Raw genomic sequence first — 114,176 nt, forward strand, 5'->3', positions numbered from 1 at the left:
TTTGCACCGCCGTTCTCACTACCGGCAAAGTCCGGCGCAAGGAATTGGCGAGCCTTGTTACGGGAACGCAGACGGTTGAAACGTCCTAAGCTGCCGGTTCAGTCCCGGTTGACGCTGGAAAGATCGGGAATCGCGCCCCAATCCTCGCGCAGGATTTCCCTCATCCGCGCGATGCGCTGCTTGCCGAAACGACGCCCGATATGTCCTTCCAATTCCCTGAGGATAGCCTGCGCGTCATCGCGCAGCGTCTCCGATTCAGGACTGAAGGCAACAATCTGCGCACGCCGATCCATTGGATCGGGCTTCAACACGATCAGCCCCCGCTCCTCCATCTCGACCAGGGTCTTGCTCATCGCCTGACGCGAGATCCCGAGATTGCGCGCCAATTGCGAGGCGCGCCTGACGCCCAACATGATGTTGACGAGAACAAGCGATTGTCCACGCGAGACGTCCGGCCAGCCATGCGACTTGAGGCCCGACTGCAAGGCTTCGTCGAACCAGTAAAAGGATCGCAGAAGATCCATCATCAGAAAGCCGTCTGCCATATACCCCCTGTGCCGTCGTCAGGCCATCCATCGCAGTTGGTATGGCCCGCCAAAGTCGACACATCAAGAATTTTCGACAACTTAATTGACATTAATCCCGTGCCAATCCACAACCCGGCGCAAAGAAAGCACGGGAGAATGACCTTGAAGCTTGCCCCCCTTGCCCTGTGGCTAACCGCATCCATTTCCGCAGCTGCCGGGGCGACAGATCCCACCGCGCATAGCGCAATCCCCGCGAGTGAGTCGCGCCTCGTTATCCTGGGAACTGGTGGCGGACCGATCCCTCAGGCGGATCGTTCACAGCCGGCCAACCTGCTCATCGTGCGCGGCAAGGCGTACCTCATCGACTGCGGAGACGGTACGTCAAGGCAGATTACGAAGGCGGGGTACCGCGTCAACCAGATCGGGAACATTTTTCTCACCCACCTGCACTTCGACCACACCGGCGGACTATCCGCTTTCATGGGCTTCGACTGGATGGCGAAGCGTACCCAGCCCGTTGCGATCTACGGCCCGCCGGGAAGCGAGAAACTGGTCCAGACGTCGGCGGCCAATCTTGGAGTAGCCGAGGCGATCTTCGCGCCGCAAGTCCCCGACCTGCTTCCGCTCGCCAGCGTCTTCGCCGCCCAGGACTTCGACCTCACCACGCCGCGTGAAATATATCGCGACGAAAACGTGCGTGTCACGGCTGTCGAAAACAGCCATTATTCAACCATGCAATTGCCACCGCGCGAATACGGCCGGGACCGCTCCTACTCCCTGCGCTTCGATACACCTGACCGATCGATCGTCTTCACTGGCGACACCGGTCCAAGTGCTGCTGTCGAGGCGCTGGCGCGGGATGCTGACATACTGGTAAGCGAAGCTATCGATCTGGACGCGGTAACGGCCAGTATCCGGCGCCGCGGTGCGAAGGACGGCAATGATCTGGAACCGCTCATCGATCATATGCGACACGAACACCTGACCCCCGAGGAAGTCGGAAAGCTCGCTACCAGGGCAAGCGTGAAGATGGTGGTACTGACGCATCTTGCTGGTGCTGCGGGCCCCGATACGTCCAGCTTCGCTGTTGGCGTAAGGCGTGAATATTCAGGTCCGGTTGTCGTCGCCCAGGACCTTGATGCGTTCTGATAAAGGAAACTAAATTGACTGTTTTTGTCATTTAAGTTGACATTATGTTCGGACTCCACGAATGTCGCTGCAAACAACGACAATGGAGAGAATGATGACGAATCGGCTCGCCGCCCTTGCGCAGGGAGGCGCATCGGTGGCTGCAATCGCCTGGACCGGCATCCTGGCAGCCCCAGTTCCCGCAATCGCTCAATCGGAACCGGCGAATGCATCGAGCGAAAAACCGGCAGAGACCGATTCAGGCGCGCCGGGCGAGATCGTCGTGACGGCCCAGCGTCGCTCCGAAAGCCTCCAGGACGTGCCCATTTCCATTGCTGTCGTCGGCGGTGAGACCCTGAGCAATCGTAGCGTTGGCAATTTCGAACAACTCGCCCCGCTTGTACCCAACCTGACCGTCGCCAAGTCCCCAGCGGCAAACGTCATCGTCCTGCGCGGCATTGGGTCCAGCCCCGGGAGTCCTTCGCTCGATCAGTCGGTCGTCATGTTCATCGACGGGGTCTATGCCGGCAATGCCCGCCAGTTCGCCGCGCCATTCCTCGACATCGAACGCATGGAGATCCTGCGTGGGCCACAGGGCGCACTTGTCGGTCGCAATACCAGCGCCGGTGCGATCAACATCATTTCGCGCAAGCCCGGCGCCTATTTTGGCGGCTATCTGAATGCCACCTACGACTTCAAGCTTGACGGCCCTACAATAGAAGGTGGCATGGATGTGCCTGTCGCCAACGGCTTCGCGATCCGTGCCGTCGGCCGTTACTCAGACGTCGAAGGCTATATCCACAACACCCAGACCGACCGCGATGAGCCAACCCGTCGTGATATCGTCGGACGCATTACCGGAGTTCTGGACAACGGCGGCCCGGTCACGCTCACCGCGAAGTTCGAGCATGCGGAAGTCCGCCAACACGGGACACCGCTTCAGGCTATCGCTCCGGATAAAGGCGAATACTTCGATTACGCCAAGGATACCGTTCTTACGAGCGGCCCGGAATTCGACAATATCAGGTCGGATAATGCCGTTCTGCAGGCCGGGATTGACCTTGGAGGGCCGCAACTGGTGTGGATCAGCGCCTATTCGGGTTTCAAGCAGCAGCAACGTATCGACGGCGATTTCTACTTCCGCAATCTCGCCACGGCAGACTTCGATCAGAAGTTCGACCAGCTCTCACAGGAACTGCGTCTCGTCTCTCCGGGAGGGCAGACCCTCGATTACGTCTTCGGCCTGTACTATTCCAAGGCCAAGCTCGTCGAAGAACGCACTACCGGCGTGCTGTTTGCACCAGCTGCCAGTACCTACCGCATCTTCCGGCAGGATAGCTCTGCATTCTCAGCCTATGCCGCGCTCACCTATCATCTTAGCGATGCACTGCGCCTCAACGGCAGCCTGCGCTATACCGACGAGAGCAAGGACGCAAATTTCGCGCTCTACGCCGGCCCCAATGCAGCCACCCAGCGCACCGGCACCCTGCGCTCCCAATTCGACGGCTCCCTGAGCAAGGGGACGCTCGATCCCGCCGCATCCGTCCAGTTCGATCTGTCGTCCAACGCGATGCTCTACGCAAGTTTCGGCAAGGGTTCGAAAAGTGGCGGCTTCCAGGGGGCCATTTCCAATGCCACCGAAGATACATTCGCCTTTCGCCCGGAGCGCAGCACATCGTTCGAAGGCGGCATCAAGCTGACCTTGCCGGGTCTTGGCTACTTCAACCTGTCGGCCTTTCACACGGTCTACAAGGACCTTCAGGTTTCGACGGCCCTTCCCTCACCTGATGGAACGAGCGCGCCATTCTTTACCGGTAACGCTCCAAAGGCGCGTACTGCCGGAGCGGAGGCCGAATTCTTCCTCCAACCGGCAAACTTCCTGGAACTGCAGGGAAGCCTGGCGTGGCTGCCGACGGCCAAGTACGTCAAGTTCACCAGCGGCCCATGCTTCATCGGCCGCGCAGCGGACGGCTCCGCCATCGGGTCATGCGATCTGAGCGGATCGCGGCTCGGTTTCGCACCGCGCTATTCCGGCTCTCTCACGGCCACGGTAAAACAGCCGCTTTCCAACGCACTCGAAGTGCGGGCAAGCCTCTCGCCGACGTTCCAGGGGCGTTCGTTCCGTGATTTCGCGAACGACCCGGTGACTGCGCAGGATGCCTTCGTAAAGCTCGACGCGCGCTTCTCGCTCGCGCGCAGCGACGGAAAATGGGAACTCGCGCTCATCGGCAAGAACATCACAGACAAGCGCACGATCTCATTCGGAAGTTCGGGGGGCCTTGCCAATACCTTCCTCTCACCGACAGCCCGCATCGGCGTGATCGATCCGCCCCGCACGATCGCCGTCCAAGCCAAGGTAAAGTTCTGAGCATGAACACGATGACAAGAATCGACGCTCCCTCCCTCGCCGACCGTCGGATTCCCACGGGCAACGACTTCCTCACTGCAGAACAGGTCGCGCAGATCACCCCGGACGAACTGATCCGGCGTACGAGCGCCCTGCAACCGCTCATTGCCGAGCATGCCGCAGAGGCGGAGCGGCTGCGCCGCCCCGTCGACGCCGTCTGGCAGGCCCTGCGCGACAGCGGGTACTTCTACATGTTCGTGCCGCGAGTTCATGGCGGACTTGAATTCGATCCGGACACCTTCATCAGCGCCACGCTGCCGATCGCCGAAGCTGATCCGTCCACCGGCTGGGTCGCCAGTTTCTGTGCAGAGCACAACTGGCTGATTGCGCAAATGCCGGAGAAGGCACAAGCGGAAGTCTGGAACGGCAACAAGTATGCCATCGCGCCCAGCGTCGCCTCTCCTCCCGGACAGGCCCGCATCGTCGATGGAGGTTTCACGATCAGCGGCCACTGGAAATGGGGCACAGGCATCATGCATGCCGACTGGGCGATGCTCAACGCGCTCGTGCCGACGCAAGCCGGCCCGCCAGCCATGCACATGTTCCTCATCCCGGCCTCGGAAGTGACCGTGCTCGACACCTGGCACATGGAAGGCATGGCGGCGACGGGAAGCAATGACCTCGTGCTCGAAGATGCCTTCGTTCCGGCCCATCGCTGCTTCGAGGTCGGACCGGTCCGCTCCGGTCGTGGCCATGCCGGCAGGATCTACGACAACCCGCTCTACAAGGCGCCGATGTTGCCCCAGCTCTGCGTGGCTGCTGCCATTCCCGCAATCGGAGCAGCCCGGGCGGCCGTGCGCCTGTGTAACGAGCGGCTAAGGAAGCATGTGAAGATGGGCACGGAGACGACAAGTGTCGAAAAGCCGGCCGCGCAAATGCGTCTCGCCCGTGCCGACATCCTGGTCGACTCCGCAGAGCTGATGCTCCGCACGGCCTCACGCCGGTCGCTCGAGATCGGCGTGCTGGACGAGCCCGAACAGATCACCGAGCGGATCCGTCTGCGCGCGCAGATCGCCTACGCGGTTTCCCAATGCGTCGATGCCGTGCGCACGACGTGCGAGGCGGTAGGCTCCAGCGTGCATGCGCTGTCGAATCCCATGCAGCGCCTGCTGCGCGACATCCAGGTCATGCAAAGCCATATCGTCTACGATCTGGACGTAGCGACCGAACTGCACGGCCGGACTCTCGTCGGACTGCCGCCGAACTCTGTCCTGCTCTGAGCGGAAGATGAAAGCCCTCCTGTCCCGTCAGCCCGGTGGCCCGGAAGCGCTGGAGCTGTGCGATTGTCCGGCTCCACAGCCCGGGCGGGGCGAAGTGCTCTTGCGAACACAGGCCTGTGGGATCAATTTTCCTGACGCGCTCATTGTCGGGGACAAATATCAGGTCCGACCCCCACGCCCTTTCGCACCCGGGAGCGAAATCACCGGAATCGTGGCTGCTGTCGGGGAAGGCGTTGAAGGTTGGCAGGTCGGCGATGTAGCAATTGCCCTGCCCGGTCATGGCGGCCTTGCTGAAGAGGTTGCGGTCTCCGCCGCCCAGTGTTTCGTGGTGCCGAAGGAGGCCGATCCGGTCGAAGGAGCAGCCTTGCTGGTGACATTCGGCACGGCTCTCTATGCCCTGCGGGAACGCGGTGCCTTGTGCGAGAATGAAACCTTGCTGGTCCTCGGTGCGGCCGGAGGCGTGGGACTTGCAGCAATTGGCATCGGCAAGCTGATGGGCGCCCGCGTTGTCGCCAGCGTGTCTGGCGATGACAAGGCCGAAATCGCCCGAGCTGCCGGTGCCGATGCCATTGTGATCCACAGTGATGACATCAGCGGCAAGGAAGAAACCGCACACTTTACCAGATTGCTCAAGGATGCCGTCGGGCCCGAAGGCGCACAGGTCGTCCTGGACCCTGTCGGCGGTTCCTATTGCGAGCCGGCTCTTCGCACGATGGGCTGGCTCGGGCGATACCTCGTCCTGGGCTTCGCAGCGAGCATCCCGGCACCGCCTCTCAATCTCGTCCTCCTCAAGTCATGCGACATACGCGGGGTCTTTTGCGGTGCCTTTGCCGAACGCGAGCCGGAGAAATACCGCAAAATCGCGATGCAGGTCATCGAATGGTGGCAGGCAGGACATATCCGCCCGCGTATTGACCGGACCTACCCTCTGGAACGCGGCGGCGAAGCCTTGAGGCGCCTTGCCAACCGAGAGGCCATGGGCAAAGTCGTCGTCACCATGGCCTGACCCACTGCAATCTGCCGGGCGCTACTGGCAAGTCGATCAGACCGGTAGATCTTCCCGGCAATCTTTGCGTATGGTCAAGGACCCGGCCGCGACACGATGCTGAAGTCCGCTTGACCATGGAGATCCTTTCCGCCTGGCTTGCCTTCGCGATCTGCGTGCTGCTCATCGGCATGGCAGGCCCTGCATTGACACGCAGCGGCGGCGACATTGCAGCGCGCACGGGCATGTCCGCATCCTGGGTCGGACTGATCATGCTGGCGGCGGCCACATCGCTTCCCGAACTGTTCACGGGGATCAGCGCCGTGACGATCGCCGATGCACCCAACATTGCCATGGGCGATGCTCTGGGCAGCTGCATCTTCAATCTCGTCATGCTGGTCCTGCTGGACGCCTTGTGCCGGGACGAGCCGTTCTGGCGGCGCAGCGATCAGGGACACATCCTTTCCGCCGGCTTCGGCGTGGTACTGATCAGTTTCGTCGGGGCGCTGATGCTGACGAGCCGCAATGGTCTCGATTTCCGGATCGGCCATGTCAGCGTCTATTCGCCGCTCCTGATCATGCTTTATTTCATCGCGATGCGTGCTGCCTTTTTCTACGAACGCAGGCCGGAACGTCCGGCGCAGCCTTTGGGCCCGACACCCGGCGACAGGACCTTGAAGCGCGCGGTCGTGAACTATCTTGTCGCCGCCGGCGTAGTCGGTGCAGCCGGAGCCTGGCTTCCGTTCGTCGGCCAGGAAGTGGCTGCCGTGATGGGCTGGCGGGCGAGCTTCGTGGGCACGCTGTTCATCGCGGCGGCGACCTCGATACCGGAACTGATCGTTACCGTAAGCGCACTGCGGATGGGATCGGCCGACATGGCAATCGGCAACCTCCTTGGCAGCAACCTGTTCATCATCCTCGTCATTGCGCTTGACGACATCGTCTATACCGACGGCTCATTCTACGCGCAGGTTTCGCCCGCGCACGCCGTCACCGCCTTTGCGGCAGCGATGATGTCGGGGCTCTGCATCATCGGACTGCTCTATCGCCCCGGGAACCGGTTCTTCGGCCTGTTCGGCTGGATCAGCCTGTCCCTTCTCGCGATCTACCTGCTCAGTTCCTACGCCATCTACCTGCACGGGCACTGAGCCCCGGGCCGTCAACTGGTCAGGACCCGGCCGAACCGCAGCTTTGCGATCACCAGCGCTCCGGCAAGAAGCAGCGCGGTTATCCCCACCGCCTGCATGCCAAGGGGATGAAGCACCGAGAACCCGAGGAGCGAAGCCACGGTGGGCGACAGGAAGACTGCCGAGAAGATCCCGACCACCAGCCCCAGGATGATCGCCAGTGGAAGGTTGTGGGCGACCTTGCCACCCGGCGCCAGCGAGCGGAACGAGCGATTGGCGAGTACGAGCGCGAGAACCGCAACGATGAGCCCTGCAAAGCTCGTGGTTCGCACCGAATCCGCCGGGATGCCCCCCTGATTGGCCCAGGCGGACAGCAACAGCAGCGCAACGAGCGCGAGGGCGCCCTGCAGAAGCGACCAGCCCAGCAGACTCCTTGAAATCAACGGGCTCTCCGGCGACCGGGGCGGCCGACGCATGACGTCGGGTTCCTCGGGCTCGGCTTCGAAGGCCAGCGAACAGACGGGATCGATGACCATTTCGAGCAGGGCTATGTGCACCGGCCCCAGGATCAGGGGCCAGCCTGCGAGCAGGGGGAAGATGGCAAGGCCACCGATGGGGATATGGACCGCGAAAATGAAGCCAGCGGCCTTGCGCAAGTTGTCGTAGATGCGCCTCCCCAGCCGAACCGCAGTGACGATCGAACCGAAATCGTCATCGAGCAGGACGACCGACGAAGCCTCCCGCGCGACATCCGTACCCCGCTGCCCCATGGCGATGCCGATATGCGCGGCCTTGAGCGAAGGTGCATCGTTCACGCCGTCCCCGGTCATGGCGACCACTTCGCCCCCGGCCTTGAGCGCCCGCACGATCCGCAATTTCTGATCGGGCATCACCCGCGCGAAGACGGCAACGCGCCCCACGCGGCGGGCCAGTTCCTCGTCGTCCAGACGCGCAATCTCTTCACCGCTCAGAACCTCGCCTTCGACGATGCCGGCCTGCCGGGCGATGGCGCGCGCAGTCGCGGGATAATCGCCGGTAATCATCACCACCCGGATGCCGCCCTCCTGCAACTGGGCGACTGCCGGAGGAACCGATGCGCGGATCGGGTCGGCAAGACCGACGAGCCCGCGAAAGGCGAATGCGAACCCGCTCTGGTGCTCCGGCAGACGCTCACCCTGCCAACGGGCCTCGGCAACGCCCAGGACCCTCAGCCCCTCAGACGCCATCTGCGCGACTTCGGTCTCCAGGGCGGCGCGGACATCGTCTGTCATGCCGCATAACCGTGCGATGGCTTCGGGCGCGCCCTTTGCAGCGACGAGCCCATCTCTCGATTTTCCGTCGGTCCAGACGTTCGACATGGCCAGAAGCTGCGGAGAGAGCGGATATTGCCGATGCAGGTGCCAGCCGTTCTGCTTGCGCAGCTTGAGGTCCCGCTCGGGGAAGTCGCGGTCGAGCGCATGAAACGCCTGTTCCATCGGATCGAACGGCTCTTCCAGGCACGCGGAGATCCCAAGGGCGGCCAGTTCGGCGAAAGCGGCGCCGAGCGTATCGTCATCGCCATCGAGACGCTGCACCGAACCGTCGGGCAGTCTCAACTCTGCAATCGCCATTCGGTTCTGCGTAAGTGTTCCCGTCTTGTCGGTGCACAGGACCGTAGCGGCACCCAGCGTCTCGATCGCACTGCCCCGACGTGCCAGCACGCGGCTTTGTGCCATACGGAATGCGCCCATCGTCATGAACAGGGTGAGGACGACCGGAAGCTCCTCCGGCAGGAGCGACATGGCGATCGCAATGCCCGACAGGAAAGCTTCCAGCCAGCTTCCCCGCAGCAGGCCGTAGAGCAGGACGGCAAGAACGCTCACGCCAAGGCCGAGCACCGCCAACCAGCGCACCAGCCGCTTCGTCTGCCGGGTGAGATGAGGGACTTCGGTTTCCAGCGAGACAAGCGACTGACCGATCCGTCCGATTTCGCTGTGCAATCCTGTCGCAGCCACTTCGATCGTCCCGGACCCGCGAACAGCAAGCGTGCCCGCGTAGAGGTAAGGAAGATCCTCGCCTCCCGGACGGGGTGGCTGCGAAGCCGGCTCCCCCTCGAGAGCCGACTTGGCGACCGGTACAGATTCGCCGGTCAGCAAAGCCTCGTCAACTTGCAGTCCGGAGCCTTCGATCACCCAGCCGTCGGCTGCCACCCGGTCCCCTTCCCCGACGACCATCAGGTCACCGCGCACCACCTCGCGCGAGGGTATCCGCTGCCGGTGGCCATCGCGAATGACCAGTGCCTGCGGCATGCTGAGGTCCCGCAGGGAATCGATCGCCTTTTCCGTTCGGGCTTCCTGGACGATCGCAATGACGACGGTGAGCCCGGCGAAGGCGAGCAGGATCAGCGCCTCGTGCAGATCACCCAGCAACAGGTAGATCCCACCAGCCGCAAGCAGCAGCAGCAGCATCGGCTCACGCAGCACGTCGCGCACAATGCGCAGAGGAGAGCGGGTGCGACCACCCGGCAAGGCATTGGGTCCCTCTTCGCGAAGGCGCGCGGCAGCTTCCTCACGGGACAGCCCCCTGTGCATCGAACCTGAAGCCTGACCGTCCATAGTCTCCTTCCGGAACGTCGATCGTCCGCAACCCAATGTACCGGTTTCAACGGGAAATGTGACCCGCAGTGTCATGCCAGACAGTACAGGCAGGCCCCTTGATCGAGATCATCGAACGAATTCCCATCCGCCGGGAAACCGCGAGCAAGGCAATGCGCGTTCTGCTCCTGGCTCATCCTTTGCAGGCATCCCCTCCAGAGGTCGGATCGCCGGTGCGGCCGTCGCGCTTGTAGAGATCGGGATAGAAGCGCAGTTGGCCATCCGCACCGGTGCCTGCCGTGAAGTAAGCGATGTAGACCGGCAGCCCCTTTTCGAGAGGCAGGCGCGTCGTCTCTCGGGTCGCGACAATCGCATCGACCTCCACGCGATCACGCTCGCCGCCGAGCAACCGCGTCGCGAAACCCAGGGCATCGCCAATGCGGATGCAGCCGTGACTGAAGGCGCGCACCTCTTTTGCGAAAAGCTCCTTGCTCGGCGTATCGTGAATATAGACGGTAAAGGGGTTGGGCATATCGAGCTTCATTTGCCCGAGTGCATTGCCGGGCCCCGGCTTCTGGCGGATCTGCCCGCCGCTCCGGACATAACCGAGGCGGGCGGGAAACACGCCGTGCTTCTCGCGAACGATGCTGGCGGGCACCACCCACCAGGGATTGAGAATGACGCCGGTGATCGTTGCGGAGAACACCGGCGTGGGCGTCGAGCGCTTGCCGACGATCACCGGCCATGTGCCCACCCGGCGGCCATGGCGCCACAGCTCGGCTTCGAACGCGGCCGCATTCACGAGGACGTAATCGGAGCCGAGCGACTGGGGCATCCAGCGCCAGCGTTCCATGTTGCGCGCAAGGGTCAGGCGCCGGTCCGGATCGGCTTCGCCCGCATAGGCCAGGCGCAAAGCCGCGTATTGGTCGCTTTGCGGCTGAAGCCCGGAAAAGAAGGAATCCAGCGCATCGAGCGACACCGCGCGGGCCAGCCGTTCGCGCAAGTCGACAGACCTGTCGGTATCGGCAATGTGCCAGCCGGCGCGCTGTGCTGCTCCTGCAGCGCCCAGCAGTTGCATGCGCGCCAGATTGAGGGCCAGAGCCGTTGCGGCCTGCGACACCGCTTCAGCGTCACCACGGGTCTGCGCCTGCCGCAAAGGGCCGGTATCGAGGACCGGCAGCGCATCTACAGGGGCCCGAGCGACCCAGTCCCGGAGCCTCTCCAGCGTAGCCGGTGTCCATTCGACCGGGTCCTGTGCATAGACGATGCTTGGGGTCAAAAAGAATGCCGTGAATACAATCGGTATGGACCGCAGGAGACCGACGATCGCCATGAACGGTTTGAATTTGGCGTCAGGTAACCTTACGTGTTCAATAACGGTATCGAGGATTTCCACATCATGACTCTCAGTCGGCGCCATATCATTGGCGGCGTTCTTGTGGGTACTGCGGGACTGGTCGCACCGCGCGCTTTTGCTGCGGTCCGATCTACAGATGAACCAGACCTGCTGCCACAGGCAAAAGCCGCCCTTGATGCCCATGCATCCCGAATCCGCCACCGCGACGTGGTCGGTCTGGTCGATTTTTCGCAGCCTTCGCGCAACCCGCGCTTCCAGATCGTGGACTTGTCCAACGGTCGGATATTGCAGACGTACTTCGTCGCGCACGGGCGCGGATCGGACCCGGGCAACAGCGGATTCCTCGAACGGTTTTCCAACCGGCCGGGCTCCAATGCCTCCTCTCGCGGCAGCTTCCTGACGGCCTCCACCTATTACGGACAGCACGGACGCTCGGGCCGTCTCGTCGGACTCGATCCGGAGAACAGCAATGCGGCCAGCCGCGCCATCGTGATGCACGGGGCCGACTACGTGAACCCGCATATGGCGCGCCTCAGCGGCAGGATCGGACGGAGCCTCGGATGCTTCTCGGTGCCGGTTCACGACATCAGCGAAGTGCTCGGCTACCTTGGCGCAGGCCGCCTGCTCTTTGCCTGGAAGTAGGCGTCGTATCACCGCTGCATAACCCTTGGCCGATCCTGTCCTTCTCCTTGCCGACTTGACGCCACGCGGCATTGATGGCGGTCAATAAGCGGCACGGACACATGCAGAAGTTGCGCCCGCCGCTCCAGGTCACGATCGCCAGAGCGTTTCGTAAAGCGCGAACTGCGATGCAGGGTGATGAATGAAGCGCTTCTCGTCCTCGATCGCTCCGACCGCCACATCCTCCCGGCTGAGGATCGCGAGCGCGTCATCCAGACCGTCGAAGTAGGATTCGGTGAGGCCGTCCATCGGCGCGAAGGACAACCCGATCCGCCCGGCAAGGTCCGCCGTCGATATCGCATCGACATGGTTCTGGCGGTAGCGCACGCCTTCCACCTTCTCGCCAAGCGCGGCATGGCGGCCGAACCACTGGTCCATGAAGTCCCCGTGGCTCAGTGAGGGAACCCGGCGTAGCGGCATAACAACGAAGACAGGCCCGTCACCGGCCGTGATCGCAATCTCTGTTCCGACGAAAACGGCAGCCGTTTTCCTGTCGATGCGCGTGCCCAGAGCACGCGCCATCGCGGCAATCGCTATCTGCAGCGGTTCTCCTGCTGCCTCATCACCGCCACCACTGGCTTCGAAGACATAGTCGAACGGGGCCGGACTGTCCGCCATCAGCACTTCGTGCGGAAGCGGAGCATAGCCGGCAAGCCTTCGTCCGATGCGCAAGTCTGTCCCGGGCGGCAGATCGGCCAGCAGCGCTGACGCCGCCTGCTCCATCTCGGCCTGCAAGCCCTCTAACCCAGTGCCAGCGGCGCTGAAATAGAGGCCCGCCTTGGCCAGTCCGCGGGTGGAACTCATTCCGCCGCCATGGCCGGAATGGCGCAGGCCGTGTTGGTGGCATCGAGCACCGCGAACATGCGACCGATCCCGATGAACTGGGCCACGTCGAAGCACAGCTCGACGATTTCCTCTTCACTGAAATGCTGGTGCAACCTGATGAAATCGTCATCGCCGACGTCAAAGTGGTTGAAGGCCATCTTCTGCGCAAAAACGATGGCCGCACGCTCCCGCTCCGAAAACAGCGGCGAAGTCTCGGCCTGGGGGAGGGCCGCGATCAATTCCTCGGTCAGGCCTTCGTCGATCGAATCCTGATACCGCGACTGCAGGCAATTGGCGCACTGGTTGATCTGCGCAATCGCGAGACGGACAAGCTCGACCAGCTTGCGGCTGAGCAGCCCCTGCATCTGCAACTGGGCATAGAAAGCACCGAAAGCCTTCACGATATCGGGGCGGTGGGCCACAGCGCGCATGGCTGTTCCATCGCCGACCATCTTCTGCATGTTGGTGGCGATTTCCGCCATTTCCGGTTCCATCTCCGAAAGCTCAAGCAGCCGGATTCTCGACATCTTCATTCTCCCGGTTCGTTGTGTCCTGCAGGCAATGCTGCACGTCTATTCTGCAGTCTCCAGTTCCTCGCAGGACTCACACCTATCGAAAGTCCTAGTACGAACGCGACCAAGCACCATTGCGCCACGGCGTCCGGTTACTTCGGGCGACCGTGTTGATTGGACCAAACGACTGTACGGAAGAGCAGAATTGCATTCTGCACACGGCAGGGCCAGAACCTGCACAAGCAATGCAAGGTCGTCGTGGATGCTCAAAATAAAACGCCTCGCCATCGACACTCACCCGGAGAACACCGCATTCCTGCTTCGTCACGGCAATGGCTACTCGGCGGAGCAGTTCCAGGCCCTGCGCAAGATCCGGATCAGCAGCGAGACTTCGGAGATTCTCGCCACGCTCGCAGTCGTCGATGAAAGCGAATGGATCGCGGCCGGAGAGATCGGCCTGGGAGAACAGGCCTTCCGTAGGCTCGGCCTGCCCGAAGGCGCCGAAGTGGTGATCGAACAGGCCCGCCCGCCGGTCAGCCTCGAATTCGTGCGCCGCAAGATCGATGGAGACACTCTGGAGGACAGCGAGATCGTCGCCATCGTGCGCGACATCGCCGCCCATCGCTATTCACCGATGGAGATCGGCGCCTACCTCGTCGCCTGCGCCGGATTCATGAGCACGCAGGAGACGCTGTCGATCACCCGCGCGATGGCCGACGTCGGCGAGAAGCTCGACTGGAAGTCGCCGCTTGTGGTCGACAAGCATTGCATCGGCGGCATTCCCGGCAATCGCACCTCGATGATCGTCGTCCCGATCGTGGCCGCGCACGGCCTGATCATGCCCAAGACATCTTCGCGCGCGATCACCTCACCCTCGGGCACCGCCGATACGATGGAAGTGCTCGCCAATGTCAATCTGTGCGCCAGGGACATGCAGGCGATAGTGTCGAAGGAACATGCCGTCCTCGCCTGGGGCGGGCAGGTGAACCTTTCTCCTGCCGACGACATCCTGATCTCCGTCGAGCGCCCCCTGCGCATCGATACCTTCGAACAGATGGTCGCCTCGATCCTGTCCAAGAAGCTGGCAGCCGGATCGACCCATCTCGTGCTCGACATACCCGTGGGGCCGACCGCCAAGGTCCGCTCGCAAAGCGAAGCCGTGCGCCTGCGCAAGCTGTTCGAATATGTCGCAGGCAAGCTGGGCATCGAGATCGATGTCGTCATCACCGACGGTTCGCAGCCGATCGGGCGCGGAATCGGCCCGGTGCTGGAAGCGCGCGACGTGATGGCCGTGCTGCGCAACGATTCCGATGCCCCGGAGGACTTGCGCGACCGGGCCCTGCTGCTGGCCGGACACATTCTCGACTTCGACCCCGAGCTCAAGGGCGGGCGCGGATTTGCCCGCGCAATGGAGATGCTGGCTTCAGGCGCGGCGCTCAACGCCATGGAACGGCTGATAGAAGCACAGGGTCGCCAGACCGAGACTTTCAAGCCCGGCGCTCTCACGCATGAAGTGTGCTCGCCGCACGATGGCCGCATCAGCATGATCGACTGCCACATGATTGCCCGTATCGCCCGCCTCGCGGGCGCGCCGATGGACAAGGGCGCAGGGATCGACCTGCTGCACAAGGTCGGCGAACAGGTCCGCAAGGGCGAAGCGCTCTATCGCATCCATGCCCAGTCCCAGACCGGCCTGGGCTTCGCCCGCGATCTCGCCACCGAGGACAGCGGCTACGAGGTCCTGCGATGAATGCCCTTGTCCTGGGCTTTGCGGAATCCCGTTCCAGCGCCGCGGCGCTGGCGGAGCAGTTGGCGGTGCCCTGCGATGAGGTCGATGTGCACCGTTTCCCGGATCGCGAGAGCCTCATACGCGTGCCGCGCAGCGCCGGTACGGTCATTCTCCATCGCTCGCTCGACGATCCCAATGCCAAGCTCATCGAACTGATCCTTGCCGCATCGGCAGCCCGCGACGGCGGCGCCCAGCGCGTGGTGCTCGTCGCGCCCTATCTTGCCTATATGCGCCAGGACATCGCCTTCAAGCCGGGCGAGGCGGTGAGCCAGCGCGTCATCGGGAAGCTTATTGCCGCGCATTTCGACGGCATCGTCACCGTCGACCCGCACCTTCATCGCGTGGCCACCCTTGCTGAAGCCGTACCGGGCATTCCCGCGATTGCCCTGTCGGCCGCTCCGGTTCTGGCCAGCGCGATAGAGACGGAACAAAACCCGGTCATCGTCGGCCCCGACAGCGAATCGCGTCAGTGGATCGAGAGCATCGCCCGGCCGCTCGGCCTCGACATGCTCTTGGGCAGCAAGGAGCGCTTCGGGGATCGCAGGGTCGCACTTTCCATCGCCGGGATCGAAAAGACGAAAGGGCGCACCGCGATACTGGTGGACGACGTCATTTCCAGTGGCGAGACTCTGATTGCCGCCGCCTGCGCGCTGCGTGAAGCCGGTGCAAGGCGCATCGAGGCACTGGCGACGCATTGCCTCGCCAGCGCCGAAGACATTGCTCGCATGAAAGCCAGCGGCATCGCGCGCATCGTCTCCACCGACAGCATTCCCGGCCCGACTTGCGGACCGACGCTGGCTCCGCTCCTTGCCGATGCCCTGAAGTCCAGCGGCCTGCTTCAGACCTGATCGTTATCGCCCGGCGCGTGGTGGCGCTTCTTGCGCTCGCGCGCCTCGTTGTAGCTGTCGAGGACGCGGCGCATGTCGCTGAGCGCCTGCTTGCGCGCCTTTTCGTCACGGATCTTGCCCAGGTGCGCCTTGAGATTCGAGACGAAGTCGGCGTATTCGTTCTGCCAGTCGGTGCCCGCCATCTGCTCCAGATCGAGCCGACCGGTCTGGGTACGCCGCGCTGGTTCGCCTGCACCGAGTTCATAGACCTCACCGATCTGCGGCTCGATCACACGCAGGTTCGGGTCGTCCTTTTCCACGTGAGCCTTCAGCGATGCGATCGCGTCGCTCTCGCCATGGCTCAGGAACAGGGTGCCGGCGATAGGCCGCCGAGCAGCGATCCAGGCGAGCAGTTCGTCGCGGTCGGCATGGGCCGAATAGGAATCGATACGACGGATCTGAGCGCGCACGTTAATGTCCTCGCCCGAAATACGCACCCGTTTCGCTCCTTCCAAGATCACCCGACCAAGCGTGCCCTTGGTCTGGAAGCCAACGAACAGAATCGTCGATTCCCGCCGGTGGAGATTGTGCTTCAGGTGATGGCGGATGCGGCCAGCCTCGCACATGCCCGAGGCGGCCATGATGATCGCCCCCGACAGCGTGTTGATCCGCATCGATTCTTTCACATCCTCAACGTAGTGGATCGAGGGATGATGGAAGATGTCATCGCCGCAGATGTCTTCCAATTCGTCGGCATGGGCGCCGAAAACCTTCGTCGCCCGACTTGCCAGCGGCGAGTCTACGAAGACCGGCACATTGGGGATGCGATTGGCATCGGCAAGCCGCGCAATATCGAGCAGCAGTTCCTGCGTGCGTTCCAGCGCAAAGGTAGGAATCACGAGGTTGCCACCGCGCGCAATGGCGTCCTTGATCTCACGCTCCAGCTGGCTTCGCCGCTGCGCCATGGTCAGCTTCTGGCGCGCGCGGTCGCCATAGGTGGATTCGCAAATGACGTGATCGAACTGCGCCGGCGCTTCGGGATCGGGATGGAACGCCTTGTGCTCAGGGCCGAGGTCTCCCGAACACAGCACGTGCACGCCGCCGGCCATCAGCTCTACCGAAGCCGAACCCAGAATGTGTCCCGCATTCCAGAGCCTGGCCCGGAAACCGGGCACCGGCTCGAACCACTCTTCACGTTCGACCGGCTCCGACATGCGCCAGGCCTTCAACGCATCTTCGGCGGTATAGATCGGCACGAAGCGCTCCTCGCCAGCACGGTCGCGCCTTCGGTTATGCCGCTCCGCTTCGCTTTCCTGGATGCGTCCGGCATCGCCCAGCATGTATTCCAGCAGGTCGGAGGTCGCCTGGGTGCACCAGATCTTCCCCTTCCAGCCCTGCGCGACGAGCTTGGGCAGCAGCCCGCAGTGATCGATATGGGCATGGGTAAGGACCACCCCGTCGATCTTGTCGATGTCGAAATCGAAGGAGCCGTGGTTCAGCGCCTCAAGGCTGCGCGAGCCCTGGAACATACCGCAATCGACCAGCAGGTGCTTGCCGCCAAGCTGGAATTCCATGCACGATCCGGTGACGGTCCCGGCCGCACCGTGGAAACGGAGCGATAGCTGGTCGTTGTCTGCCATGGACTGGCTCTCCTCTCATACGGGCCTCTCGCATGCCTGCCATTTGCAAGCGGCTAGGTAATTGCGCTGGATCATGGATCGCCTGCCCGGTGCCGGACATAGCCTTCAAGGCAGATGACGGAAAGGCTGCGATTTGGCAGCAGTTTGCGTCATCCTGTGCCCAGCCTGTCGCGGCATCGGCCTTCCGGTCCTTCGCCAAGCGGCGCCATGACCAGTCTCGGAGGTGACCTTCGATGGCAATACCGGATCGAACCGAGCGCAGCGAGGGCGTAGTCGTGGCGGTTCGCGGTGCCGTGGTCGATATCCGCTTCGAGCAAGGGGCGCTCCCCGTATCGAGGAAGACGCGATCAGCACGGTCCTGTTCGACGACCTGTCTGGCATAGAAGCGGATACCCGTGTCTCGGGCGCCGGAGGTCTGGCACGGGTGCCGGCGGGGCCTGAACGGCTCGGCAGAATCGTCGACCCGCTGGGTCGCCCGCTCGACAACGGCGACGCCATCGCTCGTGGCGTTGTCAGCGAAATCCCTGCCGTCGATCGTCCAGCTCCCGCCGGCAAGACTGCTTTCGCAACTTGCCGAGGAAGTCGGCGAAATGGCCTCTGGCACGCAGGCGCAGCACTGAAACGGGCCCTCACTGCGGACTCAATCGCGCGCAGATTGCTCTAGATCAATGCATGGCGCAGGCGCATCATCCTATCCAGACCGTACGATTGCCGGGAGTCGCATCATGACGATCCAGAGCAGGATAACGGTAAACGAAGCCGACTTTCTCCAGGCGCTGCGCCATGCGGCGCACGTCCTGCCGAGCCCCGATGCACCGCATTTTGCCGACGCCTTCGAGTGCTTCGCCGATGCGCGGGTCGTGCTGCTGGGAGAAGCGACCCACGGCAGTCACGAATTCTATGCCGCGCGTGCCGCGATCACCAGGCGGCTGATCGAGAAACACGGTTTCAACATCGTGGCCGTCGAAGGCGACTGGCCGGACGTAGCCCGGATCGATGCCTACGCCCGGCACCGCGCCCCTCGCCCGCGCAAGGGAGAGCCCTTCGTTCGCTTCCCTACCTGGATGTGGCGCAACGAGGAAGTGCTGGCTTTTGCCGATTGGCTGCGGAGCCATAACGAATCGCTCCCCGAGGAGGACCGCGCCGGTATCCACGGCCTCGATGTCTATTCGCTGGGCGAGTCGATCCATGCGGTAATTGCCTATCTCGACGCGCACGACACGGCAGCGGCGACCGAGGCGCGCCGCCGATATGCCTGCCTCATGCCCTGGGAGGACGAGCCGCAGCATTATGGCCGCGCGGTGGAGCATGGCACCCTGCGCGGCTGTGAGGATGCCGTGGTGATGCAGCTCGAAGGGCTGCTATCCGAGCGGATGGCCTATATCCGCCAGGACGGCGAAGCGTTCTTCGATGCCGAGCAGAACGCGCGCATCGTGCGCGCCGCAGAGCAATACTATCGCGCCATGTACCGCGGTTCCGCGGCAAGCTGGAACCAACGCGACCGCCACATGTTCGATACGCTCCTCAGGCTGATGGCCCATCGCGAAGATGCGCGTGCCGTCATCTGGGCGCATAACTCGCATGTCGGCAACGCCTCGGCGACGGCCATGGGCTGGCACGGAGAATTCAACATCGGCGAACTGTGCCGGGCCGCCTTCGGCGACGAAGCGGTGCTGATCGGCTTTGGCACCGATCGCGGCACTGTCGCAGCGGCCTCCGACTGGGGCGCTGACATGCGGGTAATGCAGGTTCGTCCGGCCCGCGACGACAGTTGGGAAGCCGCCTTTCGTCGGACCGGGCACGCCCGCAGCTTGACGCAGTGGTGCGGTCACAAGGATCCGCAACTGATCGAGATGCTCTCCCAGACCCTGCTCGAAAGGGCGATCGGGGTGGTCTACCGGCCCGAGACCGAGCGCGCGAGCCACTACTTCGAGTCCGTCCTGGCCGACCAGTTCGATGCCTTCGTCTGGTTCGAACAGACCAGGGCCGTCACGCCATTGGGGCATGAACGCCCGCACGGCGTGCCGGAAACCTGGCCCTTTGGGCTATGACTGCGCCGCTCCCTTCCACCGGGCTCAGGGAAGTGCGGATCGGCCACCATGCGCTGGCCGCGATTCTGGGCGTACCGGCGGAAGCCAGGGGTCTCGTCATCTTCGCCCACGGCAGCGGCAGCGGCCGGCTGAGCCCGCGCAACAACTACGTCGCGGCGCGGCTGCGCGATGACGGTCTGGCAACGCTCCTGCTCGACTTGCTGACACCGGAGGAGGAGCACGATCGCCGTAACGTGTTCGACATTGCCCTGCTGGCCAACCGCCTGCGCCTTGCTGCCGACTGGGCCCGCGATCATCCCGAGACAAGCGACCTGCGGCCCTGCTATTTCGGCGCCAGCACCGGTGCCGGTGCGGCGCTGCGTGCCGCTGCCGAAGATCCGCGTATTGCCGCCATCGTCTCGCGCGGCGGTCGTCCGGACCTTGCCGGAGTGGACGTGCTGCCACTTGTATTGGCCCCCACGCTGCTGGTCGTCGGCGAACTGGACGGCATCGTCATCGATCTCAATGCCGCGGCCTACGATGTCCTGACCTGCGAGAAGGACATGGCGATCGTTCCGGGCGCCGGACATCTGTTCGAGGAACCGGGCACGCTCGATCAGGTCGTCACGCTCGCGAGCCTGTGGTTCCGACACCACTTGGGAGAAGCGCGATGACCGCTCGTTCCGGGTTTGCCGACCGAAAAGATGCCGGAGCAGCGTTGGCGCAGGCCGTCGCAGCGCTCGACCTGAAGGATCCGGTCATCCTCGCCTTGCCGCGTGGCGGCGTTCCGGTGGGCTTCGAAGTGGCGAAGGCGCTTGGCGCACCGCTCGACATCCTGATGGTGCGCAAGATCGGCGCGCCGGGTCACGAGGAATACGGCATTGGAGCCCTTGTCGACGGGGCATCACCGCAAATCGTCATAGACGAGGCCATGGCCGGCATGGTCGGCGCAGACCGCGACTATATCGACATGCAGATCGCCAGACAGCTTGCCGAAATCGAGAGGCGCCGCGCCCTCTATCGCACCGGGCCTCCGATGGCGCTGGCAGGACGCACGGTTGTCCTCGTCGATGACGGGATCGCCACGGGCGGCACGGTCCGCGCCGCGCTCAAGGGCCTCGCCAAAGTCGGCGCCTCGCGGATCATTCTGGCGGTTCCGCTGGCCCCGGCTGACGTCCTCCCCGAATTCCGCGAGCTGTGCGACGAGGTGATCTGCCTGGCCACGCCCTCACCCTTTCATGCCGTCGGCATGCATTATCGCAAGTTCGACCAGACAGAGGACGATGAGGTCATCCACCTGCTGGATGCGGCCAGGGCTTGGAGGGAAACGGACACCCATTTGGAGTAGCTCAGGACGCTTGCCGAGAGACTGGACCCTGCGTTCTACAATTCAAACGGGCTCTCTCATGGGAGCATGAGCGGGCGCAATCGCAATCGGAAGAACAGCACGCTCAATCGGTTCGAGCGGCGACGGGATAGACGATGAAATGGTCATGGACCTGAGGTTGCTCGGGAACGTCCAGGTTGGACTTCAGGCCATCCTGCAAAGCCCCGATAGTCTCGACCGGCATTTCGAGGACATGCTCCGCCGGGTGCTCAAGCACCTCCTGCGCGTAATCACGTCCGGGCTCCACTGTCATTTCAATATGCGCGCCGAGCAACGCGCGTATGCGATGCCTTGCGGCAAATGCGGCAAGCCGATCGATGCTCGCGCGCTCCTCGGCCAAGAAGTTGACCGGAACATAGAGCCTGCCGGGGTATATCGTGTCGCCTGACAGAAGGATCTGCAGCCGGGGATCGTAAACCGCGATCGCTGCCTTCTGGTGGCCCGGCGTAGGGATGATGCTGAGCGCTCGGCCACCGAGATCGAACGTTGCAATCCCATCCGGCCAGTTCGCCACGCCGAAAAATTCGGCGACGTCCGCTGCCTTGAGCCCGACGACAACCGTCTCGGGACGATCCTGGAACGCCCCGTCGCCTGCGACATGGTCGCCATGGCTGTGGCTATGCGCAACGACAAGCGGAATGTCGCTGCGTCGCTTTGCAGCCAACCATGCGGTGACCAAACGGTCGACCACCGGCCTGAGCTGGCCCCCTTGTGCTCCCGTATCGATCAGCAGCGCCTTGTCGCGTCCGAATATCAGGTAGAGGAACGGCGCCTCGAAATTGGTCTTGATCGACTGGCGGATAACGAAGGTATCTTCGTCGAGCGCCTGCACCTGAGCCAAGGGCTCTTGCGGCAAGGCGCCGTCTATCCACCGCTCCTTGAAGAGCCGCGGCGCTGGCGTGCCCGCATGGGCACTGGAGGCCGAACCGGCGACAAGTGCACCGGCCATAGCGAGGCCGAGCGATCGTCTGAAGGCGGCTGAAAGTACCATTGCCTTTTGCCTCTCTCGATAGAATGCGCAATTGGCCCTTCGGGATCGCGGAGGAGATACGATTTCGCCCGACGGATGACCTCAATCCGATCTCAACTGGGTGGGGCGCCGACCTTTCGGAACAGCGCCCCACCCATACCAGATCAATACTTGTACCGAAATTCGATGCCGAAGGTCCGCGGGTTAATGACCGTCTGCTTATAGTAGCGCAGCAGGACGCCATCGTTAAGGCCGACACGCGAGCGGTCATTGGAGACCGAGGCCACAGCATACTTGTCGAAGATGTTGTTCGCGAACAGGCCGATGCTGTACCGGTCGGTCTCGTAGCTCAGAGAGGCGCGGTGCAGCACATAGCTGGGCAGCTTGTCGCCATAGGCACGATCCCAGCCGAGGCGCGTGACGACATTTCCGCGATAGGTCGCCGTCCAGTCGGCCACGAGGTTCCCGTCCATGACCGGCATGGTGTAGGTCGTCCCAAGACTTCCGCTGTGCTTCGCCGAACCGGGAAGGCGATCGCCATCCAGAGCATCCAGCTGGATCGGATTACTCGGATAGGTCCCCGCCGGATCGTTGATGGTAATGATACCCGGCACGTCCTCGGTCAGCTTGGCATCGACGTAGGAAAAGGTTCCCTGGATCGACAGACCGGGAAAAGGAAGAGCCTGGAACGAGGTTTCAAAGCCTTGCGACTTGGCCTTGCCGCCATTCACCGTGATGCCGACAATTCCGTTCAACGTAGCGGAATCGACCTGGATGCCGCTCCACTTGATCTGAAATACGTTGAAATTGAAATTGAACTTGCGGTCGAAAAGCTGCGCGCGAACGCCGATCTCAGCATTCTTGGTCGTGTCCGGGCCGTACTGGATTTCATTGGGCAGTGCACAGACGTTCTGCTGCGTGGGATCCAGCGGCAGGATGCAAGGTGCGACCGTGTTCGGACCGCCGATGCGATAGCCCTTGCTGTAGGTCGCATAGACCATGAGGTCAGGCGTGAAATTGTAGGAGCTGTTGAATTTCCAGACCCAACCACTCTTCTTCGTCTTGCCACCGGCAGGCTCCAGATCATATGGGCTGACCGGGTCTCCCAGCAGAGGGAGCACCGAAAGCCCCTTGATGTTCGACGTATATCCAAAATAGCGCACACCAGCCGTGACCTGCCAGGCAGGTGTCACGCGGAACGTGCCTTCGCCGAAGACCGCCTTCTCGGTCACTTTGGACTTCACGAAGGACGCGTATTCGACTTCGTCAGGATTGGGCTGCGTTCCGAACTCAACCCAGGGATGATTGGGCACATGCTCGATATAGTCGCGCTGGCGCTTCTGCTCGTTGTAAAAGCCTCCAAGGACCCAGCTGAACGGGCCTCCATGGCGCGAAACGAAACGCACTTCCTGATTGAACTGCTTGCGGTGATCGTCGGCCTCATTCCAGCTCGAAAAGGCCGGGAACGTCTCGTAACCGTAATCAAGGTCCAAAAGGAGATCGGTATTGTCCGACTGGGTGCGGTTGCGCACATTGGTGTACGCGGTGGTCGCAACCAGATCGGCGATGTCGGCGAGATTGGCGTTTACCTCCATGCTGCCGAGATGCGCATGGCGGTTCACCGGCTCGATGTAACGACCGGCACTCTCATACTTGCCGGTGCCGAGAACACCGTCGCTGTTGTACTGTCCACCGTCGGTCTTGGTCCGTTGGTACGCATAGGTGAAGTTCACCTTCAGGTCTTCGCTGAACTGGACAAGCAACTGGTTGCGGGTTGTGAAAGTCTTCTCGAAATTGAGATCCCTACGCTTCTTCAGGTTCGCCGCATAGTCCGCGTCGGTCACTCCGTCAGGCCCGCTGGGCTGCGGAAGCGATACGCCCGGTTCCTGGAGCAGAAGAGGATAGTCGATGAAGCCGGGATCGTAGAAATATCCTGTGGCCGAACGGAACGCGACGTGATCCGTGACGATTGGGATATTGATGACACCGTCGACCTGATATCCGAGCTTACCGCTATGCTGCTTGCCGTAGAAACGGCCATGCACTTCGCCTTCGATCGTGTCCGTATTCGGCCGATTGGGGATGTTGCGAATGGCGCCAGCCAGCGTACCAAGGCCATATAGCGTGCCCTGCGGCCCCAGCAGCGTTTCAACGCGCGCAATGTCAAGCAGCTTGAAGTCGTAATAGAGAGGGACCTCACCCAGATACATGCCCAGCGCGTCATCATACGAGGCCCCGGTCGAATCCACATCCGAAGCGTTTAGACCGCGCAGCACGATCGTTCCAGTCGACCCAGGTCCCGTGTCGGAGATGGTCATGCCGGGCGTGAAGTCCGCCAGATCGCGAACGTCGTCGATACGCTTGCGGGAAAGCTGCTCCTCGCCGACGGCACTTATATTGATCGGCACGTCCTGCAGAGAGGTTGCGCGACGCGTGGCCGTTACGACGATATCGCCGCCCGTTTCACCGTCTGCCGCTGCACCTTCCGCAAAGGCCGAAGTGGTGCCGACGCCCATGAGAAAGGTAGCGCCAAGCAATGTAGTGCGAAACAATTTCATAGTCACTCCGACCCCCTTGCCATTGAGCCTCAAGTGACATCCCCTCCGTTGACGCTCTGGCTAGGCCGGCGCCTTTCCGGTCCGATAATGGCCGGTCATACTTGGTATTCGATAACTTCGCCGTACTCGGTGGCGGTCTAATCGCGACGCGGAAAACTTGCGCCGTTGTATTCCTGACAGGCAACCTGTGGATCGATTTGCAGACCAGAATACCCTGCACACACAAGCGTGCGCATTACGACCGACAAATCCCCGGACGGGGAATGACCGAAGGCCAGTCTTCAATCCACGAACCCTCACTTCAAGCCGGCACGACGCCGTCAGGATTGCCCCTTGATATTCGCCGCTTCAATGAACGGCACGGCATACGGTATGGATATTACGCAAGTCGTCAAGCGTAATAATTTTGCAGTTGCTCAGTATGAATCGATTTTGCATTGCACCGCACAATTCGGCGGTTTTACATGCGAGAAACTTTGCAACAAAAGGGTGGACTCCAGCTTCGACTGCAACGCCTGCCAACCAAGCGACGGCATTGCGCGATCCGATTCGCAATTTTGCCATCTGAACTTGTCTACAAGCCGAAACTTGGCGAATGTATACGTCTTTCTTGGATTTTTTCGGCAGGAATCCTCATCGACTTAGCCAGCCGGACTGGAAGTGAAATCGGCCTTCCATTCGAGACCGCGGTCATTTGGTATTACATAAAATTTGTTTGGTAATATTTTTCGATGGACAAGCGCTAGCTTCTCGATGATGCTGCATTGCGAAAGGGGATCGAATCATGGTCATGTCATTCGTCAGATCCAGCAGGATCGCATTGTTGGCCGGAACGCTTCTTGCGGTCTCTTGTTCGCCCGGAGCGGGCACCCCACCGCAAGCCCGCACCGAATTCAATATCGGCTGGTCGATCTACGCCGGGTGGATGCCATGGCCCTATGCGCAGCAGGCCGGCATTGTGAAGAAGTGGGCTGACAAGTACGGCATCAAGATCAACGTCGTACAGGTCAACGACTACGTGGAATCGGTCAATCAATACACGGCCGGCAAGTTCGACGGCGTAACCGTGACCAATATGGATGCCCTCACCATCCCGGCGGCAGGCGGCAAGGACACAAGCGCCATCATCGTCGGCGATTACTCAAACGGCAACGACGGTATTTTGCTCAAGGGGGCGGACCAGCTCAGCGCGATCAAGGGGCGCCAGGTTTATCTCGTGGAGCTTTCGGTTTCACATTACCTTCTTGCGCGTGCGCTCGAAAAAGGCGGCATGAAGCCCACCGACGTCAAGACCGTGAATACCTCAGATGCCGACATTGTCGGCGCTTTCAGCAGCCCCGATGCGACCGCGGCGGTCGCCTGGAACCCCCAGCTCTCCGTCATGAAAGAGCAGCCCGGGGTAAAGGAAGTGTTCAGCTCCGCGCTGATCCCCGGCGAGATCCTGGACCTGCTGGTGGTGGACACCGATACCCTCAAGGCCAATCCAAACCTCGGCAAGGCGCTCACCGGCATCTGGTACGAAACAATGGCCCTGATCAAACGGCAGAATGCCGAGGGCAAGGCGGCTCGCGCTGCTATGGCCAAGCTTGCCGGGACGACCGCGGAAGTCTTCGACGGCCAGCTCGCGACGACTTACCTCTATTCGGACCCGAAGGCGGCCTTGGCAGCAACCTCCTCGCCGGCGCTCGTTCAGACGATGACGCAAGTCCGTAATTTCAGTTTCTCGCATGGCCTGTTCAAAGGGGCGTCGTCGGCCGACGAGATCGGCATGAGCTTCCCGGGCGGCAAGACGCTCGGCGATCCGGGCCGGGTCACGCTGCGCTTCGACGAAAGCTTCATGAAAATGGCGGCGGATGGAAAGCTCTGACCGGACCGTGTTCTTCCCCGATGATGCTGGTGTGACAATATGCGCTGGGTGAATAGAAACGTCCGCCGGAGCGAAGGCATCCTGCTAGGGGCCCTCCCGATCCTGTTCCTGGTTCTGCTCTACATCTTCCTTGCAGCGCAGCGTCACTCGGTCAATCCGATGGACAAGGTCCTGCCCCTGCCCAGCGGCATGGCCCGGGCCCTTTCCACCCTGCTTTTCCAGCCCGACCAGTTGACCGGACAGCTCCTGTTCTGGGCGGATTCCATGGCAAGCCTGCAACGCCTTGGCATCGGCCTTGGCATTGCAACGGTCGTCGCGCTTGTGCTCGGCCTTGTGCTCGGCGTCCTGCCGCCGGTACGCACGACGCTCGGCCCACTCGTGACCGGGATTGCAGTCATCCCGCCGATCGCGCTTCTGCCGATCCTCTTCATTGCCCTGGGCCTGGGAGAGATGGCGAAGATCGCCCTGATCATCATTGGCATCGCGCCGGTCATGGTGCGTGACATCACCGCGCATGTCGCCGCCCTGCCGCGCGAGCAGATCATCAAGGCCCAGACATTGGGCGCAAGCTCGTGGCAGATCATGATCCGCGTAGCCCTGCCGCAGGCCATGCCGCGCCTTCTCCACGCGGTCCGCCTGTCGCTGGGACCGGCCTGGGTTTTCCTGATCTCAGCCGAGGCGATCGCTTCCGATGTCGGCCTTGGCTACCGAATATTCCTCGTTCGCCGCTATCTCTCGATGGACGTCATCATCCCCTACGTGGCCTGGATCGCCTTACTGGCAATCACGATGGACGCAGCGCTCGTCTTTGCGAGCCGGAAACTCTACCCCTGGGCACATGGAGCAAGCCATTGAGCGCGCTTCTCAGTCTCTGCGACATCTGGGTCGAATACGGCGACAAGATCGTCCTGGAGAAAGTGGATCTCCAGATTGAGGCTGGCTCCTTTGTGTCGATCATCGGCCCGTCAGGTGCCGGCAAGAGCAGCCTGCTACGTGTGATCCTAGGTCAGGAAGTGCCGACGCGGGGGACAATCCTGCTTGATGGAACGCCGCTTGCACCCGAATGCGGGCCGGATCGCGGGGTGGTATTCCAGCGCTACTCGGTCTTTCCCCATCTGTCCGCCCTGCAGAATACGGTCTTCGGCATCGAATGCGAGAAGGCGTCCCTGTCGGCCCGGCTGTTCGGCGGTGCGCGGCGCGCAGCCGAAAACGAAGCGACCGAGATGCTGAGTGCTGTCGGCCTCGGCGATGCGATACACCTCTATCCCGCGCAGATGTCGGGCGGCATGCAACAGCGCCTGGCGATCGCCCAAGCGCTGATCAAGCGCCCCCGAATCCTGCTGCTCGATGAACCCTTCGGCGCGCTCGATCCGGGCATACGCGCCGACATGCACGGCCTGATCACCCGGCTTTGGCATGACTATTCGCTGACGATCATCATGGTTACGCACGACATCCGCGAAGCATTCACCCTAGGAACGCGGGTACTCGCACTCGACAAGCGCCGACACGATCCACACGCACCGCACCGCTTCGGCGCGACCGCCGTCTACGATCTGCCGCTGCGCAGGACGCATGAAGAGCCGGAAGAAGACGCTGCGGTCTCGATCGAAGACCCGCTGAGTGCCAAGGAGAGGATTGGACATGGCTAACGAAACATCGAATCTGGCGAGGCTCAGTATGAGCCTTCCCGGCGATCTGTTCAGGCAGCTCGACATGATGGTCGAGGAGCGCGGTCTGCCCTCCCGCTCGCAGCTCATTGCCGAACTCATCCGCCATGCACTTGCCGAGCATGAGGCCTATACCCGCCCGGACGAGATGCTGGCCGGCACCATTACCATCGTCTATCGCGGCGATCGCGGCCGCGTGCGGCACCAGCTTGCCCAGACCCAGGCCGATTACCTCAAGGAAGTCATTTCTTCCCAGCATGTATTCCTGGAGGACGATCAGTCGCTCGAGGTCCTGCTGGTACAGGGACCTGCCTCGCTCTTGAAAGAACTGTGCGACGCGCTGCGCCGGGTGCGCGGAGTGCAGCAACTCCAGCTCGTCACAACGACCGCACTCCTGCCCCCACTCTACGAACAGGAAACGGAAGAAACCGCATGACCGAGACCCTTGCGAATCCTCTCGCCGCCCGCGACCACGCGCGCGGCATGGCGGGCACGGTAGTCGAAGCCATGCCGATGCTGCCCCCCGTCGCCGAAGACCTGCAGGAAGGCGTCTCTGCGCAAGACCTGTTGTGGGAAGAAACGATCGCCGCAGGCGGATACGCCTCACGCCGTCTGACCCGCGGATCGCGTCTCAGGCTGATCGATCTCAAGGGAGACGCCTGCGCTTCGCTGCTGATCTTCAATGCCGAGATGCCCAGTGAGCGTCTTAACGTTGCCGATACCGTGAAAGTGCAGTGGAACGCCTATCTTGGCGAGGGCAAGCTGCTGCTTTCGGACATGGGACGCGTGCTGATGAGCTTCGTTTCCGACGGCGCCGGCACCCACGATGCATTCTGCGGAACCTCCAATGCCGCGACGAACGGCGCCAGATATGGCGACGGCAGCAACAGCGGCCCCTATCCCAATGGCCGCGACCGTTTCCTCCTGGCCGCCGCGAAGCACGGATTGCAGCGACGCGACATCCACCCGTGCATCAATCTGTTCAAGGGCGTCCGGATCGAGACCGACGGCACGATCACACCGCTCATCGGCCCCTTCGAGCCGGGCCGCAGCCTGATCCTGCGCGCCGAGATGGATGTGACCGTCGTGATCGCGAACTGTCCGCATGTGCTCGACCCGCGCGAAGACTGGAGCATCACACCGCTACGCGCGACCGCATGGCGCGGCCCTCTCACACCCGAGAACGACCCCATCCGCATCGCGACGCCCGAAGGTCTACGCGCCTTCGAAAACGTCGAAGACTATTTCCGCCGCTGACAGGAACAGCATCGCATGAGCGTCGATCCCCACCTTTCCGATCTTCCCGGCACCGTCGCGCACGACGTGATCGTACCCGCGCGGGCACCGTGGCTGCACCACATCGCGGCAGGCCAGACTTTGCGCATCGTGGATCTCGAGGGCAACCAGGCGGTAGATTTCCTGCTGTATTCGGCACAGGACGATACCGAGCGCTACAGCGCGCAGGACACTGTCGCAGCGCAGGGCAACCTGTTTCTGCGCGAAGGCACGGTTCTGCGTTCCAATGAAGGGCGCCCGATGATGACCATCACGGGCACTTCTGTCGAATATCACGATACCATCGGCGGCGCATGCTCGTGCGAGTCCAATACCTTGCGCTATGGCCACCACACGAAGGCGGAACATGCCTGCGTCGAAAACTTTCTGGAAGCCAACTTGCGCGAAGGACGTGGCAAGCGCGACATCGTCTCCAACATCAACTTCTTCATGAACGTGCCGGTGGAGGCTGACGGGTCGTTGGGCATAGTCGATGGCATCTCCGCCCCGGGGCTGAGCGTTGACCTGCGTGCCGAGATGGACGTCATCGTCGTCGTTTCCAACTGTCCGCAGATCAACAATCCATGCAACGGCTTCAACCCCACCCCCGTGCGCATGATCGTTGCCAACGCATGAAGTTCGACACCGTCCTGATCGCCAATCGCGGCGCGATCGCCACGCGCATCATCCGCACGCTGCGGCGCATGGGGCTGCGCTCGGTTGCCGTCTATTCGGAAGCTGACGAGGGCTCGCTGCACGTTTCCGAAGCCGACGAGGCCGTATGCATCGGCCCGGCCCGTGCATCGGAAAGTTACCTCGACATCGCCGCCATCCTGAAAGCCGCGCAGGAAACCGGTGTGGGCGCAATTCACCCCGGTTACGGTTTTCTCGCCGAAAACGTCGAGTTCGCCGAAGCCTGCGCTGAAGCAGGGATCGTCTTCATCGGCCCGACCTGCGACAATATTCGCACCTTTGGCCTGAAGCACAGCGCCCGCGCACTGGCTGCCGCACATGACGTACCGCTGGCGCCTGGCACCGACCTGCTGACCGACGAGGAGGAAGCGGCTGCGGCCGCCCGCCAGATCGGCTTCCCGGTAATCCTGAAGGCAACAGCAGGCGGCGGCGGTATCGGCATGCGGGTCTGCGAGAACGAGGCAGCCGTGCGCGACGGCTTCGCCGCAGTGGCCCGCCAGGGACAGAGCAATTTCGGCGACGCCGGGATCTTCCTCGAACGCTACATCCGCCGTGCACGCCATATCGAGGTGCAGATTTTCGGTGACGGCGAGGGACGCATCCGCGCCCTCGGCGAGCGCGACTGCTCGCTCCAGCGACGCAATCAGAAGGTGGTGGAGGAAGCCCCGGCCCCGCTCCTGCCGGCCAAGGTTCGCGCCGAGCTGATCGCCGCAGCAACCCGCTTGGGCGAAGCCGCGAACTATCGCTCTGCCGGTACGGTCGAATTCCTCTATGACGCCGAGCGCGAAGAGTTCTTCTTCCTCGAGATGAACACCCGTCTCCAGGTCGAACACGGCGTAACCGAAGAGGTCATGGGACTGGACCTCGTCGAATGGATGATCCGCGGCGGCGCCGGCGACTTCTCGTTCCTCGATGCCGAGCCACCCCAGCCCAGCGGGCATTCGGTGCAGGTGCGTCTCTATGCCGAAGATCCGGCCCTGGACTATCGCCCCACCTCGGGCACCCTGACCTCGGTCGAATTCCCCGACGATATCCGGGCCGAAACCTGGATCATGGCAGGCTCGACCGTGTCCATCTGGTACGATCCGATGCTGGCCAAGCTGATCGTGCATGCGCCGAGCAGGGCCGAGGCCATCATTGCCATGCAGGATGCGCTCGACAAGTGCCGGGTCGACGGAATCGAGACGAACCTGCGCTGGCTGCGCGACGTGGTTCGCAGCGAGGCTTTCGTCAGCGGCGAAGTTTCGACCCGCGTGCTGGAAGGTATTGCGTTCAATCCGCGCTGCATCCGCGTCGTCAGCGGCGGCACCGCAACAACCGTACAGGACTGGCCCGGCAGGCAAAGGCTCTGGGCCGTCGGCGTTCCGCCATCAGGCCCGATGGACGATCAGTCGTTCCGCCTCGGTAACCGGCTCCTAGGTAATCCCGAGGGGACCGCCGGGCTGGAAATGACAATCACCGGTCCGACCCTGACGTTCAGCGCGCCCGCCCGCATCTGCCTGACCGGCGCCGACTTCGGCGCGACTCTCGACGGCAATCCGGTTCCGCGCGGTCGGGCGATCGAGGTCGAGGCAGGGCAGACACTCGCCACGGGCCGCCTGTCAGGCGGCGGCATGCGCGGATACATCCTCTTTGCCGGCGGGCTCGACATCGCGCCCTATCTCGGCAGCCGGAGCACCTTCGAACTCGGTCAGTTCGGCGGCCACGCCGCGCGCCGGTTGCTGGCGGGCGACACGCTGCATCTGGGCGATGGGACGACAGACACGCCTCTGCCCGAAATTACGCTGCCCGATCTTCCCAAGGAATGGACCGTTCGCGTCCTCTATGGCCCGCATGGCGCCCCCGATTTCTTCACGGACGAAGATATCGAAGAGATCGTCGCGGTTGAGTGGCAGGTCCACTACAACAGCAATCGCACCGGCGTTCGCCTCGTTGGCCCCAAGCCGAAGTGGGCGCGCACGGACGGCGGTGAAGCGGGGCTCCACCCGTCCAACATCCACGACAATCCTTACGCCATCGGCGCAGTCGACTTTACCGGCGACATGCCGATCATCCTGGGACCGGACGGGCCCTCGCTGGGCGGCTTCGTGTGCCCCTTCGTGGTCATCGCAGCCGACCGCTGGAAGATCGGCCAGCTTTCGCCCGGCGACAAGCTGCGCTTCACCCCGATCGCACTTGAAGACGCCATTGCGACCGACAAGGCCCAGCGACGGCTGCTCGCCGAGGGCGTCGCTCATAGCCCGATCAACGCTCGCCCGATCACGGAACTCTCTCCGATCCTTGCCGAAATCGAGGAAAGCGCCGTCCGGCCGCGCACCGTTTATCGCCAGCAAGGCGATCGCAACATCCTTGTCGAATACGGTCCGATCGTGCTCGACATCGAGCTGCGCATCCGCGTTCACGCCCTGATGACCGAGCTGGAACGGCTCGCCCTGCCCGGCATCGTCGACGTAGTCCCGGGCATTCGATCGCTTCAGGTGCACTTCGACGGCGAAGTACTGAACCAAGAAACCGCGCTGGCAGAACTGATCGCGGCGGAAGAGCGGTTGGGCGATCTCGCCGACTTCACCATCCCGTCGCGGATCGTCCACCTGCCGCTGAGCTGGCGCGATCCGGCAACGCTGGAGACAATCCAGAAGTACATGGGTGCCGTACGCGACGACGCGCCGTGGTGCCCGGACAACATCGAGTTCATTCGCCGCATCAACGGCCTGCCCGATGCTGCCGCGGTGGAGAACCTGATCTTCGAGGCGAACTACCTCGTCATGGGTCTGGGCGATGTCTATCTGGGCGCACCAGTGGCGACACCAGTCGATCCGCGACATCGACTGGTCACTACCAAGTATAACCCGGCCCGCACCTGGACGCCGCCGAACGTCGTGGGCATCGGCGGCTCGTACATGTGCATCTACGGGATGGAAGGCCCCGGCGGCTACCAGCTCTTCGGTCGCACCATACAAGTGTGGAACACGCACCGCCAGACCGACGCTTTCATCGAGGGCAAACCCTGGCTGCTGCGCTTTTTCGACCAGATCCGCTTCTATCCGATAAGCGCCGACGAACTGGTGGAATGGCGGCGGGACTTTCCCAGCGGTCGCCGGTCGATCCGGATCGAGGAATCCGAATTCCGCCTGGCCGATTATCGCGCCTTCCTGGCCGAGAATGCGGACGCCATTGCCGAATTCGAGGCACGCCGACAGAGCGCGTTCGACGAAGAGCGGGCCGAATGGCAGCGCAGCGGCGAGTTCGACCGCATCGCCGACACCGCCGAAGCCGAGCCCACACAACCTGCAGCAATCGACCTGCCTGACGGAGCAACGCTGATCGAGGCCCCGTTCGGTGGCAGCGTCTGGAAGCTGCTGGTCAGCGCGGGCGAAGAAGTACAGGCGGGCGATACAATCGCGATCATCGAAGCCATGAAGATGGAGTGTGCAGTGCAAAGTCCCGGTGCCGGAACGATTGCGGCAATTTACGTACAGGAGCGGCAGGCCCTGCAACCCGGCGCACCGATGCTTGCGCTAAAAGAGGGGGCCTGATCGTGCTGGATCGCCTCAGCGCCACCGCAATCGCGTCCGACGTCAACACCGGACGCATCAGCGCCGTCGCAGTGGCGAGGGAAACGCTCGCGCGCCTTGCTGCCTATGATGCAATCCAGCCGCAAGTCTGGATCAGCCGCCTGAGCGAAGATGCGCTCCTTGAAGCAGCACGCGCCATAGATGCCCGGGTGGAAGCCGGGGAAGTGCTGCCGCTGGCCGGCGTCCCCTTCGCAGCGAAGGACAACATCGACGTCGCGGGACTCGAAACGACGGCGGCCTGTCCTGCCTTCGCCTACAGACCCGAGCGGTCCGCTACGGTGATCGAGCGACTTGCCGAAGCCGGTGCGATCTGCATCGGCAAGACGAACCTCGACCAGTTCGCTACGGGCCTCAATGGCACGCGCAGCCCCTATGGCGCCCCGCGCAATGCCTATAACCTGGCTTACGTCAGCGGCGGTTCGAGTTCGGGCTCGTCCGTCGCCGTGGCAGCGGGGCTGGTGCCCTTCGCACTGGGCACCGACACGGCAGGTTCGGGCCGCGTGCCCGCCGCGTTCCAGCATCTGATCGGCTTCAAGCCCAGCAAGGGCCGCTGGAGCAACAAGGGCTTGGTGCCAGCCTGCCGCACGCTCGACTGCATCACCGTCTTCACCGACGACGTGGCCGATGCCCGGCTGGTGGACGGTATCATCGCCGGCTTCGATGCAGCCGATCCCTATTCGAAGTCGTTGGCTAACCGGACGCTGGAACGCAAGACGATCGGCGTGCCTCGCCGAGAGCAACGCGTCTGGTTCGGCGACAGCCAGTCCGAGTACTTATTCGATCACGCGCTCGAGACCCTATCGGGACTGGCCGAGATCGTCGAGATCGACATGACTCCGTTTCAGGAAGCTGCGCAGTTGCTCTACGGCGGTCCCTGGGTGGCTGAACGGACCGCTGCGATCGCCACTATCCTTGCCGATAATCCCCAAGCCATCGATCCGACTGTGCGCGAAGTGGTCGAACCCGGTCTGAACATGTCCGCTGTGGAACTATTCAACGGCATCTACCGCATGGCGGAGTTGAAGCGCCATGCGGACCTGCTTTGGGAAGGCATCGACATGCTGGTCTTCCCGACTGTCGGCACGACCTATCGCGTTTCCGAACTTCTGGCTGCCCCGGTCGCGCTCAACAGCGCTTTGGGTTTCTACACCAATTTCGTGAACCTGCTCGACATGGCGGCCGTCGCCGTTCCGGCCGGTATTCGTGACAATGCAACAGGCTTCGGCGTGACCCTGATCGGCCCTGCCGATACCGACCGCGCCCTGTTGGACGCGGCCGAATCCTATCTCGCGGCGGCCGATCTGCCGCAACGACCACCGCTCGACCTGGAGGGCAAAATGCAGACCGTAAAACTCGCCGTCGTGGGCGCCCACCTCAAGGACATGCCTCTGCACTGGCAGCTCACATCGCGCAATGCCAGTTTCGTCGGCGCCTTCCAGACCGCTCCCTCTTACCGGCTCTACGCCATGGCAGACAGCGTCCCACCCAAGCCCGCGCTGGTGCACAGCACCGATGGCGCAGAGATCGCGGTCGAGGTTTACGAGCTGGACGTGGCAGAATTCGGCGGCTTCGTGGTTGAAGTGCCCGCCCCGCTCGCAATCGGCACGGTGACTCTCTCCGACGGCAGCAGCGTCAAGGGCTTCGTCGCAGAACCTCGCGCGCTTACCGGCGCCGAAGACATCACGGAACTTGGCGGCTGGCGCGCCTTCATCGCAAGGCAGGGCTGATCATGCGCAAGGTTCCGATACTGGCCACACTCCTGGCCACAAGCCTCGGTTCGCTACCGCTTGCCGCGCAGGCGCACGAGGCGGAGGTGATCGAAGTCCCCGGCTTCGCCGACTTCCTGGCAATCGATGGAAAGAGCGTGTGGGCGACCAATGCCGGACGGGTAGAGCGCTGGTCGCGCAAGGGCAAGCTGGCCGAAGTCGCCATGTCCAAACCCTGCGGCGCCATGACGATCATGGTCGGATCGCTTTGGGTTGCAGATTGCGAAGAGAACGCACTTGTCCGGATCGACACACGCGCCGCCAGAAAGATCTCAACGATTTCTACCGGGATCGCCAACCGGGATGGCGAACTCAATGTGGTCGCGGGCGCCGGTTCGATCTGGATCGCCAGCGATAACGAAACGGGCAAGGTTTCGCGCATCGATCCCGCCACCAACACGGTTGTCGCGACGATTCCGGTCGATCCGGGAACCTGGTATCTAGCCTATGGGCATGGATCGGTATGGGCGGTCAGTGCCAAAGGCCAGTCTATCCAGCGCATCGACCCACAAACCAATACGGTGGTGAAGCGCACCGCGCTGGGAAAACAGCCGGGCTTTCTCGCCGCCGGTGCAGGGGCCGTCTGGGTTCAGGAACAGGGCGACGGCACCGTGGCGCGTATCGACCCGATCACGGGTGAAGTGACCGGCCGCGTCAAGGTGGGCGAGGTTCTTAAATGGGGTGATATCGACACGGGCGGCGGCAAGGTGTGGCTGCGCACCACTGAGGACCAGACTTTCGCCGTGATCGATCCGCAATCACTGACGGTAAGTGCGCGGATAGGGAAGGCCGAAGGCAGCGGGGCCTTGCGCTATACCCGCGCGGGCCTCTGGACTTCGGCTCATGACAAGCACACCCTGACCTGGTGGCCGAAGCCGAAAGAGCTGGAAACGCCAGAAAAATGAACGGTCCGCAGCCCAGGAAACCGGGCTGCGGAACGAGGCTTCGTCAGCGGTTGTACGCGAGACGGTCCGACGCCGGAGCCATTGCCGAGCGGGCTTCAATCTGCGAGCGAACATCGGCAATTACCGCAGAACGGCATTCCTGTGCCTTGGCTTCCAAAGCAAGGTGCACACCGGCCAGGCGATCACCGCAAACGGCACGCGCTGCCTGGTCCATACGGATCGCAAGGCGCGCCTGGCCTTCTGAGGTCGCAAGGTCGATGCCCTTGAGGTTCAGAACAGCCTGATCCTTGGCAAAGGGATTTGCGGCGGGGGCGGCATATGCCGAGGTCGCAAAAGCGAAAGTGGCGAGAACCGCCAGGCCAATCTTCATCATCATCTCCTGTACGTAGAACGAGCGCCGCTCTACGGCGACTGCCGCATACATAGGACCAGAAGACGAAACTTTCAATATAGAAGGGAAATTTGTTACTTTATTACTAGAAACCCTTCTGTTTATTACTTCATGCGCACCACCAGGTGATCGAGATTGTTTACATGGCCAAGTAGCCCAATCGGCAGAGTGGCCTGTGAAGGCATGTCGGCGACCGATACCGTAATCGTCCGCGCGTATGGTGCCGACCAATCCCGCAATGTCTCGACCGGCAGGCTCACCCGCCATTGACGTCCGCCCTGGGCGGCGACGGCATGACCGTTGATGCGCACTACCGAACCCGCGTCGCCCCGGCGACCGGTGACGAGCAGGCACGATCCCGCCTCGCAGTCGACAAGCCGCGTCTGGGGTTCAGCCAGGACCGGTGTTGAAATCCCGGCGGCAAGGATGGCGGTCAGGGCCAGTGCGTTACGGATGCGATGTATCGTCATTGTGCAAAGACCTCCTGTTCGTCAGTCGATGGCGATGCCCGCGTCTTCGAAGAAGCGCCGCACGGGTTCGAGAACCTGCGAATGGCGCTTCCAGCGGGCGACAGAACTGGCGTAGAGGGGTTGGCGAACCTGTGCCGCACTTGGGGTCGAGACCGGCGCGCTGTTGGTGTGGAACGACAGGCAGCCTTCGTCCCAATCCAACCCGCAATGGGCCAGGATCCTGCGGGTTTCGCCTTCCTGGCCGGCGATCAGATCTTCGTAGCGCACCTCGAGGAGGCGGTCGGCCAGGACTTTGCGCCACAGGCCCATGAGCCTGTCGAAGCGAACATAGTAGGCGGCGATGTCGAGCAGGTCGTAGCTGTAGTCGTAGTACCGCGAAGTCACCGCGAAGAGATTGCGGAAATTGCTGAGTACCGTGTCCATCGGATGCCGCCGCAGACAGACGATCCTGCTTGCCGGAAGCGCCCGTGCAATGAAACCCAGGTACTGGAAGTTGCCCGGAAACTTGTCGGTGAAGCGAAGGCTGGAATTGCGACGGTGATGACTCGCGCGCTGCAGGAAGTCCCGGCCGATCTCTGCCATGTCCCCGCCAGCCGCAGCCATTATCGTTTCGGGATCGAGGACCGTGGGCGTTTGCGTGCCCGCCGCTTTCTTGACTGCCAGCGGCATTGCCTGCAGTTCGCCGGCGCTTTCGACGTCGGGATGCGACGACAGGATACGGTCCACCAGCGTCGTTCCCGTGCGCGGCATACCGATTACGAAGATGGGAGCGTCTGTCGCTGCCTCCGCCACTGCTTTGGGGAGCGGCCACGCCGCCTCGATCGCATCGAAGGACGCCGCATCCCTTTCGAATGTGTACGGCAAGGTCCGACGGTGTTCTGCGTTGACGGAGCATAGCGTATCGAGCGCCTCGTCCGGCTGTCCGACGTCCTCCAGTTCCTTTGCCAGAGCATAGCCAAGAAGCAGCCTGTCGCGCGGATAGCGGGCGGTACTGCGTATCTCGGCTAGCCGGGCAATGTGATTGCTTTCAGGAGACTGCTTGCGCAGCCCGGCCAGGAGGTGGTGCGCACGCGCATCTTCGGGACACAGGACGATCAGCGCCTCAAGCGCAGCTTCTGCCTCTTGGGTGCGTCCCAGGAAATTGAGCGTCGTCGCTTCGTTGTAGCGATACCCCGTATGCTCCGGATCCAGCCGCACGGCCTCGGAGAAATGGACTAGCGCTGCGGCGTGGTCCCCGAGGCGTGCATAAACGCAGCCCATGGTGTCGCGGCTGAGCGCGTCACCGGGCGGTGACTGCTCCGCGACCCGAAGCATCACCGCCGCATCGCCGTCCTGTCGAACCATCGTGAATAGCTTGGCAAGGTTCGCACAGTACTCGCCTTGCGGATCGAGCGTCACTGCCCGGTCGATATGCCGGATACCCGACCGGATTCGGCCGGTGCTGGATTCCGCGATCCCCAGAAGGAAGTGCCCCTCGGCGTCCTTGGGATTTTCTGCCAGAAGCGTCGTGGCGAAGCGATGGGTTGCGCCCAGATCCCCACGGGACAGCGCGCTTCGCGCTGCTTCGACCCGGGCGGAGCGCATTTCCGTCATGCCGTTGCCCGTGGCTCGTTACGTTCGCCGTCAGCCGGTTCGTCACCGTCGGCAGACACGGCCTGGCGCGACTTGAACTTGCCGATCAGCGGCTGAAACGGAAACAGGGTCTGCTCCCAGATCGACAGGCGCCGGCGATCGTCCTGCCCCACCAGTACGCCCTCACCTTCGCGATAGGTACCGAAGATGCGGTCGAGCAGGATGAGTGAGTTGCCGTAGTTGCAGCGGGTGCTCTCGTAATCGGTCGAGTGATGCAGGCTGTGGTGGCGGATCGTCGTGAAGAAGAAGGAATACCAGATCGGCGGGTCGGCCCGCACGTTGGCATGGGCAAAGACCGAAATGACGCCCATCGTGTTGATGGCCGCAAAAAGTGCGGTCTGGTCGAAGTCAAATAGAGCCAGCACGCTCAGGCTGATCAGGAACAGCTCGATCGGATTACCGACCGCACCCTTCGCCGCATTGAGCTGGGTTATGTGGTGATGCGGCGCATGGGTAAGCCAAAACGGCGTCGAATTGTGCATCAGCCTGTGCATCCAGTACTGGCCGAATTCGAGAACGAAGATCGCGAGGGCAACCTGCGCGAGCCAGGGCATCTGCGCGACCCAGGGGGTGCTGATGCCCAGCGAGGCCTTGGCCGCTATCAGTGGAGCTTCCGCAAGCTTTTCCGATGCCCATGCGATCACCGTCGCGCTCAGCACGGAATAATAGAGGTCGGTCAGGAATTCCTGCTTGTTCATGCGCCAGCCGGCATGGCGTTCATGAACCCATTCCAGTGCCAGCACGGCAACGACGATCAGCGGGGAGGTGACGGCAAGAGTCCAGGAACTCTTCAGGAGGGACGCGGGCCCGAAAGCCCAGAACAACAGAACGACCGCGATCATCGCGGGCGGAATGTGGTTGAAGACCTTATCCTTGAGACTCGCTTGCATGACGCAGCTCCATTCTTGTGTTTCCACACTGCGCTGCATCGCGTCATGAAGGGAGACGCTATTTCACGATGGAAGGCATAGATTTTTGCTATGGCCTGCGCTGAGCACGGATCCTGCGCATGACTTCGTCCCAGAACAGCTGGGTTGCCGTGTCGCGAGCCGGTTCGGTCCGCGCAAGGAGGAATATGTCGTAGCTCGGTTCGAAGTCGGTGTGGAGCATCGGCCACAGCCGCCCCGCCGCCACTTCGCTTTCGGCAGCAAGGACCGGCAGGAAACCGATGCCGATTCCGTGTATGATCAGCCGCCGCACTTCATTGATGTCCTCGGCAAGCCCCCGCACATTGGTGCCGAGCCGATACCGCCGCCGCAAGTGGGTAATCTGCTCGATCTCGTCATCGCCGGTGAGAACGAAACCCTCGTCCTTCAATTCTCCCAGACGAACCACACGGTAGCCGAAATATGGACTATGGCGGGAGCAATAAAGCTGCTGGCGCTCCACGAGCAAGGGCTCGTACATTAGGCTGCCGCGAACGGAACTGTCATAACCGACCCCAATCTCGACCTCGCCCTGCTCCAGTGCATCGAGCACCTGTCGCCAGGGCGAAACGCGGATCTCGATGTGAATGGCGGGATTGCGCCGGTGGAAGCTGGCGATCGCTTCGTCGAATTCCGGCGAGACGAGACCCGATACGATCTGGATGCGAACGATGCCTTCGACGCGCTTTGTCGCCTGGGCAATCTGGTGCGGCACCATGCGCGCCGATTCCAGCATGTCTTCGCACAAGGCCATCATCGCCTTGCCCGCCGCCGTCATTTCGACGCCGGTAGCGGTGCGATTGAGCAGCGTGACGCCGACATGATCCTCAAGCCGTTTGAGCGCCGCACTGATACTGGGCTGTTGCCGGTTGAGCTGCCGCGCCGCCGCGCCAATGCCGCCTGCGCGGACGATATCCACGAAAGTCCGCATCAGGTTCCAGTCGACACGGCTGGCAAACTTCCTGTCGATCAGCGGCGTACGCTCACTCATCCTATAGCCCATTCCTCTTGCGGAGCCTTCAGGATGGCCAAGTCATAGACAAAATCAATGGAAATCATCTGATCTTCGTATCTACCGCTATGGGTGTGGTAGAATAGTCCTGCCGAGATGACAGCATCAGCAGCCCTTCCCGTCGTCGACATCTCCGGGCTGGACAGCGATCGCATCGAGGACCGCATGGCCGTTGCCCACGAACTCGACCGCGCCTGTGCACAAGCCGGATTTCTCTACATCAAGGGCGCACAGTTCGATCCCGATCTGTTCGGCCGCCTCGTTGACCGGGCGAAGACGTACTTCGCGCTCGACCACGAAACCAAGATGGCCAGCTATATCGGTCATTCCGAGAACCACAGCGGGTATGTGCCGGTGGGTGAGGAACAATTCCCCGGCGCCGCCGTCGATCTGAAAGAAGCCTACGATGTCAACTGGGACTATACGCTGACCGAAGACCGGCGCCCCCTGCTGGGACCGAATTGCTGGCCCGATATGCCCGGATTTCGCGAAGATGTGCAAACTTACTATGCACACGTCACCGAGATCGGCCACCGGCTCTTCCGATGCTTTGCCTTGGCCCTCGGCCTAGAGGAAGACCATCTCGACCAACACCTGCGCCATCCTCCCAGTCAACTGCGACTGATCCACTACCCGCTCGACGCCGCGGCTGAAGACCGGCCCGGAATCGGCGCGCACACCGACTACGAATGTTTCACCCTGCTCTTCGCAACCGCACCTGGCCTGCAGATCCTCGACAAGCAGGGTGAATGGATGGATGTCCCGGTGATCGAGAGTGCGATGATCATGAACATTGGCGACATGATGGAGATCCTGTCCAACGGTCGCTACATGGCCACGCGGCACCGCGTGAAGAAGGTCAAGGAGGAGCGCTATTCCTTCCCGCTCTTCCACGCCTGCGACTACGATTACGTTGTCGCGCCGGTCATACGCGGCGAAGCCCCCCGTTACGCACCGATGAAAGGCGGGGAGCATCTCTTCAACCAGACCGCGCAGACCTTCGCGTATCTTAAACGCAGGATTGCCTGCGGAGAACTCGTCCTTGCCAACGCGGTGCCGCCCGATTCCTTCGGCCTGCGCACAGACCGGGCAGGTTCATGAAGCTTGTGGACCTGATGCGGCAATTGCCCGAGACCGGCCTTGATGACCTTCCTTTCCCGCGCAATCTGCTGGGTGCCTTCCGGCGCAAGAGCATAACATTCTGCACGGGCGTCACTGACGAGACCACGCTCGTATACTGGTTCCAGTCGAGGAGCTTCACGATCGACCTGCGACTGCCCGATGGGGATGCAACCGCGATCCCTGCGCGACAGGGCTGGATCGGAGACACGATTTGGGATCGGGACTGCAAGGAGCTCTCATGGGCGATCGCGTACAGCTATCAACCGGGCAACCAATGGCCTGAACCGGCGACATTCCAGTTCATCGGCAACTGCATTCTCGAGTTCGCTCCCTCCGGTGCCTATGTCGAAGACTGGCGTCAGCAATGCTCGTCTGGCCCGATCCTCGGGTTGCGCCTGGTGGCCATCCGGGACAACGAATCCGGTGAGGAGATGACGATGGATGGCGGGCTGATCGTGGCAGGCCGGCACATGGCCTACGCCCAATCGCGACTGCCGCAGGTAGATGCCGTGCTGAAGGCTGCCGCCAGCCTCGATAATGCGCTCGCCGAAGGACTAGCCACCGAACGCGAGATCGAAAGCTATGAAGTCTCGGTAGCCAACGACGGCCACGCCATCACGCACAGCACGCGGACTGATCTCCTCGGAACGGACATCGCTGACGGCGATTTCCAGCTGCAAGACGACGGGACCGTCGTCATGGCGAAACCCGTCGACGGCAGAGCATGCACATTGCATTTCTCGCTCGATCTTTACGTCAGCAATTTTGCTTTCGATCGGCAAACGCCCTGCACGGCACAAGCACGGGAATGGATTGAAGACGAAGAAAGCCATCTCGCTCGCCACGCGGTGGTGGCGCATTGATCTGCCTTTCGCCGCCATTCTTTAGCGCACCGGAATCTAAGGCATAGCCAGCATCTATGCCTTCTATAGCATAATACCGTCTGGCGTGATGAAGGTGCTTTCAGGATGCTGTGCTGACATCAAATCCAACGGGTCGCCGGCATTCGCGTCATCTGACGTGGCTGACAAGGCCGCAGGACACCGGGCGAGCAAGACGAGGGCAGGCGTGTGGACGGAGTTCGCGTAGGCAAAAGGCTGATTGGCACCCAGGCTCCTGTCACTGTGGGATGGGAAAACCTCCCAAAGGTGCGAGGCGGTCCGGTCAAACGGTTCATATTCACCTGGTTTCAGCCAACGGTGCTGCTCTCACTGGTGGCATTCTGGTATTACGCGCCCAACTCCATTGCCAAGGCATCGACGGCTATCGGCATCGGCATCGGCTTCAGAGTACTGCTGCTGGCGCTCGAGTGGGTGAGCCCAAGGTACGAAAGCTGGCGCCTGACCTGGAAGGAACTGGCAACGGACCTGTTCTACGTCGGTCTCGGCTATACAATTCTCAACCTGGTCGAACAGTATATCGGCAGCGACGCAGTGATCGAGGCTCTCCAGCACTCTTTCGACTGGGACAAGTTGGCCTGGTTCGTCGGCCTGCCGCTGCTCCTGCAGGCATTCCTGATCTCGTTCATCTTCGATTTCGGACAGTACTGGATGCATCGCGGAATGCACAACTGGTACCCGCTTTGGCTGCCCCATTCGGTGCACCACTACATCACGCAGTTGAACATAAACAAAGGCGCAGTCGGCAATCCGGTGGAGCTCTTTCTGATCGGGCTCGGTATCGGCGGTTTCTTCGATTTCCTGCCGCGCGCCGCCCTGCTTGCCGGCGCCATTGGCATGGCCATCGGGACCTACCAGCACATCAATGTGCGCTTCAACACGCCCCGCTGGTGGCGCTTCCTTTTCAACACGACCGAGCATCACAGCGTACACCATTCTCAGGACTTCGAAGCCACCCGCAGCAACTATTCCAATACCTACATCTTCATTGACCGTATTTTCGGCACGTGCATCGATGGTGAGGCAGAACTGCTGGGCATGGAAGGCGGCCGTCGCATGTCGATCCGCGAACAGATGACCTTTCCCTTCACCGAAGGCTGGAAGACGCTCAAGGAGAAATACGGCAGGGAAAGATACGGCCAGGCGGAAACCGTGCCGGCCGAGTGATGGGACTGCCCGCCAAGGGGCCATGCACATCCTGACCACACGGCTGCGGCAAGACCAACAAAGGCAAATCCAAGGCTCTCTAGACAGGAGATCATGTGAACGCGCGCTTCATCAAGTGGATCTGGCACATCAAGGGCAGCCTGCCCCTCGCCCCTGAGCAATCAAGTGATGAGACATTTGGCCGCCTTGCCCCCCTGTTCCAGCAGAACGGAACCAGCTACGACATGAGAAACGACACCCTGACTTTCAGCAAGAAGGATCAGGCAGCGCAGGACAAGATGTCGGTATTCGATGGAGGCATCCTTCGAATCGAAAGAGGCGAAGCCGGGCCCGTCCTGCGCTACCATCTGGTCAGCCGTGCATTATTATTCTGCTTTCTCGCCCCTTTGCTGTTCCTGAGCTTCGCTCAACTCACCATAGTCGTGGGCAAGCTTGAGAAACCGTCGACTGAAGCCACGGATAAAAAGTTCGAAAAGCAAGATAAAGCCTTGCCGCAGCACCCATTGGATAAGGCATTGGGCGCCCCAGCCCCCGAAAAGCCGGGCAAAGACGCCATCGATAGCGAAGGCAAAAAGCCCTCACCAACATCCGCCTATGTCTTTGCAGCGATCTTTGCAGTCCTCTATCTCGTCGGGCGCGTGCTTGAGGCTGGGCTGATCAAGTCCCTTTTCAAGAATAAGCTGCTTGGTAACTAGTAGCTGATTGGAACATTAGCAATTGGCATTCCTGCTTAATAGGTTTCCGCCAATGGCTCGCACTTGGAGATGCCTTCGGGGACATGACGTGCGCGGCTTTCGCCAAGGAATACTGATCCACCGTCGCGGACGTTAGCCGAGCCCAGCTATTCGGCGATTGCGACTATTCTGCAGTCCAGCCGCCATCGACGACGAGGCTGGTGCCGGTCATCATGGCGGAGGCATCGGATGCGAGGAACAGCACGGCGCCCATGAGGTCTTCGGGCTGGCCGATCCGCCCTAGCTTGATCTTGGACAGGACCCTGGCCTTGAAGGCTTCGTCTTCGAAGAAGGGTTTGGTCAGGGGCGTTTCGATGAAGGTAGGCGCTATGGTGTTCGAGCGGATGCCGTGGGCCGCAAGGTCGAGCGCAAAGGCCTTGTTCATGCCTTCCATCGCCCACTTGCTGGCACAATACAGCGAGCGGTTCGGTCCACCGACATGGCCCATCTGCGATCCCATGTGGATCAGCGAGCCTTGCGTGCCCGTAGCCATCAAGCGTTTCACGCAGGCCTGGGCCACGAAGAAGGCGCTTTTCACGTTGAGGTCGAGGACGGCATCGAAATCGTCCTCGCTCGCTTCCCACATCGGCTTGGGACGATTGGTGCAGGCATTGTTGAGGAGCACGTGGAACGGATCGCGACATTCGAAAAATGCATTGACCCGCAGCAAGGTCCGAGACGTCGAGCGTGGCGGCCTTCGCCTTGTGCCCGGCTGCCACGAAATCTGCTGCTGCTTCCTCGATCTCCGAGGCCGTGCGTGCGACCAAGGTGACTTCGGCCCCGGCCTGCGCCAGTGCAGCTGCGGCGGCAAGGCCGATGCCGCGTCCAGCGGCCGTCACGAGCGCCCGGCGACCGTCAAGGCGAAAGCTGGGAGTGCAGGTTTTGAGGGAATAGTCCGGCTCGGCGGCCATGCCCTGCACGTGCTCACTGGCGATCTCTTCGGCGATCTGCACCATCTCGCCATAGCTGTCGGCGACGATCACTTCGCCAAAGCTGTCCCAGGCCTTGCGGGCATGATCGGCGGTGGGAAGAATCTGCAGCAGGCGTCGATCTCGGCCTGCGAGAGGCGGTAGTCTTCGCGGTCCCAGCCGTCGAACTTGTTCGGCATTTCACGCACCGCTGCATCGCAGCCGACAAGCGGGAACGCATCCTCGATGCCGCCAAGCGGTTGGGCTATCGTCCCAACCCACTGGTGCGTTCGCCGATGCGGGGGCGCTCTAACATCGTCGGTGTTGGCGTGGGCAATGTTGGCAATCCCTTTTTCGTCCAGACCCTGCAATTGCTCGCCGAGGAACTGGACGCGACTGGCCTTCGCCTGATGCTCTTTCCCGCGCGTGGCGAACGCTCGGAACCCAGCATCCGTGAAATCCTGCATTATCGTATCGATGCTCTGGTGTTGCTTTCGGTCAGCCCATCATCGGACCTTACCGAGCAATGCCGGCGCGCGCAGGTGCCGGTCATTCATTATAACCGCACGACCGATCTGCACGATGCCTCCAGCGTAGTCGGCGACAATGAGATTGGCGCGCACGCAATGGCCGCCCATCTGTTGGCAGGCAGACACGAACGCTTCGCCTTCATAGCCGGCACGCCGAATTCCTCGACGAACCGCGAGCGCGAACGGGAGTTCTGCGGCTATCTCGCAAAAAAATGGAATTGGAAAGGTCTTGCGTGAATGCGGTGATTACACCTTCGAGGGAGCGATGGCCGCCGCTCGACGCCTTTTGTTGGCCGAGAACAGGCCTGACGCGATCTCCTGCGCAAACGACACCATGGCGCTCGGAGCGATCTCGGTCGCACGGCACGAATTCGGTCTCGACGTCGGCCGCGCGGTTTCGATTGCGGGCTATGACGATGTGCCAATGGCAGCATGGCCCACCTCTTCGCTGACCAGTTACTCGCAGCCCGCCGCATCCATGGTCAACGAAACTGTGCGCCTGATCGCCAGACTGCGGTCAGATCTTGCGGACCATGCACACATCGTGACACCGGGCACACTGGTCATTCGCAGCAGTACGCGCCCGGCACAAGGCTAACCGGGCAAATCTGCCGCCAACGTAACAGGACTAACCAACGGCGGCTCCACTTGCCCGAAACCCCGAATTCGAATTTCTGAAGGATGCAACGAAGCAATCAATGCTCCCCAGCCATTATGCTGCGGGAAGGCGGGCCCTGCGATCTATGATCTTTTCGATGCGGCCATCGAGCATCTCTATCTGCACATCGGAGATTTCGGCAATGCCCGGGTCGTGGGTGACGCAGGCAACGGCCCGTCCTCCTTCGTGCGCGAGTGCTCGCAAGTCTTCGATGACGCGAGCGCTGTTGCGGCTGTCCAGGTCGCCGGTCGGTTCGTCTCCGAGGATCAGCACCGGATCGTTGGCGAGCGCCCGGGCGATCGCCACGCGCTGACGTTCGCCGCCGGACAGGCGATCGGGCGTATTCGCACTCTTTTCGCCGAGGCCCACCGCAGTCAGCAGCTCGAGTGCCCGGCTGCGTGCGCCATCGCGGTCCAGCCGTCCGAGGCGCTGCATCGGAAGCATGACGTTTTCCAGCGCAGAGAACTCGGGAAGCAGGAAGTGGAACTGGAACACGAACCCGAAGCGCGCAAGGCGGATGCTCGCCCGCTCATCGCCAGACAGCGCGCTGACTTCACGACCATCGAACAGAAGCTCGCCTGAATCGGGCCGGTCGATGAGGCCGAGCAGGTAAAGCAGCGAAGACTTGCCGCAGCCCGATGGGCCGACGATGGTGGTGAAAGCGCCCCGCTCGATCGTCAGGCTGACATCGCGCACGAGATGAACCGGCTTTGGCCCGGCCAAAGTGCGCGTGAGCGACCTCGCTTCGAGGATCGCGCTCACACCGCCCCCCTCAGGATGTCGACCGGATCGACGCGCGCCGCCTTTCGTGCCGGCAGCCACGCCGCCAGCGAGCCAGCGAGAAACGACACCAGAGCCGCAATCGCATATTGCCGCGCGGATCGATCCAGCGGAATGTGCTCGACATCGCCGCCGATCGGGAAACGCAGCGACCCCAGGATCGTCATCAGACCATATCCCAGCAGCCATCCGAAGAGGACGCCGATGATGGCCAGAACCAGCCCTTCGACCACGAAGATGAACTGCAGGTCGCTTTCTGAGAAACCGATGGATCGCATGATCGCGATGTCGCGCCGCTTGTCGGAAACATTGTTCGATACGACGGTATAGATGCCGAAACTCGCGACCAGCAGGATCGCGGAAACGACGGAGTACATGATGACATTGCGCGTCACGAGCAGCGAGAGGAAGTCGGCCGAACGCTCCTGCCAGCTTTCCGCCTTGTAGCCGAAGCGCGATTCCAGGCGCGCGGCGACAGCCTCGGCCGCATAGGGATCCGCCAGCTTCACACCAATGCGGTTGATGATGAACGGCCTGCCAAGCAGCGATTGCGCCTCGCGCAGAAGGACATAGCCGGTTCCCGAGGAAAGCTGGGTCTGGCCCTTCTTGAACAGGCCCACGACCCGCATCGAACGCCCGCTTGAGGAAGACGAGGTCGCCGCGACGATATCGCCCACCTGCACGCCCAGCCGTTTGGCGAGATCCTCGCCGATGATGATGCCACCTTGCGTTGTTTCCAGATCGTGCAGGTGCCCGACACGCAACTTGTCTTCGATGGTACTGATCTTCTTCTCGATCTCAGGCTCGACGCCGACTATGCCGATCGCCTCGTCGTGGCCGCCCAGTCGCAAGGTAACTCCGCCGGTCAGGCTGGGCGATGCAACCGCGCCAGACACGGAATTCGCGGCCGAAACGATCGCCTGCCAGTCCTTGATCCCGCGCACTTCGTTGCGAACCTTGTAGCCGTGCAAGGCAACCGCGCCCTTGCCAAAGACACGTACACCGGGCTGGGGCGACGGGCTGCGCAGCTCGTCGGAAATGATAATGTGCGGGGCGGCATCGATGAGCTGTTCGATGAAGTCATTCTGGCTGCCCACCATCAGCGCCGAGACCGCCAGGAAAAATCCGACACCAACCGCAACCCCACTGACCGCCACTGCCGTCTGGCGGCGGCGTCGCGCAAGGTGCCTCAGCGCAATCGTGACAAGGAAGCCGGCGCGCCCGATCATGACCGCACCCGGTCCCCGTCCTCGAGCGCAGCGGGCGGATCAACGACGACGCGGTCCGCTTCGCCGAGCCCCGAGACGATTTCCACCCTTTCGGTCCCGACGATCCCCGTACGTACTGCGCGACGCTCCACCCGGCCATCCCGGACGCGCCAGACATGGCCATCGGCCAGTGCACCAGCGGGCACGAGCAGAGCCCCTTCATGGCGGTTGGTGACGATGTTGACTTCCACCGTCAGGCCGAAGGGAAGGACTTTCCTGTCATCGAGGCCGATGCGCACGCGAAAGGCCCGCTCTGCGGGATCGCCGCCGGGTGTGATCTCGGTGACATGACCGCGGATCGCTTTGCCCGGAAGCGCGTCGGAGGACAGGAGGGCTTTCTGTCCGACCCGCACCCGCGGGATATCCCGTTCGTCGACAGTTGCAGTCACCCGCGCCCGGGCCGGATCTCCGAGCTGGAACAGCGTCTTGCCCGGGGTCGCCAGATCGCCGGGTTCGACATCGCGCTTGAGCACGACACCTTCGATCCCGGCGCGCACCGCCAGCTGGTCCAGTCGCGCTTCCAATGCCCTGGCAGCGGCGCGCGATGCCTGACCCGCTGCAATCGCCTCATCCCGTGCGGCACGGGTTACCCAACCTTGGGCATAGAGCCCGGTGACGCGGTTCTCGGCCAGCGACTTGCCTCGCGCGTCAGCCCGGGCCTGCGCCAGGAGAGCACGCTGTTCGCTATCGTCGAGACGCACGAGCGGTTGCCCGCGCGTCACGCGCGCACCCTCCTCGACCAGCACGGCGACAACCGGCGCAGTCAGGCGCGAGGAAACCGTCACCGGATGTTCGGCATCGACGAAACCGGTGGCGTAGACCAGTTCGACAGCCGGACCACGCTCAACCGGTGCCGTGACGACCACGAGGGGGCGTCCCTTCAGCAACCACCAGCCACCTGCGGCGGCGAGCAGGATCGCAATTGCAAGCAGGACGATGGGCTTGCGCATGGCCAGGTCAGCCTCCCTGTTTCGGACGGGCATCCTATGCCCCTGACCGGAGCGATGATCATTGATCGCCGACAAGGATCTGGCAAGACGCGATTTCCGGGATTTGGGGGTGCAGCGAACCGGCTTTCGACCGGCAGGTCGTCTCCTGCAAAGCTGACGATGCGCCATCGACTTGCACACGCGTGATAAAAAACAGTCTTGACTGATTATATATTGATGCAGAACATGGCTTCGATTGTCGCACTAGAACGATAAATTGCAGACAGGTGAAGGCGTCCTGCAATTCTCGAATTCGGGGGAAACAGCTTGGCCGTCAATTCAGCCCGCAAGGCCATCGCACCTGCCTCCAGTCGCAAACCTGCCGATGACGCCAAACCGACGCGACAGTCGCTCAAGAGCGCGCAGACCCGCAGCCGCTTGATCGAGGCGACGATCGAGTGCCTCGTCAAGGTAGGCTATTCGGGGACAACTACGCCGCTGGTTGCATCGGAGGCGGGACTGTCGCGCGGTGCCATGCTGCACCATTTCGAGAACAGCGCGACATTGATCCGGGCTACCATCGTGGAACTGCACGAGCGGCGTCTGCGGGCCTTTCGCCGCTCGTCAGAGAACAGTCAGCACGATCCCTCGACCATGGTCAGCGCCTATTGGCGCCAGGTGCAGAAGCCGGCCTTCATCGCCTTCCAGGAACTGGCCATGGCGGCCCGGACCAATGCCGAACTGGCCCAGATCATGCGGCCGTTGCAGGTCGAATACCGTGAGCGTTTCAACGCCGAAGCCATTGCCCTCTACCCTGAATGGCATTCCGCTCCCGAAAGCTTCGCGCAGGCCATGGCGCTTTCCCAAACGCTCATGGAAGGCATGGCGATGAGCCTGCTGACAGGCGCCCTCGATGACGCCATGGTGCCCTCGCTGCTGCACATGCTGGAGGACAAGATCCGCGCCATGCGGCCCGGCGCGGGAACAGACCCCGCCACCTGAGACTGCGGCCTGGCGGTGCGGCTCGGCAATTGCCTGGCGGGCCCAAGCGGCCACGGAGCTACAGAAATACAGTCAATCATGTTTGTCTTTTTTTATTGTGCAGCTTGAGCTACGAAAGCTGCGAAACGAGTTCGAAAACGGAACTTGCGACCGGGACGGACAAGCCCGGCAAGGGAGAGCGGTTTTGAAAGGAGCGTGCAAGTGAGCGGTCGCGGCAAGGGCCCACTGGCAGGAGTGAAGATCCTCGACCTGACGAGCGTGCTGATGGGGCCATACGCAACGCAGATCTTTGCGGACCTCGGCGCGGACGTCATCAAGGTGGAGAGCCCCGATGGCGATACCACCCGCTTCATTCCACCCGGTCCGGATGCCTCGCGCGGCGGCATGTTCCTCAACGTCAATCGCGGGAAGCGCAGCATCGTCATCGATCTCAAGCAGCGGGAAGGACGCGATGCGCTGCTGCGGCTTGCCAGGGATGCGGACGTTTTCATCCATTCGATGCGCTCGCGCGCGATCGGGCGGCTGGGGCTCGACTACGAAGCCCTGCGCGCGGCGAACGAGCGGATCATCTACGCCAATCTCTACGGCTACGCGCGCGGCGGGCCCTATCGCGACTACCCCGCCTATGATGACATCGTGCAGGCCGCATCGGGTATCGTCGACCTTCAGGCCCGTCTCTCGGGCGGCAAGCCGACCTATGCCGCCACGGTCATCGCCGACAAGGTCGCGGGCCTGACAGGTGCCTACTCGGTGATCGCCGCGCTCTTCGCCCGTGAACGCACCGGTCTGGGTCAGGAAATCGAAGTACCCATGTTCGAGACCCTGGTCTCATTCACCATGGTCGAGCACTTGTGCGGATCGCTCTTCGATCCGCCGCAAGGACCGCCGGAGTATCCCCGGGCCACTTCGGAAGCGCGCCGCCCCTACCAGACCGCGGACGGATACATCGGGGTGATGATCTACAACGACCGGCACTGGCGATCCTTCTTCGATGTTCTCGGCAACCCGGAATGGTCGCGCGATCCGATGTTCGCATCGATGCGTACGCGCACCGAGAACATCGGTACGGTCCTGGCCAAGGTAGCCGAGGTCATCGTCACGCGCACGACCGATGAATGGGTTGCGCTGTTCCGCGAGGCGCAGATCCCGGCCACGCCCATCGCCAGCCTGACCGAACTGCTCCACGATCCCCACCTCGTCGAGACCGGCTTCTGGGAAGAACGCGAGACCGACAGCGGCACCTTGCGCTTCCCGGGCATCCCGACCACGTTTTCACAGACTCCCGGCGAGATCGGCGATCCCGGACCGGCTCTGGCCGGACAAAGCGAGGAAGTGCTGCGCGAGGCGGGCTTTTCCGAAGCGGAGATCGCCGCACTTCTCGACCGCGGCGCGGTCAGGAAGTCCGCGTGAGCGGCCCCGAAACGTATTGGCGCACCGCGCTTGGCGATGGCCGGTTCCTGCTCCAGCGCGCACCGGACGGCACCGCGGTATTTCCACCCCGAGTGGCCGTGCCGGGCTCCGGGGTCGGTACCCTCGAATGGTTCGAAGCCTGCGGACGGGGAACGGTCTATTCGCTCTCGTGGATCAACCGGCGCGCGCCGGCCGAGCCCTATAACGTCGCGCTCATCGATCTCGACGAAGGCGCCCGCCTGATGAGCCGGGTCGAAGGCGTCGACGCCGAGTCCTTGAAGATCGGGATGCGGGTCGAGGCATTCATCGAAGGCAAGGGCGAAGAGGCGATCCTCCTGTTCCGCCCGGCCGAAGGTGCCGCATGAGCGACACGTTCCCGCGCGGCAGGACGGCCATCGCCGGGCTCGCCACTTTCGGCGTAGGCGAGATGCCCGGCTTCAGCTCGATGGAACTGACCGCCCAGGCTGCGACATTGGCTGTGACAGACGCAGGGCTGACTTTCGCAGACGTCGACGCGCTCTACATCTGCCAGCCGGACGACTTCTTCGCCGGCCTTTCTTTCGCGGAATATCTTGGCCTCCGGCCCGCCTATACGGACAACAACCGCACCGGCGGTTCTGCGTTCATGAGCCACATGGCCAGCGCGGCGCTGGCGCTGGAGGCCGGTTACATCGACTGCGCCCTCATCGCCTACGGTTCGAACCAGCGCAGCAACGGCGGCAAACTGGCGACTAGGATCACCAGCAATACCTGGGATGCGCCCTATGCGCCGCTATTCCCGCTCACGTCCTATGCCATTGCCGCCGCCCGGCACATGCATGACTACGGTACCGCGCGCGAAGACCTTGCCGCGGTCGCGCTGGCGGCACGGGCCTGGGCAAACACCAATCCCGAGGCTTTCGCCAGGGGACCGCTGACGCTCGAGGACTGCCTCTCCTCACGCATGATCAGCACGCCGATTTCGGTGCGCGACTGCTGTCTCGTCACCGACGGCGCAGCCGCCGTGGTCATGACCCGCACCGATCGCGCCCGCGACCTGCCGCGCCCACCGGTGCCGCTGCTGGGAGCGGCCGCCGCGACATGGTGGAACTCTATCGCACAGGCCCCTGACGTGACGGTAACCGCCGCCCGGGAATCGGGCGCGCGCGCCATGGCAATGGCCGGCGTGACGCCCCGGGACGTCCAGACCGCGCAGCTCTACGACGCCTTCACCATCAACACGATCCTGTTCCTCGAGGACCTGGGCTTCTGCCCCAAGGGCGAAGGCGGACGCTTCGTATCCGATGGAACGATCGCGCCGGGTGGCAGCCTCCCGGTCAACACCAACGGTGGCGGCCTGTCCTGCTGCCATCCGGGCATGTACGGGCTTTTCGCAATCATCGAGGCCGCGCGGCAGATCCGCGGCGAGGCCGCCAACCAGTTGCCCGGGATCGACCTTGCGCTCGCCCACGGCAATGGCGGCACCCTTTCGAGCCAGGCCACCGTCATCCTCGGCAGCATGGCCACCCTGTGATGCCGCAAAGCTGATGCCCGCTCTGCCAAGCCATCTAGGCGCCGATCCACTCTTCGATCATCGGCCGGATCGGCTCTCCGACGAGTTCGAGGACCGGTCCTTCGCCCTGCACCATGTAGGCCATCTGGCCGTAGCGGTGCTTGGGCGAGGCACCGGCGACGATCAGGCGCCAGCCTTGGGCCATGAGCGTCTCAACTTCCTGACCGACGTCGTCGACCCAAGCGCCCACATGCGCTTCGGAGACCGCAAGCAATGCGTCATAGGCACCGCCCGGAAGCACCTCGATCAGTTCGAAATGGATCGGCCCCTGCCGCGAATAGGTGACGGTGAGGTGGGCCTCGGACCAGCCGCCTTCGGGCGTCCAGACGCGCAAGGGTTCGAACTTGCGCACCGGCGCCCAATCGAGGCCGAACTGCACGGTCATGCCCTCCATGGCGCGGGCGATATCGGGCACGATCAGGCCGTGGTGATGAAGTCTGGCGAAGGCTTTCACGTCATACTCTCCAACGATGAACGGGTTCGCCGCCAGCATGCGGCGGACGGCCCGCAAGGCTGAGTGCGGCGGGCGCGGCGGGCGCCAAAGGGAAGGAATGTGCGATGACCGGTCTCAAAGTCGAATGCCGCGGGGCCATCTGCCTGCTCACCATCGACCGCGAAGCGGCGCGCAATGCACTCGATGCCGCGACCTCGCATGCCCTCGACGCGGCGATAACGGCGGCCGAGGCCGATCCCGAGATCGGCGCCATGGTACTCACCGGCGTCGGTGACCGCGCCTTCTGTGCCGGCATGGACATCAAGGAAGCGGCCGAGATCGGCGCCGGTCACGGCCTCGTGCCCGGACGCGGCTTCGGCGGGGTAACCGAACGCAAGCGCAGCAAACCGCTTGTCGCCGCGATCAACGGCGCTGCCGTTGCCGGCGGCTTCGAGATCATGATGGCCTGCGACATGGTTTTCGCCGCCGACCACGCGCTGATGGGCTTGAGCGAAGTCAAGCGAGGGCTCTTCGCCTTTGCCGGTGGCATCCAGCGGCTCGCCCATCAGGTGCCGCGTGCGACCGCGCTGGCGATGATCATGACGGGCGAACTGCTCCCCGCGCGCCGTCTCTACGAATTGGGCATCGTCACCGAAGTGGTTCCCGGCCCCGCATTGCTGGAGCGCACGCTGGCAGTGACAGACGCCATGCTCGGGAACAGCTGGCAGGCTATCCGCAACGGGCTCGAGCTTTACGAACTGGCGTGCGGCATGGACATCGACCGGGCGCTTGCCGTGGGCAACGCCTGGGGCAAGGCGACGCTGTCGAGCGCCGACAGCCGCGAAGGCGTGACCGCCTACGCCCTGAAACGCGAGGCGCGGTTCACCCGCGATTGAGCCGCAAGCGGGCAAAGTGGGCAAGGGCAGTCCTCTCATCGCCGCCGCAGCCCATCGAGCCCCAGCATCACGGCATGGTCGCAGATGCGTCGGATCGAATGAACGCCGTTGGGGCGCACCCACAGGTGCAGCGAATTGAGAAATCCGAGCAGGCACAATGCGGTCAGCTTGGGATCGAGGTCGGTGCGCAATGCGCCTTCGTCCTGCCCGCGCACGATCAGCGCCTCGACACGCAGGCGATAATCGCGCTCGTCGGCAGCGAATTCCACCGCGCGTGCTTCAGGCAAGTGCCTGCGCGCCTCGAAGAAGCCGGCGGTAAAGACCCTTTCGGTGCAAACGTAGCGGGCATGGGCAACGACGATCGCTTCCAGCCGCTCGATCGCCGGCCCCTCCTCGCGGGCAAGTGCGGCGATCGAGCGCAGGCCCCGGCGGTGCGCTTCGCGCATGACGTGGACCAGCAGGTCGCTCTTGCCCGAAATGTAGTGATAGAGGCTGCCCTTGAGCATGCCCAGCCTATCGGCAATGTCCCGCAGCGAGGTGCCGTCGTATCCCTTTTCAGCAAAGAGTTCGGCCGCTGCTTCCAGCAGTTCGGGCCAGCGGTCGGTCCGGCCCTTGCCTGCGCTCCCGGATGGCAGGTCGATGGTCTGCGCTGACTGATCGATATGCGGAACCCGCATTTTCTGCCCTTCTTGTACTCTCGGCTAATTGCCAAACGATCGTTTGGCTTGAGCTGTAGCGGAAATGCGCCTCAAATTCCAATCACTGTTGACTGTTTATCCGTGCACGCGGTAATGAGGCAAGCATCACTTCGACAAAATCAAACATTCTTGTATGTTTTTGATTCGGTCGGCGCCTGCACCCGGAGCCATGAACACCGGGGCTGGAGGGAGAAAGAAGAGATGCTCGATTCGGTGACAGATCAAAGGCCCGAGAACGACCATGCCCGCATGGAGTACGAACGGGACCGCAAGGCACCGCCCGAAGGTTTCCCCAAGCTGCCCGACATTCCCGGCAGCCGCTATACCGACGCCGAGTTCCTGCAGCTCGAAAAGGACATGATGTGGGACAGGGCCTGGCTCTATGCCGGCCATACCGATCAGTTGCCCAATCCCGGATCCTGGTTCCTGACCCGCAATTCCGGCGCACCGATCATCGTCGCCCGCAACCTCGCAGGCGAGGTCAAGGCCTTTTACAACACGTGCCAGCATCGCGGCGCACCACTGGTCACCGAGGAGTCGGGCGAAGGCCGCGGCTTCGTTTGCGGCTACCACGGCTGGAGCTACACTCTCGACGGCAAGTTGACCGCCGTTCGCGACAAGCGCGACTTCGTCGACCTCGACTTCTCCTGCCGCTCGCTCGTGGCGGTGCGCTGCGAACTTCTGGGTTCGCTGATCTTCATCAACAAGGACCCCGACGCCCAGCCGCTGATCGAACATATCGGGCCGATGGCAGCACAGCTCGAACAATACCAGCTCGACAAGCTGCGCCTTGTCGACAGTCGCAGCTACGAGGTGGACTGCAACGTCAAGGTCCTGCTCGATGCCTTTCTCGAGGTCTATCACCTCAAGTCGATCCACATCGACACGGTCGATCGCTTCCTGGACCACCGCGCGATGATCGTGAGCCTCTGGCCCAACGGCCACAGCCGCATGGCCACTCCCAACCGCCGTCCCGACTGGGTCGATCCCGGTACCGTGGGTATGCCGGAGATCCCGACGATCGGCGAGTTTCCGGCCAAGAACAACGTCAGCTACCAGATCTATCCCAACTTCGTGATGCCCCCGGCACCGACCGGCATCCCGATCCTGCAGTTCTGGCCGCTGGGGCCCAAGCGCTCGCGCGTCGTGTCGAGCTGGCTGGCCCCGGATCACGATCCGGAGAATCCGCACCCGCTTTGGCCCACGCGCCTCAACAACTGGGAGCGGATCCTCTACGAGGACCTGCAGTACGCGCCGCAGATCCAGGAATCGCTGGAAAGCCCCGGCTTCAAGGGCATGCCGCTCAACTACCAGGAGCGCCGGATCTACCATTGGCACGAGGAACTGGACCGGCGCATCGGCCTCAACCGCGTGCCCGAACATGCCCGCGTCGAACAGGTCCTGGATCCCTGGGTTCAGAAGGACTGATCCGCCACCGCGCAATCGACGCTAACAACGAACGACAGAAGACAATCGGGAGAGAGCATGGCAGATCTGGCAGGCAAGGTTGCCGTGGTGATCGGCGCGGCGAACCGCGACAACATGGCGCAGGTCATCGCCCGGCGGCTTGCCCATGATGGTGCGAAAGTCGTTGTCGCGGGCAGGAAAGCCGAGGAGCTTGAGCGGCTCGCAGCCGAAATTTCCGGCCATGCGGTCGCCGATTGCGATCTGACCAGCGAGGAAGACCTTGCCCGGCTTGCACAGGAGGCGGTCGAGACGTTCGGCGGCATCGACATTGCCGTCAACGCCACCGGCTGGGGGCTTCTCAAGCCCTTCCTCGATACGACCAAGGCCGAGATCGAGCGCATGGCAGCGCTGCAGTTCACCGGCGCGGTCCTGTTCTACCAGGCCATGCTGCGCGCGATGCGCGACGGCGGTTCCCTGATCCAGATTTCCTCGGCCACGGCCTCGATCATGCTGGAGGATCATGCCGCCTACATGGGGACCAAGGCCGGAGCGGATCATGTGATCCGCTGCGTCGCCAACGAGTTCGGCCACCGCGGCATTCGCGCCAATTCGGTGGCCCCGGGCTTCACCGTCACGCCGATGACCGGCAAGGCCGCGCAGAACCCCGCGATCATCGAGAGTTTCACCAAAGAGTATCCGCTGGGCCGCGTCGGCACGAGCGAGGACATCGCCGAGGCCGTCGCCTGGCTTGCCAGCGATGCCTGCTTCATGACCGGGCAGGTCCTGCAAGTGAACGGCGGCCTCACATTGCGGCGCAATCCCACCAACGCCGAGATCGTCAGCGCGGTGAAGGCAGCCCGGGCTTCGGCATGATCCGCGGGGTTCATCACCTTGCGATCTCGACGCCGGATCTCGAGCGCTTCATCGACCATTACCGTCGCTGGTTCGGGTTCGAGCGGGTCGGCGAAGGCGGCTGGGAGCGCGGCAATTCCCGCATCGACACGATGGTCGGGCTGGAGGACAGCGCAGCGCGCTATGCCATGATCCGGCTGGGCAACCTGCACATCGAGGTGTTCGAGTATGCCAGCAACGACCCACGCGAGGTACACCCGCGCATGTGCGATCGCGGCATTACCCACTTATGCCTCTACTGCGACGATATCTTTGCCGAATACGAACGGCTGAAGGGACTGGGCATGGCATTCAACTGCCCGCCCGGCGGATCGGGCATGACCCGTGCGACATATGGGCGGGACTGCGACGGCAATGTCGTGGAACTGCTGCAGATCGTCGATCCCGATTGCACCTTCGCCTTCGAAAAGCAGTGCGTGACCTGCTAGGCTCCAGTGATCCCGGCTGCGCACAGCGGTCCGACTGCGGCCCTGCCGTGCCGACTGAATCTCAACCGAAAGGATCGCCTAAAGTGTCTGCCGCCAATCCTTTCCCGGACGATCCCGAAGTCGAACGTGAACTGGCCTATGCCTTCGAGACGATCGGCGAGGACCGCTTCCGGGTGGACCCGGTGCCGAGCGGTCTGCTGCGGCTCTACGGCGGAATGGTCGTTTCCCAGTGCCTGGCGGCAGCGCGATTGACCGTGGAGGAAGGCAAGGAAGCGCACAGCCTGCATGGCTATTTCTACAAGCCGGGCCAGGTCGACCTCGCCAATGAATTTGCCGTGACACGGGAAATGGACGGGCGCAGCTTCTCCAACCGCCTGGTGCGCATGTCGCAGAACGGCCAACCGCTCATGAATCTCATGGTCTCGTTCAAGACGCCGGAACCCTCCGCCTCGCACACCATGACGATGCCCGACGTGCCGCCGCCCGAGGCCCTGCCCCGCGTCATCGATCTCGTCGAGGATTTCGGCCCTGCCCTGCCGGAACGCCACCGCCCCTTCTGGCAACGCCGCCAGCAGGTTGAATGGCGCCCGGTCGAACCCTTCCCTTTCGACAACCGGGAAATCCTGCCGGCAACGCGGCATTTCTGGTTCCGGATAAGCGGGCCGATAGGCGACGAACTCCACGTCCATCAGCGCCTGCTCGCCTATGCATCGGATCTGCATATCTTCCATACCGGACTTGGCCCAATGGCGCTGGGCTGGGCCAACGATTACCTGCAGACCGCCAGCCTCGATCACGCGATCTGGTTCCACCAGCCGTTCCGCATCGACGAATGGCTGCTCTATGCTCTCGACAGTCCGGCTGCGAGCAATGCCCTCGCGCTGGGTCGCGGCAATGTGTTCCGACGCGACGGCACACTGGTCGCCACCGTCAGCCAGCAGGGGCTTGCGCGCGTTCTCGACGGGAAAAGGGAAGACAAGCTGTGAGCACTGCCGCATTCAAGCCGCGTGAACCCTATCGCACTTTCGAAGACCTCGTCGTCGGTGAAAAGCGAAAGTCGCGCTCACGCACGGTGACGCAGGAAGAGATCCTCGAGTTCGCCCGGGCCTACGATCCGCAATGGTTCCACACCGATCCCGAGAGTGCAAAGCAATCGGTCTTCGGGCAACTGGTGGCCAGCGGTATCCATGTCCTCGCCTTGTGGCGCCAGCTCGATCACGAGATCAACTGGGACATCGATTTCGTGTGCGGCGTAGGCTGGGACGAGTTACGCCTCAGGCGCGCCATCCGCGCCGGCGACACGATCCACGTGACCAGCGAGATCGTCTCACTCGAGCCTTCGAAGTCGCGAGCCGACCGGGGGACTGCGAAGACGCACTATGCCGTGGTGCTGGAAGACGGTACCGAGGCCGTGACCTTCACCAGCATCAATCTGGTCTATACCCTCGAGGGTCGTCAACGGATGGCGGGCACCGCGCAGTAATCCGCGCGATGCCCACTCACCCCCTCATGGATCAACGCCGCTGATCGAAACGGCGGCCGAGCATGGCACCGGCAATATTGACCTTCTGGATGTCGATGGCGCCGCCGGCGATGCCCCAGCCCCAGGAATCGCGCAGGCGGCGTTCCATCGGGAAGTCCTTTGAATAGCCGTAAGCGCCCATCAACTGCATGGCATCGCCCGTGACTTCGCGGGCAATGGTATTGGCAAAGCACTTGCCGGTCGAACTGTGCAGGACCGAGGGCAATCCATCCTCGGCCTGCGAAGCGGCGCGCCAGATCAGCAGGCGGGCGGCCTCCACCTTCATCTGCATTTCCGCCAGCTTGAGCTGCACGGCTTGGAACTCGGCGATCGGCTTGCCGAACTGCTTGCGCTCCTGAACGTATTCGCACACGTCCTCCAGCGCACCCGAGGCCTGGGCCAGCGACATCGTCGCATTGCCGCAGCGTTCGAGATCGAAGGCTTCCATCAGCTTCTTGAAACCGCCAGCAGGCACGATCACGTTGTCCAGCGGGATCTCGCAATCATCGAAGTTCAGGTCCGATGACGGGATGCCGCGAAAGCCCATGAGTTGCTCGTTGGGGCCGAACGACAGGCCCGGCGTGCCTTTCTCGACCAGCACCGCGCCAATGCCCTTGGCACCGGGATCGTCCGACAGGCGGCAGTACACGACATAGGCGTCGGCATGGCCGCCGCCCGAACACCAGCGCTTGGTACCGTTGATCACGACCTTGTCGCCCCGGACCACACCCTTGGTCTTGAGATCGGTCAGCGCACTCCCGGCGTCGGGCTCGGACATCGAGACGGCAACCACCATGTCGCCGCTGCACACGGCCGGAACGATACGCTTGCGCAGCGCGTCGGAACCGAAATGCTCGATGGCGCGGACCGGCCCCACCGAAGATTCAAAGATCGGGAATCCTACTGCCGAGGAGATCTTGCCGAATTCTTCCAGAACGATCAGCGCCTCGATGTTGCCGAGGCCTAGTCCGCCCAGATCGCTGGACACGTTGATGCCCAGAAAGCCCAGTTCGGCATAGCGCTTGACCAGTTCGCGGCTGGGCGGACGGTTTTCGCGTTCGAGTTCGGCGGCGATGGCCGGCAGTTCGGCACGGGCGAATTCGCGGGCCGCTTCCTGCAGTTGCACCTGGTCGTCAGTCAGCGTGAAGTTCATGGTCGTGGTTCTTTCAAAGCAAATGAGGCTGTTCGATCAGGTTCGCGAGCGCGGCCATGAAGCGGCCGCCGTCGGCGCCGTCGATGGCCCGGTGATCGCACGAGAGCGAGAGATTGAGGACCGGCACGATGCGAATGGCACCGGCATCGTCGATCGGTTCGGGCCGCGCCGTGCCAACCGCAAGGATCGCGCCTTGCGGCGGGTTGATGATGGCATCGAACTGCTCGACGCCAAAGCCGCCCAGGTTCGACAGCGAAAAGCTCCCGCCGGTGAATTCCTCCGGCCTCAGCTTGCCGCTGCGTGCCTTCTGGGCGAGCCCTTTCATCGCCGTACCGATCTGCGCGACCGTCATGTCGTCGGCATTGAAGACGATCGGTGTGACAAGGCCCCTCTCGGTCGCTACGGCGACCGAGATGTCGGATGCGGCATAGCGGTGGATGTCGTTGCCATGGACCTGAATGTTGACCGCTGGCACTTCCATCAACGCCAGCGCACAGGCCCTGATCAGGTAATCGTTGACGCTCGGCCTCTCGCCTTCAACCCCGGCACGCATGGCAAGCAGCCGGTCAGCACGGACCCGACGCCGCACGTAAAAGTGCGGGATCTGCTGCTTGGATTCGCTCAGACGCCGCGCGATGGTGCGCCGCATCGACGACATCGGGGCAACGTCGAACCGGTCTCCTGAAACCGAAACGACCTGCGGTTGAGGTTGCGGCCTTGGCGCAGGCTGCGGCGCAGCTTCTGCCGTCGGCGTGTCCTGCTTGGGCAGCGCGGCCAGCACATCTGCCTTGCGCACGCGCCCGCGCGGCCCCGATCCGGCAAGGGACGAAAGATCGACACCTTCATTCGCGGCGATCCGCCGGGCGACCGGCGTGGCGAAGACATCGCCTTCGGGCGTTGGCGGCAACACGCCGACAAGTTCGGGATTCGCTTCAGGTCTTGCCACCTGGTGGACGTCCTGCGCGGAGATCTTCCCGCCCCGGCCCGAACCGGAAATGACGGTCACATCGACACCCAGCCGCTCCGCCTCCTCGCGAGCCTTGGGAGTGATGGCAATGCCCTCGGGCACCGTGACTCTGGCTGGCGCCGCCTCTTCGCGCGGCGGTGCCGGAGCAGGCGATGCGACACCATCGTCATCCGGCCCGAAGCCGGATTCCGAAGGCGTAAAGCCCGAGATCAGCGCATCGACTTCTTCGGCCGTCGCCTCGCCCCCATCCGAAAGGACGGCGAGCAACGCACCGACCGGATAAGTCTGGCCCGGCTCGGCCATGATCCGCACGAAGCGGCCGTCGCGTTCGGCTTCGACTTCGTTGGTGATCTTGTCGGTTTCGATGAGCGTCAGGACCGTGCCGCGGACGAAGGGCTCATTCTCGCCCACCATCCATTCGGCAATCGTACCTTCTGCCATCTCGATACCCCACTTGGGCATGGTGAAAGGCGTAAGTTTCGCCATGACCGGCCCTCCTAGCGGAATGCGAGGACGCGGCGCACGGCATCCTCGATCTTCTGCGGGGAAGGCACCCAGGCGCGCTCGAGGTTGCGGGCAAACGGGATCGGGCTGTGCGGCGCGGTGACCATCGCCGGCGGCGCCTTGAGACTGGTGAAGGCCCGCTCGGACACCATCGCGGCAATGTCTGCGGCCAGGCTGCAGCGCGGCGGGCTTTCATCGACGACGACAAGACGCCCGGTCTGTTCCACCGATTCCAGGATCGCATCCTCGTCGAGAGGGCTGGTCGTGCGCAAGTCGAGCAGGTCCATGCCAATTCCATCGGCACCCAGCTTGTCGGCCGCCTTTTCCGAAAAGCTCACCATGCGCCCGCAGGCGACCACGGTAACGTCCCCGCCTTCGCGCACGACGCGCGCCTCGCCGAAACGCTGGCGAAAATCGCCATCAGGCACTTCACCCTTCACGCCGTAGAGCGTCTTGTGCTCGAAGAACATGACCGGATCGTCGCCGCGCAGCGCTTCGGTCAGCAGGCCCTTGGCATCCGCCGGGGTCGTCGGCAGGACGACCTTGAGGCCCGGCATCGAGGTCAACATTGCATAGACCGACTGGCTGTGTTGCGCTGCCGTCTGCATGCCGGCGCCGTAGACCAGCCGCACGACGGCGGGGCATTTGGTCTTGCCTCCGAACATGTAGCGGAACTTGGCCATCTGGTTCCAGATCTGGTCGAGGCTGACGCCCACGAAATCGGCGAACATCAGTTCGGCAACCGGCCGCTTGCCCGAAAGCGCCGCGCCTGCCGCCGCGCCGATGATCGCGCTTTCCGAAATCGGCGTATCGATCACGCGTTCAGGGCCGAATTTCTCCCAAAGACCCGGGCTGGTACCCCAGATGCCGCCAATCGCCTCGGGACCGCCGGCGGTGCCGTTACCGCCCACGACGTCCTCGCCCAGAACGATGATGTCCTCGTCTCGCTCCATTTCGGCGTGGAGCGTACTGACGATGGCCTCGCGGATATTCATGACTGCCATGACGAGGCTCCCTCAGTAGTATTCGACATAGACGTCGTCGGCGACGCCTGCGGGATCGGGCAGATCGTCGGCCCGGGCCTCGGCTACGGCCTCGTCGATCAACGCTTCGACTTCGCTGTCGATGGCATCGAGCTCATCCGCCGAAAGGAGCACGGCCTCGGTCACCCGCGCGCGGAAAGCCTTCAGGCAATCTCGCTCCTCGCGCAGACGGTCGAGTTCGCCCTTGCCGCGATAGCGCTGGGGATCGCCCTCGAAGTGGCCATAGAAACGCTCGGTGTCTAGCTCGATGGCGGCCGGACCGTTGCCCGCCCGGACATATTCGAGCAGCTGCGCAAAAGTGGAATAAGTATCGAAGTAGTCGCAGCCATTGGCCCGCCACGCCTTCATGCCGAAGCCCTCGGCACGACTGGCGATATCGTTCGACGTACCGACCGCGTAGGCATCGCCGGTGTGCTCGGAATAGTGGTTGTTCTCGAAAACGAAGATGGCCGGGACCTTGGTTACGACCGCGAGGTTCATCGCCTCGAAGGTGGTGCCCTGATTACAGGCGCCGTCACCCGAAAAGGCGATGCCGACCCGTCCCTTGCCCTGCAGGCGCGCGGCTATCGCCGCGCCGACCGCCTGCGGGGCACCGCCGCCGACGATACCGTTGGCACCCAGCATGCCCACTTCAAGGTCGGCAATGTGCATCGAGCCGCCACGGCCCTTGCACAGCCCGCCGGCCTTTCCGTAGATCTCCTTCATCATGCCCTTCACGTCGCAGCCCTTGGCGATGCAATGACCATGGCCGCGGTGCGTCGAGACGATCTTGTCGTCCACGGTAAGCTGGTCGCAGATGCCCACGGCAACTGCCTCCTGCCCGGCATAGAGATGGGTGAAGCCGGCAATCTCGCCGGTCTTGATTTCGTCGTGCAGGCGTTCCTCGAACGCGCGGATCGTCTTCATCCGGCGATAGGCACCGAGCAGTTCGTCGCGATTGAATTGCATGCCCTCTCCCCGGCAAATGCGTGTGGCTAGATATCGCCCGGCTGCTTTTTCCCGGGTCCGTAGATGTAATCGTCGAGTGCGGAGTGAAAGTGCCTGATCCGCAGTTCCTGGTCCCCGATCCAGAGTCCCGGAAAATGATCTGACTGCATGCCCTGCTGCACAGTCGGCAGGTTGAAGGCATCCTGATCGAGCACCTGCCCGATGGTCTTGTCACCGTGACGGAAGCGCTGGTGGCGCACGCGCTCGGGCCATTCCTCGCCTTCGGGAACGAGCTCGAACATCCAGATGTCGTAATACATCTTGTTCGGGTCGCTCGCGTGCGGACGCTGGCGGAACAGCATGATATCGTCGGCATGCACATTGACCGAGATGTTCGGGAATATCAGGTAGTGATAATCGTCGGTCAGCTGATCGTCGTTGAGTTCGGAATAGTCCTTGCCCTGCTCGGCCCCGTGTTCACGCTTGAACAACTGGACGTCACGGCGAATATCGCTGACGCGACCTTCATATTCGGCCGGGTCCATGCCGGCATTGACCATGATCTCGTGAATGGCCGGCGGGATCTGGCTGGGCATGGCGACGCGCGGACTGATGGCCGCGAACGGGATCAGATAGCGGCTGTGCTTGCCATAGCAGTCGATCTGGACGTTGATGTCATCGAGATACCACTTCAGCTGCGGGTGAATGCCCTGCACGTGATAGGTCTCGTTGAAGGCATCGACCGATGTCTTCCAGTTGCAGTCCCATTCCACGGTTATGTCGCGTTTCCACGCCATGCGCTCGGGATGATAGGGCTCCAGATGCTGTCGCATCGGCGCAATGAAATCGTCGAACGGCTCTACCTCGGGATCGAGCGAGAACCACACGAAGCTGTTCCATTCCACGCAGGGCAGCGGCGTGGCCGTCATTCCGGGAGGGCCGCCCTGGAAGAAGGTGCATATGTCCGGAATGTGCTCGAGCTTGCCGTCGAGACCGTAAGTCCAGTGATGGTACATGCACTTGAAATTCTCGGCATTGCCGCGCCCTTCGGGACGCAGGCGATTGCCGCGATGCAGGCAGACATTGGGGAAGCATCGCACCGATCCGTCGACCTGACGCACGATGAGCACCGATTCCTTGCCGATGTCGGTGCAGATGTAGTCACCCGGCTCCCTGATATCGTCCGTGCGGCCGCCAAGGAGCCAGACCTTGGTCCAGACCCGTTCCCATTCGAGCTTCATGAACTCGGGAGAATAGTAACGTTCGGCCGGGATCAGCGCGGTACCCAGCTCCGGATCGGGTGCCTTTTCGACCGGGGTTCCGTTGCCGGTGGTCTCCGGGTCGACACGCGGCACATCGACGACGCGTTTCACGTCCATCGCTGCCGCGTCCCATCCCATGACATGCCGTTTCATCAGAAGTGCGTCCGGTTGGTATAGCCCCCGTCGACAACGAGGTGCGATCCGTTGCACCAGCTCGCCGCCTCGCTGGCGAGGAAGACGATGGCCTTGGCCACTTCGTCGGGCCGACCGAGGCGCCCCATGGGCTGCTGGCGAAGCTGGGCATTGTAGAATTTCTCCATCGTGCCCTTGATCATGTCCCAGTTGCCGCCTTCGAATTCGATCGGCCCGGGGGAAACGACGTTGACGCGAATGCCATCCTTGCCGTGGAACAGCGCGAGCTGCTTGCCCCAGGTGACCAGGCTGGCCTTGAGAGCGTTGTAGGGTTGCGGCCCGCCCATCGCTTCGAGCACGGAGGTCGTCGCAATCAGGACGATCGAGCCCTTGCCCTGCTCGGTCATCGTCGGCACGACGCCTTCGACTGCGCGCACGGCGCCCATCAGGTCCAGTTCGAAGGCATTGTACCAGTACTTCTCGGTGCCCATGCCGCCACCTGCCGAAGTGAAGGGCACCAGGATGTCAACGCCATCGAGCTCTTCGATCGCCCATTCGATCCAGGCCTTGTACTCGTCCGGCTGCTTGGCATTCGCCGGCTTGCCAACCACGCGGGTGCCGTACTTGCTCAGTTCGGCGACGGCGTCCTTGACGCTGTCTTCGCTGCGCGCGGTCAGCGCAATGTCGCAGCCTTCACGTGCGAGAACTTCCGCGACGGCATAGCCGATGCCGCGTGCGGCCCCCACGAGGATCGCTTTCTTGCCTGCCAATCCCAGATCCATCTCACCTCGTCCTTGTCGTTTCCCGGGTCGCGACTTTCTTGCCCTGCGACCGCCTTGCATTTTCATCCCAAGCCTAAAACCTTCGGCCCGCCTTGCGCAATAAAAAAGACAGTCACGACTGCTTTTTATATTTCAGCGCGCGGGCATCATGCTGCCTGCAATTCGGCAATGAGATCCTCGCGCAGGCGGAACTTCTGGATCTTCGAAGTCGACATCGGCCATTCCTCGACGAAGCGGACATGGCGGGGCACCTTGAAGCCGGCAATGCGGCCTTTGCAGTGTTCGATCAGTTCCTGCTCGCTGACGCTTTCGCCTTGCGCCAGTTCAACGAAGGCAGCGGGCACTTCGACATAACGTTCGTCTGGAAGACCGACGACTTGCGCCAGCTTCACCGCGGGATGGGTCTGCAACATGGCCTCGATCTCGGCCGCTGCGACATTCTCGCCGCCGACCTTGAGCATGTCCTTCAGCCGGCCATGGAACATCACGTTGCCATCGGCATCGATCGAGCCGATGTCACCGGTATGGAACCAGCCATCGCGGATCGCCTCAGCGGTCTTTTCCGGGGCATTGTAATAGCCCTTGAGCACGTTGGGACCGCCCAGCACGATCTCGCCACGCTCGTCCGGTCCACAATCGGCACCGGTTTCGGGATCGACGATCCGCACATTCCATTCATCCAGCGGTACGCCGCACCGCCCGGTGCGGACTTCATAGCTGTCGGAGAGACGGCTGGTCGAAACCGTACCGGCCGCCTCGGTGAGGCCATAAGTACCTACCTGGATCGTGTGCGGCATCGCTTCGGCGACGGCGAGCTTGATCCATTCGGGCTGGACCGCGAAGTTCGAATTCATGACGCGCAAGCGCGAAAGGTCCGTCCGTTCGAAACTCGGGTGCGTGATCAGGCCCTGCATGATCGTCACGAAACTGGGGTAAGCGATAGTTGCCCCCTCTCGGCCCAGCATCTCCAGTCCGACGCCGGCATCGAAATGGGGGATGGTCATGTACGCACCGCCCAGATCCAGGATCATCGTCATCGGCAGGATGCCCGCAATGTGGAAGATCGGCAGCGGAGACCAGACCTTGTCCTGCGAAGTGCACTCGTAACGCACGCCAAGGTTGCGGCTGTTCGCCACTTGCGCCCGGTGACTGATCATCGCGCCCTTGGGGTTGGCGGTCGTTCCCGATGTGTAGAGGATCATCGAGGTATCGCCGGGCTGCACGGCATCGATGCGCGCATCGATCTCGCGTTCGGCCACCGCTTCGCCTGCCGCCAGCGTAGCCTTGGCAGGAACGAGATAAGACGCGCAGTTGTCATCCAGACAGACCACGTTGCGCAGGCGAGGCGCCTCAGCAAGGGAAAGGTGCCAGGGGTCCTTCTGCTCGACGAGCGAAGGCATCGCTGCCTGAAGCCGGCAACCGAAATCAAGGTTTTCGGCAACCTTGCCGGTGGTGATCACTGTCACGAGATCGGCATTGTCCACCACATAGCCCAGCTCGCTGGCCTGGTAACGCGCATTGACCGGCACCGCGACGGCCCCGGCCATGGTGATCCCATAGAATGCCGTGATGAAATCGACGCAGGTGGGCAGGAGAATGCCGACGTGTTCGCCGGGCTTCACACCCATCGCCACCAGCGCCCTGGCCCAATCGCGCGCAGCCCTGTTCAACTCTGCGTAGCTCAGCCGCCTGTCGGGGAACACGATCGCATCGCTTTTGGAATGACGCTCCGCCGAAGCACGGATCATCGCACCCATTGTCAGGATCGGCTTTCCATCGCCCATCGCCTGTTCTCCCAATCTTTTCTTTTGCCCGCGATGCGCCCGTCGATCGACGAGTCAGGCCGGGGCTGTTCATTTGCAGCGAGCTTACCAAGGCAAATGGAAAATACAATCATTCATGTCTGTTTTAATTTTAGAAGCGCGGCGCGTTCCGGAGAGGCGATTTCCGCCAGCAGCGCAGGACTCTGGCGACTCGCCGTGCTTGCGCTCAATATTGCATTGGGATTACAGGGCCTGTCCAAACAGATAGCCGCAGCCTTTCGCGGCTCGATACTATCAGGCGAATCACATGGCCCTCTCGCGCACCAAGTCGACCCGCACCGCCAAGGCAGCACCGAGCCGCAACACCGGCGGCACGCTGCAGGCCGCCAAGGCCGCACAGACGCGCAGCCGGTTGATCGAGGCTACGATCCGCTGCCTGGTCAAGTACGGCTATGCGAATACGACGACCCCGCGCGTTGCGCAGGAGGCGGGACTGTCGCGCGGGGCGATGATGCACCATTTCGAAAACGGCGCAGCCCTGATCAAGGCCACGATCATCGAGTTGCACGAGCGCCGACTGCGCGCCTTTCGCCGCGCCGCGGAAAAGCCCGAACACGATGTCGACAACCTGACCGAGACTTACTGGGCACAAGTTCAGAAGCCCGGTTTCATCGCCTTCCACGAACTGGCCGTTGCCGCGCGCACCGACAAGGAGCTGTCCGACATCCTGGTGCCGCTGCAGGAGGAATTCCGTGACCGCTTCAATGATCAGGCACAGGCGCTCTTCCCCGAGTGGCGCAGTTCGCCCGAAAAGTTCGACCTGGCCATGAACCTTTCGCAGACGATTCTCGAAGGCATGTCCATTGCGGTCCAGACAGGTGCGATGTCGTCCGAGAAGGTTCCGGCGATGCTGCACCACTTGGAAAACCAGATTCGCGAGCTCATGCCGCGCGAACAGTCCTGAGCACAAACATCGCGGGCTTGTGCGCCTCGACAGAAGCCCGATAACCTTAAAAACAATCTTGTTTGTCTTTTTGGTGCTCTGGCGTTACGTTGCTTTCCGGCAGAGGGAACAAACGGCGCAGTCCGGCCCTTGCCGCTGATAAGCAAGGACAAACGAATTGAGCGCCCCAAAGACCTTCGAACCCAAGATCTTCCGGCCCGAAGACGACGGTCCCGACCGGCCGCGCCGGGGCCTGGACGACGAATCGCTGCGCACGCAGACGACGATCTACCGCGACGACCTGCTTGCCGGGCAGACCATGCTGATCACCGGAGCCGGGAGCGGCATGGGCAAGGCCGCAGCCTACCTCGCCGCAAGGCTGGGGGCTCAGGTCGCAATCTGCGGGCGTGACCCGGACAAGCTGGACACCACGGTCAAGCTGGTGCGCGAAGAGACCGGCAGCGAAGTGCTCGCCGTGCCTACGAACATTCGCGATCCGGAAGCGGTCGAGGCGCTGATCGACAAGGTGCACGGCCACTTCGGCGGCATCGACACCATCGTCAACAATGCCGGCGGGCAATTCCCGCAGGACGCCATCGACTTTTCCCGCAAGGGCTGGCTGGCCGTCATCGACACCAATCTCAACGGCACCTGGTGGATGATGCAGGAAGCCGCCAAGCGCTGGCGCGAGATCGGCAAGCCGGGCAACATCATCAACATCGTCGCCAACGTCGAGCGCGGCATGCCGCAGGCAGCGCACACCTGCGCCGCGCGGGCCGGGGTGATCTACCTGTCCAAGACGCTGGCGACCGAATGGTCGCGCTGGAACATTCGCGTGAACTGCATCGGCCCCGGCGTGATCGAAACCGAAGGCTTCCGCATGTACCCGGAAGAGGCGCTCGCCCGCTTCCACAAGGCCAACCCGATGAAGATGCGCGGCAATGCCTGGGACGTGGCCGAAGCTATTGCCTATCTTTCTTCGCCTGCCGCCCGTTTCATCAACGGCGACCTGCTGATCATCGACGGCGGACAGGCGCAATGGGGTGTCATCTGGCCGGCCGGGATGCCGGACTATTTCAGCGAGGACGGCGCGGCCTGAAGCGCCGCCAAACCGTCAAAGAAACGAACATAGACGAAACGGGAGAAAAGGATGGGCCGGGTAGAAGGCAAAGTCGCGCTGGTCACCGGCGGCGGATCGGGACTGGGCGCTGCGGATTGCGAAGCCCTGGCGCGCGAAGGCGCAACCGTGGTGGTCACCGACGTTAAGCTTGAGCCCGCGCTGGCCGTGGCCGACCGGATCGGAAACGGCGCACTCGCGATGGTGCTCGACGTTTCCGACGAAGCTCAATGGATCGCGGTCATGCAGGAAATCGAGGCGCGCTTCGGTCGGCTCGACGTGCTCGTCAACAATGCCGGCGTCGTGCTCAATGCCGATGTCGAGGACACGACCCTGGAGCAGTACCGCTGGGTCAACGCGATCATGTCCGACGGTGTGTTCCTTGGCTGCAAGCATGCAATCCCGCTGATGAACCGCAACGACGGCGGTTCGATCATCAACATGAGTTCGACCGGCGCCCTGCTCGGCTATCCCATCTTTTTCGCCTATTCCGCCGCCAAGGGCGCAGTGCGGGCGATGACCAAGTCGATTGCGGTCATGTGCCAGGAAAAGGGCTACAAGATCCGCTGCAATTCCGTCCACCCCGGCGCGATCGAGACACCGATGGTGCAGACCGCTGAAGGCCGCGCGCCGCAGGAGGTGGCCGAAGGCGTATTGCCCCCGGGAACGCCGGGTCACCCCAAGGACGTCGCCGCCCTCGTTCTGTTCCTGGCCTCGGATGAATCGCGCTTCATCAACGGCGCAGAAATGGTCATCGACAACGGCGTGACAATCCGCCCGTTCTGATCCGACCCCAAGGAATTCGTCGCTGCGAACTTCCTTGGGGCGGTTCACAGCGACGACGGGAAGTGCGCAAGGCTGGTCTCCAAGCCCTCGCTTCTAGTTTTCCATCCAGCGATCCAGTTCCTTGTGGAAGTGGCGCAGGCGCGCTTCCTGTTCGCACCAGAGCGGACCGCGAAATCCCCGTGAGCGCGCGCCCTTCTGGACGATCGGCAGCAGGTCCGAGTCCTGGTCCAGCACTTCACCCATCCCCGGCGGCTCGCCAAGGCCGGTATGCACGACTTCGGGCCGCGTCGCGCCGGTCACGTCGACGTCCTCGCCCAGCCCCATCCAGCCCGGGGCCCCGTAACCGGGCGCATCGACATGGCGGTACATGATCGTGGTGTCGTAGGTGAACTGTTCCGGATCGCTTTCGTGCGGCTTGAAGCGATGGAGAAAGACCGCCTCGGGGTGGCAGCCGATCTGCATGTTGGGGAAGATCCCGAAGATGGTGCTGTCGGTCAGCTGCGCATCGGAAAAGTGCGAGTAGTCGAGGCCGATCTTCGCGGCCCGCTCGCGTTTGGCACGGGCTACGGCCTCACGGCTTTCCATCGCCGTGCCCGAAAAGCTTTCCGGATCGATACCGGCGTCTGCCAGCAGCATGGCTATGCCCGGATTGATGCCCTCCTGATCGGGAAAGTGCGAATTGGGCTGCGCCATCGGCACGAACTGGCGGCTGAGGCCACCGGGGAACAGGTCGATATGAGTGCGATCGTCGATCACGCCCATCGTCTGCGGGTGGATCGCATGGAGATGATAGCTCTCGTAGAAAGCATCGATCCCGCCCTTCCAGTTCGCTGCCCAGTCCGACCGGCGATGCTGGACGACATGCATCAGGTCGATCCGATAGGTTTCCAGCATCGGCAGCAGGGGGCCCAGATACGCCCTCAGCGGCGGCACGTCATCCGACATCGAGATGAACACCAGCCCTACCGCTTCCTCTGCGCGCACCGTCGAAAGGTCGGTGCCGTGGCACAGAACTTCCGGCCGGAAAGTATCCTCATCGGTGATCTTCCGGTTCTTGCCGTCCAGGCCGAAGCGCCAGGAATGGAACGGGCAGGTAAAGCGGTCCTGACTACCCATCTCGCCCGTCACCAACTGACTGCCGCGATGAGGGCAAACGTTGTAGTGGGCGGCGACGGAACCATCGTTCTGCCGCACCACGATGAAGCTCTCCGGGCCGATGTCGAACTTTACCCAGTCGCCCGGTTCGGGCAGGTCGCTTGCCGGTGCGGCGAGCAGCCACGTCTTGGTGAAGACCTTCTCCCATTCGCGCGCGAAGAATTCGGGCGAGGTGTAGCGGATCGGGTCTGGCCGCTCCGTGCCATTGTCGATGGCAGGGGCCGGCTTGTCGAAGGGATGCTGAGAGCCCTTGTGAACTGCCCAGCTTCTGGGGTCGTAGTTCACGCGCTCTTCTCCCCTTTCATCCGGCGATCCAGCTCGGCGTGGAAGTGGCGCAGACGGCCTTCCTGCTCGCTCCACAGGGGACCGCGAAATCCGCGCGAACGCGCACCCTTCTGGACAATCGGCAAGAGGTCGGAGTCCTGGTCGAGCACTTCGCCCAGACCCGGTGGTTCGCCAAGCCCGGTGTGCACGATCTCCGGGCGCGTGGCGCCCGTTAGATCCACATCTTCCCCCAGTCCCATCCAGGCCGGAGCACTGTACCCCGGCGCGTCGACGTGCCGATAGAGGATGCAGGTGTCGTAAGTGAACTGGTTGGGGTCACTCTCATGCGGGACGAAGCGATGGAGGAAGATCGCTTCGGGATGGCACCCGATCTGTACATTCGGAAAGAGCGAGTAGACCACGGAATCGCTGAGCTGGCTGTCGCTGAAGCGTTCGTATCCAAGGCCCAGTTCTTCTGAACGCTTGCGCTTGGCCTGCTGGACGGCCTCGCGGGTCTCAGCGGCTGTGCCGTGGTAGTTTTCCGGATCGATGCCGGCGTCGCGCAGCATGAGCTGGATCCCCGGATTGACCGTTTCCTGATCAGGATAGCGCGCGGCAGGCTGGGCGAAGGGAACGAACTGGCGGGACAGGCCGCCCGGCCACAAGTCGATCTGGGTGCGATCGTCCATCAGGCACTGGGTCTGCGGATGTACTGCGTGCAGGTGGTAGATTTCCGCAAAGGCATCGACGCCGCCCTTCCAGTTCGCGCCCCAGTCGGACCGGCGGTGCTGAACGACGTACATCTTGTCGATATCGTAAAGTTCAAGCTGCGGCAGGATCGGGGCAAGCCACGTCTGCAACGGCTCGATCTGCGGATCCATCGAGATAAACACGAGGCCGACCGCGACTTCGCAGCGCACCGAAGTCAGGTTGCGGTCGTGGCACAGCACTTCGGGGCGGAAGGTCTCTTCATCCGTAACCGCGACATTCTTGCCCTCAAGGTCGAACTTCCAGCTGTGGAACGGGCAGGTGAAGCGTTCGAGCGATCCGAAGTCGGTCGTCACCAGCTGGCTGCCGCGGTGCGGGCAGACATTGTAGTGCGCGCGGACCTCACCGTCGTCGCCACGCACGATGATGAAACTTTCCGGGCCGATGTCGAACTTGAAGAAGTCGCCCGCCTCGGGGATGTCGGAAGCAGGACCGGCAAGCAGCCAGCTCTTGGCGAAGACCTTGTCCCATTCCTCGCGCATGAAGTCATGATCGAAATACCGTTCAGGCGCGGGGCGGCCCGTGCCGTTGTCGATCTGCGGCGCGCGTTCGTTGAACGGGTGGGGCGCGCCGACATGGATGTTCCAGTCGTCGAAATCGAGCTTCATCATGGTCATCCCTCTCCATTTGGGATTTGTAACGGCGTTTGACCTTGCCGTCCTGATCCTTCCCCGGTCCGTCTTCCAGTCAGTCCGAATCCGATGGGGGTAGACTTGCATTAAAAAACAGTCATGATTGTTTTGCAAGCTGCTTTGCGAATTGTTCGATATTCAGCGGCACGGGAGAGACGAAAGATGAGCCTGACTTACGGAAAGACATTCCAGATCGCCTATGTCGTGCCCGATGTGGACGCGGCGATCGATCACTGGACCGGCGCGATGGGTGTCGGCCCCTTTTTCGAATTCCCCCTGCCCCTGCCCTTCGAGGAACTGGCAGTGCGCGAAGAGGCCGTTCCGCTCGACGCCGACATCTTCGGCGCGATTGCCGTGAGCTACAGCGGCGACACGATGATCGAGCTGATCCAGCCGGGCACTGCCCCCTCCACCTATCGCGAATTCCTGGAATCGGGACAAAGCGGGGTCCACCACTTCGGGACATTCGTGGACGACTACGAAGCGTGCATGGCGCGCGCGCGTGCACAAGGCGTGCCGGTCCTGCTGGAAGGACGCCTGCCGCTTTCGCGCTTTGCCTACCTCGACACCGCCCGCCCGGGTCTCAGCCCGATCATCGAGATCATCGAGCCCTATCCGGCCATGCACGAAACATTTGCCATGATCCGCGAAGCCGTCGCCACCTGGGATGGCAAGGATGCGCGGCGAGCGCTGTAACGCCGCCGAGAGCGGAAAGGGGCGGACTGGCCGGAGCGATCCGCCCCCTCGCCCCAATTTCTTGTCGGGCAGCCCTTATTGCGTAGCAGGCAGCGCGAAGGCGACGACATAGTCGCCCGGCGTCGTACCCATGTACATGTGCCCACCCGATGCGATCACCACATACTGCCGCCCCGTCTTTGACGAGACGTAAGTGATCGGTGTGGCCTGCCCGCCTGCGGGAAGCCTGCCCTTCCACAACTCGCGGCCCGTCGCCGTCTCGAAGGCGCGCACGTAGTTGTCCATGGAAGCACCGATGAAGGTAACACCGCTGACGGTGTTGACCGACCCGCCCAGGTTGAAGGCGCCCGGCACCTGAACGCCCAGGGGCGCCGTATCCTGTGAAGTCCCGAAAGTGCGTTTCCACGCAAGCTTGCGCGTCTTCAGATCGATCGCGGCAATATGGCCCCATGGCGGCGCCTCGCAGGGAATGCCAAGCGGCGAGAGCATCGGCAACAGGCTCACGCCGTAGTTCGTGCCGACCTGCGGCAGATACCCGGGCGCATGGGAATCCGTGGCGTCAGCCGGCCTGTCGCTATCGGCACCGTGTCGGAACAGGCGCACTTCCTGCGGAACGGCAGAAGAATTGACGATCATCAGCTGCCGCTGCGGATCAATGCTGACGCTGCCCCAGTTGAGTATCCCGAAAGTACCCGGCCACTGGATCGCCCCCCGCTCGGACGGCGGGGTAAAGGCCCCGACATAATCGAGCGAGCGAAAGCGTATTCGACACCACATCTGGTCCAGCGGCGTGGTGCCCCACATCCCCGCCTCGGTCAGTGGATCGGGCGCAAAGGAAGGGAAGCCGGTGACGAAAGGCTGGGTCGGCGAATAGGTCTCGCCGGGCAGCTTGCCCTTGGGCACGGCGCGCTCCTCCACGCCGACAAGCGGCTTGCCGGTCGCGCGGTCGAGAATGAAGATGTCGCCGCGCTTGGTCGGTGCGGCCAGCGCCGGGACCGTGCGATTGCCGACCGGGAAATCGAACAACACCGGTTGGGCGGGCACGTCGTAGTCCCACAAGTCATGATGCACGGTCTGGAAATGCCAGCGCACCATGCCGGTCGCCGCATCGAGGGCGACGATAGAACTGGCATATCGCTCGAGCATCGGCGTGCGATGGGTGCCGACATGGTCAGGCGTGGCGTTGCCGGTTGGCAGGTAGACGAGGCCGAGCTTCGGATCGGCGCTGAACACGCTCCAGGCATTGGCCGAACCGCGCGTCCAGCTCTCGCCAGGGCCGGGCCTTGGCGCATCGTCGGGTCGGCCGCTGTCCCAGGCCCATAGCAGCTTGCCGGTCTTTACGTCATAGGCGCGCACCACGCCCGATGGATCAAACTTCGAGAAGTTGTCGCGCACATAGGATCCCAGGATCGCGGTATTCCCCACGATCGCGGGCGGCGAAGTCGTATAGGACATGAGCGGGTCGATTGGGGCCATGCCGGCATCGAGATCGACGCTGCCGCCCTTCCCGAAGTCGGCGCAAGGCTCGCCGGTCAGGGCATCGCTCGCCAGCAGTCGGCCGTCGAGAGTCGCACTGATCACGCGCTTGGCGCATGAACCGGCCGCGGCAGGATCGCTGTGATAGGAAACGCCCCGGCAGTTGAACATCTGCGCATTGGCGGGATTCGCCTGGGGATCGCGCATCCACAGCTGCTTGCCGGTATCGGCATCGAGCGCGAAGACCTTGCCCGTCGGCGAGCAAAAGTAGAGCCGGTCCCCAACCATCAGCGGGGTCGCCATGAACGAGATCGGCGCCTTGATTTCGGGCCGCTTCTCGAGCGTATCGCCCGTCTCGAAAGACCAGACCTCTTCCAGCTTCGGCGCATTTCCCGGCGTGATCTGCCCCGCAAGCGAATGACGCGTGCCCGAGGCGTTGCCGCCGTAGGCCGTCCATTGCGTTGCCGCCGGATCCACGGCAGGCACCGGCAAGGCCTGGGCCTGCCGTCCCGCTCCGACCAGATAGACAGGGACATTGGCGTAAGTAACGACAAGCAAGAGAACGCACAGCAGACCCGCGATGCCGGGGAGAAAGCGCGTGGCCGTGTCCCCGGCCCGGGTCAGCGTCCGGCGTACCGCCGGCAGGGCCAGAACCAGCGCGATCACTGCGGGCCCGGCAAGGCGCGGCAGAAGTTGCCAGAAGGCGCCGCCCACTTCCCACAGCGCCCAGCCCAGCGTTGCCAGCAGCATCGCGGCATAGAGCCACAGGCCCCGGCGATCCGCACGCCAGATCAGTCCCGCCGAGACAAGGCAGGCAAGCCCCGCAAGCAGATAGTAGAGAGAACCGCCCAGCATGAGGAGGCGCAGCCCCCCGCCGGCCAGAACCAGACCGACGATTGCCAGAAACCCGCCGACCAACCATCGCGGCCAGCGCGGCGAACCGTTCGCTTGCGCCATCTTCATGCTCTCCCGTACCCTTATAGTCCTGTCACCGGTCCATGGCCGGCACCTCTCGACCGGCGCGGGAGATCAGCCGGTTTCGATCACTGCAATCGGCGCGCGAACGTCCACCGTTTCGCCTTCCCGGGCAACGATTTCCAGCAGCGTGCCGGAAACCGGCGAAGGCACTTCGACCGTCGTCTTGGCCGCTTCGACTTCGACGAGGTTCTCGCCCTCTTCGACCTTGTCTCCGGGGCCCTTGAGCCATTTGACGATTTCGCCGTCCTGCATTCCCATGCCGTATTGCGGAAGAACGACCGTATATTGCGCCATGCGTATTCCTCCTCAGGCTGGAACGGGTGCGACCGCGCCGACGAGCCTGCGCGCGGCGTCGACGATGCGCTCGACCGAGGGATAGAGCGGCTTTTCGATGTGCGGACTGAACGGCAGGTGCGTGTCCGGCGTCGTTACGCGCATGACCGGCGCGCGCAGGGCGTGGAATGCGTGTTCCACGATCGTTGCCGATATCTCGCTGGCCGCGCTGCAGGTCATGTGCGCGGGATCGACGCAGATCGCGCGGCCCGTCTTGCGTACCGACTGCAGGATCAGGTCGCGGTCGAGCGGAGCCAGCGTGCGCGGATCGACAACTTCGATCGAGATGCCTTCCCTGGCCAATTGCTCGGCGGCCCTGAGAGCCACGTTGACACCGCCCGCAACACCAATGACGCTAATGTCGGTACCTTCGCGCTTGATGTCGCCCTTGCCCAGCGGAATCACGAAATCGGGATCGTCGGGAAGCTCGGACTTGTTCATCCAGCAGGTCGAGTCCTCGAAGCTGAGGACGGGATTGTCATCGCGTACGGCGCCCTTGAGCAGGCCCTTCATGTCATAGGCATTGGACGGGGCGATGATCTTGAGGCCCGGCATGTTCATGAACATGGAATAGGGGCGGTCGGAGTGCTGCGCCGCGTTGGAATTACCGTAAAAGAGGCACGACCGCAGCACCAGTGGAAGGCGCGCCTGCCCGCCGTAGATGTAGCGTGACTTGGCGATGATCGAGCAGATCTGGTCCATCGCCGGAAACAGGAACGATGAAATCGTGGCATCGACGATGGGCCGCATGCCGACCATCGCCGCGCCGCCGGCCGCGCCAATGAAGCCGTTTTCCGAGATCGGCGTATCGCGCACGCGCTCCTCGCCGAACAGGTCGACGAAGCCGGTCGTGGTGCCGAAGACATTGCAGCGAATATCCTCTCCCATCATGAAGACGCGCTCGTCGCGCTGCATTTCCTCCATCTGGGCCTGCCGGATCGCGTCGAGATAGGTTGCCTTTGCCATGTTGCTCTCCTTCTCAGGCGTGGGCCCGGACGTCGTCGGGAATGGGAAGACGCTCGACCAGGACATGGTCGAAGGCTTCCTCGAATTCGGGATAGGCGCTTTCGCGTGCGAAGCTCAGGGCATCTGCCACTTCTCCAGCGACCGCCTTGTCGATGGCGTCGAGATCGGCTGCTGACACTCCGGCCGCTTCCAGCCGCGCCCGGTAAAGCGTGATCGGATCGCGGCCGAGCCACTCGTCGTGCTCCGGTCCACGCGGGGTCAGTTCGCGGCCCATGTTTACGGCATGGTCGCCATAGCGATAGGTCTTCGTCTCTATCAGCGTCGGCCCCAGCCCTGCGCGGGCGCGATCGACGGCCTCGCGCACCGCATCTTCCACCGCATCGACGTCCTGCCCGTCGACGATCACGCCCGGAATGCCATAGCCCCTGGCGCGATCCGCGACATTTTCTCCGGCAACTGCATGGGCGGTCGGCGTGGACATGCCGAAGCGGTTGTTCTCGCACACGAAGATCGCGGGGAGCTTCCACACGGCGGCCAGGTTCATGCCTTCATGGACCGCACCTTCGCTGGAAGCACCATCGCCGAAGAAGCACAGCGCCACGCGGTCCAGCCCCTGCAGCTTGGCCCCCAGTGCCGCGCCTGCGGCAACGGGAGCGCCCGAGCCGACGATGCTCGTCTCACCAAGACTGCCCATCGCGAAATCGGACAGGTGCATCGAGCCACCCTTGCCCTTGCAAACGCCGGTCGCCTTGCCGAGCAGTTCGGCCATGAGCGGGCGCAGGGCCGCGCCCTTGGCGATCGGGTGACCGTGACTGCGGTGATTGCCGACCATGTAGTCGTCATCGCGCAGCGCCATGCAGGCGCCGACGCCGGAAGCTTCCATCCCGGCGTAAGTATGCAGGGCGCCCGGGATCTCGCCCTGGGCATGGATGGCTTCCGCCTTCGCCTCGAACTGGCGAATGCGCTGCATCCGCCGGTACTTTTCGATCTTGCGGTCGTTATCGCCTGCAAGGCTCATGTTATCGTTCCTCTCTCAAACAGCACCGGCAGGCTGCGCCATGGCGCGGTCCGCGGCTTGGGCCACGATCAGTTCGAGTGGGGCCTGGTACATCGATTCAGGCCCGTCCTTCGTGATCGCGTAGACGTTTTCCATGTGGCAGGGGCCGAGCTTCGCGCCGAAGTAGAGACTGTCGAGCGAGATCAGCATGTCCTCTTCGAGGACGAAGCCCTCCTTGACCCCGGCAAGGCCCGCGGAAGGATAGGGCAACGGGATTTCCAGTGGCATGAGGCCGATCCCATGCGCCACGACCAGCAGCTTCTCAGGCGTGGCGACACCCTTGGACTTCAAGTGTTCATACCCGATTTGCGGCAGGCTGGCGGTGCTGACGCCCGGGCGCAGCTGTTCCACCATCATCAGGAATGCATCGCGCAGGATATCGTGCTGCCGCCGGTATTCGGCGCTCGGTTCGCCGATGACGGCGGTGCGGTTGATGTCGACCCAGAAGCCATCGTGGATACCCTGGGTCTCGAGGATGACGATGTCGCCCCGGCGCAGGGCCCGATTGCCCTGGGTACGAAACAGATCCGGGATGAAGTCATCCTGCTCGTAGGCACCGCCGAAGAGCATGGCGCCTTCGTCGACGGGGATGACTTCGTGGCGGACCATGAAATCGCAGATGCGTGCCTGAACGTCGCTCCAGTCCGCCCCTTCGTGCAGCAAAGAGCCGGCATGGGCGATGATCGCGTCGGCAATCCTGCCCACCTTGCGATAGCGCGCCAGTTCCTCGCCCGTCTTGACCGCCCGCACGCGGATCATGAAGTCGAGTGCGTCCGAATATTCATGCTTCAGCCGAGACCGCAGCTTTTCCGACACGCGCGGTTCGTCGAAGCCGATCGCCTTTCCGGCCATGCCGTGATCGACCAGCGCCGAGGCGATCGCAGCCACGATGTCGCTCTGGCACTCTCCGGCAATCGCCCCGGACAGCGCCATCGCGTCCTGCGCCAGTTGTCCGCCCTTGCGATCGGGATCGATGTAGCGGCTCACTTCGCAGAAGTTGAGCATCTCGAACGTGCGGACTTCCCCGAAGGTGCAGCGTTCTTCCTGCCGGTTGAGCACGGCAACGATGCCCAGGTTCGCCTCGGGAATGACCAGCGTGAGCGGCTTGGCCGGATCGGCGTAGACGATCGCGGCAGCCACCGGCTCCATCTGGCCCCAGCGTTCGAGGACCGAGTGGTAGCCCGTGGCATAGCGGACGTCATGGGGGTGACTGAGCACGACAGCGGCCAGCCCTTCCCCGGCAAGCATGGCGCGCAGGCGATCCGCGCGCGGATTGGACGGGCTGGTCATGCCGCTTCTTCCATTCCTTCGTTGGCAATGTTGGAGCGGGCCGCGCCGCTGACGACATCGCGCAGGAACTCGTGATTGAGGATGAAGCGGATCTCGCCGTTCTCTTCTGTGAAGGCCACCGCGCCGTGGCCCATGAACAGGTATTCGGTCACTTCCTCGCAGCGCGCTTCGCTGTGGCGGGAGCCTATCGGCTCGTATCCGTAGGTCCCTGCCGGTGCCGAGCCGACATCGTAGATGAGCTCACCCTTGGTGACGAAGTACTGGCCGTGGCCCAGATGCCAGTGCGGCGCGAAAGTCGCGCCCGGTTCCATGTGTACCCAGAGCACCCAGTCGCCGGTTTCCTCGCTGTAGCGCAGCAACCGGATCGTCGTGCCCGTGCCAAGTTCGACTTCGCGGCAATCATTGATGTTGACGATCAAGTCACCCAGTTTTCCCGGATCATGTTCTTTCGTCATGGTCGCTCTCCTTTTTGGGTTTGTTCTGTCTTGTGTGGCTGAATCGTGCGCGTGTCCGTGCGGACAATGTTTCAGGTTCCGGCGAAAACGGGTCACTGCGCCGTGTAGCCGCCGTCCACGACGAGTTCCGAGCCATGCATATACCCCGATTCATCCGATGCGAGGAATCGCACCGCCTTGGCGATGTCGATGGGTTCGGCCATGCGGCCGATCGGATGGGCCGGGGCAAGACCTTCGGCAGCCTGTTCGACGGACTCGGCAAAACCGTTGTCGACGAAGCGCTGCAGAATGTGATCGACCATGCCCGTTTTCACGCCACTGGGATGGACACTGTTGAAGCGCACCTTGTAACCGAGAGCGGAAAATTCCATCGCGCAGGCCTTGGCGAACAGCCGCACCGCGCCCTTGGACGCGCAATAACCGGTATGCAGCGGAGAACCGATCAACCCTGCGACCGAGGAAATGACGACAATAGACGCGCCATGCGGCAATTGCTGGCCCGAGCGGCTCATAAGAGGGATGGCCGCCTTGGTGCCGAGGAAGACCCCGTCGACATTCACAGCCATCTGCTTGCGCCACTGTTCGAGCGAAGTGTTCTCCAGTTTCTCGACCACGACGATGCCTGCGATATGGACAAGGATGTCGAGCTTGCCGTGATCGCGTTCCACCGCTGCGAGGACCTGTTGCCAGGAAGCCTCGTCGGTCACGTCCAGCCGGTGATAGGCACAGGACCCGATGCCCTCGTTCCAGTCGCCACCATCCTCGGGCAGGTCCGCGCCGATCACCGTAGCGCCCGCCGCGCCCAGAGCACGGCTGGTCTCCTTGCCGATCCCCCCGGTGCAGCCGGTAACCAGGGCAATGCGTCCTTCAAGCGATCCGATCATGCAGTCTCTCCCATAACTGGTGCATCTCCAAGCAGCTCGAAGCTGCGAATGTCGGCCTCCCCGTCGACGCAGGACCAGCCCTCGTCCGCCATCGCGACGTGGTAAGGACGCTTGGCGTGATCCTTCCACGCCCGGTGGCTGGTGAAGATCTCGGTAAAGGCGAAGGCATTGGGCTCCGCTTCGGAGCGCATGACCTGAAACAGCAGGGTCTCCGGCTCGTTCGCACGCACATCCTTCTGCAGCTGGGTAATCAGCTCGATGAAGCGCTCCGTCTTGTCCGGCTTGGTGCGGACATGCATGATGACGCCAATCATGGGAGAGACCTTTCTGTATGTGGGGGCAATTGCTGGAAGACGCTGCAAAAGCGGCGCAAGGCCCGAACCCGGAAACGGCCAGACCGCTGATCGCGCGCCTGCTCGAAGCGGCACCGGGCAATGCCGACGCGCTTACGCTGGCTGGCATCGTCGCCCAGCGCACGGGTGACGGCGATGGCGCCCTCGCCGCCTTCGCCGCGGCGCGCGATGCCGATCCCGGCGATCCGGGACGGCATCAGAACCTTGCCGTCGCGCTCAAGAACAAGGGCGCCATCGAAGAGGCGCTGGCTGCCTTCGGCGCGGCACTGAAACTGCGGCCGGGCCACGCGGCCACGATGGCCAACCTGGGTTCCTGCCTGATCGCCGCGCAGCGTTACGGTGAAGCGGTGGATACGCTCGAAACCGTGCTCAAGACCGCACCGGGCCATCCCGACGCCCTGGTCAACATGGGCGTGGCACTCTCGCGCCTCGGCCGTCACGAAGAGGCCGCGCGCCGTTACCGGCAGGCGCTGGATGCAAGGCCCGGCCACGTCGAAAGCGCGCTCAACCTCGTCGATGCGCTTGCCGCGCTCGGCCGCAGGGACGAAGCCGAAACCCTCGTCCGGCAAGTGCTGACCGCCCTGCCCGGCCATGTCCGCGCGACGAACCAGCTCGGGCTGCTGCGTGAAGCAGCCGGCGATGCCCGGGGCGCTGCCGAGGTATTTCGCGCCGGGTTCGATCCCGCTGCGCCCAACCATGCGCTGGGCGTGAACCTTGCCCGCGCGCTGATCCGCGCCGAACGCTGCGAAGAAGCCCTTAAGGTCACCGGCTTCCTGCAAAACGCCTCGCCGACGATCACCACGCCACTCGCGCTCTCGCTCGCAGCGCTGGAAAAACTCAGCCGCGCCGAGGAGCGCGACGCGCTCATGGCGATCGACCGCTTCGTCACCGTGCACGACATCGAGGCCGTCCCCGGTTTCGCCGATCTGCAGCAATTCAACGCCAAGCTCGTCCATGAGCTGCGCGATCATCCCTCGCTCACCGAAGAACCCGAAGGGCTGGTAACCCGTGGCGGGCGGCAGAGCGACGACTTGGCCGAGGCGCAAAGTCCGGCCATCGCAGCCCTGTGCGCGCTGGCGACGGCGAGGCTTGCCGACGAGCACGCGCGTCTGGCCGCCATGGCAGCCGACCATCCCTTTCTCCGCGCCCTGCCCGCAGACTGGAGCCTCACCCTGTGGGGCACGATCCTGCGGCCCGGCGGCGAAGTGGGCGCCCATATCCATGCGCCCAACTGGATGTCCGGGGTCTATTATCCCGAATACAGGGCGCCCGCCGCTTCCGGCGACGAAGGCGCCTTTGCCATCGGCACCCTCCCGCAAGAGCTTGGCGGCGGCGGTCGAATGCGCGTGATGCAGCCCCGGGCAGGCCGCCTGATCCTGTTCCCCTCCTACCTCTGGCACGCCACGATGCCCTTCGGCGGCAATGAGGAGCGCATCAGCTTTGCCTTCGATCTCGTTCCGACAGGCGTCGGTCGGCCGCATCGCCTGCGATAGCGCGGGGGCAGTCCCCCGGGGCGGGAACGGGATCCACCCCGGGAGACGACCGCTGGCGCTGAGGCAAGGAGAAGCCCCCGGCACCATCGATCAGAACTTCGCCGAGCCTTCGACGCCGAAGGAACGCGGCGGCGCATAGTTCGTGAAGTTGAACAGGCCGGCGACCGAATTGGCCGAGACCCGATAGACTTCGTCCAGCAGGTTGCGGCCGAATACGGCAATGCGATACCTGTCGCTGGGGTCGGTCCAGGCGATGCTCGCCCCGACCAGGGTCCGCGCCTCGCCCTGCGAGTAATCGGCATTGAGCGTCGTGGATTCGAATTCCGACTGGTAGTTCACATCGGCACTGAGTGCGATGGTGCCCCATTGGGCCGGTGGGAATTCGTAGCGGGCATTGCCACTGAGCGTCCACTTGGGCGCGTTGCGCAAGTGGAGATAGGACGCATCGTCATTGGTCCCATCGCCATTCACGTCGGTGAAGAACTCAAGGTACTTGGCCCGCTGCCAGCCGAGCGCGGCACCAAGCGTCAGTCCCTCGGTGGGCGCGGCCGAAGCTTCGACTTCAAGGCCGTAGACCTTGGCCTTACCCGCGTTGGTGGTGCGGGTCTCCTGTCCCGGCAGACCGGTAATCGGATCGATGAAAGGAACCACAGCGTCGCGCTGGAGATCGTTGTACTTCACGTAGAAGGCAGCAAGGTTGACGCGCAGAACGCGGTCCGCCGTTTCCGTTTTCAGGCCGAATTCGAAGCTGTCTGCGGTCTCTTCCTTGAAGGGAAGCGCAGACGTGGCCGACATCGCCTGTTCGTTGTAGCCACCCGACTTGTAGCCCTGGCTATAGGTGAAGTAATTGTTGATGCCCGGTGCGATTTCCCAGCGGTAGCCGGCACGCATGGTCGGACGATCGAACTTGGCGCTGTCGGAATACTGCGGCCAGAACCCGGTTTCGACCAGCGAACGGCGGACCTGCGGCTGCACCGCGAAGCTCTTGTCCTCCTTGGTATACCGCGCGCCGACAAAGATCGAGAACGGATCGGCCACCTTGTATTCGGCCTCGCCGAATACCGCGTAGGAATCGACCTTGTAGTACGCGGTAGACAGGTTCGGATCGGTCAGCGCGGTCGGATCGCCGAGGAAGCGCAGGAATCCCAGGAAGCTGGTCGCATTGGCGTCCATCTTCTGGCCCCAGTACATCCCGCCGACCGTGAACTTGATGCGGTCGGAGAAGTCCGAAGAGAAGCGCGCCTCGACACTGTACTGCTTGCGCGTATCGTCGCGAGTGGAGACGAACAGGTAGGCGTTCTCGCCGGTATAGTCTGACGGCAGCGAGGATTTCACCCGGCGCCAGCCGCCGACCACGGTGATCGTGCCCGCGCCTTCAAAGCTGTGCTCACCGCGCAGGTACAACCCGTCGACATCGATGCGATGTCCGCTCAGGGTGCCCGGACAGGTCGCTCCGGTGGCCGAGCCTTCGCATAGCGTCGTACCGGTATCGAACGGGCTGGCGCCGGTCGTCTGAATGCCCGGGAAGCCCACGACATCGAACAGGAAGCCCGGCGGCGTCTCGTTCACCGATGGCGGAGAATCCCCGCGATCGCGCAGGATCTCGTAAGTGGCCATGATGTTGGTATCGGCGGTCGGCTCCCACAGAAGCTTGGCACGGCCGCTGAAATACCTCGATCCGCCCCAGCGCTGGCCACGTCCAGGGACACCCTGGATACCGTCGACGTCGTTGTTCTTCGTCAGGTGGTAATAGCCGTTGCTTTCCTGGAACGAGCCGGCGGCGCGGAAGTAGAGGTTGTCGGTGAAGGGGATGTTTATCGCCGCCTTCACATCCTTGGTGTTGAAGCTTGAATAACCAAGGCGGACTTCACCGCTGAAGCCCGGTTCGGGGCGCTTGGTGATCACGTTGACGACACCGCCGACGGTATTCTTGCCGAACAGGGTCCCCTGCGGCCCGCGCAGGACTTCGATGCGGTCGATATCGAACAGGTCGAAGAGCTGGGTCTGAACGTGCGCAAGCACGAAGTCGTCGACGACGACTGCAACGGCCGGCTCGAAAGTCAGGATGATGTCGCCGGTGGATTGGCCACGAATGCCGATCGAGGCGGCGTTGAAACCCGGGACATTCGTGATGACCACGTTCGGCACGTCGCCGGCGAGGCCGCGAATGTCGGTGGCGAACTTGTTGTCGATGGCCGATGCGGTGAAGGCGGAAACCGCGACAGGCGTATCCTGAAGCGATTCCGAGACACGCCTTGCGGTCACGATGATTTCTTCAAGGCCGCTGGCCTTCTGCGGAGCACCCCCGCCTTCACCGGCGGCATCGGGCGCCGTCTGGGCCAGGGCTGTCGTGCTTGCCGATGCGAGCAAACCGGTAACGAGCAGTTTCAGGGCGCAATTCAGGTGTCTGTTGCCGATCATAACGTTCCCCTCATCCATCGACTGCCTTGCTGTCGCGGCAGTTCGAATCACCGCGCCGTTTTTCGTGCGGTCCCTATAAATGAGTGCACATGTTCATTTTTGTGAAGACAAAAAATACAAACATGTATGATCTTTTTCTGCCGCATCGCAACGGCAGGCAAACAAGAGGGGATTGCTTTGGGCGCACCTACGCTCCTAGAAAACGGCAGAACGGCAAAAGGAACCGCTGTGCCAGAACGCGATGCTGCAACGCAAAAACGGCCCGCGAAAAAAGTGCCATCGATTCGGCGTCGCTACACCAGTCCTGCCATGCGCGAGCGGCGAAAGCGCATTGTCGACACCGCCCACCGCATCCTTGGCGAAGGCGGAGTGACCAGCCTGACGATCCGACGCCTGTCGCTTGAGGCGGAAGTCGCGCAGCGCACGATCTATCGCCTGTTCGGAGACAAGGACGGCGTGGTGTGTGCGACCGTCGTCGATCGCATGAAGGAAGTGCGCGCGCACATTGCCCGACGCCAGCAGACCTATACGCTGGACGTCGTCTTTTCCGAGCTCGACTGGATGGTCAGCGAAATGGAACGCGACACGCTCTATGCCCGGGTTGTCGTCGGTTTCGTGTTCGCCTCGGAACAGCGGCAACTCGAAGTGCAGGAACTCACCTCGGTCGCCCATAATCGCCTCATGGCGTGGTACGCGGTGATGAAGGCACAAGGCAGGGTACGCGACGATCTCGACATCGAGCAACTCGCCCGCGAGCATGTGATGCACGAATTCCTGGTCTATCGCCGCTGGTCGCTGGGCATCTGCGAGAGCCCGCAATGCCGCCTGGAACTGCACGCCTGCTTCCTGAAAACCGCGGCACTGGTACTTCTGGGAGATGACCGCGAAGAATACCTGCGCAAACTCAGCGAGATCCAGAAGCAGCTGAACGAGTTGGCACCTCAACCAAGCGACAAATGACGCCACAAGGCGCAAACGGGAGACAACCTGAAATGACCCAGGCTGAAATGAATCTGGCAGAGCTTTTCGCGCGCGAAGCCATTCGCGAACTGCGCGTCGCCTATTCGACCGGTTTCGACACCATCGACGAAGAGGCCGTCAGACAAAACTTCGCGAGCGACATCGTCTGCGCCTATCCCGCGGCCTATGGCGGCAGCTTCGAAGGAGCCGACGCCGTGATCGACCTGTTTCGCCAGACATGGGCGCATTGCCAGGGGCCACTGGACACCCTGCACCTGATCGCCAACCACTCGATCACATTGACCGGCCCCGACACGGCCAAGGGGCATTGCCTGCTGCTCGACCTCATAACCCGCCAGACCGCGACCTCGCCTTTCGCCACACGCGGCGGGCATGACAATCCGCTTTTCCTGATCGGTCGCTACGACGACGAATACGTGCGCGAGAACGGTCGCTGGAAGTTCCGCAGGATCGCCCTTACAGCGCTCTGGCCCGAGCGGCACTGAGACAGCCGGGCAGCGACATCGTCTTGAACAGCGAACAGGCCCTGCTCGCCGACCTCGACAGTGCCGGGGTCGTCTTCGCCGTCCACGAGCATATCGCCGTGGCGACCGTGGAGGATAGCGCCGAGGTGACCGGCCATATCCCCGGCTATCACACCAAGAACCTGTTCCTGAAAGACAAGGCAGGCCGCTACTGGCTCGTCACCATGCCGGGTGAAGAGCGCGCCGACCTCAGGTTCATCGCCTCCCGGCTGGGCGCGGGACGCTTCTCCTTCGGCAAGCCCGAGGCGATGAAGGAACTGCTGGGCGTGACCCCCGGGGCAGTCACGCCGCTCGCCGCCTTCAACGATCGGGCCGGAAAGGTCACCGTCGTGCTGGACGCGGCGTTCGCGCCCGACGGGACCATCAACGTCCACCCCTTGCGCAATACCGCTACGCTTTCCCTGCGCACGACCGACCTGGTTGCCGCACTGGAACGGTGGGGTCACGCTCCGCTCGTGCTTTCGCTCCAGCCCGAAGACTGAGGATCAGCCCTCGCCGCTCGTTTCCATATCCTCACGCTTCACACTGCGGTGATCGTCCTCGTTGAGGCCCAGCTTCCAGTAGCTGGAGATGTAAAGTTCGGCCGGTCCCAGGCCCCGCTCAGTCCGCAGGTACTGGCGCATTCCGCGCATTGCCGTGAATTCGCTTGCGGCCCAGGCGTAGACCTTGCCCTTGGGCCAGGCGACGGCACGCACCGCATCGACCAGCAGATCGGGCTGCGAGCCCGGAACAGGGTTAATTAGCCAGGTAACCGCCACACCTTCGGGTGCGTCGATGGCCTGCTTGTCCGACTCGCTCTGGATTTCGATGATGGCAATGCCCCGGGCATCCCGGTCGAGCGCTTCGAGGTTGACACCAATTGCCGGCAAAGCCGTCATGTCACCCGCGACGATGTAGTAGTCGAAGCCCGAGGGAAGCGGCTTTGCAGCCCCCGGACCGCCAAGCTCGATGGTCTGTCCGGGCTCGGCCTGCAGGGCCCATGTGGTGGCTGGACCCGCATGGCTTTCGCCGTCTCCATGCAGCGCGAAGTCGATATCGATCTCGCCCTCGCGCTGGTTGCGAATGGTATAGGTCCGCACGGTCGGCTTCATAGCGCCGGGAGCGGGAGGAAACATGAACTTCACGTAGCCGCCTGCATTCCCTTCGGGATAGCCGACCATACCGTCCCCACCCAGCGTGACGCGCAAAAGCGAAGGTGAAACCTGGCGGCTGGAAACGACGGTCATCTGACGGGGTGCAGGTCTGGGCACGCGAGAGCCTCCTTGTTGCGATCAATTTGCAGCAAGGGATAGAGGCACACGGGCTCAATGCAATCGCTGCCGCCATCGCACCGGTCTGATCCTAGCCATTTGCAATACCGGCACCGCCAAACTTATCACGCCATGAAAGGTGCGCTGCGAAGATCAATCGCCCGGTTTCATGACCGATCCGGCTACATCCTCCTTGTCGCCCTCGCGCAGCAGGTCTGCGCGCGAGCGGATATACTGACGCAGTCCATCGAGATCGGTCCGGGAGAGTTCCCCGAACTGGGGCATGCCGTTCGGCACGAGCGCTCCGGCCTTTACGACGGATGCAAAAGCCTCGGCATCGGGTGGGATGGGCGAGGTGCGCAAATCCGGCGCCGTGCCGCCACCGATCGCCGCAGTGCCGTGACAAACCGCGCAACGCACGTTGAAGATCCGCTCACCCTTCTGCGCCAGTGCGGCATCGGGTTTGTAACCGGGATCGTCGAAAGCGACCGCCTTGTATGGTGTCTTGGCCGGCAAGGTCCCCTTTGCGCCGAGCGCGAAGGTGAGCACGCGGCGCTGCTGGGTACGATAGTCGATGCCGTACTTGGCAAACATCGGACCGAACAGACCGGCGCTCGTCCCGATACCGGCGACGACCGTGACGTATTGCTTCCCCTTGACGCTGTAGGTGATCGGCGGCGCGACGACCCCTGCCTTGGCATCGAAGTTCCACAAGCGCTTGCCGGATTCGGCATTATAGGCAGAGAAGCCGCCGTCCGGCCTGCCCTGAAACACGAGGTTGCCGCCGGTCGCCATGACCCCGCCATTGAGGTGCACTTCCATCGGGATCTTCCAGCGCGCCTTTTGCGCCACCGGGTCCCACGCGATCAGCCAGCCGGTGACATCCTTTCCACCATCGCCGATTGAATAGCCCACGCCGGGCGACAAGCCCATGCCCCCTGCCCACTTGAAGGTCTCACGCGTGATCCCGGTATCGTCGTACGTGACCTGCAGATCGATCGCCGGGATATAAGTCAGTCCGGTCTTCGGGCTGAAGGCCATCGGCATCCAGCTATGTGCGCCGAGCGGGGTCGGTCGGAAGGTCACCGGACCATCTTCGTAACGCACGTTGGGCGCTTCGACCGGGCGGCCGGTCTTCAGGTCGATCTTGCTCGCCCAGGTGACATCGACGAAAGGTTCGGCAGAGATCAACTTACCGTTCTTGCGGTCGATGACGTAGAAGAAGCCGTTCTTCGGGGCAGTCATGACTACCTGACGCGGTTTTCCGTCGATCTCCAGATCAGCCAGCTCCATGTCCATGGCGGCATTGAAATCCCAGCTCTCGCCCGGATTGATCTGGTAGTGCCACTTGTACTTGCCGGTCTTGGCATCGAGCGCGACGATCGAGCAGACGAACAGGTTGTCTCCCTTGCCCATCGAACGGATCTTGTGGTTCCATGGCGCCCCGTTGCCGGTGCCGATCAGGATCTGGTCGTTAGCCCTGTCATACGTGATGGCGTTCCAGACGCTGCCGCCGCCGCCATAGTTCCACCAGTCCCCGGACCAGGTCTTTGCCGCCATCTTCATGGCATCGTCTTCAAAGCCGTCTGCAGGATTGCCGGGCACGGTATAGAATTTCCAGAGGAACTTGCCGGTATCGGCATCCCAGGCGGTGACGAACCCACGCACCGGGCTTTCGTCCGAGCCGCCGTTGCCAATGATCACCTTGCCGTCGAACACCCGGGGCGGGCCGGAGATGAAAAGAGGATCATCCTTGGAGAGTGTCTCGGCAGTCCAGATCGGCTTGCCGGTCTTTTCGTCAATCGCGATAAGGCGGCCATCCTGCGTCGCGATGATGACCTTGTGGTTCCAGTAGGCAATGCCGCGACTGCCCCAGCCCTGCCGCAGCTTGATGCCGGCCATTTCAGGCGCATGCGGATCGTAAGTCCACTTCACCGTACCGGTTTCGACGTCGATCGCCCGTACGACGCTGTATCCACTCGCCAGATAGACGGTCCCGCCCACCTCGATCGGTCCGGTCGCCGGATTGCCCGGCGGAAGATCGACCGACCAGGCAAGACCGAGCCGATCGACGTTGCCGTCATTGATCTGATTGAGCGGACTGTAATGCTGCTCCCCGTAAGTCCGCCCGAAGGCGGGCCAGTCCTTGCCATCGCTGCCATCGTCGAGCTGGGCGAGCCATTGCCGGTCCGTATGAGTGCCGATGCGAGCCTGATTATCGCCGCCGCTGCAGGAGGTCAGGGCAAGGGCGGCGACAGTCACCAGCATCAGGCGCGGCGCGGCATGCGGGGGGATATGTTTCACGCTCATCCTCTCTCGGGGCCACTTGCCTGCACCAAGCCGGACGCAGCCTCTTGCTTTGCGACACAAAAAAAATAGGGGCTCCGTCGGTCCTACCGACAGAAGCCCCTTTTCCTTTACTGGTATTCGCCAAACTTAACGCCCAGCTCGACGCCGAAGTAGCGCGGTGCACCATATTGCGAGTTGAGCCAGAGGCCGGCAACATTCTGGACACCGATACGATAACGCTCGTTGGTCAGGTTCTTGCCGACCGCACGAATATAGTACTTGTCATCCGTCTGTGCGAGCGTGATCGAAGCGTTAACGAGCGTCCGGGCATTGAGGAAAGTATTGCCCAGCGGGTCGTCGATCGCCTGCGTATTCAGGTTGCGTCCGGTATAGGCGACATTGCCATTGAGTGTGATCTTGTACTGGTCTCCAAGCGGCAAGCTATAGGAACCGTCAAGTGTCCACTGCCACTTCGGCGCTCGGTCGAGAGGAGCGCTCGAAAGGTCGTATCCGGCATTGTCCGCCGTATACGAGTTGTACTTGCCGTCCTGGTAGCCCAGCACGCCGCGCAGCGTCAGACCTTCCACCGGGTTTGCCTGCGCTTCGACTTCGAGACCCTTCACCGTCGCGCTGGCGGCATTGACGAACAGCGTTACCTGATTGGGCTGACCATTCACCTCGATCGGCACGTTGAGCTGCTTTTGCAGATCCTTGTACTTCACGTAGAAGGCAGTCGCGTTGAACCTCAGACGATTGTCGAGGAACTGCGACTTGAAGCCCACTTCGTAGCTGTCGGCCTTTTCCGGATCCGTGGCGCGGGCAGCGGCGCGGAACGCGTCGAGATCCTCGCCGAAAGCCGCGAAGCCACCGATCTGGTCGTTGAAGCCGCCGCCCTTGTAGCCATGCGAGTACGTGCCGTAGACGAAGAGGTCGTCAGTCGCCTGGTAGCTCAGGCTTGCGCGGTAGGTCGGTTCACGCCACTTGTCCGATACGGTGACGACGCCTGCAGGGTACTTGTAGACACTGGCGTCGAGCGCGTTTTCGATGGTGATCGAGGGATCGAAACCACCGCCAAGCGCCGGGATAAAGGTCTGCTGGCGACCATACCAGGTCTTGTCGTCCCAGGTATAACGCCCGCCAGCCGACAAGGTCAGCTTGTCGTTGAACTTGAATGTACCTTCGAAGAACAGGGCGCGCGACTTGGCCTTCTGCGCGTTGCACAGCAGGTAAGGCGTGTTGTTCCACTCGCCAAAATCCAGTGGCCCGGAAGTCAGGTCGAGGAAGCCGAGAATCTGCGAAACGCAGAAGTCGATCTTGTCACGCTGGTAGAAACCGCCGGCAACGAAGTTGAACGGCCCCTGGAAGCCCGAGGCGAAGCGCAGTTCCTGCTGCCAGGTCTTGCGGTCGTCGTCACGGGTTGCGTCGAAGAAGGAGAGCAGTTGGCCGTCGCTGCCCTGTGCCGTCGCACCGGCATAGGAGTTCGGAATGCGCGAGCGCTGGAAACGATAGCCGGATACCGAGGTGAAAGTACCGAAGTCGGCATTGTATTCGATGTTGGCATAGATGCCATCCACCGAGATGCGCTGTCCCTTGCCCATCTTGAGCAGGGCATCGTTGCGACCGGTATAAGCCGCGCGGTCGAGTGGATCGGTCCCCTGCGCAGTGGGGTCGGTCAGGCCGAGCAGATCGGTGAGGAAAGCGTTCTCGCCGGTATAGAGATAGTTCTCGTTGACCGACGGAACGACCTCGGAGCGGTCGCGGATCCATTCGTACTGGAAGAGCGCGCTGAGTTGCGGGGTCGGTTCGACCAAGAGCTTGGCGCGCGCCTGCCAGACGTCCTTGCCGCCAAGCGTCGCGTTGTCGAGGCATCCCGTCGCGCCTTCGAACTTGCTGTCCACGAACCCGGTCACAGGACCGTAGCACGCCCCGTTCTTGTAATAGCCATCAGACTTTTCGTATCCGCCGACAAGCCGCACCGCGGCGATATCGCTGATCGGCACGTTCATCGCGGCCTGGATCTTCTTCTCGCCGAAGTCGCCGAATTCCACGCGACCTTCGACGCCCACGTAATTGATGATCGGCTTCTTCGTACGCACGGTCACGACACCGCCCGTCGTGTTCTTGCCGAACAGGGTACCCTGCGGTCCGCGCAGGACTTCGACCTGGGCGACATCGAAGGTATCGAGCAGCTGGGTCTGGACCGAAGGGACCACGAAGTCGTCGACGAGAACCGCGACCGGCGGCTCGAAGTAAACGATGATCGATGTCTGGCCCACGCCGCGCATGGCGAAGCTGGCTGCGTTGAAGTTCGCGATCGTTGCGGCGGAGAAGTTCGGCACGAACGCGGCGAGATCGCCAAGGTCGCGCGGGCTTGCCTGCTGGATCAGGGAACTGTCGACCGCCGACACCGAAACCGGGGTCGACTGAAGGTCGGTGGCGCGGCGGGTAGCAGTCACGACGATTTCGGCCAGGCCGGTGGACGTCACCTGCGTTTTGGCCGGTTGCACCGCATCCTGAGCGCCCGCTTCATCGGTTGCATCTTGCGCCCAGGCGGGGCTGGCCAACATTCCCGTAATCAGTGCCAGCGCACATGTTGACCCATAGAGCCTTTTCGTCAGCATTCGCTCTCTCCTTGTGGCCTCGCCATTGTTTGCGAGTTGATGGACTGGATAACAGGATTTTTCCGTTAAGCAATCAATCATGTTTGTTTTTATTGGGGGTGCCGGGAAGTGTGCTCTTACCGCATCACCCGATCGGCTGCCCTTCTTGCCGATCTCACGGGGGTTCCCGCGATACGAGGCATATATGATGCATTCATGATTGTTTTTATTTTACTCTGGCCTATGCTGCCGCGAAGACCAGGCCGACGGCAACGAGTGCCGCGGCGAAGGCCCGGGAGAGCAACGAGTGATTGGACTGGAAGCCCGCGTTGCGAGGCTTGAAGCCGAATCGCAGATTCGGCAGCTCATCGCCCATTACAGCTTCGATATCGACGATCGCAAAATCGAAGCCGTGCGCTCGTTATTCACCGAAGACGGCGTTCTCAAATCCGCCGACGGGGTCATGTATGCCAAGGGCCGCGATGCCATCATCGAACAGTACCATGGCCGTTTCGATGTCCTGGGGCCCGGCCATCACTTCATGCACGACGTCCAGATCGATTTCACAGGCGATGGGAAGAGCGAGGCCACAGGACGCGTCTCGGGCCATGCCGAGCTGATGCGCAAGGGCCAGATGATGGTTGCCGGGCTGCGCTATGCCGACCGCTACCGCAATACCGAACAGGGCTGGAAGTTCGCCGAGCGCGAGATCTCGTTTCTCTATTACGTGCCCTTGTCCGATTACCCGGACATCCTGCTCAAGCCCGACCGCAACCGGGCCTACGATACGCCCGCTCTGGCGGACTTCCCCGAACACCTGCCGTCCTGGATCGCCTACGAAAGATCGCGCGGCCGCGCCTGAGGAGAGAGTACATGGCCTTCAGTTTCCTGTCCCGTTTTCGCATCAAGGACGAAAGGCAAGACGATTTCATCGCCATGGCACGGCAGATGGAAGAGCTTTCCAAGCAGGAGCCGGGAACGCTGCACTACCAGTTCTTCCGACTTGGCGAGCCCGGCATGTTCGCCGTCTACGAAAGCTTCGTCGATGAAGCCGCCGACAAGGCGCACATGGAGTACGATCACAACAAGGATCTGATCGACTGCATCGTCGGCTGCATGGACGGCAGTTACGAGCGCGAACTTCTGTTCGATCTCGAACCCCATCCGAAGGGCTGAACCGATGGCTGGCAAGAGCTTCATTGCGCGCCTGCGCACCAAGCCGGAAATGCGCGAGCGCATGATCGAATTGCAGGCGGAGCTGAAGGGCCTCGTCTTCGAACATGAACCCGATGCGCTGGTCTACGAGTTTCTCCAGTCGGAAGACGATCCGGACCTGTTCCACGTGGTCGCCACCTTCCGGGACGAGGAGGCCTTCGAGAAGCACATGCACATCGACTTTCACGACCGCCTCGTGCCCGGCATTCTCGAATGCCTGGCGCAGGACATGGAACTCGCGTTTCACGCCTCGCTCGGTTAGGCGGATCAGCCCGGCGCTCTCCGCAAGGAGGATCGCCGGGCCCAGCCGTATTTATTCACCCTGCTCCTTGAGAAACAGCAGCGCCCCGGCTCCAATGAGCGACCCCATCGCCATGAGCAGTGATACGTGGCCAAGGCTCAGTCCGACGTTGAATAGCAGGCCGGCCACTATCGGCCCGAGCGCGGCACCGCCACGGCCGATGCCGATAGCAAAGCCGGTACCGCCGGCCCGCACCGATGTGGGAAAACCCTTGGCGAAAAGGGCATAGAGACCGACCACCGCCGCGTTCGTGCAGAAGCCGGCGGCCGCAGCCACGATTGCCAGCCCGGTGAGCGTTTCCTGTTCCTGCCCGAACAGCGAAACGAGCACGGTCGATGCGAGCATTGCCGCGATCACCAGCGCGCGAACGCCGAAGCGGTAAGTGAGCACACTCAGCAGCGCGGCGCCGAGCAGGCCGCCGACATTGGCCCAGACCAACACGTCGCCTGCCTTCGAAGCGACGTAACCCATGTCGACGACGATCTTCGGGATCCACTTGATGATGTAGTAGAAGGTCATGATGTGGCAGAAATAGGCGAGCGTCAGCACGATGGTGACGCGCGCCAGTCCCGGTGCGAAGAGCTGCGCGACCGATACCTTGCTCGCCTTCTCGGGGGCGGGTGGCAATGCCTGCGCGATCTCGTGACCGAAGCGCCGCAAGGTCGCATTGATCCGCTCAAGCGCATTGGGGCCGCGCTTTTGCGCCAGATAGCCGATCGATTCCGGCAGCAGAAGCCATGCGATCGGCAGGAACACTGCAGTAATGATCGCACCGAAGGTGAACACGTCGCGCCAGTGTCCATCCGCGAGCAGGTTGGTCGCGATGGAGCCGCCAATGATCGCACCCATCGGATAGCCCGCCGCCATGATTGCGACAGCGAGATTGCGATGACGGTCATTGGAGAACTCGGCGACCAGAGCATTGGTGCAGGCAAGCATGCCGCCGATACCAAGCCCGGTGACGAGACGTATCGCCGACAGTTCGATGACCGAATTGGCCAACGTCGCCATGCCCATGCCGCCGGCCATGATGACCAGACAGCCCAGCACGGTGGGACGACGTCCGATGCGGTCGGCAACGTTACCCAGCACCAGCGAGCCGGCGGCCATGCCGATCAGTTCCATCGACAGGACAAGGCCGAGGGCGGCACGGTCGATGCCCCACTCACTGGCGATGCCCGGAGAGGCAAAGCTGATCGCCAGCACGTCGAAGCCGTCGAGCGCGTTGAGCAGGATACACAGGGCCACGGCCGCAATCTGGAGCGGCCGCATCGCGCCCTGGGACAGGATGGACTGGGGGTCTTTGGTCATCGTCTCACTTGATCGTTAGGCATCGCATGCCGGGGCGATTGATTGTCTGTGGCGCGGTCGATCCGGCCATATGTCCTGTCGAGCCAGAAGGCGGCGAGCATGATCACCGGCACCGGAAACGCCAGGCTGAGCAGGGCCGTGCCGCCGGCAACGTCGTGCATCGTCACGAAACCGATCAGCAACGGTCCGCAAAGCGCGCCGAACCGGCCCAGGCCAAGGGCCCAGCCGATCCCCGTCGAACGCAAGCGGGGGGGATAGAACTGGGATGCAGCCGCAATCATGCCCTTCTGCCCGCCACCGATACCGATGCCGGCAAGCACTGCGGCAAGCAGGAACAGCCTGCCCCCCTCTCCCGTGCTCAGCCCCAACAGGACGATGCCGGCAAGGCCGATTGCGCTTACGCAAACAAGCGCCCGGAACGGCCCCATGCGGTCAGCCCACCAGATCATCGGCACGGCGCCGACGGCATTGCCCACGGTGAACAGGTTCGCAGCCGTCACGGCATTGGCATAATTCATGCCCTCGCGTGCGGAGAGCAGAGGCAGCCACCCCTGCACGGCATAGAAAAGACCGAGCCCGATCGAGCACATCAGCCAGAACAGCAAAGTGCCCTGCCGCAGGTCCGAGGCGAACAGGGAAGCGAGCGGGCGCGATTGCGGCGCGTGGGGCAGACGCGCGGGAAGCGCATCCCACAAGAGTCCCGCAGCGATCAACGCGGCCGGAAGGGTCAGGCCCCAGGCCGCACGCCAGCCATGCAGGGGAACCAGCCAGCCGCTTGCCAAACCGGCAGCGAGAAATCCGAACGAATAGGCGACATAGATCCCGACGACCTTTGCGCCGCGCCAACGCTGCATGCCGTGCTGGCTGGCCGCCGATACCGCGCAAGGGAACGCCGCGCCGATGGCAATGCCGATAAGAACCCGCCCCAGGATCAGGACTTCGACATTCGGGGCGAGGAGACATATCCCGGTTGAGGCGGCAAGGCCCAGCATGGCCGGGCAGACCACGGCGCGCGGTCCCAGCCGGTCGGCAAGGGGTGCCATGAAAAGGTAGCCGAGCAAGAGGCCGAAAATGGCCGCGCTGAGAAGAGGCCCGATCAGGCCTTCGGGCAGGTTCCAGTCGCGCACCAGCCCGGGCATTGAGAAGCTCAATGTCTGGAATGCAAAACCGCCCGCGAAAAGGGCCATGGCGCAACCCAGGATGAGTTGGACGCCATGGAATTTGCCTAGGATCACCCGGTACACCTCTCCCGCCAGCAGCCCTGCCGACGGGAAACGGCCCAGCACTCCGGCCGGCATGGCAAGCAGGAATACCGGACCGGTCACGGCATCAGAACCGCAAGGTCAACATCGTCTTCACGAACAGGTTATCGCCATAACCTGCGCGACGTAAGACCTTTCCGGCATCGACATAGTTGATCATGCCGGCCAGGGCGACGTGAGGGTTGAGAGTCCAGTTGGCCTTGAGGCGTGCGATGTTCGCCACGTGCTTTCCGGCAACGTTCTGGGTACCGGCATAGGCCTGCGCATTCCCGCGATACGCCGCGTCATTCTCGTCCGGGCGCCAGTAGGATCCCCATTCGGCACTCACTTGCAGCTTGCGCGTGGGGGAGAAGCTGATCGTGGGCGCAATGCCCATGGTGTTGATCGCACCGACGAAGTTGTCATCGCTGAAGATCACCGTGGCATTGTAGAGAAAATTGAACGAGCCGACCTTACCGGCGGTGTCATAGTTTCCGCCACCCGACGCATAATCGGCATGAAAACCCAGCCGCGGCGCCGACTTGCCCTTGCCCAGCCCGACCGACTGGTTGGTGCTCACCGCCCAGGCATCGACACGCCGACCGGCAAAGCGGCCGTCCTGCTTGATCGCCGTCCAGTCGAAGGACAGGTTACCGCGCGAACCCCAGAGTCGCGCGCCATAAGTCTCGCGCCGGTCCTTGCCGCTGATCACGCCGAGTTTCCGGTCGGTATCCTCGAAATGGTAATAGAACGGATCGAAGAAGATCTGGCCCTTCGCGGCATTGCCCACGCCGGTGAGCAGGAAGCTGCCGTAGGCACCGGTCAGGGTTTCGCCATTGCCGATGCCGTCATCGAGGAAGCCCTTGCCCGGATCGGTCGGCTCGAAATAGAACGCGCTGAAGCGAAACCGCTTCCAGTCCACGGAGAGCCGCGCACCGTTCATCGAGACGCGGATGTTGGGGTTGTCGCGCGGGCTGATGATGAAGCGCGGACCGTCGAAGAATTCCTGCCGGCCGATCGTGACGCGCGCCACGCCCGATGCCACTGGAGCACGCACCTCGGCGAAGAGCTGCTGGACCACGAGATCGTTCTCGAAGTTGGCGACGTGACGGGTCTCGTTCTTGCCGAAGATATGACCAGAGGCGAGTTCGCCATAGACCCGCACGGCCGGGCCGATCCTGAGGTCTGCGCCCAGGGTCGTGCGCGAGAGAACCTCGATGCGATCTGCCGAATCCTTGAGTACCGGGCGCGTCGCCACGCTGACACTGGTGCGCTGGTCGCCGTTGAGCGACAGGGAAATGCCGCCGTCGCCATCAAGCGGAATGTACTTGAGAGGGGAAGCCCAATCGCGCTTGGCCTTGGGATTGGCCAGGAATCGCCAATCCTCCGCGCCGCGCAGCATCGTGTAGTTCGGCCCCGTGCGCGGCCCCTGCCCATCGGCTGGTGCAGGGTAAGGCGACTTCAGCGGGTCACGCACCGACGGCGTGGCTGCGGCCTTGGCATTCGAGGGAGTCGCATCGGCGATCGGCTGCGCAGGCGCCTGCCGGTCGTCTCCGGTCGTGGCTGCGAAAGCGCAGCCCGGTACCGTGAGACCGAACAGGAGTGCCGCGGACAGGCTTCGATCGCGCAGCGGATGTATCCGGTTACGCTTCGTCATGTCCCTGGCTTTTCTCATCCGAGGGGAATTTCCATCAGGTCGCGACCCACCACGATCTCGCCCTTGTAGTGCTTGGCGACTTCGTCGCGCCACATGTCGTCGGTGATCCATTCCATGTCACCGGGCACGAAGTGGCTCAGCACCAGTTTCTTCACGCCTGCGCGCTTGGCGATCATGCCTACCTGCTCTGCCGAAGTATGGCTTTCGAGCAGGTGGTTGCGGAATTCGGGCGTGCCATTGGCCCGCTTCACGAGGGCATCCACGCCCGGGACATAAAGCACTTCGTGAACCAGGACATCTGCGCCCTTGGCGAAGTCGGCCAGGGCCGGGTTGTATGCAGTGTCCCCAGAGTAGACGACCGAACCGTAAGGCGTCTCGAACCGGTAGGCGAGGTTTTCCATGGGCGGATGCGGTGTCGTGAACGCGGTAACCGTCACACCGTCTGCAGACATGACTGTGCCCTGGCTCTGGCGGAAATCATGCGCGCGAAGGAGAGTATCGGGATGAGCCTTGCCTTCGTCAGCCATGCGGATGCGGATGTCCTCTCGGTTGAGGTGCCAGTAATCCGCAGCCAGCGCCTCCATGCCCGCCGGGCCATAGGCGTCGACCGGACGCCGCAGGACGCCTGCGGCCCACATGTTGTAGACCAGGTTGCCGAATTCGAGCTCGTGGTCCGAATGCATGTGCGAGATGAAGATCGCGCGAATGTCGGAGAGATTGAGCCCCGCCTTCACGAACTGCGAAGTCACGCCCATGCCGGTGTCGATGACGTAGACATTGTTGTCCACGACCAGGGCGTTCGCCGGATTTGAGCGCTTGCCACCCACGCGCGGACCGCCCTTGGTGCCCAGCAGAACGAGCTTCGCGCCCTTCGCACTCTTGGTGTCTGGTGCGGTGGTCGATGCTGCCAGAGACATGGCGGGAGTAGCGATCAGGCCACCAGCAGTCAGCGCCATTGCGGCGCGCAGCATGGTGCGACGGTTCAGCACAGGCATGCGTAATTCGGAAAACATCGAATTCCTCTCCTCCACAATCGGACGCGGCATTGAGCCGATTGCCGGGGATCTATCATCGAGTCTGAGGTGGCGTCAATACGAATGCGAGTCTCATTCGGTTTTCAATTGGCTGGACAAGGACGCCCGGATCGGCGATCCCACGCTGCATGGCTGAAGGGGCAGCGAATTTCGATATCGAGGAAAACCTGACGAAAGTCGGGGTGATTCCGACACTTCAGGCACGCAGTCGGACCTTGCGCGATCGACTGATCCAGGAGGCACTGCGGATCGCGCGCAAGGTCCCGTTCGACGATGTCAGCATCAACGAAATCTGCGCTGCGGCGGACTGCTCAACCGGCGCCTTTTACTCGCGCTTTCCGGACAAGGTCACGCTTTTCAAGGCGGTTATGATCTTCGCCGCCGCCGAATCGGGCCCCATGCTCGAAAGCATGGTGCGCACCCTGCCTTTCGAGGAAATCCTGCCCAAGTTGATGGCAAGGCAAGTCGAACGCTTCCAGGAACAGGAAACCTTCTTCCGTTCCGCCTTCAAGGTCAGCCTCGATTCGCCCGAGGCATGGGAACCGTTCCGGCGCAATGCCAACAGCCTTGCCAATGCCTTCCTCGAACGCGTGCAATCCCATCCGGATATCGATCAGGAACAGGTCAGGTCGGATCAGGTCCAATTCGCCTTCCAGGTGATGTACGGTGTGCTGAACAACACGATCATCAACCGCCCCGGTCCCTTCCTGATCCAGAACAAGGATTTCCCGATCCTGCTTCAGGAGGCCATGCTGGCCACCATGCAACTCCCCCTGCGTAGGACCTGAGATTGCCCGGGCCCCCTCGGGCCGGTTCAGACGAGATCGAGGATGCGGCGTGCCTGAACGAGATGCGGCCTGTCGACCATCTTGCCATCGAGCTTGAGTGCCCCGACACCGGGATTGGCGGCAAAGGCTTCGACGATAGCGCGGGCATGAACAACTTCTGCTTCGCTCGGCGTGAAACCGCGATTTATCGTCTCCACTTGTGCCGGATGGATCGCCATCATCCCGGTAAACCCGTCCCGCCGGGCCCGCGCAACATATGCAGCAAGAGCATCGGGCGCATCGATATGCGGAAACACCGTCTCGATTGCGCGGGTCTGCGCGGCATGGGCGCCGAACAGGCACAGGCTGCGCACCATTTCGTAAGGAGCGGTATAACTGCCGTCTTCTTCGCGAGACGTCGCTGCCCCGATGGCGGCGGGCAGGTCCTCCGCCCCCCAGGTCAAGCCGGCGAGACGTTCTGCAACTTCACCATAAGTGCCGAGTTGGAACACCGCTGCGGCCGTTTCCGTGGCGATCGGCAGGATCGGCGCAAGAGCCCCCGTCCCTTTGGTCTGCGTCTCCATCAGGGCGACAAGCCGGCGCACGCTCGACGCCCCTTCCGCCTTGGGCAGGACGATCCCATCGGGCTTGCCAGGCAAAACGGCACCGAGATCATCGGTCGTCAGATCGCCGTCGAGCGGATTGACGCGCACGAAAGTCGGAACCTTGCGATCACCTTCAAGCCACTCGGCGATCGCTTCGCGTCCGACCTGCTTCTTTTCGGGCGCGACCGAATCCTCAAGGTCGAGGATCAGCGCGTCCGCACCGCTCGCCGCAGCCTTGCCGAAACGCTCGGGGCGGTCAGCCGGTACGAACAACAGGGAACGCAGTTTCATGCCACTCTCCGCATCCGGGATACTGCCGGGGATACGCCCCGGTCAGGCGCCGATCAGTTCACGACCGATCAGCATGCGCCTGATTTCATTGGTGCCTGCACCGATGTCCAGCAGTTTGGCATCGCGCATGAAGCGCTCAACCGGCCAATCCTTGGTATAGCCTGCCCCGCCCAGCGCCTGCACCGCCTCAAGCGCGGTTTTCATGGCATTTTCGGACGCCAGCAGAATCGCCCCGGCGGCATCGAAGCGCGTCGTCCTGCCCGCATCGCAAGCGCGCGCGACCGCATAGACGTAGGCCCGAGCGCTGTTGAGCGCGACGTACATGTCGGCGATCTTCGCCTGCATCAGCTGGAATGCCCCGATGGGCTTGCCGAACTGCTTGCGCTCCCGGACATAGGGGAGAACGACATCGAGACAGGCCTGCATAATGCCCAATTGGATACCGGACAGAACCGTACGTTCGTAGTCGAGACCCGACATCAGCACACCGACACCGCCGCCGACCGGGCCCATCACGTTCTCTTCAGGAACATCGCAGTCTTCGAAGACCAGTTCCGCCGTGGGGGAGCCGCGCATGCCGACCTTGTCGATCTTCTGTCCGATCGAGAAGCCCTTGAAGTCCTTCTCGATCAGGAACGTCGTGATGCCGCGCGATCCTTCGCCGGTCTTGGCGTAGACGACCAAAGTATCGGCATAAGTGGCATTGGTGATCCAGAACTTGGTGCCGTTCAGGACATAGCGGTCGCCCTTCTTCTCGGCCTTCAGCTTCATCGATACGACGTCGGAACCTGCGCCTGCCTCGGACATCGCCAGGCTGCCCACGTGCTCGCCGGAGATCAGCTTGGGCAGATATCGCGCCTTTTGCTCCTCATTGCCCCAGCGCCGGATCTGGTTGATACACAGGTTCGAATGCGCGCCGTATGACAGGCCGATCGAGGCCGAAGCGCGCGCCACTTCCTCCTGCGCAACGACATGCTCGAGATAACCAAGGCCGAGCCCGCCCCACTGCTCTTCAACCGTGATACCGTGCAGGCCGAGTTCGCCCATCTGCGGCCAGAGTTCGCGCGGAAACCAGTCCTTCTCGTCGATTTCCGCTGCAAGCGGGGCAATGCGATCCGTCGCAAAGCGCCACGTACTCTCGCGGATCATGTCAGCGGTTTCACCGAGGGCAAAATCGAAATCGGTCATTGCGTCTCTCCTTGGCGTTCCTGATAGCGCGGTTCAGTGCATAGGAAAAATTGAACCTACCTCAACGACTGCATTGGCATTATCTATAGCGCAAAACGCTTGCCTCCCGGAGCCCGCTTATGCTGGATCGTTACCTGCTTCGCTATTTCCTCGCCGTCGTCGACCAGGGTAACTTCTCCCGCGCAGCCGCTCATTGCAATGTTTCTCAGCCAACGCTCTCCGTCGGCATTGCCAAGCTGGAAAGGATCCTCGGTCACGCGCTGTTCGTTCGCTCGAACCAGCGCGTGGAACTCACAGACGCCGGCTCGCGACTTCTGGCGCACGCCCGGCGGATCGAGCGCGAGTTCAATCTGGCGCAACAGGCAATGGAACCGGCAAGCGCCCTGCCCTCGCTCCGGCTCGGCGTTCTGTCAACCATCCCGGCTCGCGTCATTGCCGGCTCCATCGCCAGGGTCCGGCCGCAGGAGATGTATCGCTTCGAACTCCTGTTCGGCAGCGAGAGGGAACTGACCAGCCAGCTTGCAAAAGGCCGCATCGACCTGGCTCTGACGCTGGTCGAAAGAGGCGCCGACCGCTTTCTCGAACGCAGCATCCTGACCGAAGGCTATGCACTGGCCATGGCACAAGATCACCCCCTTGCCGGTGCAGAGGCCATCGAGGCGGGACAGCTTGTCCATGAAGTGATGATCGTGCGCCGCCATTGCGAGGCCCTGTCCGATATCAGCCGGCATTTCACCGAGAGCGGTGTCAGACCCCACTTCTCGTTACGCTCCACCAATGACGAACGTGTTCTCGAAATGGTGGCCGCAGGACTCGGGCTCACCGTCATGCCCGAATGCTATGTCCACGAAGGCGTCGCGCGGCCGCGCCTTGCAGGATTTCCCGACAAGCGGACGATCGGATGGACGGCGGCCCACCATGCAGAACACCTTTTGGCGGGACCGGAGAAGATCATCGACACCATCGAAGCAGAATTGCGTGCCCTGCGGGGAAGCACAGCGAATTGAAGACGCCCCCACCGCGCGTTCCGTTGGCCGATGACATTGAGTCCGAGAGGGTGTATAGCAATTTTCGATTTACTATACATTGTTATTAAATCTATGATTTATTGAGTTTTTTATGCCCGATTCCGAAGCCTGCCCCCCCGAACAGGACCCTGCGGTGCTCTCAGCCCTGTATCTTGGGAGGATACAGGCAGCGGTTTCACAGGCCAATGACGGCGCCATGTGCGTTCTCGCCGGTCGACTGATCCGCGAAAGCCTTGTCACTGCACTGCGACAGGAAGGTCATTCCTTCACCGACGAGCGCTTCTTCGACTGGTTCGCCGGGCTCAGCACACTATCAGACGTCTCGGCACACAAGCTGCGCCCTCCCCGCGCCCTTTGCCAGGCAATCCTGACCGAGTTCCGGCACAATCCCTGGTCCCATCTCGCCGAGGCTTCGGAGAGAATGGCTAGAGCATTCCTTGCCCCGGTAGACCTTGAGCGGAACGAAGGGCACGAGGATACCAATGCCTTGCTGGCTGAGGCGAGGCTTGTGGTGGACGCTATCGAGCCATGCGATACGGACCTTCCCTTCGCGCCCGTGTCCGCCCTTTTTTCGGCTGCCCGCAAATCGCTACGCTTTGCCAGGCAGGAGCGCGGGATCGAACTGATCAAGGGGCCGCGATCGGCCGTTGCGGTGGAAGTCAATGAGCAGACCCATTCGCGCTGGGCGCTGGACATCCTCTCCGGCAATTACCTGGCCCCCAAACACGGCCTTCCTATTTCCGCCCCCCTGCCCGGCCTGCTGACTTTCGCGACAGAGCATAACGATCCCTTCGACGATGACATGCCTTCTATCGCCCGGCCTTCCGGCAGCAACAGGGAAAGCCTCATTGCCCTGCGCGACGCGCTTTGGTCTCTAGATCGTCGCCTCCTGGATGCAATCAGGGATGCCCGCTGCATTGCCGACAAGCTGCAGAACCGCCGCTCCAACGGCCGCGCGGGGGATGTCGCATTCTATCTCGCAGGCTTTGGCATCCTGCGCGGCGTCCAGATCGAGAGGGTGATCGGTGCCTCACGTCTGGGCGTTCGCACGATTATGTCCACGCTTGTGCAAGCGGGCCTTGTCGAAGGTGAGACCTCTCGTAATGCAGCGACCATGTTCCGCTTCGCTCCACAGGAGGTGAACCATGCTCAAGCGGCACAAGACGCGGAAGACTTTGCGTTCTCATCTCAGGCGATCGACGAATTCCAATCTTCCATGGATGCCATCGACGAATTGCTTCGCCGCACTTCACGAAGTCAGAGCGAGGATGGGTGCTAAGCAGCAGCGCTGCAACATGGGCAGATTGAGAGCTGCGCATGGCCTGCTGGGCCATCTGCCTATTTTTTAGGCGACACAGAAGCCCGCAGAACGCAAAAACATGGCCGCCGCGACCCAAGGGTTATCAGAGGATAGCCCCCGCCCCACAGGCCATTTGAAGCGGAATTTCGCGAGAAAGCCGTCCGTCACGGCTCCAAACCTGCAAAATCGGTCCTCCAGTCACTGCCGATACGAAAAGGGGCAGGATTGCGTCCTGCCCCTTCAGCGACACTGAAAGTAACGCCAGTCAGGCGTCGAGAAGCTTTCGAATGGCCTCGAGCACTTCATCGGTCGTCGCGCCCGATCGCGGCAGCACCTTGACATTGAGCCCGCCTCTTGCCGGACGAGCGTAGCGCAGCATGGGCTTGCCCTTGCGTGTCTTGACCAGCTCCTCCTGCGCTCCCTTCTTCGACGTCGCGACCGTCGCCTTCACCAATCGCTTGGCGACTTCGGGACCGGTCAACTTCACGCCCAGATCGTCACGCTCAGCGATGATCGCCTGACCTTCTGCGACCATCAGACCCAGCGCGCGCTGATCGCCGGTCAGTGGCTTGAGGTCGCGTGCGACGCGGACCGTGATGTCATGGGTGTCGGCAAAGACACTCACGATCTCATTCGGCAGACGCGCCACGTCAAGCAAGCGCGTCAACCACGAGCGGGAGATCTTGAGATGCTCGGCCATCTCGCTCTGCGATCCATCGTAGAACTCGTCGAGCGCGCGCAGATATTCATTCGCGCGCTCCCAATCGGAGATGTCCTTGCGTGACCGATTCTCGATATCGGAGACCCGGAAGGCCTCTTCATCGGAGACGTGCTGGATGGTGACAAGGTACTCGTACTCGGGATGATGATGCTCGCGCAGCCACTGCACCGTCCACCAACGGCGCACACCGGCGATGATCTCGTAGTCATATTCCGGATCGTCGTGAAGCTTGCGGACAATGGCCGGGATGCGCTGCTTCTTGGCGGAGAGGAAGGCATCGATCAGGTCGCGGCAGGTCTCCTCATTGAGGTGATCGATGTCGCGATTGTGGAGACGCCAGGGCCTGCAGCGTGCCGGGTCGACCCATTCGGTCCGGTCGGTCACAACCTTGCCCGACGCAAGGCGCGCGAGGGTCTGGCTGCGGCTTGCCATGATGCTCTCAGCCGGCGCCGAGACATCCAGTTCACTATCCTCCAAGCCTTCGGTGAGGCTGCTTCCGAAGCCGCGATTGCCTTTAGCCATGATGCATTTCCTGTCTTCCGCCGCCGTTCTCACGAGCCGGTTGCCACGTGGCAACAAGCCCATTCCGATCCTCTTCCCAAGCCCACTTCAAGCCAGCCTGAGCGAGGCATCCTTCATCGTGCAGGCTGGCTTTTGCAGCCCCCTGCCCCGCAGTTGCCACGTGGCAACCGATCACGAAAATTGCTCCGCCCGACTCTCCCACGAGCGCAGAACATCCTGCTCTATGTCATGGCAGACGTCGCCAAGGAACTTGACGCAGCGGTTGTGCACTTCGTGCGACGTGACCGGCCGATCGAGCTCGAAAACCGTCTTCATGCGCGAGCTGGCATTGTCGATTTCCGCGCTCGTCTTCAGCACGGAATTGATCATCGAACCGCCGAACACCTGCCGCATCATCGACAGGATCTCGCGGTGCATCGACTTGCTGTCATCGACACGACTGCCCACAAGCCGGATGAAATTATAAGCTGGCTTCACCCTGCCACCGAGCTTCTCAAGCTGGTGCATGGTGGTGCGCGCCATGTCGATGAACGAGACAGTCGAGGCGAAGTCGATGACGCTCGGCGGCATCGGAATGACCATCGCATTGGCAGCCTGAAGCACAGCCATTGAAACCATGCCCAGCGCCGGCGGCGGGTCCATGATGACGATGTCATAATCGTCGACGACGCTGTCGATCGCCTGGGCAATGAGGTCGATGATGTCGAAGCTCTGGTGCTGCGCAAGGTAGCCCGCGATCTCGTACTCCAGATTATAGAGCTTGAGGTTCGCCGGGATCAGGTCGAGCCCGAAGAAATGCGTCTTGCGGATGATCGAACGCACGCCGAGCAGTTCCGGATTATGGAAGTGACCATAGAGAGTGTCATCCTCGCCAAGGTCGACGTCGGGCCGATAGCCGAACATCATGGTCGAACTTGCCTGACTGTCGCAGTCGATGAACAGGACGCGATAGCCGCGAATGGCGAAGTGCTGGGCAAGGTGCAGGGCGATCGTCGACTTGCCCACGCCGCCCTTGAAATTAGATACCGAGATAATCGCCGGCGTGTCGGTCGGTTCGCGCCATGGCCGCGTCCCGAACACTTCGCGCATGTGGTCGAGTTCCTGCAGGGTATATTGTACGCGGTGCCCCGAGGCCGTCCGGTCACGCGGCGGCAACCTCCCGTCACGCTCGGCCTCACGAATGGCTGACGCCGTTCGTCCGACGAGCGAGGCCGCCTTTGAAATGGGATAGGAGGGCCCGACCTTGTGACCGGTTTCCGGATCGAGAGCACCGTCCCTGATCCTTTTCAGGATCGTCAGGGCTTTCCTGTGGAGCAGGCCAAGGCCATCATTGGTCAGGTCGTCAGCCTGAATTTCAAGACTGGGATGTGTCGCCATATACACCAACTTGTGAGATTGAGGCCGCACAGTAGCCTCGTTGCAAGTTTCGAGCAATGAACGTCCATCAATCTTACAACTTCACCGATGATCTCCGTGCCAAAAGGCTTCCTGACCATGTTTGGCAGGGCAGGGCAGGGGTAGCCGACCGATGATCTCCGTGCCGTTTGCCCCGCAATCGAATCGTTCCGAGTCGAAATTTCCGCCCATCCGTGACGAAGGAGGCCCGATCTATACCTGAACCGATGATCTCGGTGCCAACCGATGATGAGCGTGCGCTTTACCGATGATCTCAGTGCCATAGCCACCGATGATCTCGGAGCGCATACCTATTACAAGAATCCCTAATCAAAATCCGATTCGCGAATCGGCTTCAATGGGTTTGGGAGGGTTTTTGCAGTGCCTCGGGGAAAGGGCACCGAGATCATCGGTCGATTTGTAGGTTTCAACCGCGAAAACACGCCAAAACTGCCAACCTGCTTGCCAATCCTGATCAAAGCTGTTGTTACATAAGGACCTTAGGCCCCGGATTCGGGAAGGGATGGGCGACATGAGCGGGGATACGAGCAAACCGATCGGGCACCAATATGCTCTGGCCATGCTGGATGGCGGTGAGGACCGTGTCCGCTCATTGGCCAAGACTGCCGGCACACAGCTCACGATGGATGCCTTTCTGCGCGTTCAGGACGAGGAACCGGTTCCGGCCTTCCTCCACTCGGCGCTTTGCGCGATGTCATTGCCCACAAAGCGGCCCAAGGATGAGACGCAACCCATCCTGCGCGAAGACGGAAAGTATGCTCTGGCCATCAATCCGCGGCCTGTCCTGCAGACTGTCGATGGCAAGCCGGTGCTCAGGAGCCTTGGTGTTCCCTATGGCGCCTATCCACGTGTCGCGCTTATCTACCTGCTTTCGCAAGCCGTCACGAAGCGCTCACGTGACGTCTATCTCGGTCGCAACTTCACCGAATGGATGCGTCGGCTCGGCTATCAGACCGTGTCATATGGACCGCGCGGTACTGCCAACCGTATGCGCGAGCAGGTGGACCGCTTGCTGGCCTGTGAATGGCAGATCCGATGGGATGGCACAGAAGCGGGCGACAATGCCTTTGCCGTGCGCGATGTGAAGATCTCGAACGAATATGCAGGCTCGCTTGAAAAGAACGGTGCCTTTGCGCGCGAAATTCGCATGTCGGAGGCGTTCTACAGCCACTTGATCGAACACGCCGTGCCTCTGAACGAGATCGCAATCCGGGAATTGAAGGGCACGCCTACTGCGCTCGATCTCTATACCTATCTGGCTTACCGCCTGCCGCGCATTACGAGCAACAAGGGCCAAACCATCTCCTGGGACCAACTCGCACGCCATCTTGGCAACAGCGCGGATTCCAAACGGTTCCGCCAGACCGTGCGCGAGACAATGCAGCTGGTTTCAGCCGTTTATCCCAACGCCAATGTCGATCTCTCGGGCCGCAAGGTCGTGCTTCACCCGTCTCCGGCCCCGCTCGAGCGCAAGCTGGTCGGGCCGCACCTGCGGTTGGTCGGGGCTGCCGCACCGGAAAAGGCACCGAGATCATCGGTCGCTCTCGAGCGGAAGATCCGCCGGGAAACACCGCAACTGACCGAAGAACTCCGAGCCTTTCCAGAAGGCAGCCTGAGCTTCGGTACACGCGAAGCTGCATTTCGCAAGATCGGTCTCGAGAAAGGACAACCCTGGTCAGTCGATACCATGGCGGACGCCTTCAGGGCTGGCTTTCCCGGAATCGCCAAGCTGCGCACTGACACCGAATGGCTGCGCGTATGGGAAGCCTTCGTCGTCAGCTATGCCAAGCGCCGGTCGCAGGATGGAGCCGACTGACCGATGATCTCGGTGCCATTAACATACTAATCAGAGAAGAATGGCGGAGGCCACAAGAAGTAGGCAAATTCAGATCGCGGTACTTTTCACCCTGATGAGGGAAATCGAGTGCCGCTGCGTATAGCCGTGCAAGCGAAAGTTTTTCAGGATAGCACTCAATGGACGATCTCGAACGGTTCATAGCCCAATTGCGGGACGAACCTGTGCCAGCCAGGCTTGGCGCGCTGGAGAATTCGGTCATGGCCGGGCTGAAAACAGCGCGCGAGCGCCTGGTGGCTCGGCGCGGCATCGCGCTTGCCTGTGCGGTTGCAGGACTGATCGGGTTGTGGGGCGGGCTGGCAATGCCGGGTGCACCTACAGGACATGAGGATCCGCTCCTCGGTCTACCCGCGGCCGCGCCTTCGCACTTGCTGGTTTCCTGATCATGGCCGGCCTGCGCGGCTACCTTCTTGCCATTGCCCTGGCTTTTCTTGCAGCGCTGGCCGCTCTTTTGATCGGTCAGAAGCTGCGCGCGGGTGACAATCATGAAAGCCGGCTTCATGCCGTGCTGCACGAGGAACTCGATCTCGATCCGGCACAGGAAGCGCAGATTGATCGCCTTGAGCACGATTTTGCCGAAAGGCGCAAGCTGCTCGACGGGCGCTTGCGTCAGGCCAATGCGCAGCTGGCAGAGGCGATCGAGCGTGAGCATACGTATGGTCCGGCAGTCGAGAAGGCGGTCGACCAATCGCATATGGCGATGGGCGAGTTGCAGAAGGCGACGCTTCGGCATGTATTCTCCATGCGCGCCGTGCTCCGGCCGGAACAGGCCAGGCGGTTTGATTCCGCTGTTGCGCACGCCCTGACCACGCCGCCAGAGGAATGATCCGGCGTGTCCGGGCAGGGGGGGCAAACCGGAAAAGATAGGGTCGGTCAAGGCGACGATGCATCGGCGGTGGCAGCTGCCCTTGCCGGTCGTCAGTCCGGATTCGATGTCCTCATGAAACACCACCGAGAGGCGGTGTTCCGTTTCGTGCATGGCCTGACCGGCAACGAAAGTGACGCGCTCGACGTCACCCAGGAGAGCTTTGTCGCCGCGTTCCTCGCTCTCAACCGCTATGATCGCACGCGTCCTTTCCGCGCCTGGATCCTGCGCATCGCGCGTAACAAATGCCATGATTGGGCCCGGCGGCGAACGGTGCGTCGGTTCTTTTCCTTCGCCGTGCCGATCGACGATGCCATCGACATTGCCGACCCCGAGGAGAACCCGGAGGAGGCCCTGTCATCGCGTCGGGGCGTGGAGAGAATCCACGCGGCGATTGCCAGTCTGCCGGCCAACCTCAAGGAACCGCTGCTGCTATGTTCGCTGGAAGACATGACGCAGGACGAGGCTGCCGAAGTCCTCGGTATCAGCCGCAAGGCGGTGGAAACCCGAATTTACCGGGCTCGCCAGAAATTGTCGCAATTGCTTGAGGGGTGAGCGCCGGATCTGCGTATTATCGGCGATGACTGCTCTCGATCCATTCAACCGCCGCCGTTTCCTTGCCTTGTCCGGTATGCTTGCCGGGGGCCTTGGGCTTTCCGCAATGACACCCGCCTGGGCCCGCAGCGGCACCCCGGGTACGGCAGGCTTCGGCACGCTCTCGGGCGATTCCATTGCGCTCCAGATCGGCGAAAGCCACTTCGCGACCGGCGGCCGTTCGGCCCATGCGATTACCGTCAACGGTACGCTGCCCGCACCGCTCCTGCGTTTGCGCGAAGGGCAGAATGTACGCCTTGCCGTGACCAATACCTTGCGGGAACAGAGTTCGATTCACTGGCACGGCCTGCTACTTCCCTTCCAGATGGACGGGGTACCCGGCGTCAGCTTCCCCGGCATCGATCCGGGCGAGACGTTCGTGTACGAGTTCCCGATCGTCCATTCCGGCACATTCTGGTACCACAGCCATTCCGGGATGCAGGAAGCCGTCGGACTTTACGGCCCCATCGTCATAGATCCGGCCGGTCCCGATCCGATTGCCTATGACCGCGAGCATGTTCTGGTCCTGTCGGACTGGAGCCCGATGCATCCGCATGAGCAATTGCGGCGCCTCAAGATGATGGGCGGCTACTTCAACCGCCAGAAGCAGACCCTTGCCGGATTGCTGGCGGGCAAGGACCAGAGCCTTTCCGATCGCCTGGAATGGGCGCAAATGCGCATGGATGCGACCGACATCTCGGACGTGACCGGCTCCACCTACAGCTTCCTGATCAATGGCCATGGCACACAGGAAAACTGGACGGGCCTGTTCAGCCCCGGAGAGAAGGTCCGGTTGCGGGTGATCAATGCCTCGGCCATGACGAACTTCAATTTCCGCGTACCCGGCCTTCCGCTGAAGGTCGTCGCGGCCGACGGCAACCACGTCCAGCCCATCGAAACCGATGAAGTTCAGATCGCGATCGCCGAGACGTACGATTTCATCGTCGAGCCGGGTGAGGCGGACAGCTACGCGATTGTCGCCGAGGCGATCGACCGTTCCGGCCTCGTACGCGCGTCGCTGGCGCAGCGGCCCGGGCTTGTGGCGCCGGTTCCGGCGCTGCGTGAAAGGCCGCTGCTCACCATGCGCGACATGGGCATGGACATGTCCGGGATGGATATGGGTGAGGGCGGCATGATCGACCTGAGCAAGCCTGCCAATGAATCGATGGACGGGCATTCCATGTCGATGCGCGATCCCTCGGTCGCGCCCGGCGTGAAGATGGGGCCGGGCGTGGCGACGCTTTCGCCGATGCCGGTCGACCGGCTTGCGGATCGGCCGACCGGACTGGAAAACGTCGACCACCGCGTCCTGACTTATGCGGATCTGCGCGCGCTCGATCCCAATCCCGATCCGCGCACCCCAAGCCGGGAAATCGACGTCCATCTCACGGCGAACATGGAACGCTACATGTGGTCGATCGACGGCGAGGCGCTTTCGGAGGGCCCCGATCCGATTCCGTTCCGACTCAACGAACGGGTTCGCGTGAACCTCATCAACGACACGATGATGCCGCATCCGATCCACCTGCACGGTCACTTCTTCGAACTGGTCAGCGGCGAGCCCGGGCACCGGGTGCGCAAGCACACCGTCAATGTGCTGCCGGGCGGGAAAGTGTCGTTCGACCTGACTGCAGACGGGGAGGGCGACTGGGCCTTCCACTGCCACATGCTGCTGCACATGCATTCCGGGATGATGCGCATCGTCACGGTTCGCGATGAGGGGGAGGCGGCATGATGGCCCGTCTCTCGATCCGCACGGCAGCTTCGGCATCGCTACTTGTCATCGCCCTGCTCTCGCCGGAAATGGCTGCGGCACAGCAGCAGGAAGCGCCCATGGACCATTCGCAGATGGACCATGGGAGCATGGATCATTCCATGCACGGATCCGTGGAGGATCAGAACGGCATGAACATGCCGATGGAAGGCAGCGAGGCCATGCCCGCCGGCGACCATGCGATGCATGATATGCAGGACATGCCGATGGACATGCCCATGGGTGAGGACCATTCGGCCCACGCCGGCCACACGATGTCCGCGCCGC

At 62.5% G+C, this 114,176-nt stretch carries 106 protein-coding genes and 1 pseudogene (1 of these 107 running past the window's edge); 57 read left to right on the forward strand and 50 right to left on the reverse strand.

Annotated features, from left to right (window positions below):
- Positions 1-98 precede the first annotated feature (98 nt).
- Positions 99-527, reverse strand: a complete 429-nt coding sequence (locus SPHV1_RS05670) for a MarR family winged helix-turn-helix transcriptional regulator (protein ID WP_197277656.1) — start codon at positions 525-527, stop codon at positions 99-101.
- A 162-nt stretch (positions 528-689) separates the two neighbouring features.
- Between SPHV1_RS05670 and SPHV1_RS05675 the strand changes: the two genes are divergently transcribed.
- From SPHV1_RS05675 to SPHV1_RS05695, 5 genes are all read left to right on the forward strand, one after another.
- Positions 690-1,676, forward strand: coding sequence for an MBL fold metallo-hydrolase (locus tag SPHV1_RS05675; protein ID WP_176168020.1), 987 nt, complete (start codon positions 690-692; stop codon positions 1,674-1,676).
- 94 nt (positions 1,677-1,770) lie between these two features.
- On the forward strand, positions 1,771-4,023 hold the full coding sequence (locus SPHV1_RS05680) for a TonB-dependent receptor (protein ID WP_197277657.1): 2,253 nt from the start codon (positions 1,771-1,773) through the stop codon (positions 4,021-4,023).
- A gap of 11 nt (positions 4,024-4,034) precedes the next feature.
- Positions 4,035-5,282, forward strand: coding sequence for a hypothetical protein (locus SPHV1_RS05685; RefSeq protein ID WP_197277658.1), 1,248 nt, complete (start codon positions 4,035-4,037; stop codon positions 5,280-5,282).
- A gap of 7 nt (positions 5,283-5,289) precedes the next feature.
- The gene (locus SPHV1_RS05690; RefSeq protein ID WP_054945076.1) at positions 5,290-6,288 is read left to right on the forward strand and encodes an NADPH:quinone oxidoreductase family protein; all 999 of its coding nucleotides are present in this window, start codon (positions 5,290-5,292) and stop codon (positions 6,286-6,288) included.
- 116 nt (positions 6,289-6,404) lie between these two features.
- Positions 6,405-7,415, forward strand: coding sequence for a sodium:calcium antiporter (locus SPHV1_RS05695; RefSeq protein WP_054945077.1), 1,011 nt, complete (start codon positions 6,405-6,407; stop codon positions 7,413-7,415).
- A gap of 11 nt (positions 7,416-7,426) precedes the next feature.
- On the opposite strand, the gene SPHV1_RS05700 is transcribed toward SPHV1_RS05695, so the two are convergent.
- The gene (locus SPHV1_RS05700) at positions 7,427-9,988 is read right to left on the reverse strand and encodes a cation-translocating P-type ATPase (RefSeq protein WP_231634537.1); all 2,562 of its coding nucleotides are present in this window, start codon (positions 9,986-9,988) and stop codon (positions 7,427-7,429) included.
- A 172-nt stretch (positions 9,989-10,160) separates the two neighbouring features.
- Positions 10,161-11,246, reverse strand: coding sequence for a L,D-transpeptidase family protein (locus SPHV1_RS05705; protein ID WP_231634538.1), 1,086 nt, complete (start codon positions 11,244-11,246; stop codon positions 10,161-10,163).
- 120 nt (positions 11,247-11,366) lie between these two features.
- Between SPHV1_RS05705 and SPHV1_RS05710 the strand changes: the two genes are divergently transcribed.
- Positions 11,367-11,966 carry a murein L,D-transpeptidase catalytic domain family protein gene (locus SPHV1_RS05710; protein WP_197277659.1) on the forward strand — a complete coding sequence of 200 codons (600 nt, stop codon included), beginning with the start codon at positions 11,367-11,369 and terminating at the stop codon, positions 11,964-11,966.
- Positions 11,967-12,095: 129 nt separating this feature from the next.
- On the opposite strand, the gene SPHV1_RS25700 is transcribed toward SPHV1_RS05710, so the two are convergent.
- Both SPHV1_RS25700 and SPHV1_RS05720 read right to left on the reverse strand, forming a co-directional pair.
- Positions 12,096-12,809, reverse strand: a complete 714-nt coding sequence (locus SPHV1_RS25700) for an EthD domain-containing protein (RefSeq protein WP_054945079.1) — start codon at positions 12,807-12,809, stop codon at positions 12,096-12,098.
- A complete protein-coding gene (locus SPHV1_RS05720) occupies positions 12,806-13,357 on the reverse strand; it encodes a carboxymuconolactone decarboxylase family protein (RefSeq protein WP_231634539.1) in 552 nt (183 codons plus the stop codon). The genes SPHV1_RS25700 and SPHV1_RS05720 overlap by 4 nt, the downstream gene beginning before the upstream one ends.
- Positions 13,358-13,604: 247 nt before the next feature.
- Here SPHV1_RS05720 and SPHV1_RS05725 point away from each other — a divergent pair, with 247 nt between their 5' ends.
- Entirely contained in the window at positions 13,605-15,092 is a 1,488-nt protein-coding gene (locus SPHV1_RS05725; RefSeq protein WP_054945081.1) for a thymidine phosphorylase family protein, read from the forward strand.
- Complete coding sequence (locus SPHV1_RS05730; protein WP_054945082.1) at positions 15,089-15,979, forward strand: ribose-phosphate diphosphokinase; 891 nt, start codon at positions 15,089-15,091, stop codon at positions 15,977-15,979. The genes SPHV1_RS05725 and SPHV1_RS05730 overlap by 4 nt, the downstream gene beginning before the upstream one ends.
- On the opposite strand, the gene SPHV1_RS05735 is transcribed toward SPHV1_RS05730, so the two are convergent.
- Both SPHV1_RS05735 and SPHV1_RS24890 read right to left on the reverse strand, forming a co-directional pair.
- Entirely contained in the window at positions 15,970-17,598 is a 1,629-nt protein-coding gene (locus tag SPHV1_RS05735; protein ID WP_054945083.1) for an MBL fold metallo-hydrolase, read from the reverse strand. The two genes, SPHV1_RS05730 and SPHV1_RS05735, sit on opposite strands and share 10 nt — an antisense overlap.
- A 149-nt stretch (positions 17,599-17,747) precedes the next feature.
- Positions 17,748-17,915, reverse strand: coding sequence for a hypothetical protein (locus SPHV1_RS24890; RefSeq protein WP_156367263.1), 168 nt, complete (start codon positions 17,913-17,915; stop codon positions 17,748-17,750).
- Positions 17,916-17,993: 78 nt separating this feature from the next.
- Between SPHV1_RS24890 and SPHV1_RS24325 the strand changes: the two genes are divergently transcribed.
- The 4 genes from SPHV1_RS24325 to SPHV1_RS05750 all read left to right on the forward strand — a co-directional run bounded on the left by SPHV1_RS24325 (position 17,994) and on the right by SPHV1_RS05750 (position 20,976).
- Positions 17,994-18,218, forward strand: coding sequence for a hypothetical protein (locus SPHV1_RS24325; RefSeq protein WP_156367264.1), 225 nt, complete (start codon positions 17,994-17,996; stop codon positions 18,216-18,218).
- Positions 18,219-18,323: 105 nt separating this feature from the next.
- The gene (locus SPHV1_RS05740) at positions 18,324-19,649 is read left to right on the forward strand and encodes an erythromycin esterase family protein (RefSeq protein WP_054945084.1); all 1,326 of its coding nucleotides are present in this window, start codon (positions 18,324-18,326) and stop codon (positions 19,647-19,649) included.
- A complete protein-coding gene (locus SPHV1_RS05745) occupies positions 19,646-20,302 on the forward strand; it encodes a dienelactone hydrolase family protein (protein ID WP_054945085.1) in 657 nt (218 codons plus the stop codon). Before SPHV1_RS05740 ends, SPHV1_RS05745 begins: the two co-directional genes overlap by 4 nt.
- Positions 20,299-20,976 (forward strand): phosphoribosyltransferase, encoded by a 678-nt coding sequence (locus SPHV1_RS05750; protein WP_054945086.1) that lies wholly within the window; start codon positions 20,299-20,301, stop codon positions 20,974-20,976. The genes SPHV1_RS05745 and SPHV1_RS05750 overlap by 4 nt, the downstream gene beginning before the upstream one ends.
- Positions 20,977-21,079: 103 nt before the next feature.
- Here SPHV1_RS05750 and SPHV1_RS05755 read toward each other — a convergent pair whose 3' ends face one another.
- Both SPHV1_RS05755 and SPHV1_RS05760 read right to left on the reverse strand, forming a co-directional pair.
- Positions 21,080-22,006 (reverse strand): MBL fold metallo-hydrolase, encoded by a 927-nt coding sequence (locus SPHV1_RS05755; RefSeq protein ID WP_054945087.1) that lies wholly within the window; start codon positions 22,004-22,006, stop codon positions 21,080-21,082.
- 143 nt (positions 22,007-22,149) lie between these two features.
- On the reverse strand, positions 22,150-24,543 hold the full coding sequence (locus SPHV1_RS05760) for a TonB-dependent receptor (protein WP_054945088.1): 2,394 nt from the start codon (positions 24,541-24,543) through the stop codon (positions 22,150-22,152).
- Between the two features lie 784 nt (positions 24,544-25,327).
- On the opposite strand from SPHV1_RS05760, the gene SPHV1_RS05765 reads away from it, so the two are divergent.
- Genes SPHV1_RS05765 through SPHV1_RS05805 form a run of 9 tightly spaced genes read left to right on the forward strand, consistent with a single transcriptional unit; the run spans position 25,328 to position 36,294 of the window.
- Positions 25,328-26,410, forward strand: coding sequence for a putative urea ABC transporter substrate-binding protein (locus SPHV1_RS05765; RefSeq protein ID WP_054945089.1), 1,083 nt, complete (start codon positions 25,328-25,330; stop codon positions 26,408-26,410).
- A gap of 39 nt (positions 26,411-26,449) precedes the next feature.
- Positions 26,450-27,265, forward strand: coding sequence for an ABC transporter permease (locus tag SPHV1_RS05770; protein ID WP_054945090.1), 816 nt, complete (start codon positions 26,450-26,452; stop codon positions 27,263-27,265).
- On the forward strand, positions 27,262-28,062 hold the full coding sequence (locus tag SPHV1_RS05775; RefSeq protein WP_054945091.1) for an ATP-binding cassette domain-containing protein: 801 nt from the start codon (positions 27,262-27,264) through the stop codon (positions 28,060-28,062). The genes SPHV1_RS05770 and SPHV1_RS05775 overlap by 4 nt, the downstream gene beginning before the upstream one ends.
- Positions 28,055-28,516, forward strand: coding sequence for a CopG family ribbon-helix-helix protein (locus tag SPHV1_RS05780; protein ID WP_054945092.1), 462 nt, complete (start codon positions 28,055-28,057; stop codon positions 28,514-28,516). The genes SPHV1_RS05775 and SPHV1_RS05780 overlap by 8 nt, the downstream gene beginning before the upstream one ends.
- On the forward strand, positions 28,513-29,337 hold the full coding sequence (locus tag SPHV1_RS05785; RefSeq protein ID WP_054945093.1) for an urea amidolyase associated protein UAAP1: 825 nt from the start codon (positions 28,513-28,515) through the stop codon (positions 29,335-29,337). Before SPHV1_RS05780 ends, SPHV1_RS05785 begins: the two co-directional genes overlap by 4 nt.
- Positions 29,338-29,352: 15 nt before the next feature.
- The gene (locus SPHV1_RS05790; protein ID WP_054945094.1) at positions 29,353-29,991 is read left to right on the forward strand and encodes an urea amidolyase associated protein UAAP2; all 639 of its coding nucleotides are present in this window, start codon (positions 29,353-29,355) and stop codon (positions 29,989-29,991) included.
- Positions 29,988-33,584, forward strand: a complete 3,597-nt coding sequence (uca, locus tag SPHV1_RS05795; RefSeq protein ID WP_054945095.1) for an urea carboxylase — start codon at positions 29,988-29,990, stop codon at positions 33,582-33,584. Before SPHV1_RS05790 ends, uca begins: the two co-directional genes overlap by 4 nt.
- Positions 33,581-35,350 carry an allophanate hydrolase gene (gene atzF, locus SPHV1_RS05800; RefSeq protein WP_054945161.1) on the forward strand — a complete coding sequence of 590 codons (1,770 nt, stop codon included), beginning with the start codon at positions 33,581-33,583 and terminating at the stop codon, positions 35,348-35,350. The genes uca and atzF overlap by 4 nt, the downstream gene beginning before the upstream one ends.
- A 2-nt stretch (positions 35,351-35,352) precedes the next feature.
- A complete protein-coding gene (locus SPHV1_RS05805; protein ID WP_054945096.1) occupies positions 35,353-36,294 on the forward strand; it encodes a YncE family protein in 942 nt (313 codons plus the stop codon).
- Between the two features lie 43 nt (positions 36,295-36,337).
- Here SPHV1_RS05805 and SPHV1_RS05810 read toward each other — a convergent pair whose 3' ends face one another.
- The 5 genes from SPHV1_RS05810 to SPHV1_RS05830 all read right to left on the reverse strand — a co-directional run bounded on the left by SPHV1_RS05810 (position 36,338) and on the right by SPHV1_RS05830 (position 40,704).
- The gene (locus SPHV1_RS05810) at positions 36,338-36,664 is read right to left on the reverse strand and encodes a UrcA family protein (RefSeq protein ID WP_197277660.1); all 327 of its coding nucleotides are present in this window, start codon (positions 36,662-36,664) and stop codon (positions 36,338-36,340) included.
- 125 nt (positions 36,665-36,789) lie between these two features.
- The gene (locus tag SPHV1_RS05815) at positions 36,790-37,155 is read right to left on the reverse strand and encodes a hypothetical protein (RefSeq protein ID WP_054945097.1); all 366 of its coding nucleotides are present in this window, start codon (positions 37,153-37,155) and stop codon (positions 36,790-36,792) included.
- Between the two features lie 21 nt (positions 37,156-37,176).
- Positions 37,177-38,748, reverse strand: a complete 1,572-nt coding sequence (locus tag SPHV1_RS05820; RefSeq protein ID WP_054945098.1) for a tetratricopeptide repeat-containing sulfotransferase family protein — start codon at positions 38,746-38,748, stop codon at positions 37,177-37,179.
- Positions 38,745-39,677, reverse strand: a complete 933-nt coding sequence (locus SPHV1_RS05825) for a sterol desaturase family protein (RefSeq protein WP_054945099.1) — start codon at positions 39,675-39,677, stop codon at positions 38,745-38,747. The genes SPHV1_RS05820 and SPHV1_RS05825 overlap by 4 nt, the downstream gene beginning before the upstream one ends.
- An 88-nt stretch (positions 39,678-39,765) precedes the next feature.
- A complete protein-coding gene (locus SPHV1_RS05830; RefSeq protein WP_054945100.1) occupies positions 39,766-40,704 on the reverse strand; it encodes a LysR family transcriptional regulator in 939 nt (312 codons plus the stop codon).
- A 117-nt stretch (positions 40,705-40,821) separates the two neighbouring features.
- On the opposite strand from SPHV1_RS05830, the gene SPHV1_RS05835 reads away from it, so the two are divergent.
- The 4 genes from SPHV1_RS05835 (at position 40,822) to SPHV1_RS05850 (ending at position 44,608) form a co-directional block, all read left to right on the forward strand.
- Positions 40,822-41,826, forward strand: a complete 1,005-nt coding sequence (locus SPHV1_RS05835; protein ID WP_054945101.1) for an isopenicillin N synthase family oxygenase — start codon at positions 40,822-40,824, stop codon at positions 41,824-41,826.
- Positions 41,823-42,710: a hypothetical protein gene (locus SPHV1_RS05840; protein ID WP_054945102.1), complete on the forward strand. Its 888-nt coding sequence runs from the start codon at positions 41,823-41,825 to the stop codon at positions 42,708-42,710. The genes SPHV1_RS05835 and SPHV1_RS05840 overlap by 4 nt, the downstream gene beginning before the upstream one ends.
- Positions 42,711-42,917: 207 nt before the next feature.
- The gene (locus SPHV1_RS05845; protein ID WP_054945103.1) at positions 42,918-43,913 is read left to right on the forward strand and encodes a sterol desaturase family protein; all 996 of its coding nucleotides are present in this window, start codon (positions 42,918-42,920) and stop codon (positions 43,911-43,913) included.
- A 95-nt stretch (positions 43,914-44,008) separates the two neighbouring features.
- Positions 44,009-44,608, forward strand: coding sequence for a hypothetical protein (locus tag SPHV1_RS05850; protein WP_054945104.1), 600 nt, complete (start codon positions 44,009-44,011; stop codon positions 44,606-44,608).
- A gap of 163 nt (positions 44,609-44,771) precedes the next feature.
- On the opposite strand, the gene SPHV1_RS26125 is transcribed toward SPHV1_RS05850, so the two are convergent.
- Together SPHV1_RS26125 and SPHV1_RS26130 are read right to left on the reverse strand one after the other, a co-directional pair.
- Positions 44,772-45,272, reverse strand: coding sequence for an SDR family NAD(P)-dependent oxidoreductase (locus SPHV1_RS26125; RefSeq protein ID WP_369817874.1), 501 nt, complete (start codon positions 45,270-45,272; stop codon positions 44,772-44,774).
- 97 nt (positions 45,273-45,369) lie between these two features.
- Positions 45,370-45,603: pseudogene (locus tag SPHV1_RS26130) on the reverse strand (SDR family NAD(P)-dependent oxidoreductase); the annotation flags it as partial.
- A 212-nt stretch (positions 45,604-45,815) separates the two neighbouring features.
- On the opposite strand from SPHV1_RS26130, the gene SPHV1_RS25710 reads away from it, so the two are divergent.
- Both SPHV1_RS25710 and SPHV1_RS25715 read left to right on the forward strand, forming a co-directional pair.
- Positions 45,816-46,322: a hypothetical protein gene (locus SPHV1_RS25710; protein WP_231634540.1), complete on the forward strand. Its 507-nt coding sequence runs from the start codon at positions 45,816-45,818 to the stop codon at positions 46,320-46,322.
- Positions 46,315-46,683, forward strand: a complete 369-nt coding sequence (locus SPHV1_RS25715; protein WP_231634541.1) for a substrate-binding domain-containing protein — start codon at positions 46,315-46,317, stop codon at positions 46,681-46,683. Before SPHV1_RS25710 ends, SPHV1_RS25715 begins: the two co-directional genes overlap by 8 nt.
- A gap of 114 nt (positions 46,684-46,797) precedes the next feature.
- On the opposite strand, the gene SPHV1_RS05875 is transcribed toward SPHV1_RS25715, so the two are convergent.
- The 3 genes from SPHV1_RS05875 to SPHV1_RS05885 are packed head-to-tail and all read right to left on the reverse strand — an operon-like array spanning position 46,798 to position 49,741.
- Complete coding sequence (locus tag SPHV1_RS05875) at positions 46,798-47,505, reverse strand: ABC transporter ATP-binding protein (protein WP_054945108.1); 708 nt, start codon at positions 47,503-47,505, stop codon at positions 46,798-46,800.
- Positions 47,502-48,752 (reverse strand): ABC transporter permease, encoded by a 1,251-nt coding sequence (locus tag SPHV1_RS05880; RefSeq protein ID WP_054945109.1) that lies wholly within the window; start codon positions 48,750-48,752, stop codon positions 47,502-47,504. The genes SPHV1_RS05875 and SPHV1_RS05880 overlap by 4 nt, the downstream gene beginning before the upstream one ends.
- On the reverse strand, positions 48,749-49,741 hold the full coding sequence (locus SPHV1_RS05885) for an efflux RND transporter periplasmic adaptor subunit (RefSeq protein ID WP_054945163.1): 993 nt from the start codon (positions 49,739-49,741) through the stop codon (positions 48,749-48,751). Before SPHV1_RS05885 ends, SPHV1_RS05880 begins: the two co-directional genes overlap by 4 nt.
- Positions 49,742-50,047: 306 nt before the next feature.
- On the opposite strand from SPHV1_RS05885, the gene SPHV1_RS05890 reads away from it, so the two are divergent.
- The 4 genes from SPHV1_RS05890 (at position 50,048) to SPHV1_RS05905 (ending at position 53,645) form a co-directional block, all read left to right on the forward strand.
- On the forward strand, positions 50,048-50,722 hold the full coding sequence (locus SPHV1_RS05890) for a TetR/AcrR family transcriptional regulator (RefSeq protein ID WP_054945110.1): 675 nt from the start codon (positions 50,048-50,050) through the stop codon (positions 50,720-50,722).
- 201 nt (positions 50,723-50,923) lie between these two features.
- A complete protein-coding gene (locus SPHV1_RS05895; protein WP_054945111.1) occupies positions 50,924-52,132 on the forward strand; it encodes a CaiB/BaiF CoA-transferase family protein in 1,209 nt (402 codons plus the stop codon).
- Positions 52,129-52,497: a Zn-ribbon domain-containing OB-fold protein gene (locus SPHV1_RS05900; RefSeq protein ID WP_054945112.1), complete on the forward strand. Its 369-nt coding sequence runs from the start codon at positions 52,129-52,131 to the stop codon at positions 52,495-52,497. The genes SPHV1_RS05895 and SPHV1_RS05900 overlap by 4 nt, the downstream gene beginning before the upstream one ends.
- Positions 52,494-53,645: an acetyl-CoA acetyltransferase gene (locus tag SPHV1_RS05905; RefSeq protein WP_054945113.1), complete on the forward strand. Its 1,152-nt coding sequence runs from the start codon at positions 52,494-52,496 to the stop codon at positions 53,643-53,645. The genes SPHV1_RS05900 and SPHV1_RS05905 overlap by 4 nt, the downstream gene beginning before the upstream one ends.
- 34 nt (positions 53,646-53,679) lie before the next feature.
- On the opposite strand, the gene SPHV1_RS05910 is transcribed toward SPHV1_RS05905, so the two are convergent.
- Positions 53,680-54,177: a VOC family protein gene (locus SPHV1_RS05910; RefSeq protein WP_054945114.1), complete on the reverse strand. Its 498-nt coding sequence runs from the start codon at positions 54,175-54,177 to the stop codon at positions 53,680-53,682.
- Between the two features lie 65 nt (positions 54,178-54,242).
- On the opposite strand from SPHV1_RS05910, the gene SPHV1_RS05915 reads away from it, so the two are divergent.
- Entirely contained in the window at positions 54,243-55,013 is a 771-nt protein-coding gene (locus SPHV1_RS05915; protein ID WP_054945115.1) for an enoyl-CoA hydratase/isomerase family protein, read from the forward strand.
- A 35-nt stretch (positions 55,014-55,048) separates the two neighbouring features.
- Here the strand turns inward: SPHV1_RS05915 and SPHV1_RS05920 are convergent, their stop codons facing one another.
- A complete protein-coding gene (locus SPHV1_RS05920) occupies positions 55,049-55,690 on the reverse strand; it encodes a TetR/AcrR family transcriptional regulator (RefSeq protein ID WP_054945116.1) in 642 nt (213 codons plus the stop codon).
- Positions 55,691-55,912: 222 nt separating this feature from the next.
- On the opposite strand from SPHV1_RS05920, the gene SPHV1_RS05925 reads away from it, so the two are divergent.
- The 5 genes from SPHV1_RS05925 to SPHV1_RS05945 all read left to right on the forward strand — a co-directional run bounded on the left by SPHV1_RS05925 (position 55,913) and on the right by SPHV1_RS05945 (position 59,941).
- On the forward strand, positions 55,913-57,139 hold the full coding sequence (locus SPHV1_RS05925; protein WP_054945117.1) for an aromatic ring-hydroxylating dioxygenase subunit alpha: 1,227 nt from the start codon (positions 55,913-55,915) through the stop codon (positions 57,137-57,139).
- A 57-nt stretch (positions 57,140-57,196) separates the two neighbouring features.
- Positions 57,197-57,991 (forward strand): SDR family oxidoreductase, encoded by a 795-nt coding sequence (locus SPHV1_RS05930; protein ID WP_054945118.1) that lies wholly within the window; start codon positions 57,197-57,199, stop codon positions 57,989-57,991.
- On the forward strand, positions 57,988-58,458 hold the full coding sequence (locus tag SPHV1_RS05935; protein ID WP_054945164.1) for a VOC family protein: 471 nt from the start codon (positions 57,988-57,990) through the stop codon (positions 58,456-58,458). The genes SPHV1_RS05930 and SPHV1_RS05935 overlap by 4 nt, the downstream gene beginning before the upstream one ends.
- 83 nt (positions 58,459-58,541) lie before the next feature.
- Positions 58,542-59,444, forward strand: coding sequence for an acyl-CoA thioesterase II (locus SPHV1_RS05940; RefSeq protein ID WP_231634542.1), 903 nt, complete (start codon positions 58,542-58,544; stop codon positions 59,442-59,444).
- Positions 59,441-59,941: a MaoC family dehydratase gene (locus tag SPHV1_RS05945; protein ID WP_054945120.1), complete on the forward strand. Its 501-nt coding sequence runs from the start codon at positions 59,441-59,443 to the stop codon at positions 59,939-59,941. The genes SPHV1_RS05940 and SPHV1_RS05945 overlap by 4 nt, the downstream gene beginning before the upstream one ends.
- A gap of 31 nt (positions 59,942-59,972) precedes the next feature.
- On the opposite strand, the gene SPHV1_RS05950 is transcribed toward SPHV1_RS05945, so the two are convergent.
- The 7 genes from SPHV1_RS05950 to SPHV1_RS05980 all read right to left on the reverse strand — a co-directional run bounded on the left by SPHV1_RS05950 (position 59,973) and on the right by SPHV1_RS05980 (position 68,534).
- The gene (locus tag SPHV1_RS05950; protein ID WP_054945121.1) at positions 59,973-61,133 is read right to left on the reverse strand and encodes an acyl-CoA dehydrogenase family protein; all 1,161 of its coding nucleotides are present in this window, start codon (positions 61,131-61,133) and stop codon (positions 59,973-59,975) included.
- A gap of 13 nt (positions 61,134-61,146) precedes the next feature.
- Positions 61,147-62,586, reverse strand: coding sequence for a 2-oxo acid dehydrogenase subunit E2 (locus SPHV1_RS05955; RefSeq protein ID WP_054945122.1), 1,440 nt, complete (start codon positions 62,584-62,586; stop codon positions 61,147-61,149).
- An 11-nt stretch (positions 62,587-62,597) separates the two neighbouring features.
- Entirely contained in the window at positions 62,598-63,608 is a 1,011-nt protein-coding gene (locus SPHV1_RS05960; RefSeq protein ID WP_054945123.1) for an alpha-ketoacid dehydrogenase subunit beta, read from the reverse strand.
- A 12-nt stretch (positions 63,609-63,620) separates the two neighbouring features.
- Positions 63,621-64,595 (reverse strand): thiamine pyrophosphate-dependent dehydrogenase E1 component subunit alpha, encoded by a 975-nt coding sequence (locus SPHV1_RS05965; protein WP_054945124.1) that lies wholly within the window; start codon positions 64,593-64,595, stop codon positions 63,621-63,623.
- 26 nt (positions 64,596-64,621) lie between these two features.
- Positions 64,622-65,989, reverse strand: coding sequence for an SRPBCC family protein (locus tag SPHV1_RS05970; RefSeq protein ID WP_231634543.1), 1,368 nt, complete (start codon positions 65,987-65,989; stop codon positions 64,622-64,624).
- Entirely contained in the window at positions 65,989-66,750 is a 762-nt protein-coding gene (locus tag SPHV1_RS05975) for an SDR family NAD(P)-dependent oxidoreductase (protein WP_054945125.1), read from the reverse strand. The genes SPHV1_RS05970 and SPHV1_RS05975 overlap by 1 nt, the downstream gene beginning before the upstream one ends.
- 146 nt (positions 66,751-66,896) lie before the next feature.
- A complete protein-coding gene (locus SPHV1_RS05980) occupies positions 66,897-68,534 on the reverse strand; it encodes a class I adenylate-forming enzyme family protein (RefSeq protein ID WP_054945126.1) in 1,638 nt (545 codons plus the stop codon).
- Positions 68,535-68,820: 286 nt separating this feature from the next.
- On the opposite strand from SPHV1_RS05980, the gene SPHV1_RS05985 reads away from it, so the two are divergent.
- The 3 genes from SPHV1_RS05985 (at position 68,821) to SPHV1_RS05995 (ending at position 71,359) form a co-directional block, all read left to right on the forward strand.
- Positions 68,821-69,477, forward strand: coding sequence for a TetR/AcrR family transcriptional regulator (locus tag SPHV1_RS05985; RefSeq protein ID WP_054945127.1), 657 nt, complete (start codon positions 68,821-68,823; stop codon positions 69,475-69,477).
- 157 nt (positions 69,478-69,634) lie between these two features.
- Positions 69,635-70,555 carry an SDR family oxidoreductase gene (locus SPHV1_RS05990; RefSeq protein ID WP_054945128.1) on the forward strand — a complete coding sequence of 307 codons (921 nt, stop codon included), beginning with the start codon at positions 69,635-69,637 and terminating at the stop codon, positions 70,553-70,555.
- 51 nt (positions 70,556-70,606) lie between these two features.
- On the forward strand, positions 70,607-71,359 hold the full coding sequence (locus SPHV1_RS05995; RefSeq protein ID WP_054945129.1) for an SDR family oxidoreductase: 753 nt from the start codon (positions 70,607-70,609) through the stop codon (positions 71,357-71,359).
- Positions 71,360-71,452: 93 nt separating this feature from the next.
- On the opposite strand, the gene SPHV1_RS06000 is transcribed toward SPHV1_RS05995, so the two are convergent.
- Positions 71,453-72,799: an SRPBCC family protein gene (locus SPHV1_RS06000; RefSeq protein WP_054945130.1), complete on the reverse strand. Its 1,347-nt coding sequence runs from the start codon at positions 72,797-72,799 to the stop codon at positions 71,453-71,455.
- Positions 72,796-74,154 (reverse strand): SRPBCC family protein, encoded by a 1,359-nt coding sequence (locus SPHV1_RS06005; protein ID WP_054945166.1) that lies wholly within the window; start codon positions 74,152-74,154, stop codon positions 72,796-72,798. The genes SPHV1_RS06000 and SPHV1_RS06005 overlap by 4 nt, the downstream gene beginning before the upstream one ends.
- Before the next feature lie 186 nt (positions 74,155-74,340).
- On the opposite strand from SPHV1_RS06005, the gene SPHV1_RS06010 reads away from it, so the two are divergent.
- Positions 74,341-74,874, forward strand: a complete 534-nt coding sequence (locus tag SPHV1_RS06010) for a VOC family protein (RefSeq protein ID WP_054945131.1) — start codon at positions 74,341-74,343, stop codon at positions 74,872-74,874.
- A 75-nt stretch (positions 74,875-74,949) separates the two neighbouring features.
- Here SPHV1_RS06010 and SPHV1_RS06015 read toward each other — a convergent pair whose 3' ends face one another.
- The 8 genes from SPHV1_RS06015 to SPHV1_RS06050 all read right to left on the reverse strand — a co-directional run bounded on the left by SPHV1_RS06015 (position 74,950) and on the right by SPHV1_RS06050 (position 82,627).
- Positions 74,950-77,307: a membrane-bound PQQ-dependent dehydrogenase, glucose/quinate/shikimate family gene (locus SPHV1_RS06015; protein WP_054945167.1), complete on the reverse strand. Its 2,358-nt coding sequence runs from the start codon at positions 77,305-77,307 to the stop codon at positions 74,950-74,952.
- Positions 77,308-77,379: 72 nt separating this feature from the next.
- On the reverse strand, positions 77,380-77,622 hold the full coding sequence (locus tag SPHV1_RS06020; RefSeq protein ID WP_054945132.1) for a biotin/lipoyl-containing protein: 243 nt from the start codon (positions 77,620-77,622) through the stop codon (positions 77,380-77,382).
- 12 nt (positions 77,623-77,634) lie between these two features.
- Entirely contained in the window at positions 77,635-78,627 is a 993-nt protein-coding gene (locus SPHV1_RS06025) for an alpha-ketoacid dehydrogenase subunit beta (RefSeq protein ID WP_054945168.1), read from the reverse strand.
- A 13-nt stretch (positions 78,628-78,640) separates the two neighbouring features.
- Positions 78,641-79,645, reverse strand: a complete 1,005-nt coding sequence (locus SPHV1_RS06030; protein ID WP_054945133.1) for a thiamine pyrophosphate-dependent dehydrogenase E1 component subunit alpha — start codon at positions 79,643-79,645, stop codon at positions 78,641-78,643.
- 15 nt (positions 79,646-79,660) lie between these two features.
- A complete protein-coding gene (locus SPHV1_RS06035; RefSeq protein ID WP_054945134.1) occupies positions 79,661-80,974 on the reverse strand; it encodes a M24 family metallopeptidase in 1,314 nt (437 codons plus the stop codon).
- The gene (locus SPHV1_RS06040) at positions 80,971-81,429 is read right to left on the reverse strand and encodes a cupin domain-containing protein (protein WP_054945135.1); all 459 of its coding nucleotides are present in this window, start codon (positions 81,427-81,429) and stop codon (positions 80,971-80,973) included. The genes SPHV1_RS06035 and SPHV1_RS06040 overlap by 4 nt, the downstream gene beginning before the upstream one ends.
- A 92-nt stretch (positions 81,430-81,521) precedes the next feature.
- Positions 81,522-82,313 carry an SDR family oxidoreductase gene (locus SPHV1_RS06045; RefSeq protein WP_054945136.1) on the reverse strand — a complete coding sequence of 264 codons (792 nt, stop codon included), beginning with the start codon at positions 82,311-82,313 and terminating at the stop codon, positions 81,522-81,524.
- Positions 82,310-82,627, reverse strand: coding sequence for a putative quinol monooxygenase (locus SPHV1_RS06050; RefSeq protein WP_054945137.1), 318 nt, complete (start codon positions 82,625-82,627; stop codon positions 82,310-82,312). The genes SPHV1_RS06045 and SPHV1_RS06050 overlap by 4 nt, the downstream gene beginning before the upstream one ends.
- A gap of 17 nt (positions 82,628-82,644) precedes the next feature.
- Here SPHV1_RS06050 and SPHV1_RS06055 point away from each other — a divergent pair, with 17 nt between their 5' ends.
- Positions 82,645-84,159 (forward strand): tetratricopeptide repeat protein, encoded by a 1,515-nt coding sequence (locus SPHV1_RS06055; protein ID WP_054945138.1) that lies wholly within the window; start codon positions 82,645-82,647, stop codon positions 84,157-84,159.
- A 90-nt stretch (positions 84,160-84,249) separates the two neighbouring features.
- Here the strand turns inward: SPHV1_RS06055 and SPHV1_RS06060 are convergent, their stop codons facing one another.
- On the reverse strand, positions 84,250-86,580 hold the full coding sequence (locus tag SPHV1_RS06060; RefSeq protein ID WP_054945139.1) for a TonB-dependent receptor: 2,331 nt from the start codon (positions 86,578-86,580) through the stop codon (positions 84,250-84,252).
- Between the two features lie 273 nt (positions 86,581-86,853).
- Here SPHV1_RS06060 and SPHV1_RS06065 point away from each other — a divergent pair, with 273 nt between their 5' ends.
- From SPHV1_RS06065 to SPHV1_RS06075, 3 genes are read left to right on the forward strand one after another with little or no spacing between them, the layout of a single operon-like run.
- Positions 86,854-87,540 (forward strand): TetR/AcrR family transcriptional regulator, encoded by a 687-nt coding sequence (locus SPHV1_RS06065; RefSeq protein WP_054945140.1) that lies wholly within the window; start codon positions 86,854-86,856, stop codon positions 87,538-87,540.
- 32 nt (positions 87,541-87,572) lie between these two features.
- Positions 87,573-88,046 (forward strand): nuclear transport factor 2 family protein, encoded by a 474-nt coding sequence (locus SPHV1_RS06070; protein WP_054945141.1) that lies wholly within the window; start codon positions 87,573-87,575, stop codon positions 88,044-88,046.
- Between the two features lie 23 nt (positions 88,047-88,069).
- A complete protein-coding gene (locus tag SPHV1_RS06075; RefSeq protein WP_156367265.1) occupies positions 88,070-88,567 on the forward strand; it encodes a prolyl-tRNA synthetase associated domain-containing protein in 498 nt (165 codons plus the stop codon).
- Between the two features lie 3 nt (positions 88,568-88,570).
- Here the strand turns inward: SPHV1_RS06075 and SPHV1_RS06080 are convergent, their stop codons facing one another.
- The 3 genes from SPHV1_RS06080 to SPHV1_RS06090 all read right to left on the reverse strand — a co-directional run bounded on the left by SPHV1_RS06080 (position 88,571) and on the right by SPHV1_RS06090 (position 94,245).
- Positions 88,571-89,335: a siderophore-interacting protein gene (locus SPHV1_RS06080; RefSeq protein WP_231634544.1), complete on the reverse strand. Its 765-nt coding sequence runs from the start codon at positions 89,333-89,335 to the stop codon at positions 88,571-88,573.
- Between the two features lie 153 nt (positions 89,336-89,488).
- Positions 89,489-91,639, reverse strand: coding sequence for a PQQ-dependent dehydrogenase, methanol/ethanol family (locus tag SPHV1_RS06085; RefSeq protein WP_231634545.1), 2,151 nt, complete (start codon positions 91,637-91,639; stop codon positions 89,489-89,491).
- Between the two features lie 113 nt (positions 91,640-91,752).
- Positions 91,753-94,245, reverse strand: coding sequence for a TonB-dependent receptor (locus SPHV1_RS06090; protein ID WP_054945144.1), 2,493 nt, complete (start codon positions 94,243-94,245; stop codon positions 91,753-91,755).
- Between the two features lie 286 nt (positions 94,246-94,531).
- Here SPHV1_RS06090 and SPHV1_RS06095 point away from each other — a divergent pair, with 286 nt between their 5' ends.
- The 3 genes from SPHV1_RS06095 to SPHV1_RS06105 are packed head-to-tail and all read left to right on the forward strand — an operon-like array spanning position 94,532 to position 95,701.
- A complete protein-coding gene (locus SPHV1_RS06095) occupies positions 94,532-95,086 on the forward strand; it encodes a nuclear transport factor 2 family protein (RefSeq protein WP_082430863.1) in 555 nt (184 codons plus the stop codon).
- 11 nt (positions 95,087-95,097) lie between these two features.
- Positions 95,098-95,400: a putative quinol monooxygenase gene (locus SPHV1_RS06100; RefSeq protein ID WP_054945145.1), complete on the forward strand. Its 303-nt coding sequence runs from the start codon at positions 95,098-95,100 to the stop codon at positions 95,398-95,400.
- Positions 95,401-95,404: 4 nt separating this feature from the next.
- Positions 95,405-95,701 (forward strand): putative quinol monooxygenase, encoded by a 297-nt coding sequence (locus SPHV1_RS06105; protein WP_054945146.1) that lies wholly within the window; start codon positions 95,405-95,407, stop codon positions 95,699-95,701.
- A gap of 51 nt (positions 95,702-95,752) precedes the next feature.
- Here SPHV1_RS06105 and SPHV1_RS06110 read toward each other — a convergent pair whose 3' ends face one another.
- The 4 genes from SPHV1_RS06110 to SPHV1_RS06125 are packed head-to-tail and all read right to left on the reverse strand — an operon-like array spanning position 95,753 to position 100,962.
- A complete protein-coding gene (locus SPHV1_RS06110) occupies positions 95,753-97,051 on the reverse strand; it encodes an MFS transporter (RefSeq protein WP_054945147.1) in 1,299 nt (432 codons plus the stop codon).
- Positions 97,048-98,376, reverse strand: coding sequence for an MFS transporter (locus SPHV1_RS06115; protein ID WP_231634546.1), 1,329 nt, complete (start codon positions 98,374-98,376; stop codon positions 97,048-97,050). Before SPHV1_RS06115 ends, SPHV1_RS06110 begins: the two co-directional genes overlap by 4 nt.
- A gap of 4 nt (positions 98,377-98,380) precedes the next feature.
- Positions 98,381-99,949 carry an alginate export family protein gene (locus tag SPHV1_RS06120; protein WP_231634547.1) on the reverse strand — a complete coding sequence of 523 codons (1,569 nt, stop codon included), beginning with the start codon at positions 99,947-99,949 and terminating at the stop codon, positions 98,381-98,383.
- 14 nt (positions 99,950-99,963) lie between these two features.
- Positions 99,964-100,962: an MBL fold metallo-hydrolase gene (locus tag SPHV1_RS06125; protein WP_197277661.1), complete on the reverse strand. Its 999-nt coding sequence runs from the start codon at positions 100,960-100,962 to the stop codon at positions 99,964-99,966.
- A gap of 149 nt (positions 100,963-101,111) precedes the next feature.
- On the opposite strand from SPHV1_RS06125, the gene SPHV1_RS06130 reads away from it, so the two are divergent.
- Positions 101,112-101,771, forward strand: a complete 660-nt coding sequence (locus tag SPHV1_RS06130) for a TetR/AcrR family transcriptional regulator (protein ID WP_054945148.1) — start codon at positions 101,112-101,114, stop codon at positions 101,769-101,771.
- Positions 101,772-101,797: 26 nt separating this feature from the next.
- On the opposite strand, the gene SPHV1_RS06135 is transcribed toward SPHV1_RS06130, so the two are convergent.
- Both SPHV1_RS06135 and SPHV1_RS06140 read right to left on the reverse strand, forming a co-directional pair.
- Positions 101,798-102,646 (reverse strand): CoA ester lyase, encoded by an 849-nt coding sequence (locus SPHV1_RS06135; RefSeq protein ID WP_054945149.1) that lies wholly within the window; start codon positions 102,644-102,646, stop codon positions 101,798-101,800.
- A 42-nt stretch (positions 102,647-102,688) separates the two neighbouring features.
- Positions 102,689-103,834 carry an acyl-CoA dehydrogenase family protein gene (locus SPHV1_RS06140; RefSeq protein ID WP_054945150.1) on the reverse strand — a complete coding sequence of 382 codons (1,146 nt, stop codon included), beginning with the start codon at positions 103,832-103,834 and terminating at the stop codon, positions 102,689-102,691.
- 119 nt (positions 103,835-103,953) lie between these two features.
- Here SPHV1_RS06140 and SPHV1_RS06145 point away from each other — a divergent pair, with 119 nt between their 5' ends.
- Both SPHV1_RS06145 and SPHV1_RS06150 read left to right on the forward strand, forming a co-directional pair.
- Positions 103,954-104,841, forward strand: coding sequence for a LysR family transcriptional regulator (locus tag SPHV1_RS06145; protein ID WP_054945151.1), 888 nt, complete (start codon positions 103,954-103,956; stop codon positions 104,839-104,841).
- A gap of 112 nt (positions 104,842-104,953) precedes the next feature.
- Positions 104,954-106,141, forward strand: coding sequence for a hypothetical protein (locus tag SPHV1_RS06150; protein WP_054945152.1), 1,188 nt, complete (start codon positions 104,954-104,956; stop codon positions 106,139-106,141).
- 286 nt (positions 106,142-106,427) lie between these two features.
- Here the strand turns inward: SPHV1_RS06150 and SPHV1_RS06155 are convergent, their stop codons facing one another.
- Both SPHV1_RS06155 and SPHV1_RS06160 read right to left on the reverse strand, forming a co-directional pair.
- Positions 106,428-107,405, reverse strand: a complete 978-nt coding sequence (locus tag SPHV1_RS06155; protein WP_054945153.1) for a ParB/RepB/Spo0J family partition protein — start codon at positions 107,403-107,405, stop codon at positions 106,428-106,430.
- 171 nt (positions 107,406-107,576) lie between these two features.
- Positions 107,577-108,782, reverse strand: coding sequence for an AAA family ATPase (locus tag SPHV1_RS06160; protein WP_054945154.1), 1,206 nt, complete (start codon positions 108,780-108,782; stop codon positions 107,577-107,579).
- 550 nt (positions 108,783-109,332) lie between these two features.
- On the opposite strand from SPHV1_RS06160, the gene SPHV1_RS06165 reads away from it, so the two are divergent.
- The 6 genes from SPHV1_RS06165 to SPHV1_RS06190 form a co-directional block, all read left to right on the forward strand.
- Positions 109,333-110,637 carry a replication protein RepA gene (locus SPHV1_RS06165; protein WP_054945174.1) on the forward strand — a complete coding sequence of 435 codons (1,305 nt, stop codon included), beginning with the start codon at positions 109,333-109,335 and terminating at the stop codon, positions 110,635-110,637.
- Positions 110,638-110,795: 158 nt separating this feature from the next.
- Complete coding sequence (locus SPHV1_RS06170; protein ID WP_054945155.1) at positions 110,796-111,059, forward strand: hypothetical protein; 264 nt, start codon at positions 110,796-110,798, stop codon at positions 111,057-111,059.
- Positions 111,060-111,061: 2 nt separating this feature from the next.
- On the forward strand, positions 111,062-111,502 hold the full coding sequence (locus SPHV1_RS06175; RefSeq protein ID WP_054945156.1) for a periplasmic heavy metal sensor: 441 nt from the start codon (positions 111,062-111,064) through the stop codon (positions 111,500-111,502).
- A gap of 114 nt (positions 111,503-111,616) precedes the next feature.
- A complete protein-coding gene (locus tag SPHV1_RS06180; RefSeq protein ID WP_231634548.1) occupies positions 111,617-112,096 on the forward strand; it encodes an RNA polymerase sigma factor in 480 nt (159 codons plus the stop codon).
- A gap of 25 nt (positions 112,097-112,121) precedes the next feature.
- Positions 112,122-113,870, forward strand: coding sequence for a copper resistance system multicopper oxidase (locus SPHV1_RS06185; RefSeq protein WP_079730532.1), 1,749 nt, complete (start codon positions 112,122-112,124; stop codon positions 113,868-113,870).
- Positions 113,870-114,176: the start of a copper resistance protein B gene (locus SPHV1_RS06190; protein WP_054945176.1), read on the forward strand. Its footprint extends 752 nt past the window's final position; 307 of the gene's 1,059 nt are visible here — the first part of the coding sequence; it begins with the start codon at positions 113,870-113,872; the stop codon falls past the right edge of the window. Before SPHV1_RS06185 ends, SPHV1_RS06190 begins: the two co-directional genes overlap by 1 nt.

It is taken from the genome of Novosphingobium sp. KN65.2 (assembly GCF_001368935.1).
GTDB classification, from domain to species: domain Bacteria; phylum Pseudomonadota; class Alphaproteobacteria; order Sphingomonadales; family Sphingomonadaceae; genus Novosphingobium; species Novosphingobium mathurense.

What these genes read in the sequence shown, in the direction of transcription:
- SPHV1_RS05670 (WP_197277656.1), bottom strand. Translation starts at nt 527, where the DNA reads ATGATGGATCTTCTGCGATCCTTTTACTGGTTCGACGAAGCCTTGCAG.
- SPHV1_RS05680 (WP_197277657.1), top strand. Translation starts at nt 1,771, where the DNA reads ATGACGAATCGGCTCGCCGCCCTTGCGCAGGGAGGCGCATCGGTGGCT.
- SPHV1_RS05685 (WP_197277658.1), top strand. Translation starts at nt 4,035, where the DNA reads ATGACAAGAATCGACGCTCCCTCCCTCGCCGACCGTCGGATTCCCACG.
- SPHV1_RS05690 (WP_054945076.1), top strand. Translation starts at nt 5,290, where the DNA reads ATGAAAGCCCTCCTGTCCCGTCAGCCCGGTGGCCCGGAAGCGCTGGAG.
- SPHV1_RS05695 (WP_054945077.1), top strand. Translation starts at nt 6,405, where the DNA reads ATGGAGATCCTTTCCGCCTGGCTTGCCTTCGCGATCTGCGTGCTGCTC.
- SPHV1_RS05700 (WP_231634537.1), bottom strand. Translation starts at nt 9,988, where the DNA reads ATGGACGGTCAGGCTTCAGGTTCGATGCACAGGGGGCTGTCCCGTGAG.
- SPHV1_RS05710 (WP_197277659.1), top strand. Translation starts at nt 11,367, where the DNA reads ATGACTCTCAGTCGGCGCCATATCATTGGCGGCGTTCTTGTGGGTACT.
- SPHV1_RS25700 (WP_054945079.1), bottom strand. Translation starts at nt 12,809, where the DNA reads ATGAGTTCCACCCGCGGACTGGCCAAGGCGGGCCTCTATTTCAGCGCC.
- SPHV1_RS05720 (WP_231634539.1), bottom strand. Translation starts at nt 13,357, where the DNA reads ATGTCGAGAATCCGGCTGCTTGAGCTTTCGGAGATGGAACCGGAAATG.
- SPHV1_RS05725 (WP_054945081.1), top strand. Translation starts at nt 13,605, where the DNA reads ATGCTCAAAATAAAACGCCTCGCCATCGACACTCACCCGGAGAACACC.
- SPHV1_RS05730 (WP_054945082.1), top strand. Translation starts at nt 15,089, where the DNA reads ATGAATGCCCTTGTCCTGGGCTTTGCGGAATCCCGTTCCAGCGCCGCG.
- SPHV1_RS05735 (WP_054945083.1), bottom strand. Translation starts at nt 17,598, where the DNA reads ATGGCAGACAACGACCAGCTATCGCTCCGTTTCCACGGTGCGGCCGGG.
- SPHV1_RS05740 (WP_054945084.1), top strand. Translation starts at nt 18,324, where the DNA reads ATGACGATCCAGAGCAGGATAACGGTAAACGAAGCCGACTTTCTCCAG.
- SPHV1_RS05745 (WP_054945085.1), top strand. Translation starts at nt 19,646, where the DNA reads ATGACTGCGCCGCTCCCTTCCACCGGGCTCAGGGAAGTGCGGATCGGC.
- SPHV1_RS05750 (WP_054945086.1), top strand. Translation starts at nt 20,299, where the DNA reads ATGACCGCTCGTTCCGGGTTTGCCGACCGAAAAGATGCCGGAGCAGCG.
- SPHV1_RS05755 (WP_054945087.1), bottom strand. Translation starts at nt 22,006, where the DNA reads ATGGTACTTTCAGCCGCCTTCAGACGATCGCTCGGCCTCGCTATGGCC.
- SPHV1_RS05760 (WP_054945088.1), bottom strand. Translation starts at nt 24,543, where the DNA reads ATGAAATTGTTTCGCACTACATTGCTTGGCGCTACCTTTCTCATGGGC.
- SPHV1_RS05765 (WP_054945089.1), top strand. Translation starts at nt 25,328, where the DNA reads ATGGTCATGTCATTCGTCAGATCCAGCAGGATCGCATTGTTGGCCGGA.
- SPHV1_RS05770 (WP_054945090.1), top strand. Translation starts at nt 26,450, where the DNA reads ATGCGCTGGGTGAATAGAAACGTCCGCCGGAGCGAAGGCATCCTGCTA.
- SPHV1_RS05780 (WP_054945092.1), top strand. Translation starts at nt 28,055, where the DNA reads ATGGCTAACGAAACATCGAATCTGGCGAGGCTCAGTATGAGCCTTCCC.
- SPHV1_RS05785 (WP_054945093.1), top strand. Translation starts at nt 28,513, where the DNA reads ATGACCGAGACCCTTGCGAATCCTCTCGCCGCCCGCGACCACGCGCGC.
- SPHV1_RS05790 (WP_054945094.1), top strand. Translation starts at nt 29,353, where the DNA reads ATGAGCGTCGATCCCCACCTTTCCGATCTTCCCGGCACCGTCGCGCAC.
- uca (WP_054945095.1), top strand. Translation starts at nt 29,988, where the DNA reads ATGAAGTTCGACACCGTCCTGATCGCCAATCGCGGCGCGATCGCCACG.
- SPHV1_RS05805 (WP_054945096.1), top strand. Translation starts at nt 35,353, where the DNA reads ATGCGCAAGGTTCCGATACTGGCCACACTCCTGGCCACAAGCCTCGGT.
- SPHV1_RS05810 (WP_197277660.1), bottom strand. Translation starts at nt 36,664, where the DNA reads ATGAAGATTGGCCTGGCGGTTCTCGCCACTTTCGCTTTTGCGACCTCG.
- SPHV1_RS05815 (WP_054945097.1), bottom strand. Translation starts at nt 37,155, where the DNA reads ATGACGATACATCGCATCCGTAACGCACTGGCCCTGACCGCCATCCTT.
- SPHV1_RS05820 (WP_054945098.1), bottom strand. Translation starts at nt 38,748, where the DNA reads ATGACGGAAATGCGCTCCGCCCGGGTCGAAGCAGCGCGAAGCGCGCTG.
- SPHV1_RS05825 (WP_054945099.1), bottom strand. Translation starts at nt 39,677, where the DNA reads ATGCAAGCGAGTCTCAAGGATAAGGTCTTCAACCACATTCCGCCCGCG.
- SPHV1_RS05830 (WP_054945100.1), bottom strand. Translation starts at nt 40,704, where the DNA reads ATGAGTGAGCGTACGCCGCTGATCGACAGGAAGTTTGCCAGCCGTGTC.
- SPHV1_RS05835 (WP_054945101.1), top strand. Translation starts at nt 40,822, where the DNA reads ATGACAGCATCAGCAGCCCTTCCCGTCGTCGACATCTCCGGGCTGGAC.
- SPHV1_RS05840 (WP_054945102.1), top strand. Translation starts at nt 41,823, where the DNA reads ATGAAGCTTGTGGACCTGATGCGGCAATTGCCCGAGACCGGCCTTGAT.
- SPHV1_RS05880 (WP_054945109.1), bottom strand. Translation starts at nt 48,752, where the DNA reads ATGATCGGGCGCGCCGGCTTCCTTGTCACGATTGCGCTGAGGCACCTT.
- SPHV1_RS05885 (WP_054945163.1), bottom strand. Translation starts at nt 49,741, where the DNA reads ATGCGCAAGCCCATCGTCCTGCTTGCAATTGCGATCCTGCTCGCCGCC.
- SPHV1_RS05905 (WP_054945113.1), top strand. Translation starts at nt 52,494, where the DNA reads ATGAGCGACACGTTCCCGCGCGGCAGGACGGCCATCGCCGGGCTCGCC.
- SPHV1_RS05910 (WP_054945114.1), bottom strand. Translation starts at nt 54,177, where the DNA reads ATGCTGGCGGCGAACCCGTTCATCGTTGGAGAGTATGACGTGAAAGCC.
- SPHV1_RS05915 (WP_054945115.1), top strand. Translation starts at nt 54,243, where the DNA reads ATGACCGGTCTCAAAGTCGAATGCCGCGGGGCCATCTGCCTGCTCACC.
- SPHV1_RS05920 (WP_054945116.1), bottom strand. Translation starts at nt 55,690, where the DNA reads ATGCGGGTTCCGCATATCGATCAGTCAGCGCAGACCATCGACCTGCCA.
- SPHV1_RS05925 (WP_054945117.1), top strand. Translation starts at nt 55,913, where the DNA reads ATGCTCGATTCGGTGACAGATCAAAGGCCCGAGAACGACCATGCCCGC.
- SPHV1_RS05930 (WP_054945118.1), top strand. Translation starts at nt 57,197, where the DNA reads ATGGCAGATCTGGCAGGCAAGGTTGCCGTGGTGATCGGCGCGGCGAAC.
- SPHV1_RS05935 (WP_054945164.1), top strand. Translation starts at nt 57,988, where the DNA reads ATGATCCGCGGGGTTCATCACCTTGCGATCTCGACGCCGGATCTCGAG.
- SPHV1_RS05950 (WP_054945121.1), bottom strand. Translation starts at nt 61,133, where the DNA reads ATGAACTTCACGCTGACTGACGACCAGGTGCAACTGCAGGAAGCGGCC.
- SPHV1_RS05955 (WP_054945122.1), bottom strand. Translation starts at nt 62,586, where the DNA reads ATGGCGAAACTTACGCCTTTCACCATGCCCAAGTGGGGTATCGAGATG.
- SPHV1_RS05960 (WP_054945123.1), bottom strand. Translation starts at nt 63,608, where the DNA reads ATGGCAGTCATGAATATCCGCGAGGCCATCGTCAGTACGCTCCACGCC.
- SPHV1_RS05965 (WP_054945124.1), bottom strand. Translation starts at nt 64,595, where the DNA reads ATGCAATTCAATCGCGACGAACTGCTCGGTGCCTATCGCCGGATGAAG.
- SPHV1_RS05970 (WP_231634543.1), bottom strand. Translation starts at nt 65,989, where the DNA reads ATGAAACGGCATGTCATGGGATGGGACGCGGCAGCGATGGACGTGAAA.
- SPHV1_RS05975 (WP_054945125.1), bottom strand. Translation starts at nt 66,750, where the DNA reads ATGGATCTGGGATTGGCAGGCAAGAAAGCGATCCTCGTGGGGGCCGCA.
- SPHV1_RS05980 (WP_054945126.1), bottom strand. Translation starts at nt 68,534, where the DNA reads ATGGGCGATGGAAAGCCGATCCTGACAATGGGTGCGATGATCCGTGCT.
- SPHV1_RS05985 (WP_054945127.1), top strand. Translation starts at nt 68,821, where the DNA reads ATGGCCCTCTCGCGCACCAAGTCGACCCGCACCGCCAAGGCAGCACCG.
- SPHV1_RS05995 (WP_054945129.1), top strand. Translation starts at nt 70,607, where the DNA reads ATGGGCCGGGTAGAAGGCAAAGTCGCGCTGGTCACCGGCGGCGGATCG.
- SPHV1_RS06005 (WP_054945166.1), bottom strand. Translation starts at nt 74,154, where the DNA reads ATGAAGCTCGATTTCGACGACTGGAACATCCATGTCGGCGCGCCCCAC.
- SPHV1_RS06010 (WP_054945131.1), top strand. Translation starts at nt 74,341, where the DNA reads ATGAGCCTGACTTACGGAAAGACATTCCAGATCGCCTATGTCGTGCCC.
- SPHV1_RS06015 (WP_054945167.1), bottom strand. Translation starts at nt 77,307, where the DNA reads ATGGCGCAAGCGAACGGTTCGCCGCGCTGGCCGCGATGGTTGGTCGGC.
- SPHV1_RS06020 (WP_054945132.1), bottom strand. Translation starts at nt 77,622, where the DNA reads ATGGCGCAATATACGGTCGTTCTTCCGCAATACGGCATGGGAATGCAG.
- SPHV1_RS06025 (WP_054945168.1), bottom strand. Translation starts at nt 78,627, where the DNA reads ATGGCAAAGGCAACCTATCTCGACGCGATCCGGCAGGCCCAGATGGAG.
- SPHV1_RS06030 (WP_054945133.1), bottom strand. Translation starts at nt 79,645, where the DNA reads ATGAGCCTTGCAGGCGATAACGACCGCAAGATCGAAAAGTACCGGCGG.
- SPHV1_RS06035 (WP_054945134.1), bottom strand. Translation starts at nt 80,974, where the DNA reads ATGACCAGCCCGTCCAATCCGCGCGCGGATCGCCTGCGCGCCATGCTT.
- SPHV1_RS06040 (WP_054945135.1), bottom strand. Translation starts at nt 81,429, where the DNA reads ATGACGAAAGAACATGATCCGGGAAAACTGGGTGACTTGATCGTCAAC.
- SPHV1_RS06045 (WP_054945136.1), bottom strand. Translation starts at nt 82,313, where the DNA reads ATGATCGGATCGCTTGAAGGACGCATTGCCCTGGTTACCGGCTGCACC.
- SPHV1_RS06050 (WP_054945137.1), bottom strand. Translation starts at nt 82,627, where the DNA reads ATGATTGGCGTCATCATGCATGTCCGCACCAAGCCGGACAAGACGGAG.
- SPHV1_RS06055 (WP_054945138.1), top strand. Translation starts at nt 82,645, where the DNA reads ATGTGGGGGCAATTGCTGGAAGACGCTGCAAAAGCGGCGCAAGGCCCG.
- SPHV1_RS06060 (WP_054945139.1), bottom strand. Translation starts at nt 86,580, where the DNA reads ATGATCGGCAACAGACACCTGAATTGCGCCCTGAAACTGCTCGTTACC.
- SPHV1_RS06070 (WP_054945141.1), top strand. Translation starts at nt 87,573, where the DNA reads ATGACCCAGGCTGAAATGAATCTGGCAGAGCTTTTCGCGCGCGAAGCC.
- SPHV1_RS06090 (WP_054945144.1), bottom strand. Translation starts at nt 94,245, where the DNA reads ATGCTGACGAAAAGGCTCTATGGGTCAACATGTGCGCTGGCACTGATT.
- SPHV1_RS06100 (WP_054945145.1), top strand. Translation starts at nt 95,098, where the DNA reads ATGGCCTTCAGTTTCCTGTCCCGTTTTCGCATCAAGGACGAAAGGCAA.
- SPHV1_RS06105 (WP_054945146.1), top strand. Translation starts at nt 95,405, where the DNA reads ATGGCTGGCAAGAGCTTCATTGCGCGCCTGCGCACCAAGCCGGAAATG.
- SPHV1_RS06110 (WP_054945147.1), bottom strand. Translation starts at nt 97,051, where the DNA reads ATGACCAAAGACCCCCAGTCCATCCTGTCCCAGGGCGCGATGCGGCCG.
- SPHV1_RS06120 (WP_231634547.1), bottom strand. Translation starts at nt 99,949, where the DNA reads ATGACGAAGCGTAACCGGATACATCCGCTGCGCGATCGAAGCCTGTCC.
- SPHV1_RS06125 (WP_197277661.1), bottom strand. Translation starts at nt 100,962, where the DNA reads ATGTTTTCCGAATTACGCATGCCTGTGCTGAACCGTCGCACCATGCTG.
- SPHV1_RS06130 (WP_054945148.1), top strand. Translation starts at nt 101,112, where the DNA reads ATGGCTGAAGGGGCAGCGAATTTCGATATCGAGGAAAACCTGACGAAA.
- SPHV1_RS06135 (WP_054945149.1), bottom strand. Translation starts at nt 102,646, where the DNA reads ATGAAACTGCGTTCCCTGTTGTTCGTACCGGCTGACCGCCCCGAGCGT.
- SPHV1_RS06140 (WP_054945150.1), bottom strand. Translation starts at nt 103,834, where the DNA reads ATGACCGATTTCGATTTTGCCCTCGGTGAAACCGCTGACATGATCCGC.
- SPHV1_RS06145 (WP_054945151.1), top strand. Translation starts at nt 103,954, where the DNA reads ATGCTGGATCGTTACCTGCTTCGCTATTTCCTCGCCGTCGTCGACCAG.
- SPHV1_RS06150 (WP_054945152.1), top strand. Translation starts at nt 104,954, where the DNA reads ATGCCCGATTCCGAAGCCTGCCCCCCCGAACAGGACCCTGCGGTGCTC.
- SPHV1_RS06155 (WP_054945153.1), bottom strand. Translation starts at nt 107,405, where the DNA reads ATGGCTAAAGGCAATCGCGGCTTCGGAAGCAGCCTCACCGAAGGCTTG.
- SPHV1_RS06160 (WP_054945154.1), bottom strand. Translation starts at nt 108,782, where the DNA reads ATGGCGACACATCCCAGTCTTGAAATTCAGGCTGACGACCTGACCAAT.
- SPHV1_RS06165 (WP_054945174.1), top strand. Translation starts at nt 109,333, where the DNA reads ATGAGCGGGGATACGAGCAAACCGATCGGGCACCAATATGCTCTGGCC.
- SPHV1_RS06170 (WP_054945155.1), top strand. Translation starts at nt 110,796, where the DNA reads ATGGACGATCTCGAACGGTTCATAGCCCAATTGCGGGACGAACCTGTG.
- SPHV1_RS06175 (WP_054945156.1), top strand. Translation starts at nt 111,062, where the DNA reads ATGGCCGGCCTGCGCGGCTACCTTCTTGCCATTGCCCTGGCTTTTCTT.
- SPHV1_RS06180 (WP_231634548.1), top strand. Translation starts at nt 111,617, where the DNA reads ATGAAACACCACCGAGAGGCGGTGTTCCGTTTCGTGCATGGCCTGACC.
- SPHV1_RS06185 (WP_079730532.1), top strand. Translation starts at nt 112,122, where the DNA reads ATGACTGCTCTCGATCCATTCAACCGCCGCCGTTTCCTTGCCTTGTCC.